The organism is Bradyrhizobium sp. SZCCHNR1093 (assembly GCF_032381175.1).
Classification (GTDB): domain Bacteria; phylum Pseudomonadota; class Alphaproteobacteria; order Rhizobiales; family Xanthobacteraceae; genus Bradyrhizobium.
Genome location: NZ_JAUHJJ010000003.1, coordinates 172,510 through 287,852, shown reverse-complemented (window position 1 = coordinate 287,852; position 115,343 = coordinate 172,510). Strand labels below are relative to the sequence as shown.

Annotated in this window: 91 protein-coding genes and 1 pseudogene (2 of these 92 only partly in view); 36 read left to right on the top strand and 56 right to left on the bottom strand. The window is 65.5% G+C overall.

Annotated elements, in window-relative coordinates:
• From QX070_RS12330 to QX070_RS12305, 6 genes are all read right to left on the bottom strand, one after another.
• Positions 1-1,062, bottom strand: the 5' portion of a protein-coding gene (locus tag QX070_RS12330) for an efflux RND transporter periplasmic adaptor subunit (RefSeq protein ID WP_409998885.1). The gene continues 177 nt to the left of window position 1, outside the view; the window shows 1,062 of its 1,239 coding nt (coding positions 1-1,062); its start codon is at positions 1,060-1,062; the stop codon falls past the left edge of the window.
• A gap of 1,008 nt (positions 1,063-2,070) precedes the next feature.
• Positions 2,071-2,946 carry a hypothetical protein gene (locus QX070_RS12325; RefSeq protein ID WP_315737319.1) on the bottom strand — a complete coding sequence of 292 codons (876 nt, stop codon included), beginning with the start codon at positions 2,944-2,946 and terminating at the stop codon, positions 2,071-2,073.
• A 15-nt stretch (positions 2,947-2,961) separates the two neighbouring features.
• Positions 2,962-3,456, bottom strand: coding sequence for a hypothetical protein (locus QX070_RS12320; RefSeq protein ID WP_315737318.1), 495 nt, complete (start codon positions 3,454-3,456; stop codon positions 2,962-2,964).
• 289 nt (positions 3,457-3,745) lie between these two features.
• Positions 3,746-7,372 (bottom strand): error-prone DNA polymerase, encoded by a 3,627-nt coding sequence (locus QX070_RS12315; RefSeq protein ID WP_315737317.1) that lies wholly within the window; start codon positions 7,370-7,372, stop codon positions 3,746-3,748.
• Positions 7,373-7,712: 340 nt separating this feature from the next.
• Positions 7,713-9,296, bottom strand: coding sequence for a DNA polymerase Y family protein (locus tag QX070_RS12310; protein ID WP_315737316.1), 1,584 nt, complete (start codon positions 9,294-9,296; stop codon positions 7,713-7,715).
• A complete protein-coding gene (locus QX070_RS12305) occupies positions 9,196-9,984 on the bottom strand; it encodes a DNA repair protein (RefSeq protein WP_315737315.1) in 789 nt (262 codons plus the stop codon). Before QX070_RS12305 ends, QX070_RS12310 begins: the two co-directional genes overlap by 101 nt.
• Before the next feature lie 173 nt (positions 9,985-10,157).
• Here QX070_RS12305 and QX070_RS12300 point away from each other — a divergent pair, with 173 nt between their 5' ends.
• Both QX070_RS12300 and QX070_RS12295 read left to right on the top strand, forming a co-directional pair.
• Positions 10,158-11,396, top strand: a complete 1,239-nt coding sequence (locus QX070_RS12300; protein WP_315737314.1) for a putative DNA modification/repair radical SAM protein — start codon at positions 10,158-10,160, stop codon at positions 11,394-11,396.
• 93 nt (positions 11,397-11,489) lie between these two features.
• Positions 11,490-12,974, top strand: coding sequence for a UdgX family uracil-DNA binding protein (locus tag QX070_RS12295; protein WP_315737313.1), 1,485 nt, complete (start codon positions 11,490-11,492; stop codon positions 12,972-12,974).
• A gap of 19 nt (positions 12,975-12,993) precedes the next feature.
• Here the strand turns inward: QX070_RS12295 and QX070_RS12290 are convergent, their stop codons facing one another.
• The 3 genes from QX070_RS12290 to QX070_RS12280 form a co-directional block, all read right to left on the bottom strand.
• Positions 12,994-13,734 carry a methyltransferase domain-containing protein gene (locus QX070_RS12290; RefSeq protein ID WP_315737312.1) on the bottom strand — a complete coding sequence of 247 codons (741 nt, stop codon included), beginning with the start codon at positions 13,732-13,734 and terminating at the stop codon, positions 12,994-12,996.
• 41 nt (positions 13,735-13,775) lie between these two features.
• Positions 13,776-15,128, bottom strand: coding sequence for a coproporphyrinogen-III oxidase family protein (locus QX070_RS12285; RefSeq protein ID WP_315737311.1), 1,353 nt, complete (start codon positions 15,126-15,128; stop codon positions 13,776-13,778).
• 170 nt (positions 15,129-15,298) lie between these two features.
• Positions 15,299-16,501 carry a class I SAM-dependent methyltransferase gene (locus tag QX070_RS12280; RefSeq protein ID WP_315737310.1) on the bottom strand — a complete coding sequence of 401 codons (1,203 nt, stop codon included), beginning with the start codon at positions 16,499-16,501 and terminating at the stop codon, positions 15,299-15,301.
• Between QX070_RS12280 and QX070_RS12275 the strand changes: the two genes are divergently transcribed.
• Positions 16,469-17,017 carry a hypothetical protein gene (locus QX070_RS12275; protein ID WP_315737309.1) on the top strand — a complete coding sequence of 183 codons (549 nt, stop codon included), beginning with the start codon at positions 16,469-16,471 and terminating at the stop codon, positions 17,015-17,017. The two genes, QX070_RS12280 and QX070_RS12275, sit on opposite strands and share 33 nt — an antisense overlap.
• 53 nt (positions 17,018-17,070) lie before the next feature.
• On the opposite strand, the gene QX070_RS12270 is transcribed toward QX070_RS12275, so the two are convergent.
• The 3 genes from QX070_RS12270 to QX070_RS12260 all read right to left on the bottom strand — a co-directional run bounded on the left by QX070_RS12270 (position 17,071) and on the right by QX070_RS12260 (position 20,851).
• On the bottom strand, positions 17,071-18,003 hold the full coding sequence (locus QX070_RS12270) for a hypothetical protein (protein WP_315737308.1): 933 nt from the start codon (positions 18,001-18,003) through the stop codon (positions 17,071-17,073).
• Positions 18,003-18,923, bottom strand: a complete 921-nt coding sequence (locus QX070_RS12265; protein WP_315737307.1) for a DUF692 family multinuclear iron-containing protein — start codon at positions 18,921-18,923, stop codon at positions 18,003-18,005. Before QX070_RS12265 ends, QX070_RS12270 begins: the two co-directional genes overlap by 1 nt.
• A 758-nt stretch (positions 18,924-19,681) precedes the next feature.
• A complete protein-coding gene (locus QX070_RS12260; protein WP_315737306.1) occupies positions 19,682-20,851 on the bottom strand; it encodes a M20 aminoacylase family protein in 1,170 nt (389 codons plus the stop codon).
• Between the two features lie 174 nt (positions 20,852-21,025).
• On the opposite strand from QX070_RS12260, the gene QX070_RS12255 reads away from it, so the two are divergent.
• Entirely contained in the window at positions 21,026-22,645 is a 1,620-nt protein-coding gene (locus QX070_RS12255) for a GMC family oxidoreductase (protein WP_315737305.1), read from the top strand.
• 267 nt (positions 22,646-22,912) lie between these two features.
• On the opposite strand, the gene QX070_RS12250 is transcribed toward QX070_RS12255, so the two are convergent.
• The gene (locus QX070_RS12250; RefSeq protein ID WP_315737304.1) at positions 22,913-24,085 is read right to left on the bottom strand and encodes an acyltransferase; all 1,173 of its coding nucleotides are present in this window, start codon (positions 24,083-24,085) and stop codon (positions 22,913-22,915) included.
• A gap of 202 nt (positions 24,086-24,287) precedes the next feature.
• Between QX070_RS12250 and QX070_RS12245 the strand changes: the two genes are divergently transcribed.
• From QX070_RS12245 to QX070_RS12230, 4 genes are all read left to right on the top strand, one after another.
• Complete coding sequence (locus tag QX070_RS12245; protein WP_315737303.1) at positions 24,288-25,232, top strand: metallophosphoesterase family protein; 945 nt, start codon at positions 24,288-24,290, stop codon at positions 25,230-25,232.
• 14 nt (positions 25,233-25,246) lie between these two features.
• The gene (locus QX070_RS12240) at positions 25,247-25,564 is read left to right on the top strand and encodes a cupredoxin family copper-binding protein (protein ID WP_315737302.1); all 318 of its coding nucleotides are present in this window, start codon (positions 25,247-25,249) and stop codon (positions 25,562-25,564) included.
• A gap of 97 nt (positions 25,565-25,661) precedes the next feature.
• Positions 25,662-26,216 carry a sigma-70 family RNA polymerase sigma factor gene (locus QX070_RS12235; RefSeq protein WP_315737716.1) on the top strand — a complete coding sequence of 185 codons (555 nt, stop codon included), beginning with the start codon at positions 25,662-25,664 and terminating at the stop codon, positions 26,214-26,216.
• The gene (locus QX070_RS12230; RefSeq protein ID WP_315737301.1) at positions 26,213-27,001 is read left to right on the top strand and encodes an anti-sigma factor; all 789 of its coding nucleotides are present in this window, start codon (positions 26,213-26,215) and stop codon (positions 26,999-27,001) included. The genes QX070_RS12235 and QX070_RS12230 overlap by 4 nt, the downstream gene beginning before the upstream one ends.
• Positions 27,002-27,125: 124 nt before the next feature.
• Here QX070_RS12230 and hpnO read toward each other — a convergent pair whose 3' ends face one another.
• Entirely contained in the window at positions 27,126-28,517 is a 1,392-nt protein-coding gene (gene hpnO, locus QX070_RS12225) for an aminobacteriohopanetriol synthase HpnO (protein WP_315737300.1), read from the bottom strand.
• 101 nt (positions 28,518-28,618) lie between these two features.
• Here hpnO and QX070_RS12220 point away from each other — a divergent pair, with 101 nt between their 5' ends.
• Positions 28,619-29,245, top strand: a complete 627-nt coding sequence (locus tag QX070_RS12220; protein ID WP_409997722.1) for a DUF2147 domain-containing protein — start codon at positions 28,619-28,621, stop codon at positions 29,243-29,245.
• A 62-nt stretch (positions 29,246-29,307) separates the two neighbouring features.
• Here the strand turns inward: QX070_RS12220 and QX070_RS12215 are convergent, their stop codons facing one another.
• Positions 29,308-31,908, bottom strand: a complete 2,601-nt coding sequence (locus QX070_RS12215; RefSeq protein ID WP_315737298.1) for an MMPL family transporter — start codon at positions 31,906-31,908, stop codon at positions 29,308-29,310.
• Positions 31,909-32,396: 488 nt separating this feature from the next.
• Between QX070_RS12215 and ispH the strand changes: the two genes are divergently transcribed.
• Both ispH and hpnH read left to right on the top strand, forming a co-directional pair.
• A complete protein-coding gene (gene ispH / locus QX070_RS12210) occupies positions 32,397-33,323 on the top strand; it encodes a 4-hydroxy-3-methylbut-2-enyl diphosphate reductase (RefSeq protein ID WP_315714888.1) in 927 nt (308 codons plus the stop codon).
• A gap of 34 nt (positions 33,324-33,357) precedes the next feature.
• Positions 33,358-34,506 (top strand): adenosyl-hopene transferase HpnH, encoded by a 1,149-nt coding sequence (gene hpnH / locus QX070_RS12205; RefSeq protein WP_315714889.1) that lies wholly within the window; start codon positions 33,358-33,360, stop codon positions 34,504-34,506.
• A gap of 108 nt (positions 34,507-34,614) precedes the next feature.
• Here the strand turns inward: hpnH and QX070_RS12200 are convergent, their stop codons facing one another.
• The 5 genes from QX070_RS12200 to QX070_RS12180 all read right to left on the bottom strand — a co-directional run bounded on the left by QX070_RS12200 (position 34,615) and on the right by QX070_RS12180 (position 39,149).
• Positions 34,615-35,379: a phosphorylase gene (locus tag QX070_RS12200; protein WP_409998094.1), complete on the bottom strand. Its 765-nt coding sequence runs from the start codon at positions 35,377-35,379 to the stop codon at positions 34,615-34,617.
• A 344-nt stretch (positions 35,380-35,723) separates the two neighbouring features.
• A complete protein-coding gene (hpnE, locus tag QX070_RS12195; RefSeq protein WP_315737296.1) occupies positions 35,724-36,974 on the bottom strand; it encodes a hydroxysqualene dehydroxylase HpnE in 1,251 nt (416 codons plus the stop codon).
• Complete coding sequence (gene hpnD / locus QX070_RS12190) at positions 36,974-37,813, bottom strand: presqualene diphosphate synthase HpnD (RefSeq protein ID WP_315737295.1); 840 nt, start codon at positions 37,811-37,813, stop codon at positions 36,974-36,976. The genes hpnE and hpnD overlap by 1 nt, the downstream gene beginning before the upstream one ends.
• Positions 37,810-38,688: a squalene synthase HpnC gene (hpnC, locus tag QX070_RS12185; protein WP_315737294.1), complete on the bottom strand. Its 879-nt coding sequence runs from the start codon at positions 38,686-38,688 to the stop codon at positions 37,810-37,812. Before hpnC ends, hpnD begins: the two co-directional genes overlap by 4 nt.
• Before the next feature lie 224 nt (positions 38,689-38,912).
• Positions 38,913-39,149 carry a hypothetical protein gene (locus QX070_RS12180; RefSeq protein WP_315714894.1) on the bottom strand — a complete coding sequence of 79 codons (237 nt, stop codon included), beginning with the start codon at positions 39,147-39,149 and terminating at the stop codon, positions 38,913-38,915.
• A gap of 476 nt (positions 39,150-39,625) precedes the next feature.
• Here QX070_RS12180 and QX070_RS12175 point away from each other — a divergent pair, with 476 nt between their 5' ends.
• Positions 39,626-40,120: a hypothetical protein gene (locus tag QX070_RS12175; protein WP_315737293.1), complete on the top strand. Its 495-nt coding sequence runs from the start codon at positions 39,626-39,628 to the stop codon at positions 40,118-40,120.
• Between the two features lie 124 nt (positions 40,121-40,244).
• On the opposite strand, the gene QX070_RS12170 is transcribed toward QX070_RS12175, so the two are convergent.
• Positions 40,245-42,602 (bottom strand): efflux RND transporter permease subunit, encoded by a 2,358-nt coding sequence (locus tag QX070_RS12170; RefSeq protein ID WP_315737292.1) that lies wholly within the window; start codon positions 42,600-42,602, stop codon positions 40,245-40,247.
• A gap of 399 nt (positions 42,603-43,001) precedes the next feature.
• Entirely contained in the window at positions 43,002-44,588 is a 1,587-nt protein-coding gene (locus QX070_RS12165) for a B12-binding domain-containing radical SAM protein (RefSeq protein ID WP_315737291.1), read from the bottom strand.
• A 583-nt stretch (positions 44,589-45,171) separates the two neighbouring features.
• Here QX070_RS12165 and QX070_RS12160 point away from each other — a divergent pair.
• From QX070_RS12160 to QX070_RS12130, 7 genes are all read left to right on the top strand, one after another.
• Positions 45,172-46,908, top strand: coding sequence for a methyl-accepting chemotaxis protein (locus tag QX070_RS12160; RefSeq protein ID WP_315737290.1), 1,737 nt, complete (start codon positions 45,172-45,174; stop codon positions 46,906-46,908).
• An 89-nt stretch (positions 46,909-46,997) separates the two neighbouring features.
• Positions 46,998-47,618, top strand: a complete 621-nt coding sequence (gene folE / locus QX070_RS12155) for a GTP cyclohydrolase I FolE (protein ID WP_315714899.1) — start codon at positions 46,998-47,000, stop codon at positions 47,616-47,618.
• A gap of 204 nt (positions 47,619-47,822) precedes the next feature.
• Entirely contained in the window at positions 47,823-48,368 is a 546-nt protein-coding gene (locus QX070_RS12150) for a sigma-70 family RNA polymerase sigma factor (protein ID WP_315737289.1), read from the top strand.
• Positions 48,365-49,015 carry a ChrR family anti-sigma-E factor gene (locus tag QX070_RS12145; protein WP_315737288.1) on the top strand — a complete coding sequence of 217 codons (651 nt, stop codon included), beginning with the start codon at positions 48,365-48,367 and terminating at the stop codon, positions 49,013-49,015. Before QX070_RS12150 ends, QX070_RS12145 begins: the two co-directional genes overlap by 4 nt.
• A 481-nt stretch (positions 49,016-49,496) precedes the next feature.
• On the top strand, positions 49,497-50,780 hold the full coding sequence (nhaD, locus tag QX070_RS12140; protein WP_315737287.1) for a sodium:proton antiporter NhaD: 1,284 nt from the start codon (positions 49,497-49,499) through the stop codon (positions 50,778-50,780).
• Between the two features lie 55 nt (positions 50,781-50,835).
• The gene (locus QX070_RS12135; protein ID WP_315737286.1) at positions 50,836-52,842 is read left to right on the top strand and encodes a PQQ-dependent sugar dehydrogenase; all 2,007 of its coding nucleotides are present in this window, start codon (positions 50,836-50,838) and stop codon (positions 52,840-52,842) included.
• A gap of 217 nt (positions 52,843-53,059) precedes the next feature.
• A complete protein-coding gene (locus QX070_RS12130; protein WP_315737285.1) occupies positions 53,060-53,953 on the top strand; it encodes an SMP-30/gluconolactonase/LRE family protein in 894 nt (297 codons plus the stop codon).
• A 500-nt stretch (positions 53,954-54,453) separates the two neighbouring features.
• Here QX070_RS12130 and QX070_RS12125 read toward each other — a convergent pair whose 3' ends face one another.
• The 4 genes from QX070_RS12125 to QX070_RS12110 all read right to left on the bottom strand — a co-directional run bounded on the left by QX070_RS12125 (position 54,454) and on the right by QX070_RS12110 (position 61,688).
• The gene (locus QX070_RS12125) at positions 54,454-54,834 is read right to left on the bottom strand and encodes a hypothetical protein (RefSeq protein ID WP_315714907.1); all 381 of its coding nucleotides are present in this window, start codon (positions 54,832-54,834) and stop codon (positions 54,454-54,456) included.
• 99 nt (positions 54,835-54,933) lie between these two features.
• Positions 54,934-55,812 (bottom strand): transglutaminase family protein, encoded by an 879-nt coding sequence (locus QX070_RS12120; protein ID WP_315737284.1) that lies wholly within the window; start codon positions 55,810-55,812, stop codon positions 54,934-54,936.
• Entirely contained in the window at positions 55,809-58,343 is a 2,535-nt protein-coding gene (locus QX070_RS12115) for a circularly permuted type 2 ATP-grasp protein (protein ID WP_315737283.1), read from the bottom strand. The genes QX070_RS12120 and QX070_RS12115 overlap by 4 nt, the downstream gene beginning before the upstream one ends.
• Positions 58,344-58,373: 30 nt before the next feature.
• The gene (locus tag QX070_RS12110; RefSeq protein WP_315737282.1) at positions 58,374-61,688 is read right to left on the bottom strand and encodes a transglutaminase family protein; all 3,315 of its coding nucleotides are present in this window, start codon (positions 61,686-61,688) and stop codon (positions 58,374-58,376) included.
• 434 nt (positions 61,689-62,122) lie between these two features.
• Between QX070_RS12110 and QX070_RS12105 the strand changes: the two genes are divergently transcribed.
• Positions 62,123-62,320: a hypothetical protein gene (locus QX070_RS12105; RefSeq protein ID WP_008964013.1), complete on the top strand. Its 198-nt coding sequence runs from the start codon at positions 62,123-62,125 to the stop codon at positions 62,318-62,320.
• Between the two features lie 209 nt (positions 62,321-62,529).
• On the opposite strand, the gene QX070_RS12100 is transcribed toward QX070_RS12105, so the two are convergent.
• The 4 genes from QX070_RS12100 to hpaR all read right to left on the bottom strand — a co-directional run bounded on the left by QX070_RS12100 (position 62,530) and on the right by hpaR (position 66,776).
• Positions 62,530-64,053, bottom strand: coding sequence for an altronate dehydratase family protein (locus QX070_RS12100; RefSeq protein ID WP_315737281.1), 1,524 nt, complete (start codon positions 64,051-64,053; stop codon positions 62,530-62,532).
• Positions 64,054-64,164: 111 nt separating this feature from the next.
• Positions 64,165-64,944, bottom strand: coding sequence for an HpcH/HpaI aldolase family protein (locus QX070_RS12095; RefSeq protein ID WP_315737280.1), 780 nt, complete (start codon positions 64,942-64,944; stop codon positions 64,165-64,167).
• A gap of 132 nt (positions 64,945-65,076) precedes the next feature.
• The gene (locus tag QX070_RS12090; protein ID WP_315737279.1) at positions 65,077-66,162 is read right to left on the bottom strand and encodes a malate/lactate/ureidoglycolate dehydrogenase; all 1,086 of its coding nucleotides are present in this window, start codon (positions 66,160-66,162) and stop codon (positions 65,077-65,079) included.
• A 158-nt stretch (positions 66,163-66,320) separates the two neighbouring features.
• Positions 66,321-66,776: a homoprotocatechuate degradation operon regulator HpaR gene (gene hpaR / locus QX070_RS12085; RefSeq protein WP_409998890.1), complete on the bottom strand. Its 456-nt coding sequence runs from the start codon at positions 66,774-66,776 to the stop codon at positions 66,321-66,323.
• A 177-nt stretch (positions 66,777-66,953) separates the two neighbouring features.
• Here hpaR and hpaH point away from each other — a divergent pair, with 177 nt between their 5' ends.
• From hpaH to QX070_RS12060, 5 genes are read left to right on the top strand one after another with little or no spacing between them, the layout of a single operon-like run.
• The gene (gene hpaH, locus QX070_RS12080) at positions 66,954-67,760 is read left to right on the top strand and encodes a 2-oxo-hept-4-ene-1,7-dioate hydratase (RefSeq protein ID WP_315737277.1); all 807 of its coding nucleotides are present in this window, start codon (positions 66,954-66,956) and stop codon (positions 67,758-67,760) included.
• Positions 67,761-67,784: 24 nt separating this feature from the next.
• Positions 67,785-68,183, top strand: coding sequence for a 5-carboxymethyl-2-hydroxymuconate Delta-isomerase (locus tag QX070_RS12075; RefSeq protein ID WP_315737276.1), 399 nt, complete (start codon positions 67,785-67,787; stop codon positions 68,181-68,183).
• Positions 68,176-69,714: a 5-carboxymethyl-2-hydroxymuconate semialdehyde dehydrogenase gene (gene hpaE, locus QX070_RS12070; RefSeq protein ID WP_315737275.1), complete on the top strand. Its 1,539-nt coding sequence runs from the start codon at positions 68,176-68,178 to the stop codon at positions 69,712-69,714. The genes QX070_RS12075 and hpaE overlap by 8 nt, the downstream gene beginning before the upstream one ends.
• A gap of 12 nt (positions 69,715-69,726) precedes the next feature.
• Positions 69,727-70,599, top strand: a complete 873-nt coding sequence (locus QX070_RS12065; RefSeq protein WP_315737274.1) for a fumarylacetoacetate hydrolase family protein — start codon at positions 69,727-69,729, stop codon at positions 70,597-70,599.
• A gap of 23 nt (positions 70,600-70,622) precedes the next feature.
• Positions 70,623-72,248, top strand: a complete 1,626-nt coding sequence (locus QX070_RS12060; protein WP_315737273.1) for a thiamine pyrophosphate-dependent enzyme — start codon at positions 70,623-70,625, stop codon at positions 72,246-72,248.
• Between the two features lie 15 nt (positions 72,249-72,263).
• Here QX070_RS12060 and QX070_RS12055 read toward each other — a convergent pair whose 3' ends face one another.
• The 5 genes from QX070_RS12055 to QX070_RS12035 form a co-directional block, all read right to left on the bottom strand.
• Positions 72,264-73,499, bottom strand: a complete 1,236-nt coding sequence (locus tag QX070_RS12055) for an MFS transporter (protein WP_315737272.1) — start codon at positions 73,497-73,499, stop codon at positions 72,264-72,266.
• 74 nt (positions 73,500-73,573) lie between these two features.
• Complete coding sequence (alkB, locus tag QX070_RS12050) at positions 73,574-74,227, bottom strand: DNA oxidative demethylase AlkB (RefSeq protein ID WP_315737271.1); 654 nt, start codon at positions 74,225-74,227, stop codon at positions 73,574-73,576.
• 5 nt (positions 74,228-74,232) lie between these two features.
• Entirely contained in the window at positions 74,233-74,901 is a 669-nt protein-coding gene (locus QX070_RS12045; protein WP_409998889.1) for a 2OG-Fe(II) oxygenase, read from the bottom strand.
• Positions 74,902-75,066: 165 nt separating this feature from the next.
• Positions 75,067-76,419 (bottom strand): amidase, encoded by a 1,353-nt coding sequence (locus tag QX070_RS12040; RefSeq protein ID WP_315737269.1) that lies wholly within the window; start codon positions 76,417-76,419, stop codon positions 75,067-75,069.
• Between the two features lie 6 nt (positions 76,420-76,425).
• The gene (locus tag QX070_RS12035) at positions 76,426-76,749 is read right to left on the bottom strand and encodes a hypothetical protein (RefSeq protein WP_315737268.1); all 324 of its coding nucleotides are present in this window, start codon (positions 76,747-76,749) and stop codon (positions 76,426-76,428) included.
• 191 nt (positions 76,750-76,940) lie between these two features.
• On the opposite strand from QX070_RS12035, the gene QX070_RS12030 reads away from it, so the two are divergent.
• The 4 genes from QX070_RS12030 (at position 76,941) to QX070_RS12015 (ending at position 80,761) form a co-directional block, all read left to right on the top strand.
• Positions 76,941-77,354, top strand: a complete 414-nt coding sequence (locus QX070_RS12030) for a Zn-ribbon domain-containing OB-fold protein (RefSeq protein ID WP_315737267.1) — start codon at positions 76,941-76,943, stop codon at positions 77,352-77,354.
• A 4-nt stretch (positions 77,355-77,358) separates the two neighbouring features.
• Positions 77,359-78,498, top strand: coding sequence for a thiolase C-terminal domain-containing protein (locus QX070_RS12025; RefSeq protein ID WP_315737266.1), 1,140 nt, complete (start codon positions 77,359-77,361; stop codon positions 78,496-78,498).
• A 108-nt stretch (positions 78,499-78,606) separates the two neighbouring features.
• Positions 78,607-79,521 carry an SDR family oxidoreductase gene (locus tag QX070_RS12020; RefSeq protein WP_315737265.1) on the top strand — a complete coding sequence of 305 codons (915 nt, stop codon included), beginning with the start codon at positions 78,607-78,609 and terminating at the stop codon, positions 79,519-79,521.
• 124 nt (positions 79,522-79,645) lie between these two features.
• On the top strand, positions 79,646-80,761 hold the full coding sequence (locus tag QX070_RS12015) for an SMP-30/gluconolactonase/LRE family protein (protein ID WP_315737264.1): 1,116 nt from the start codon (positions 79,646-79,648) through the stop codon (positions 80,759-80,761).
• Between the two features lie 933 nt (positions 80,762-81,694).
• On the opposite strand, the gene ppc is transcribed toward QX070_RS12015, so the two are convergent.
• The 3 genes from ppc to QX070_RS12000 all read right to left on the bottom strand — a co-directional run bounded on the left by ppc (position 81,695) and on the right by QX070_RS12000 (position 87,148).
• A complete protein-coding gene (gene ppc, locus QX070_RS12010; RefSeq protein ID WP_315737263.1) occupies positions 81,695-84,478 on the bottom strand; it encodes a phosphoenolpyruvate carboxylase in 2,784 nt (927 codons plus the stop codon).
• A 138-nt stretch (positions 84,479-84,616) separates the two neighbouring features.
• Positions 84,617-86,161, bottom strand: coding sequence for an acyl-CoA synthetase (locus QX070_RS12005; protein ID WP_315737262.1), 1,545 nt, complete (start codon positions 86,159-86,161; stop codon positions 84,617-84,619).
• 177 nt (positions 86,162-86,338) lie between these two features.
• Complete coding sequence (locus QX070_RS12000) at positions 86,339-87,148, bottom strand: crotonase/enoyl-CoA hydratase family protein (RefSeq protein WP_315737261.1); 810 nt, start codon at positions 87,146-87,148, stop codon at positions 86,339-86,341.
• A 102-nt stretch (positions 87,149-87,250) separates the two neighbouring features.
• On the opposite strand from QX070_RS12000, the gene QX070_RS11995 reads away from it, so the two are divergent.
• Entirely contained in the window at positions 87,251-88,126 is an 876-nt protein-coding gene (locus QX070_RS11995) for an SDR family oxidoreductase (RefSeq protein ID WP_006613814.1), read from the top strand.
• A 132-nt stretch (positions 88,127-88,258) separates the two neighbouring features.
• Entirely contained in the window at positions 88,259-89,839 is a 1,581-nt protein-coding gene (locus QX070_RS11990; protein ID WP_315737260.1) for a fatty acid--CoA ligase, read from the top strand.
• 181 nt (positions 89,840-90,020) lie between these two features.
• Here QX070_RS11990 and QX070_RS11985 read toward each other — a convergent pair whose 3' ends face one another.
• Positions 90,021-91,295, bottom strand: coding sequence for an acyl-CoA dehydrogenase family protein (locus QX070_RS11985; protein ID WP_315737259.1), 1,275 nt, complete (start codon positions 91,293-91,295; stop codon positions 90,021-90,023).
• A gap of 166 nt (positions 91,296-91,461) precedes the next feature.
• Here QX070_RS11985 and QX070_RS11980 point away from each other — a divergent pair, with 166 nt between their 5' ends.
• Positions 91,462-92,241, top strand: coding sequence for an enoyl-CoA hydratase-related protein (locus QX070_RS11980; protein ID WP_315737258.1), 780 nt, complete (start codon positions 91,462-91,464; stop codon positions 92,239-92,241).
• Between the two features lie 148 nt (positions 92,242-92,389).
• On the opposite strand, the gene QX070_RS11975 is transcribed toward QX070_RS11980, so the two are convergent.
• Genes QX070_RS11975 through QX070_RS11965 form a run of 3 tightly spaced genes read right to left on the bottom strand, consistent with a single transcriptional unit; the run spans position 92,390 to position 94,556 of the window.
• A complete protein-coding gene (locus tag QX070_RS11975) occupies positions 92,390-92,776 on the bottom strand; it encodes a DUF6285 domain-containing protein (protein WP_315737257.1) in 387 nt (128 codons plus the stop codon).
• Positions 92,776-93,765: a phosphotransferase family protein gene (locus QX070_RS11970; RefSeq protein WP_315737256.1), complete on the bottom strand. Its 990-nt coding sequence runs from the start codon at positions 93,763-93,765 to the stop codon at positions 92,776-92,778. Before QX070_RS11970 ends, QX070_RS11975 begins: the two co-directional genes overlap by 1 nt.
• Positions 93,762-94,556: an enoyl-CoA hydratase/isomerase gene (locus tag QX070_RS11965; RefSeq protein ID WP_315737255.1), complete on the bottom strand. Its 795-nt coding sequence runs from the start codon at positions 94,554-94,556 to the stop codon at positions 93,762-93,764. Before QX070_RS11965 ends, QX070_RS11970 begins: the two co-directional genes overlap by 4 nt.
• 178 nt (positions 94,557-94,734) lie before the next feature.
• On the opposite strand from QX070_RS11965, the gene QX070_RS11960 reads away from it, so the two are divergent.
• Both QX070_RS11960 and QX070_RS11955 read left to right on the top strand, forming a co-directional pair.
• The gene (locus QX070_RS11960) at positions 94,735-95,514 is read left to right on the top strand and encodes an SDR family oxidoreductase (protein ID WP_315737254.1); all 780 of its coding nucleotides are present in this window, start codon (positions 94,735-94,737) and stop codon (positions 95,512-95,514) included.
• Positions 95,515-95,679: 165 nt separating this feature from the next.
• A complete protein-coding gene (locus tag QX070_RS11955; protein ID WP_315737253.1) occupies positions 95,680-96,513 on the top strand; it encodes an alpha/beta hydrolase in 834 nt (277 codons plus the stop codon).
• Between the two features lie 77 nt (positions 96,514-96,590).
• Here QX070_RS11955 and QX070_RS11950 read toward each other — a convergent pair whose 3' ends face one another.
• Positions 96,591-96,881: a hypothetical protein gene (locus tag QX070_RS11950; protein WP_315737252.1), complete on the bottom strand. Its 291-nt coding sequence runs from the start codon at positions 96,879-96,881 to the stop codon at positions 96,591-96,593.
• A 181-nt stretch (positions 96,882-97,062) separates the two neighbouring features.
• Here QX070_RS11950 and QX070_RS11945 point away from each other — a divergent pair, with 181 nt between their 5' ends.
• Positions 97,063-97,674 (top strand): flavin reductase family protein, encoded by a 612-nt coding sequence (locus QX070_RS11945; RefSeq protein WP_315737251.1) that lies wholly within the window; start codon positions 97,063-97,065, stop codon positions 97,672-97,674.
• 26 nt (positions 97,675-97,700) lie between these two features.
• On the opposite strand, the gene QX070_RS11940 is transcribed toward QX070_RS11945, so the two are convergent.
• From QX070_RS11940 to yghU, 3 genes are all read right to left on the bottom strand, one after another.
• Positions 97,701-98,024 carry a cytochrome c gene (locus tag QX070_RS11940; RefSeq protein ID WP_315737250.1) on the bottom strand — a complete coding sequence of 108 codons (324 nt, stop codon included), beginning with the start codon at positions 98,022-98,024 and terminating at the stop codon, positions 97,701-97,703.
• Positions 98,025-98,035: 11 nt separating this feature from the next.
• Complete coding sequence (locus QX070_RS11935) at positions 98,036-99,235, bottom strand: molybdopterin-dependent oxidoreductase (protein ID WP_315737249.1); 1,200 nt, start codon at positions 99,233-99,235, stop codon at positions 98,036-98,038.
• Positions 99,236-99,579: 344 nt separating this feature from the next.
• Complete coding sequence (yghU, locus tag QX070_RS11930) at positions 99,580-100,500, bottom strand: glutathione-dependent disulfide-bond oxidoreductase (RefSeq protein ID WP_409998888.1); 921 nt, start codon at positions 100,498-100,500, stop codon at positions 99,580-99,582.
• A 134-nt stretch (positions 100,501-100,634) separates the two neighbouring features.
• On the opposite strand from yghU, the gene QX070_RS11925 reads away from it, so the two are divergent.
• Complete coding sequence (locus QX070_RS11925) at positions 100,635-102,146, top strand: acetyl-CoA acetyltransferase (protein WP_315737247.1); 1,512 nt, start codon at positions 100,635-100,637, stop codon at positions 102,144-102,146.
• Between the two features lie 15 nt (positions 102,147-102,161).
• Here the strand turns inward: QX070_RS11925 and QX070_RS11920 are convergent, their stop codons facing one another.
• The 10 genes and pseudogenes from QX070_RS11920 to otnI all read right to left on the bottom strand — a co-directional run.
• A complete protein-coding gene (locus QX070_RS11920; RefSeq protein WP_315737246.1) occupies positions 102,162-102,506 on the bottom strand; it encodes an antibiotic biosynthesis monooxygenase in 345 nt (114 codons plus the stop codon).
• A gap of 113 nt (positions 102,507-102,619) precedes the next feature.
• Positions 102,620-103,726, bottom strand: a complete 1,107-nt coding sequence (locus QX070_RS11915; protein WP_315737245.1) for a J domain-containing protein — start codon at positions 103,724-103,726, stop codon at positions 102,620-102,622.
• Positions 103,727-103,765: 39 nt separating this feature from the next.
• Positions 103,766-104,731 (bottom strand): MBL fold metallo-hydrolase, encoded by a 966-nt coding sequence (locus tag QX070_RS11910; RefSeq protein ID WP_315737244.1) that lies wholly within the window; start codon positions 104,729-104,731, stop codon positions 103,766-103,768.
• Between the two features lie 350 nt (positions 104,732-105,081).
• On the bottom strand, positions 105,082-106,773 hold the full coding sequence (locus tag QX070_RS11905; protein WP_315737243.1) for a methyl-accepting chemotaxis protein: 1,692 nt from the start codon (positions 106,771-106,773) through the stop codon (positions 105,082-105,084).
• Positions 106,774-106,991: 218 nt separating this feature from the next.
• Positions 106,992-107,648 (bottom strand): annotated as a pseudogene (locus QX070_RS11900) (methyl-accepting chemotaxis protein); the annotation flags it as partial.
• A gap of 185 nt (positions 107,649-107,833) precedes the next feature.
• Positions 107,834-109,438 (bottom strand): ABC transporter substrate-binding protein, encoded by a 1,605-nt coding sequence (locus QX070_RS11895; RefSeq protein ID WP_315737242.1) that lies wholly within the window; start codon positions 109,436-109,438, stop codon positions 107,834-107,836.
• 72 nt (positions 109,439-109,510) lie between these two features.
• Positions 109,511-111,214, bottom strand: a complete 1,704-nt coding sequence (locus QX070_RS11890) for a methyl-accepting chemotaxis protein (RefSeq protein ID WP_315737241.1) — start codon at positions 111,212-111,214, stop codon at positions 109,511-109,513.
• A 525-nt stretch (positions 111,215-111,739) separates the two neighbouring features.
• Positions 111,740-113,767: a methyl-accepting chemotaxis protein gene (locus tag QX070_RS11885; protein ID WP_315737240.1), complete on the bottom strand. Its 2,028-nt coding sequence runs from the start codon at positions 113,765-113,767 to the stop codon at positions 111,740-111,742.
• 278 nt (positions 113,768-114,045) lie between these two features.
• A complete protein-coding gene (gene otnK / locus QX070_RS11880) occupies positions 114,046-115,323 on the bottom strand; it encodes a 3-oxo-tetronate kinase (RefSeq protein ID WP_315737239.1) in 1,278 nt (425 codons plus the stop codon).
• Positions 115,320-115,343: the 3' end of a 2-oxo-tetronate isomerase gene (gene otnI, locus QX070_RS11875; RefSeq protein ID WP_315737238.1), read on the bottom strand. It continues 759 nt past the right edge of the window; the window shows 24 of its 783 coding nt (coding positions 760-783); its start codon lies beyond the right edge, outside the window — the gene reads right to left on this strand; it ends in the stop codon at positions 115,320-115,322. The genes otnK and otnI overlap by 4 nt, the downstream gene beginning before the upstream one ends.

Below are 115,343 nucleotides of genomic sequence, written 5' to 3'. Positions count from 1 at the left end.
GTAGATCAGCGCCTGCCGCGGCACCGCGACCGCGGGCTGTTCGCCTGGCGAATAGATCGTCACGTTGGCGAACATCTCCGGCTTCAGCAGGCCATCCTTGTTGTCGATGGTGGCGCGGACCAGGAGCCGCCGTGTCGCCGGGTCGATCGATGCGGCGACGTAGTTGATGCTGGCCTTGAGCGGCCGGCCGGGCAGCGCCAGCACGTTGACGAGAATCTCCTCGCCGACGTTCACCAGCGCCGCATCGCTCTCGCGGACGAAGGCCGTCAGCCAGACGGTGGAGAGATCACCGATCACGAATACCGGGTCGCTCGCACCGGAATTGACATATTGTCCAGGGCCGACCTTGCGCTGCACGACCGTGCCGGCGATCGGCGAGTAGATGGTGATCTCGCGATCGATCACGCCCTTGCTCTGGAAATCGGTGATCGCGGCCTCGGTGAAGCCGAGGATGCGCAGCTTGTTGCGCGCGGCCTCCAGCGCCGTTTGTGACGACCGCATGTCATTCTGAGCCTGAACGGAGGTCGCCTCCGCCTGCTGGAAATCCTTCAGCGGGATCGCCCGGCCTTCGAACAGGTCCTTGGCGCGCTTGTACTGGATGTCGGCGAGGTCGAGGGCAGACTTCGCCTTGTTCATCGCGGTGATGGCGGCGATGAAATCGTTCTGCGCCTGCACGGTGTCGGCGGCCTCGATCACGAACAGCGGCTGGCCCTGGCGCACGGTTTCGCCGGGACGGGCGAGCAGCTTGGTGACACGGCCGGCATAGGGCGAGAAAACCGGTGTCGAACGATCCTCGTCGACGGCAACCTTGCCCTCGGTAATATGCTCGGCACGAAATATCTTCTCGCACACCGGCTCGATCGTCAGCGTCGACCATTCCGCCGCCGATGGCGTGAAGCTGGTGCCGTTGCGTTTGGACTGGCTGGAGAGCTCGATATTGTCCTTCGCAGCCGTTCCCGACCGGAACTGCATGTAGCCATAGCCGCCCGCGCCGGCCATCGCCAGGGCAGCAAGGCCGATCAGCAGCCGCTTGGTGCTGAGCATCTGCGGAGATGGGTTCATGTCAGACGCCATGGCTGGTCAGATCGGCTCGCTTTATCGGTCGACGATTCCGGCTCTGGCGGTCTCATCGTTGCGCTAATAGTGCGGAACTGGAGCTTTAAACAACCTAAAAATCGCCCAACCCGCCTCTGTTTTGCTTTAAAAATTTGAAAGTTGAACGACAGCCGTTCAGCCTGCATTCAGCTGGTTCCGGGCAATCGCGGTTTCACCGCGACGCACCATGGACGCATCGAGCGCGCGGCGGATCGCCGTGACGGTGTTGCTAGTCTGTAGGCCAACCTCCGCGGGTACGCACCTACTCCAGCCTGACGCCCATGCTCCGGATTTGCGTTCCAGCTCGGACGGGCTCGCAACGTCGCGCGTGTCCGCAAAAATCGAGTCATGGTTTTCAAGGCCCTGCGATGGGTGACGGTCCATCGTGCGATCATCCGTTGCAGCTTCGATCCGTTGACTGTGACACGCACATGAATACGTCGTCTCGCGGCGCGAATGCGCCCGAGTCTTGCCGATCGTTTCACCCTCTCGTGAAGAGGGCGCAGGGAAGGCCAGGCGCCGGCTGACGCCTGCGGCCCGCCTGCGAGAAAAAATGCAGGCGGCAGGTACCACAGGTGCAGCCGAGAACGCCCGGCCTTCCCTGCGCGATGGTTTTCACGTTTACTGCGTACTCTCCCCGGTGTCCGGCTTTTAGCCACCGTCGCCGGCGGGATCATCACCCGCGGACTTGGCGCCAGCATCGGGGCGCCAGGACCATACGCCTTCACGTCCGCAAGCCTGCCGTTCGTCCGCGTGCACAACGCACGCTGCGGCACAAACACAGCCATCGCTCCCCGCCCCGCGTGTCGTGACGATCGCGCGCAACTCCCCTTCTTCGATGGAGCGGGATGGCCGCAATGAAACACATTTTCTGAAAAAAAGAAAGAAAAATCTTTGATGGTCGCGCAACGAGGCCACCACCATCTCGAACATGGACCCCAACATGTTCGACAGGTGCAGCTCATGCGGCTGGCCTCAAGGCCGCGTGCTCAAAGGTGAGATTCGTCCCTGGTTGAGCAGAAGACGAACTGGCGGGCAGGATGGCTTTGGCACCGTCACGACCTCTTGGATGCCTGACCGCCACTCATCAAGAACGATCACGTGCAATTTGCCCTCCACACATGCCGAAGCTCCCAGGGCCTTGATCAGCTGCGGGAGGTCTTCCGGGTGGACGTTCGCGTCCAGCTCGACCGGTACCGGCATTGCACGCAATACATCCTTGGGCGGATTAGCAGCCCAAGCAAACACGACGACAGCGACCGCAATCAGTGGCGTCATCACGTAGGTCATCCGCACCAGTCTGTCGAACAGGAGCCGCCTGAGCTCGGAGTTGGCGGTCAGGCTGATCAAGCGTCGGGATTCTTTCAGCGCACGCCAATCGTTTGGAGAGAGTGCGGAACCGTCGCGGTTGCGGGGCGCGCGCAAATATTCGCACAATTCCTCCAGGCTGTTTACCGACAAACCTTTCAGAAAAGGTCTGGCCCTGAGTTCGATCCTCTCCTTCCAGCTGCTCGGTATGCCCCTGCTGTCGGCGAAGTCCTGCAGCGTGAGACTCGGCGGCGCGATGACCTTGATGGCAAAACCGAACAGGACCCCAAGCCCGATGAAGCCGACCGCGATGGCGGAAACGGCAATCACCAGCCGTACCCCGAAACCGAAAGCCCCCAAGGAAGAGAGCGACGTTCCGACCACGACACCAGCTGCCGCGACGGCGATCCCGCTCACGATCCACTTCGCTGTTTCCCGCAATGAGACGCCCGCTGCATCGACCTGCTTTTCCTGGGCGTCCGCGAGTTCGGCGATGGCCTCGAAACCGATCGGATCCTCCTGCGCTGGCGGCCGACTCGTCATGTGCAGCCCTCAGGTTCAGACGATGTGGATATGGGCGTCGACACCGTGACCGCGGAGAGCGGTCTCGGCATCAGCTTTCAGTGCTGCGTCCTTGTGATCCTTGGCTCCAACCGTAAGCACGAAGTGTGGGGCTGCTTCGCCGAAGCTCTTCATAGTCCGGGACAGCTCGGCAATCTTCGGGACGTGGGCGTGCAGCGTCCCGATGTTATCGAAACTCTTGAAGACTCTCGTCTGAATATCCGGCGACAGGATCTGTTGGAGCATTTCGTCGGTCAGGCGACGCGGGATATAGGATGGCGCAGCAAGTGCGTCGGAGCTCATTGCACCCGAGAATACGAAGGGGGCAATACCGATGCCGGAAGCGGCTGCGACAACGCAGCGATTCGCAAGATCGAGCTTGTATGTCCCACCCTTCGGGACCGTGAACTGATCGTGTTCATCTAATTTGTACCGCTCGTGGGCGGCTGGGTCAGGTACCGGCGACGCGGATCGTTTGGGGGTCTCGGTCATGGTGGGTTGCCTTCTTGCCGGAATGTTCTGGAACGAACTCTCCAACAACTTAAAGTTTTGTTTATTGATTTGTATCAACCGACGAACTGAGATGAGCGCGCGCAGCGCGCCTCGCGAAGAACCGTGGAGCTCTCCGGGAAATTGATAGGCTTGAAGTCGGATGAGATCGTTGTTGCGAATCGCAATGCTTCAGCCGGTTCGACGGACCAATCCAACGACGCTGTCCTCGGAACAGGGCAGCAGCACCGGTGTCACGTGGCCATGGCGGCTGTATTGCATAGCAATGACCTCAATGAAAATCGCGCGAGCGCGGCAGGATGCGGACGTTGCGGGGGTGGCTGACGCGCTGGGAGGGAGTGTCGAGGTGATCGCGGCGGTCGTCGTTGAGCGGCTCGGCGGGCATCGGGCCGTGCGGCACGGCACCGAGACGATCGTTCGACAACAAGGCGAGATCGGCGCTGCGGTCGACCAGGCGCTCGGCGACGAGATGCACGACCTTCTCGGGGCTGCTCTGGATGCGGCCTTCGACCAGCACGAGGCGCGCGCCCATCACCTCCTTGCGGAAGGTCTCCATCACCTTCGGCCACACCACGATGTTGGCGATGCCGGTCTCGTCCTCCAGGGTCATGAACACGACGCCCTTGGCGCTGCCCGGCCGCTGTCGCACCAGCACCACGCCGGCGCAACGGACGCGGCGGCGGTCGTTGGCGTGGTTGACGTCGCGGCAGGCCAGCACGCGCTCGGCGGCGAAGCGCTGGCGCAGGAACTCCATCGGGTGGCCCTTCAACGACAGGCGGATGGTTTGATAGTCCGCGACCACGTGCTCGGGCAGCGGCATCTCCGGCAGCGGCTTGGCGCCCTCGTCCGGCTGCTCGCGGGCGATCGCGGCCTCGAACAGCGGCAGCGGCACATCGTCGGGCAGCCGGCGCACGGCCCAGAGCGCGGCACGACGGTCGAGCCCCAGCGAGCGGAACGCATCGGCATCGGCCAGCAGCAGCAGCGCGCGCTTGGGCAGAGCGGTGTCGCGGGCGAAGTCTTCCAGCGAGGTGAAGGGCCCGCGGGCGCGCGCCTTGATGATGCGGTCGGCCCAGTCGTCGTCCTGGAGAAAGATGCCGGCCTGTCCCTCGCTGTCATTCCTGGGCAACGCGACAGCGTCGAGCGCTCGAAACGTATCAACGGCTTGTGAGTAAAGAACGCCTCCTTCCGCAGCGTCATTCCGGGGCGCCCGGAGGGCGAACCCGGAATCTCGAGATTCCGGGTTCGATGCCCCGGTCAAAACAGCTTCGCTGTTTTGACTCGTCGCATCGCCCCGGAATGACGGTGGGGAGAGAGCTTGCGCATCATCCTGCAATGACAATGCGGAAGCGACTTGTGCCTCGCTCCGCATCGCCTCCGACAATCGCTTGATCCGCTCCTCGTCGCGGTCGATCCAGCGGAAACCGTCGATCTGGCGGAAGCCAAGGCGGACGGCGCAGTATTTGCTACCCATTTCCTCCAGCGTGTTGTCGGCGAAGCTGTGGGACACGTCGATGTTCCGGATCTCGACGCCATTCTTGCGGGCGTCGCCGACGATCTGCGCCGGCGCGTAGAAGCCCATCGGCTGCGAGTTGAGCAATGCGCAGCAGAACGCGTCGGGATGGAAGCATTTCAGCCAGGACGAGACATAGACGAGCTGGGCGAAGCTCGCGGCATGGCTTTCCGGAAAGCCGTAGGAGCCAAAACCCTTGATCTGGTCGAAGCAGCTCTTGGCAAAGGCCGGATCGTAGCCGCGCGCGATCATGTTGCCGACCATCTTCTCCTCGTAGGAGCCGATGGTGCCGACGTTGCGGAACGTCGCCATCGCGCGGCGCAGGCCGTTGGCTTCCTCCGACGAGAACTTTGCGGCCTCGATCGCGATCCGCATCGCCTGCTCCTGGAACAGCGGCACGCCGAGCGTCTTGTGCAGCACCTTGTAAAGCTCGTCTTTCGGGCCGTTTGCCGGCGACGGATAGCTGACCTTTTCGAGACCGTTCCGGCGCCGCAGATACGGATGGACCATGTCGCCCTGGATTGGTCCGGGCCGGACGATCGCGACCTCGATGACGAGGTCGTAGAAGGTGCGCGGCTTCAGCCGCGGCAGCATGTTCATCTGCGCCCGGCTCTCGACCTGGAACACGCCGAGCGACTCGCCCCGCTGCAGCATTTGGTAGACTTCGTTGTCGTCCTCCGACCGGATATCGGAAAGCACGTATCGCTGGCCCTTGTGATCGGCGATCAGGTCGAAGCATTTGCGGATGCAGGTCAGCATGCCCAGCGCCAGCACGTCGACCTTCATCATGGACAACGCGTCGACGTCGTCCTTGTCCCATTCGATGAAGGTGCGATCGTCCATCGCGGCATTGCCGATCGGCACGTAGCTGTCGAGCCGGTCCTGGGTCAGCACGTAGCCGCCGACATGCTGTGACAGGTGCCGCGGAAAGGTGATCAGCTCCGATGCCAGCTCCACGGCGCGGCGGATCATCGGATTGGTTGGATCGAGCCCGGCCTGGCGCACCTGCATGTCGGAGAGGCCGTCGCCCCAGCTGCCCCACACGGTGTCGGCGAGCACCGACGTGACGTCCTCGGTCAGGCCCAGCGCCTTGCCGACGTCGCGGATGGCGCTGCGCGGGCGATAATGGATGACGGTGGCGATGATCGCCGCGCGGTGCCGGCCGTAGCGGCGATAGACATATTGCATCACCTCCTCGCGTCGCGAATGCTCGAAATCGACGTCGATGTCGGGCGGCTCCAGCCGCTCCTTGGAGATGAAGCGCTCGAACAGCAGATCGATCTTGGTCGGATCGACCGAGGTGATGCCGAGCACGTAGCACACGGCCGAGTTCGCCGCTGAGCCGCGGCCCTGACACAGGATGCCCTGGCTGCGGGCGTAGCGGACGATGTCGTGAACCGTGAGGAAATAATGCGCGTAGTTGAGCTCGGCGATCAGCGCCAGCTCCTTGTCGAGGACTGCGCGCAGGCGGTCGTCGAGATCATCACCGAAATAGGTTTTGGCGCCGGCCCAAGTCAGGTCCTGCAGATGCCCCTGCGCGGTCTTGCCCGGCGGCACCGGCTCGTCGGGGTACTGGTATTTGAGCTGGTCGAGCGAGAAGACGATGCGGTCGGTGAAGCGGATGGTCTCGGCAATCGCACCGGGATGATCGCGGAACAGCCGCGCCATCTCGTGTCCCGGCTTGAGGTGGCGCTCGGCATTGACTTGGAGCCTTCGGCCGATGGCCTCGATCGAGGCTTTCTCGCGGATGCAGGTCAGCACGTCCTGCAGCATCCGCTGCTGGGGATGATGATACAGCACGTCATTGGTGGCGATCAGCGGCACCTTGACCGATGCGGCGAGACGCGCCAGCCGCGCCAGCCGGCGGCGGTCGTCGCCACGATAGAGCAGGCTGCCGGCGAGCCACACGCCTTCGGCGCGGCTGTCCTTCAGCCGCGTCAGGACTTCGCTGATGACAGCCTCGTCGAAGCGATGCGGCGGCATCAGCACCAGGAGCTGCCCCTCGATGAAATCAAACAGATCCTCGAAGGTCAGGCGGCAGTCGCCCTTGGCGACCTTGTCGAGATCGCTGCCGCGCTTGCCGCGGGTGAGCAGCTGGCACAGCCGGCCGTAAGCCGCACGGTCGCGCGGATAGACGAGGATATCCGGCGTGCCGCAGGTGAAGACGAGACGTGCACCGTACAGGAGCTTCGGCTTGTCCTTCAGCCGGTCATTGCCGAGCTCGCTATAGGCGCGCACGATGCCGGCCAACGTGTTGTGATCGGCGATGCCGATGGCTTCGAGGCCGTACGCGGCGGCCTGGTGCACGTAGTCCTGCGGATGCGAGCCACCCTGCAGGAAGGAGAAATTGGTGGTGATGCCGATCTCGGCATAGGGGACGGGGATCATGGCGCGACCGCGCAGGCTGTTTCCGTGACAGCGCGTTGCCCGCCTCCTGCAGGTGATTTGCCCCAACGCACCGGCTTGCACAGCTGCCCACCCTCCCCTGGAGGGGGAGGGTCGACGCGCGCAGAGCGCGCGGCGGGGTGGGGTGAGCCCAGCAATCGGTTGTCATTGCGCCAGCTCTTCTCAGCTGCCGGTAAGTTGGCCTCGAGGACAACGGGCAGCGCAAACGCTGATGGTCTGTCACCCCACCCCGGTTCGCATGCGCGCATGCGAGCCGACCCTCCCCCTCCAGGGGAGGGTGAGCAGCGGGGTCGGCGCGGGATGTGTGCCATCTCCCCCACCCTCATGCGAACAGACCGTGCATGTACCAGGCGGGCTGTACGGGCAGGCCCTCCTGCTGATCGAGCTCGCGGTCATACAACCCGTCGCGGTAGAGCCAGAAGCGCAGGCCGTGCTCGTCCTCGACGCGGAAATAGTCGCGCGTCAGCCCCTGCCCGTCCGGCCGCCACCATTCCATGGCGATGCGCTCCGGGCCTTCGGCGCGCACCACCGCATGCGCGGCACGGCGCCAGACGAAGCGCGCGGGCGGGCCGTCCGGCACGCCCGCGATCACCTGGATCACTTCGGGGCGCGCGAACAGCCGCAGAGGCCGCAGCGGCGGCTCGCCCTCGCTGCGCTCCGGCCAATCGGCCGCCGTGGCGGCCGCAAGATTCTGCTGCGCCTGTAAGGGCAACGCCGCACGTTCCGGGATGTGGGTGTCGACCGGCAGATGCACGACCACACGCTTGCCGCCGATGCGCGCGGCGATGCGGTCGATCAGCGCCGACAGCTCGTCATTGTCGTGGACATGGGCGTCGAGATCGCGCTGCTGCTGCACCACGATCTCGCTGCGGCTCGCCGACAGCCGGATCATGTCGAAGCCGAAGCCGGGATCGAGCGGATCATTCAGGGCGTCGAGCCGCTCGCGGAACAGACGGTCGATGATTGCGGCCTCGGTGACCGGCTGGCCGGTGTCGACCGCGATGACGCGCACCAGGCCGTCGGTGCGGAAGAAGCAGGCCTCGAGCCGCCGCGCGCCCTTGCCCTGCTGTGCCATCGCCGCCACCAGCATCGCGGCGAGACTGGAAAGACTGGCCGCGATCACCGTGTCGGTCGCGACCGGCTCGGCGAAGCGCTTGTCGACGATGTAGTCCGGCGGGACTTTGCGCGGGCTGATCGGCGCATCGGCCTCGCCCAGCGCCTGGGCCAGCACGCGGGTGAAGGCGACACCGAACCGCGCCGTGATCTCGTTGCGGCCGCGCGACGCGACGTCGCCGATCGTCTTCAAGCCGGCGCGGCGCAGGCCGAGCGTGATCGCTTCGCTGCCGCCAAGGGCTGCCACCAGCAGCGGCGCCACCGCGGCCGCCTCCTCGCCGTCAGGCACGATGCGGCCATGCACCTGCCGGTTCAGCGTGCGCGCACACACGGCGTTGGAGGCGATCGCTGCCGACACGGTGAGACCGTGCGCGGTCAGCGCATCGCAGAGCGACCGCATCAGTTTGGCTTCGCCGCCGAACAGATGCACGCAGCCGGTGATGTCGAGCGAAAGCCCATGCGGCGGATCCAGCGCGACCAGCGGCGTGAAGCGGTCGCACCAGTCGGCGATGCCTTCGAGCATCTTGGCGTCAGCCGCGAGGTCGGCCTCGTGGACGACGAGGTCGGGACAGACCGCGCGGGCGTTCGCCAGCGGCTGGCCGAGGCTGACGCCATGGCACGCCGCCGCCTCGTCCAGCGCATGGATCAAGAGCGCATTGGCGTCCTTGATGACGACGACCTGCGGCAGGTCGTCACGCCGATCGGCGGAGCAGTTTCGCTTGATCCGATCGATGGGCAGGCGCGGCAGCCACAGGCTGAGGATCCGCCGCCGGTTCGCTGAAACGGCACGCATCGGGGCTCCACTCCATGATCCATCGTCCGGTCTGGCCGTGACGGTTGCGAATGAGCTCGGCGTCGAGACGCGGCGCGCCCCAGGCCATCCAGGGCGCCGAGGGCAGCGACCGCGCGGTGCGGACGATCCAGCGCGTCTCGGCGGTCGAAGGTTCGGGTGTGGCTGCAATGCGCAACACGAGCGCGGTCACGCCGGACTCCTGCGCGGCCAGGGTCAGCTTGCGGCTGGCGACGAGATCGAGCTTTTGCGTCTCGCCCCACACCTCCAGCATCACCCCGCCCAGCGCATCGCAGGCGAGCGCGTCGGCCGCGGTGCGCAAGCCGTGATCGAGATCGGGCGCCCGCACGATCACGATGCGGCGCGGGTCGAGGCCAAGCTCGGCGAGCCCGCTCATCGACAGCGCGCCCATCTCGCGCTCGGCGAAATCCTGCCGGATCCAGATCAGCGGGCGGCGCGCCGCGACGCGCGCGGCGAGCCCGCACAGGAAGCCGGTCGCGGCCGTCGCCTGACGGCCGGTCTCGGCGAACACCTCATGCAGCGCGCCGGTGGCCAGCCCGCCCTGCAGCACGGCGTCGGCCTCGTCATGGCCGAGCGCGACCCGGCGCAGGTCATGTGCGCCATCTCCCGCCTCGAGACGGGCAATGCGGCCGCGCAGACGCGCGAGCGTATCCATGCGTGCGCCGGTCATCCGTCGCCGCTCCTCTTCCATCCATCGTGCGGGCGCTGCCGTTGTTGCAGTTGAACCCACGACGGCCCTCTTTGTTCATGATACGTTCTAATATAAAGCTAACGCCTTCGAGAGAGTCAATCGGGATTGCCCCGGATGTGATTCAGCGAATGGAATCAAAAGGATTCAAAGGTATGGAGCTGCTCCGCAAGCTGGAGATCCTGGCCGATGCCGCCAAGTACGACGCCTCCTGCGCCTCCAGCGGTACCGAGATGCGGGATTCCCGCGACGGCAAGGGTCTCGGCTCGACCGCGCCGGGCATGGGCATCTGCCATTCCTATGCGCCGGACGGCCGCTGCATCTCGCTGCTCAAGGTTCTGCTGACAAACGCCTGCAACTACGACTGCCTGTATTGCGTCAACCGCGCCTCCTCCAACGTGCCGCGCGCGCGCTTCACGGTCGACGAGGTGGTGAAGCTCACCATCGATTTCTATCGCCGCAACTACATCGAGGGTCTGTTCCTGTCGTCCGGCATCATCCGCAGCCCGGACTACACCATGGAGCAGGTCGTCTCGGTCGCGCGCAAATTGCGCGAGGAGCATCGCTTCCGCGGCTACATTCATCTGAAGACGATTCCGGAGGCTGACGAGGCGCTGATCGCCGAGGCCGGCCGCTATGCCGACCGGCTCAGCATCAACATCGAGACGCCGCTGGAGGCGAGCCTCACCAGGCTGGCGCCGGAGAAGGACCAGCGCGCCATCCGCCGCACCATGGGCCGTCTCCGGCTCAAGCTCGACGAGACGGTGGAAGCCAAGAAGACGGTGCGGAAGGCGCGGCCGCCGCGCTTTGCCCCTGCAGGCCAGAGTACGCAGATGATCGTCGGCGCCGACGACGCCAATGACCGCGTCATCCTGTCGACCTCGGCCAATCTCTACGGCGCCTACAAGCTCAAGCGCGTCTATTACTCCGCCTTCAGCCCGATCCCCGATGCCAGCCGCGCGCTGCCGCTGCAGGCGCCGCCCTTGGTGCGCGAGCACCGGCTGTACCAGGCCGACTGGCTGATGCGCTTCTACGGCTTCGACGCCGATGAAATCGTCGAGGAGAGCGAGGGCATGCTGCCGCTCGACATCGACCCCAAGCTCGCCTGGGCGCTGCGCCACCGCGACCGCTTTCCGCTCGACATCAACACAGCAAGCCGCGAGGAGCTGTTGCGCGTGCCCGGCTTCGGCACCCGCACGGTGGAGCGCATCCTCGCGACCCGCCGCACCACCACGATCCGCTTTGCGGATCTGGCCCAGCTCAACGTCATCAGGAACAAGGCGCTGCCGTTCATCGTTCTCTCCGACCACCGGCCACAGCCGTCCCTGCTCGACGGCGCCGCGCTGGCGGCCCGGCTGCGGCCGAAACCGCAGCAGCTGGGATTTGGATTCTAACGGAAGCCGTCATCGCGAGCGCAGCGAAGCGATCCAGGGCCGCACGAGAAGTCTGGATTGCGTCGCTTCGCTCGCAATGACGTGAGGAGAGAAATGCACGTCGTAACCCTCGACAACGACACTGATTTCGACGGCTGGCGCCGGGCAGCGCGGGCGCTGGCGATGAACGACGTCAAGCCGGCCGAGGTGAGCTGGCGCGTCAAGGGCGCGGCGGCCGATCTGTTCGACGATGAAGCCGAGACGACGCTGCCGGAGGTGCCGGAGGGCGCGTTCTCAGTGCCGGCGAGCTTCATGGAGCTCGCGGAGAGCGCGATCCTGCACAGTGACCCCAACCGCTTCACCCTGCTCTATCGGCTGCTGTGGCGTCTCAGGACCAATCACGACCTGATGGAGATCGCGACCGATCCTGATGTCGCGCAGGCCAACGCGCTGGCGCGAGCGGTGCGCCGCGACGTCCACAAGATGCACGCCTTCGTCCGCTTCCGCGAGGTCGGCCGCGAGCGCGAGACGCGCTACGTCGCCTGGTTCGAGCCGGAGCACCACATCGTCGAACGCGCCGCGCCGTTCTTCGCCCGCCGCTTCGCCGACATGCCGTGGTCGATCCTGACGCCCGAACTCTGTGCGCATTGGGACGGCAGCCGCGTCAGCTTCACGCCCGGTGTGAGCAAGGCTGACGCGCCGTCGGAGGACCGGCTCGAAGAGCTGTGGCTGCGCTATTACGCCAGCATTTTCAATCCGGCACGGCTGAAAGTGAAGGCGATGGAAAAGGAGATGCCGAGGAAATATTGGCAGAACCTGCCCGAGGCGAAGCTGATCCAGCCGCTGATCGCGGCCGCCTCCCGGCGCACCACGGAGATGATCGCCGAGCCCGGCACCTCACCGCACAAGCCGCAGAAACGCGTCGAGGAGAGCGAGATGACCCGCAAGCCAACCACACGCGCGCATGCTGCTGAGACCTCACGTGATGTCGAGGCCACCGATCTCGAGACCTTGCGTGAAGAAGCCGCCGGCTGCCGCGCCTGCCCGCTGTGGAAGGACGCCACGCAGACCGTGTTCGGCGAAGGCCCCGCACATGCGCCGCTGATGCTGGTCGGCGAGCAGCCCGGCGACAAGGAGGACCTCACCGGCCATCCCTTCGTCGGTCCCGCCGGCCAGATGCTCGACCGCGCGCTGGCCGAGGCCGGCATCGACCGCAGCAAGGTCTACGTCACCAATGCGGTGAAGCACTTCAAGTTCGTGCCCCGCGGCAAGATCCGGCTGCACCAGAAGCCGAACACGCCGGAGATCAAGGCCTGCCGGCAATGGTACGAGCGCGAGCTCGCCACCGTGCGTCCGGCCCTGGTCGTGGCGCTGGGCGCCACCGCGGCGCAGTCCGTGCTCGGCAAGATCACGCCGGTCAACAAGAGCCGCGGCCATGTCGTCGACCTGCCCGACGGCCGCAGGGCCATGGTAACGGTGCATCCGTCCTACCTGCTGCGGCTGCCGGATGCCGACGCCAAGGCGCGGGAGTATGAGCGCTTCGTCGAAGACCTGAAGATCGCCGCCGCCGCGATCAAGCGCGCCGCGCACGCGGCATGAGGCTGACAGCAACCGGCCCTTACTTGATCGCCAGGAAGCCCTCGAAGCAGACATGCTTGTAGATCGTCATCGTGTCCACGAACCCGGCCCGCCGCAGCATGTCGAGATTGCCCTGGGTCGAGAACGGTTCCAGCACGCCCTTGAGGCTGCTGGCCTTGCCCAGCACCTCGTCCGGCGAGTAGCCGTTGTCGAGCTTGTAGTCGATATAGACCGACGTCATGATGTCCTGGAACCGCGCGTCCGGCGCCCTGACCTTCTCGAAGAACAGGAACGCGCCTCCCCAATTGAGCGACCGATAGATCGCATCGATCAGGGTCTGGCGATAGCGCGGCGGCACGAACTGCACGGTGTAGTACGACACGATGAAGTCGCTCGCCTCGTAGCCGACCTCGCAGGCATCGGCCGCCAGGTATTCCACGTTCGCCACATCCCTGCTGTGCGCCCGCGCGTAATCGATCATGGCCCGCTCGGTATCGATGCCGATCCAGCGCGTGCCGTGCGGATGGCGCTTGGCGAGTTGCCGCAGCAGCGTCCCCGTCGACGTTCCGATTTCATAGGCGACGGAATCCCGCTTCACGAAGAAATCGCTGATCTGCTCGACCAGCTTGTGGCCGGCTTCGTAGTTCGGAACCGACCTCGCGACGTGGAGATCGAAGTGCTGAGGCGTGTCGCCGCCGAAGCTCCAGCCGGCACGCGCGGCGCGGATGCCGTCACCGGTCGCGTTGTCCCGCTCGAGGGTTGCTTGCCCGGACACAACCATGACGTTTCCTCCCTGGTCGACGACGTGTTGAAACTCCCGATCTAACCGTATTGAAGCGCGCGCTCCGTCACTTTCGGCGACAAGGCGTCCTTGACGGCCGGACTGAAGAACAGCGACAGCATCTCATCCTCGAACAGCCGGCCGAGCTCCGAAAGCCGCAGCCCCGCATGGCCGTCGCCGTCGCGATACGCTTCAAGGGCGCCGACGCTGCTCAGCCTGGCAACGAGCTTTTCATAATGGGCGGATAGCTCCCGGTTGTCGGCGCGCATGGCGCGGCGATCGGCATCCTCGACCCGGCCGGTCCGGAGCCCTGTGGCATAGGACGTCGCCAGCAATTCCTGCCGGTCGACGGCGCGCCCCGCCGTGATCGGACTGTTGCCGGCCAGGACGGTTTCGACATAGGCGCGCACGTCGGGAACATTGCGGAAGACGTAGCCGCTCTTCGCAGCCCCGGCACTGACATGCGAATACGCGCCCGCACCGATCCCGAGAAGATCCCGTGACGGCGAGGTCCGGATCGTCTTGAACGGGTCGGCATAGCGGCGCGCGCGCACGAAGCGGTTGCCGTCGGTCAGGTCATATCCGAGCGCCGCCATCTCCTGCCAGATCAGCATGCGTCCGAACAAGGTCGCGAACTCGCTCTCGAAGCTCGCCTGCTTCAGGTCGGATTTGAGCCAGTGTCCCTGGGGGCGATCGGCAAACCGAGCGTGATACCAGGTGAGGTGCGGAGGCCGGATCTCGGCGACCATCGCCAAATTGTTCCAGGTCTCGGACGGCGACCCCTTGTACAACCCCTGGATCAGGTCGAGATTCCAGTTCTCGAAGATGTCGGCGACGATCGAGCACGCGAGAAGTGGAACGTCCCGCTTGTAGCCGCGCGCGGCATATTTGAGCACGGTATCGTCGAACGATTGCACGCCGAAACTGAGGCGCGTGACGCCCTGCTGCTTCAGAGAGCGCAGCTTCTGCTCTCCCTCGGGCGCGGTGATCGTGAGCGGGCTGCCCTCGATGCAGATCTCGGCGCCGGGCCGCACGTCGAACGTATCGCGGATCGTCGCGATCAGATCCGTCAGTGCGTCCTCATCGAGAACGAGCGGTGTGCCGCCCCCGATATAGATCGACGACACCACCGTTCCGGATCGGCGCAGCTGCGGCTCCCAGGCCGCCAGCTCGCGCTTGAGCGCATCGAGGTAGCGAACGACCTTGTCGTCGTCCGTGGCGGACTTGCTGTTCCGTCCGGCGTAGTGCTCGACCGTATAGTGACAGAACGTGCAGCGCGTCTCGCAGAACGCGATGTGCACGTAGAGGCTGATCTCGCGGCTCCAGTCGATCCCCCGCTCCAGGCAGGACGGATCGAGCGGCGTCAGCGAGTTGATCGGCGGATAGATGGCCACCGAATGCGAGCCGCCCAGGACCGTCCGGCTGATCCCCACGCCGGCTGCGTGGAGCGCGGGAAGGACGAGCGGAATTCCAAGCCGATGCAACGACGCGCGGGCTCGTTCGAAGGCGGTTTCTTGCGATCGCATATGAGCACCTCGAGCAATCACCTCAATGAAAACGAACGTCAATTTCGTTGCGCAATGATCGTCAGGTAAACGTCGGCACGCGTATCCGGATTCTCGTCCTGTCTGTACGTCACGTCGAAGGGATTGATCAGCCGCGGCATGTATTGCTTGCGCCACAGCGTGGCGTTCTCGCCCACCAGCGACGGCACGATCTGCCCCCATATGCGCTCGGTCACGATCGTCAGCTCCGGCTGCGCGAAGGCTTCGCGCATCCAGGCATAGATCCTGGCGTACTGCACCCAGGGCTGCGCCAGGGCCGACAGCTGCAGCTGGACCAGCCGATGCGTCGCCGCGATGCGGCCTCCGGGACGGACGACCCTGGCCATTTCCCTGACCATGACGGGTCCCATCCCGAGCTCCCAGATGCCGCCGGTCCACTCGTTGACGGCAGCGTCGGCGGTGGCGTCGGGCAGCGGAATGCGCTGCGCGAGGCCGGGACGAAATTGCAGATTGGTGATGTCCCGTTCGCATGCGAAGCGACGAGCCCGATCACTCAGACAGCGGAACATCTCGATGGAGATGACCAGTCCGTCCCTGCCGACGGCGGGCGAAAGCCGCCTCGCAACGCGACCGAGGCCGCCGCACACGTCGACCACGATGCTGCCGGGCTGGAGCTTCAGCAGCTCCGGATGATTGGGCAGCAGGTCATCCCCGGCGCGGACCAGCTTGTCTTCGACTTCGGGCGTCTGGCTCCAGCTATTGTCGTTCTCGCAAGACTTGAGCAGAGGCAGGCGCCAGCGCAGATATGACCGCCGAAAACGATCGGCGAGTTCGAGACCAGGACCGGACGGCAGACTCGTCGCCGTGTTTCCGAGCAGCACCTCATCGCTCGGCAGGTTCTCGATCAGAACATCTCCGAACTCGTTCTCGATGATGCTCAGCGCGTCGAAGACGCGGGCAAAGTCGTCGTCGCCGGCATCGCCATCCGGCCATAGCGTCCGCACGTCCAGAACGAGCCGGAGGCCGGAGATGAACCTGGATGCTGCCCAGCCGAGCATCCGGCTTCGCGCCGCCTCGTCGCAGATCGATTGATCCGGCGCCATCAGCACATGCACGGGAATGCAGGCCCGGACGATCTCGTCGAGCCCTGCGATCGGACGATCGGGGACGGGCCAGGCCACGTCCTCGACAGTCACTGACGCGCCGAGATGCAGCAGCGATTGGCGCAATTGGTGATCGGCGACCAGATCGCGCGTCTGCACCACCGTCTGGTGCATCCGCAATGCACCGCCCTGCCGCAACCTTGCCAGTCGATCGAAGCATTTGCGATGGTCCGACAACCTCGAGCAACGCAGCAGAACTTCCGGGGGAAGCGGCTCAGCGCTCAGGCGCTCGGTCAGCTGCTCGATCGATTCCAGAGTATCCAGATCGACGACAATGGACCGGCGCAGCATCGGCTCTCGCATCTGCCATGCCTTGCGCCGAAGAAGCGCGAGCTGTTGCGCCGATGGCGTTTCAGCCGAGGTGACATGCATGAAGCCCTGGCCGTGCAGGGACGCCAGCATCTTGTCGATCATCCCTTGATCGTCATATTGCGCCCGCAGCGCGGCGAGCCTGATCGGCCGCGGCATCAGCGTCGTCACGAAATCGAGCAGACCATCGCCGGGCGGCACGACCATCCCCGCATCGAAATGGCCGTGGCTCAACAAATGATGGCCCGAAACCGTAGCGTCCACCACCTCGACGGCCGGATCCAGCATGACGAAGGTATCGTCTGACAGCCGGCCGGGAAGGCTGTCGGGAGCAGAACGCAAGGGCTTTTCAAGCGGTCTCATGGGACTGGCGCCCATTCAATGCGCGACTGAACTGAACGGTCGGTGCAGCCCTCCATCGTCAGGATGTTTCCCGATGCTAGCCCGTCCGCCCCGCTCGTCAGGACGCCCAATTCCATCAGCGATCCGACCACGGCCTGCACGTCGTCACGCGAGAGATCGCGCATTTCCAGAGCCAACTCGTCAACGGTCCGCGGCGTGCCGAGCAGGTCGAACGCCCGGGCCCCCCGCTCCGACAGTTCTGCATATTCATGCGCCAGCTCGGGCCCCGGGAAATACACCAGCCAATGGCGCGACGAGGCCTCGAGATCGTCGGACGGATCGAACTCGAATGGGTCCTCGATCCAGGGCGTGAGATCGCAGGATGACGAAACCACGACCGCAGCCGGATTGCGACGGACGCGAGCCGCCTCACCCTCGCTGCGCGCCGCCACGCCCGCGTGGCGGGCCGCGTCGACGGGCCACGCCGGCGGCGCCGACCGGCCGAGCCTGCGCGCCAAGGCGATCGTCGCGTCATCAATCGCCATGACGTCCTGATGGGCGCGGGACGCAAATTCCGGAAGCCTGGTCAGATAGGCGACGAAGCCGGCCGCACAGCGCCAGAAATTCGGTCCGTCGTCCGGATAGCCGGTCGATCTGACGAAATCCTCGGCCACAATATCGACGTCGCGACCGCTCATGTTCAGAAGGCGGCGTGTCAGCGGCACCAGATCGAGCGCCCCCAACGCATTCCTGACGAGTCCGCGCCGGTACATGCCGATATTGGCGTTCGTGGCCTCCGGCGTGCCCGCGTAGTCGGTGACGATCGCTCTCTCCTCCACGGAGAGGCCATCCGGATCTGCGGTCCGGGCGTCGGATCGGGTGATCCATGTGACGAGACCATCGTCTCTCAACACGCGACGCCAAGTGCTCCATACCAGCTCGGCATTCATCACGCGGCCTCGCTGCGGGTGGTACGGCGGCTCGCCGGTCCATAGGCGCGATCCCAGGCATTCCGCGCCCGCTCCAGGTCGGAGAGGATCAAGTCAGTGGTGTGGTCCGTATCGACCCGCTCCCCCGCGCAATAGAGGGATTGCGTCTCGTATTCGAGGATGACGGCCCCGGGGCGCGCCCGCGCCAGAACGTCATCGAGAAGGTCCCACACCTCTTCGGTGACCTGCGTGTCGTGAAGATCGTGATATTGGCCACCGATCCAACGCCCGCCTGCGAGGTGGATGGAGATGATGCGCTCCGACGGGATCGTCGCCAGGAAGCGTTGAATGGAGTAGCCGCGTGAGCCGTGGTTCTGCGCATTCGCATACAGATTGTGAAGATCGAGATGCAGATAGGTCCCCGATAGTTCCAGGATTGCCGCGAGGAACTCTTCCTCGGGCATCTCGCTGCCGGGACAGGTCCGATAATAGGCTGCGTTTTCGTGCGCGAGCGGGACGCCATAGAGCGCCTGCAGCGTGCGCGCCCGCTCGGCGAGCCGCACGACCTCCGCGCGAGAAAACTGCAGCGGACTGCTCCACACATCCGCCCAGGACGCATCGCTGTAGAAGCAGTGATTGGCAACCCAGGCCACGCCGAACTTCCTGGCCAGCGGCACGTGTCGGCGCACCGCGGCTGTCGCCGTCAGATCCTCGAAACCGAAATCTCCGCCATAGTTCGAATGTCCGAGCAGCGGAAACTTGCCTGAGACATCACGGACGAGTTCGATGGCACGGGGAGACAACACCCCCGGGCCATCGAGGGGGCTCATGATCGAGTCGAACAGGATTTCGAGCGCATCAAGCGGCTGGTCGAGGAAGGGAAACCAGCCGATCAGTTCCGGGTTGAATTGGAGTCCCACTCCAAGACGCGGAAAGCTCATAGGTCTCATCTCCGACCAGCCCGACCACGCCGGCTAAGCCAGCGCGCCGGGATTTCTTGCAGGAGATCTGCTTCAGGAGGCAGCACACTTTGCGGCTGTGGCCGCACAGCGCGCCGCAGTTGCTGCGCATCGCGCAGCGGTGGCCGCACACCGTGCCGACGCCGCCTTAGCCTGGGCATGCGCTGCCGTCGCAGCGCACTTGGCCGAGTTTGCCGCGCATTGCGCCGCAGTTGCCGCACACTTGGCCGCGGCCGCAGCCGCTTCCTTCACGGAGAGCTTCTTGACGTCCATGGGGGTTCTCCATCTGTGGAATCGAACTGGTGAACAAGGAAATTTCAGACAGGCAATGAACGCTCGATCACGAGCAGTGGCCAGAAACGCGAATGACTATAACTTACTCGCTTTCGTTGTAAATACCTTAGGTTGTGTCTTTGAAAACACTTGCCTGTTACGACAGTGACGCTGGCGGAAATTTATTTCAGCTCCGCAGACGGGCGCGCGTCGTCAGCCGCGCATCGCGTGACGCGCGCCGATACAGATCATCATTGCAGCGATGCCTGTCGTTGGGACGTGAGGAAAATTCGTAACAAACAAGCCGCACGATCGATGCAGGCGGATCGAATCAATACCCGTTGCGCCTGTCAGCGCCAGAGGCGGAAAAATAGCAAACACGCGCCCCATCCATATGACAGGGGCGCCGACTCCGGTCGGCGCCCCTGTCTGGCGGATCAGTTCATCTGAGATGGCTGGGCCGCGGCTCACGCCGCCAGCGTGTTCTCCACCACCTTGATGAAGAACGAGGTGCCGTAGACGATCGCCTCGTCGTTGAAGTTGTAGGCGGGATGATGCAGGCCGGCGGAGTCGCCGTTGCCGACGAAGATGAAGGCGCCGGGACGAGCTTCGAGCATGTAGGCGAAGTCCTCGCCGCCCATCATCGGCGGCATCTCGTGCACGTTGGCGTCGCCCGCGACCTCCTTGGCGGCGCGGATCGCGATCTCGGTCTGCTCGGCGTGATTGATGACGACGGGATAGCCGCGCGCATAGTTCAGGTCGATCTTGGCGCCGGTCATCTGGGCGACGCCGGTCACGACCTCGCGCACCCGCTTCTCCATCAGCTCGCGCACCTTCGGTGTCAGCGTCCGCACCGTGCCGCGCAGCACCGCGCTCTGCGGAATCACGTTGCGGGCGTTGCCGGCGTGGAACTCGCAGATCGACAGCACCGCGGCCTCCAGCGGATCGACGCTGCGCGACACGATCTGCTGCAGCGCCGTGACGAGCTGGGCGCCGACGAGAAGAGAGTCGATGCAATTATGCGGCTTGGCGGCGTGACCGCCATGGCCCTCGATGGTGATGTCGAGCGCGTCGGTCGATGCCATCAGCGCCCCCTGGCGGATGGCGAACGCGCCGACTGGCAGGCCGGGGCCGTTGTGCATGCCGTAGACCTGATCGATCTTGAAGCGGTCGATCAGCCCGTCCTTGATCATCGCGTCCGCACCGCCACCGCCCTCCTCGGCCGGCTGGAAGATCACGGCGACCTCGCCGGCGAAATTGCGCGTCTCCGCGAGATAGCGCGCCGCGCCGAGCAGCATCGCGGTGTGGCCGTCATGGCCGCAGGCATGCATCATGCCCGGGGCCTTCGAGGCATAGGGCAGCCCGGTCGCCTCCTCGATCGGCAGCGCGTCCATGTCGGCGCGTAGTCCGAGCACCCTCACCTCGCCATGGCCGGGCTTCCGGCCCTTGATGACGCCGACCACGCCGGTCTTGCCGAGGCCCGTCACGACCTCGTCACAGCCGAACTCGCGCAGCCGCTCGGCGACGAAGGCCGCCGTCCGATGCACGTCGTAGAGCAGCTCCGGATGCGAATGGATATCCCGCCTCCAGGCCTGGATATCGGGCTGCAGATCGGCGACGCGGTTGACGATGGGCATGGGAAATCTCGTAACTCCTGTGGGACTTTGCGCCTGTTTAGCATGCAAAAGCCGCACCGCCCAAGATAAGGGCTGCGCCCGTCTCATGGCTCGGTCAACCAGCCATGAACGTGGCGCTTGTCCGGGCCCGTCCGGGCTGACTAAAAGCCTAGCAATGATGGGAAGGGAATGCCGATGCCGAGACAGTTCGAGGGGGATTTCGACTATATCGTGGTGGGCGCCGGCACTGCCGGCTGCATCCTCGCCAACCGGCTGTCGGCCGATCCGAACAGCCGCGTCCTGATTCTCGAGGCCGGCGGCAACGACAATTGGATCTGGTTCCATATTCCGGTCGGCTACCTCTTCGCGATCGGCAATCCACGCTCCGATTGGATGTTCCGCACCGAGGCCGAGCCGGGCCTGAACGGCCGCTCGCTGGCCTACCCCCGCGGCAAGGTGATCGGCGGCTGCTCGGCGATCAATGCCATGATCTCGATGCGCGGCCAGGCCGCCGACTACGACCATTGGCGCCAGCTCGGTCTCGCCGGTTGGAGCTATGCCGACGTGCTCCCGGTGTTCAAACGGCTGGAGGATCATTTTCTCGGCGAGAGCGAGCATCACGGCACAGGCGGCGGCTGGCGCATCGAGGCGCCCCGGCTGTCCTGGGCGGTGCTGGACGCGGTCGGCGACGCCGCCGAGCAGATGGGCATCCGCCGCATCCCCGACTTTAATACCGGCGACAATGAAGGCATCAGCTATTTCCACGTCAACCAGAAGCGCGGCCGGCGCTGGTCCTCCGCGCGGGGCTTCCTCAAGCCGGCGCTGAAGCGGCCTAACCTGCGGCTCGAAACCAACGTCCTCGTCGACCGCCTGATCGTCGAGAACGGCCGTGCCACAGGCGTGCGCTTCCAGCAGAATGGTGAGACCATCGAGGCGCGCACCAAGGGCGAGGTGATCCTCAGCGCCGGCTCGATCGGCTCGGTGCAGGTGCTGCAGCGCTCCGGCATCGGCCCGGCCGAGTGGCTCGGCGAGCTCGGCATCGACGTCGTCCTCGACAAGCCAGGCGTGGGGCGCAATCTGCAGGACCACCTGCAACAGCGCGCGATCTACAAGGTCACGGGCGTGAAGACGCTGAACGAGACCTATTACTCGCTGGTCCGCCGCGGCCTGATGGGGCTCGACTATGCGTTCCGGCGCCGCGGGCCGCTGACCATGGCGCCGTCGCAGCTCGGCATCTTCACGCGCTCGGACCCGAGGCGCGACCGCGCCAACATCCAGTTTCACGTGCAGCCGCTGTCGCTCGACAAGTTCGGCGATCCCCTGCATCGTTTTCCCGCGATCACCGTCAGCGCCTGCAACCTCCGCCCGACCTCGCGCGGCACGGTGCGCATTCGGTCAGCCAGGATCGATGAGGCGCCGTCGATCGCACCGAACTATCTGGCGACCGAGGACGACCGCCAGGTCGCGGCCGATGCCATCCGCGTCACGCGCCGGCTGATGAAGCAGAATGCGCTTGCGGCCTACAGGCCGCAGGAATACCTGCCCGGCCCGTCGGTCGGCGATGACGACGCCGCGCTGGCCAAGGCCGCCGGCGACATCGGCACCACGATCTTCCATCCCGTCGGCACCGCCAGGATGGGCACCGCAGACGATCCGATGGCGGTCGTCGACGAGCGGCTGCGCTTCCGCGGCATCGAACGGCTGCGCGTCGCCGATGCCTCGATCATGCCGACCATCACGTCAGGCAACACCAACACGCCGACGGCGATGATCGCGGAGAAGGCGGCATCGATGATCTTGGAGGATGGGCGCTAGGCGCTCACGTCCGACTCCTCATTCCCGTCATTGCGAACGCAGCGAAGCAATCCAGGGTCCCGACCCCACTCTGGATTGCTTCTTCGCCTTGGGCTCCTCGCAATGATGCGGGAATCGTAGGGTGGGCAAAGCGGCGCCGAAGGCGGCGCGTGCCCACCGTCGTGCGGCAGACTCGGCGGCACGGCGGCGGGCACGGCGCCACTAATATCTCGGATGTGAGAGAGCACGGCATCGCCTTTGCCCACCTACGCATCGCCGCATGCTGACCTAGATGATCCGCGCCACCAGCGGAACCCGGCGCAACTGTGCTGCTGCGAGCCAGCTCACCGACAGCGTGCCGATCAGCACGGTCGCGAACTTCACGGCGGCCGGCCACGCCGGGTCGTAGACCAGATATTGCAGCCATAGCAGCGGCAGGAAGTGCAGGAGATAGATGCCGTAGGCCGCTGGCTGGATGCGGTCCATCAGCGCCAGCGGCGCCTTTGCCCAGCGCTGAAAGAAGGTCGGCACGGCGAACGCCATCGCGGCACAGAAGCTCGCGACCGCCATGCCATAGGCCGCGCGCCACCACAGCGGCGGTGAATCGAAATCGGCGATCCAGTTGTGATGCGCGTAGGCCAGCAACAGGACCGCGCCGTAGCAGCCGTAGGAAAGACCGAACCAGATCCACCAGCGCTGGACCAGTGCGCCATCGGCTGCGAACGGCCCCGCCCGCAGCCCGGCGGCACCGATCGCGATGCCGGCGACGAAGAAGGTCGGGTAGAGCAGCACCCGGCTCGCCTGCAGCGGCAGCGGAAAATGTCCGGGCATGAACCAGAATCCGTCACCGAAGCCGAGATGCGGCGGCAGATAGGCCAGGTTGGCGATCACGAGGAAGATCAGGAAGCCAGTGAGCGGATAGTGCAGCAACGTCCCGGCCCAGCGCCCGAGTGCGCCGATCGCCTGCGGTGCCAGGACCCAGACGAGCGCAGCCAGTATATCAAACCCCAGCAGCACGCCGAGAAACCAGGCCGAGCCGGACGGCCACGGCCCCTCGCTGATCATCCGCCACCACACCGCGCTGAGCTGATCCTCGGTCACATCGTAACGGTAGTAGGCGATCGGCATGATCACGAAGATCGAAACGATATAGGGCACGCCGAGCCGCAGCGCGCGGCGCCCGACATAGTCCGACGCGCCCCTGCCCGCCAGGCTTGCCGGCACGAACAGGCCGGAGATGAAGAACATGCACGACATGAAATAGCTGTCGTTGAACAGCGCGACGAGATCGAAGCCGAGCCAGTGCATGCGGTCGCCGCCCTGGCCGAAATCGGTGTAGTTGATGGCGGAGTGATAGAGCACGACCGAGAGCGTGATGAAGGTCCTGGCGCGGTCGAGCGCCACGATCCGATCGCGCGACGTCTCGGTTCGTTGCAGGGTCGGGGTCACGCGCTCATGCATCGACGTCGCATCCAGTCCATCAGCCGCTCATATATTTCGCGCGGCCCTGCGCCACATCCTGCGTGAACAGGTGAGCCGTCGGCCATTGCCGGCATGATCACGAACACGTCATCGCTTTTGGATCGCGAGAAGCCGGGAATAAACCCAGGCCACCACCGCTCTTCTCACCCGCAAGCCCGATGACGGGCAACGGGAGATGACGATGAGCCTTGGTGATCATGACGAGAGCGGCGTCAGCCGCCGCAAGGTGCTGGAATGCATGACATGGGCCGGCACGGGCGTGCTCTGGACCTTGTCGGGCGGCGTGCCACGTTCGCTCGGCCTGGTCGACGCGGCGCGGGCGGCCGAGCAGCCCGCCTCCGGCCTGACCTTCCTGCAGATCAGCGACAGCCATGTCGGCTTCGACAAGCCGGCCAATCCCAACGCGATCGGGACGTTGGAAGAGGCCGTGAACCGGATCAAGGCGATGCCGGTGAAGCCGGCCTTCATGATCCATACCGGCGACATCTCGCATCTATCGAAGGCAGCCGAGTTCGACGATGCCGACCGCATCATCTCGCAATCCCGGCTCGACGTGCACTACGTGCCGGGCGAGCACGACTTCCTCGACGAGGACGTCAAGCTCTACAAGGAGCGCTACGGCAAGGGCAGCCGCGGCGCCGGCTGGTATTCGTTCGACGCCAATGGCGTGCACTTCATCGGCCTCGTCAACGTGGTCGATCTCAAGGCCGGCGGGCTCGGCAATCTCGGCGCCGAGCAGCTTGCCTGGCTGGAGCAGGATCTCAAGGGCCGCTCCAGATCCACGCCGATCGTGGTGTTCGCGCACATCCCGCTGTGGACGGTGTATCCGCAATGGGGCTGGGGCACCGAGGATGGCGGCCGCGCGCTCGACACCCTGAAGGGGTTCGGCTCGGTGACGGTGCTGAACGGCCATATCCACCAGGTGATGCAGAAGGTCGAAGGCAACGTCACCTTCCACACCGCGCGCTCGACCGCGTTCCCGCAACCGGCGCCGGGCACGGCGCCCTCGCCCGGCCCGATGAAGGTCGAGGACGCAAGGCTGCGCAGCCTGCTCGGCATCGCCAGCATCGATTTCAAGGTCGGTGACGAGCGCCTCGCCATCATCGATACGCCGCTTGCGGGCTGAGGGACGAAAACGCGATGATCCAGCCTGTTCTTCGCGGTGTCGGCTTGGCCGCCGTACTGCTTGTTTGCGCCACGCCGGCGCGCGCCGAGACCATCAAGGTCACGATCGACAATTTCACCTTCACCCCGGCTGCGCTGACGGTGAAGATCGGCGACACGGTGACCTGGACCAACCATGACGACATCCCGCACACGGTGGTGTCGGCCGGGAAATACAGGTCGAAGACGCTCGATACCGACGACAGCTTCTCCTTCACCTTCGCAGCCGCCGGCGACTACAAATATTTCTGCTCGCTGCATCCGCACATGACGGGACTGGTCAAGGTTGAGTAGCATCGCGAACCAGGGCATGAGCATCGTCACATGGACCGGTCGGCGGCGCAGCGCCGGCCGCGCCGTGCGACCGCGAACCGAGCCGGAGACCACGCCGGTGACAACAGCCAATGACGATCCCGAGAGGGCGCGACGCTTCCGCGAGGCGGCGCTGCCCTATCTCGACGACGTCTACACCCTGGCGCGCTATCTCCTGCGCAACCCTGCCGACGCCGAGGACGCCGTGCAGGAATGCTACCTGCGTGCGCTGAAGCATTTCGACACTTACCGTGGCCCGGCGATGAAGCCGTGGCTGTTCGCGATCCTGCGCAACGTCTGCCACGCCGAATTCGCGCGCCGCGCCGGCGCGCCGGCCAAGGCGCTCGACGACGCGCCGGAAGCGGCCGAGCAGCCCCCGCTGTGGCAGGAGAGCGCCGAGACGCCGGAAGGCGCCGTATTGCGGGAACGTGATGCCTCGGCGATCCGCCGGCTGATCGACACGCTGGCCGAGCCGTTTCGCGAGACCTTCGTCATGCGCGAGGTCAACGATCTGTCCTATCGCGAGATCGCGGCGGCGGCCGGCGTGCCGGTCGGCACCGTGATGTCGCGCCTCGCCCGCGCCCGCGCGATGCTGCGCGCCGCCTGGCTCGCGCGGGAGGAGCCACAACGATGACCTGCGATGAAGCCGAGATCCTGATCCACGCGCTGGCCGATGGCGAGCTCGACGCCGGCCACGCGCGCGAGGTCGAAGCCCATGTTGCGAGCTGCCCTCGCTGCGCCGCGGAGCTTGCTGCAATCCGGCAGATGAAGCAGATGCTCGCCGGCACCGACCTCAGCTACAAGGCGTCCCCTGCCTTGCGCCAGCGGATCGAAGCCACCCTGCCGCCGGCCGATGCGGCCTCCATCACCCCGCTCGCTGCAGTGCCGAGCCGACGTACGCTGCTGCGAGGCTTCGCCCTGGGCTCGGCGGTGTCGGCGCTGGCCGCCACCGGCCTCGTCGCCATCGTGCTGCGCAATGACGACCAGCAGCGGATCGAGGCCGAGATCGTCTCGGCGCATCTGCGCTCGTTGCAGGCCGGCCACCTCACCGACGTCGTCTCGACCGATCAGCACACCGTCAAGCCCTGGTTCAACGGCAGGCTCGACGTCGCGCCGCCGGTGATCGACCTCACCGCACAGGGCTTCACCTTGATCGGCGGACGGCTCGACTATGTCGATGCACGCGCGATCGGCGCGGTGGTCTATCGCCGCCGCCAGCACGTCATCAACCTGTTCGTGGCGCAGACCGCGTCTACCGAGCGCCGCGCCGCACGGATGGACACCGTCCAGGGCTTCAACATTCGCTCTTGGCGCGACCGCGGCCTGAGCTATTGGGCGGTAAGCGATATCGGCGCCGACGAACTCAACGAGTTCGGCGAGCGGTTCGAGCGCGCGATGGGTGCGAACAAGGAGGGATGACGCGCTCTCGCGCTTCAGTCATTGCGAGCGAAGCGTGCCTACGGTCTGTCCGGATCCGGTCTGTCCGGAGACGAGCTGAAACGGTGGGCACGGCGCTACGCGCCTTTGCCCAACCGACGCGACCTCAGGCCGATTTGCGGATCGCGTTGTCGACCAGGGTCTTGCCGAGCGACCAGATCGCGCCGGGGACCTTGTGGCTCTGCGCGATGACGTCGTCGAAGGCGCGCTCGATCCAGGCGCAGTCCTCTTCGGTGATGGTCAGCGGCGGCAGCAGCTTGATCGTGTGCAGGCCATGGCCGGCGACCTGGGTCAGGATCTTGTGATCCTTGAACAGCGGCACCGTGATGAGCTGGCAGAACAGGCCCTTGTTGGCGCTCTCCAGCATGGTCCAGGAGGCCTTGAGGCGCAGCGATTTCGGCGGACCGAACTCGACGCCGATCATCAGTCCCTTGCCGCGCACTTCCTTGAGCAGCTCGTAGCCCGGCACCATCCGCGTCAGCGCCAGCCGCAGCTCGGCGCCGCGCTTGGCGGCGGCCTCGACCAGCTTCTCGGCCTTCATCACCTCGAGCGTGGCAATGCCGGCGGCCATCGCGAGGTCGTTCTTGGCGAAGGTCGAGCCGTGCACCACGGCGCGGTCCATGCGGTTGAAGATCTTGTCGAATATCTGCTTGCGCGTCAGCAGCGCGCCGACCGGGACATGGCCGCCGGACAGCGCCTTCGACAGCAGCACCATGTCGGGCTCGACGTTCCAATGTTCCACCGCCAGGAACCGGCCGGTGCGTCCCATGCCGGTCTGGATCTCGTCGGCGATGAAGATGGTGCCGTATTTCTTGCAGAGCGCGGCGGCGCCGGGCAGGAACTCGTCGGAGGGCATGTTGACGCCCTTGCCCTGGATCGGCTCGACGATGAAGGCTGCGATCTCGCGCGACGACAGCGCCTGCTCGAGCGCGGCAAGATCGTTGAAGGGGATGGCCGTGCAGCCCGGCAGCAGCGGCTCGAAGCCGTTGCGGAAGTTCGAATCATCGGTCAGCGACAGCGCGCCGTAGGTGAGGCCGTGATAGGAGTGCCCGCAATAGACGATACCAGGCCGGCCGGTCGCGCCACGCGCGAATTTGATCGCGGCTTCCACGGTCTCGGCGCCGGAATTGGCAAAGAACACCTTGTCCAGATACGGGACATATTCCAGCAGCCGCTCGGCAAGAACACCCGCCAGGGTCGAGACGTCGAGCTGAACGAGATTCGGCAGATCGCTGTCGAGGACGCTTTTCAGCGCGGCGCGCAGCGTCGGATGATTGCGGCCGATTGCAAAGACGCCAAAACCGCTGAGCAGGTCAAGATAACGGGCCCCATCACGATCGTAGAGATATTGTCCTTGTCCCTTCTGGAACCCAACATCATATCCAATCGTCTTGAGAACGCGGACAAGCTGCTCGTTCAGATGCCGAGAATGCATCGTGCTGCGCTGCGCTTGGCGCTCCACAAACATCTCGGAAACGTCTAGATTGGGTTTTAGCATCGGCTACATACTTCGGTTGATGGACGTGACGTCAACTGAAAACGCGCAATGCGGCGTTTTGCCCTCATTCGCACCATCAAAGCAAGCACGGGTTTCTGCCAATGTTGCATCGCCTTAGATATCTCATGTCGACGACACTAGCATACTCTGCAGTCGTGTTCGCAGCAGGAATTTCTTCCGCGCTCGCGGCCGACCCCACCGGCGACTGGCGGGTCGCCGACGGCGTCGCGAACATCCGAGTCGCACAATGCAATGGCAGCATGTGGGGCGTCGTGGCCTGGGAGAAGACCCCGGGCGGACGCGACAGCAACAACCCCGATCCGGCCCGCCAGAGCCGTCCGACGCTCGGCATGCCGATCCTGATCGACATGAAGAAGAAGCCCGGCGCAGACGCGTGGGAAGGCCAAGTCTACAACGCCAAGGATGGGCAGCTCTACAGCTCGACCATCACGCCGATCGATCCCGATCACCTGGAGATCAAGGGCTGCGTGCTCGGCTTCCTGTGCGGCGGCGAGACCTGGACGCGGGTCGCTCCGCCGATCCCATCGAGCCCCGTGAACAGCATGGCTAAAGGTACACAGAAACCAATCGCGCCAGCCCCTGCCCCGGCGGCCAAAACGACGACCGGCGTCGGCAGTGGCGCAACCGCATTGGCCAAGCCGGGACAAAAGCCCGCGGACCAGGTCGGCGATATCTGCCTGCTGCCCGATATCGCGCGCGCCCGTTAATTGGCGTCCGTCACCCGAACAAAAAAGCGGCCGAGAGATCGGCCGCTTTTTCTATTCCGGGATCACGAGCCCTCTTGCTCCTTGATCTCGCGAGGCTTGCCCATCAGCGCCGGCTGGAACAGCAGCACGGCCGCGAGCGTGGTGACCAGCGACAGCGCCAGCAGCTTGCCCATGCTGGACGTTCCGGGATGGCTCGACAGCCACAGGCTGCCGAACGCGGTCGCCGTCGTCAGCGCGCTGAAGAAGATCGCCCGGGTCAGGCTAGTCTGCAGCAGGTTGGTGCGGCCGCCGCGCCACGCCACCACGTAGTAGATCTTGAACGCGACGCCAATGCCAAGCAGGAGCGGCAGGGCGACGATGTTGGCGAAGTTCAGCGGCAGCTTGATCAGCACGCAGATCTCCAACGTCACGGCGCCTGCGACCAGCAGCGGCACGATCGTCATCAGCACGTCGGTGAAGCGCTTCAAGGTCACCCACAACAGGAGGCTGATCACGACCAGCGAGTAGATGCCGGCGTGGATGAATGCCTTCACGATCGTGTCACCTGACTTCAGGATCGACACCGGCCCGCCGATCGCATTGGGCTCGGCCGCCAGCACCGCGTTGGCAAATCGCCTGAGATTGTCGTTGTCATTCGGATCCCCCTTCGGCTGCGCCTCGACCCGAATCAATCCGTCCTTGCTCTTCCACTGCGACACCAGCTCCGGTGGCAGGTTCGCGAGGCTGACGGGCTGCGCCTGCAGGGTGGCGCTGAGCTGCGCCAGCGTGATCTTCCACGGCTCGACGAACACCGCCTGCGCCTTGTTGCGCACCGCTTCGCTGGCGCCCGCGAGCCTGGCAAGCGCGTCGGCGAGCCGCCGCGACGCGACCGCGCCCAGCCCACTGCTCTCGCCCGCGGTGCGCCGGAGATTGTCGACGGTCGAGTTCAGGGCGTCGACATTCTCCTTGTCGCTCGGCGCCGCATCGATCTGGTCCGGATTGAGTGCAGGCCCCAGCACCTTCGCGCCCTGCGCGATCAGCTTCAGCTTGGCCGGCTGGTCCTCGGGCACGAAGCTGTCGAGCGACATCACGCGCGCCACCTCGGGCAGCTTCTCGAGCTTGGCCTCGATCGCCTTGGCCTCGGTCTCGGAGCGCGTCAGCACGTCGATCGCGTTGGCGCCCGTGTTCGGATCCTTTCGCAGGTCGAGATAGGTCGCGATCGACTCGGCGCGCGGATTGCGCAGGTTCATCGGGTTGAAGTCGAACTTCATGTAGTAGAGCAGCGGCAGGCCGGCGACGACCAGGCCGAGGGTGCCGACGATGATCGGCACGCGGTGCTTCTCGAGGAAATGATCGACCGGCGCCAGGAAGGCGTAGCCGACCGGCTCCTTCTCGCCGGGCGGATTGAGAATCCTTAGCAAGGCCGGCAGCACCGTGATCGACGACAGGAACGCGATGATCATGCCCGCGCCGGCGATGGCACCGAGCTCGGAGATGCCCTTGTAGTCGGTCGGCAGGAAGCACAGGAAACCGGCAGCCGTCGCCATCGCCGCAAGCGACAGCGGCACGGCGGAGCGACGCGCAGCTTCCGCCAGCGCCTCAGGCAGATTGTCGTTCTTGAAGCGCTCGGAACGGTAGCGCACGCTGAACTGGATGCCGAAATCGACGCCCAGGCCGATGAACAGCACGGCGAACGCGACCGACAACAGATTCAAGGAGCCGACCATCATCAGGCCAACGGCCGTGGTGAGGGCGAGGCCGATGAACAGGTTGATGAACACGGCCGAGATGATCTTGGCCGAATGCAGCGCCAGCCACAGGATGATCAGCACGACGACCACGGTGCCGATGCCGTTGACGACGGCGCCCTCCTGCACGGTGGCGTATTCCTCGTTGGCGATCGGCACCGGCCCGGTCAGCCGCACGCGCGCATGAAAACGGTTCGGGAAATCGAGCTCGACCGCGGCCTGCCGGATCGCATCGGTGGCGGCCTTGCCCGGCTCGAGCGCCTGGTAGTCGAGGATCGGCTTGAATTGGATGAAGGCGCGCTTGTCACTGTCTTCGAGCGGCTTGTCGGAGATCAACTGGCGCCAGGAGAAGGTCGCATCGCCCTTGTCGAGCACGGTCTCGACGGTCTGGGAGATGTAGTCGAACGGCCGCGCGACGTTGTCGAGCTTGACTTGCCCGCGCTTGACGCCGGCAAGGCCGGTCTCCAGCGCACCGGTCAGGCCGCGGATCGAGGGGTCCCCGGCCATGATCTCGACCAGCGGCGCCGCCGCCGCGAACTGGTCCGTGAGCTGCTTGACCTCCTCGGTCGGCAGGAACAGCAGGCCGTTCCTGGCGAAGAACTCGCCGCCGCCGAGCAGCTCGACCGATGAGAAGTTCGCGGTGTCGCCCTTGAGCTTCTTGGCGAGCGCATCGGCCGCCACACCTGTCATCTCGGGCGTCGCCGCTTCGACCACCGCCAGGATCATCCGATCGCGATCGAACGCCTGCTCGTACTGCTGGTCGCGCTTGCGCCAGTCGAGCTCGGGCGAAATCAGCTTGTTGATGTCGGTATTGATGGAGAAATGACGCGCCGTATAGAAGCCCGCGCCTACGGAGAGCAGCAGGGCCGCAATCAATGTCGGCCAGGCAAACCGGGTGCAGGCCTTGACGATCGAGACGACAAACGTGGTCAGCACTTCGTGACTTTCTAATGTTTAGAGAGCTGGGCGGAAACGTCCGCTTCATGGCGGAGTTCCCCGATCAGGGCGAGCCCCGGACGCACACATCCTGAGCGGCGCCCCGACCCGGCCTGGCCCAACCTTTGAAGACGAGGATGGTCCCTCGACGGCGGATCAGGTCGAACGATGCACGGAACCGTCGGGGCGGCTGATATAGCGGCTGTTCTCGGCGGTAAAGTGACGAACGAGTGAGAGCATAACCAACTCAATTAATTGATCTAATTTATAATTACTAAATTACCTGCGGCCTGTCGCGGGCTGTGTGCGACGGGTCACATGCGAGCGACTTGCAGACTGGCTTTCCTCTTCGCTCGATTTTTGACACAAAGCCCTGCGCTTCCATCGGTGTGGCGGGCAATTGGGGCATTCGCTGGTGCGAATATTGCAGCCCCGTCGCACGCACGGAGGTGCCGGGTCGAAAGTGAGGCAACGTGGCTGGACGTCCCATGCAGGTGTATCTCGCGCAGCCGCGCGGTTTTTGTGCTGGAGTCGTGCGTGCGATCGAGATCGTCGAGCGCGCGCTGGAGAAGTATGGCCCGCCGGTCTATGTGCGTCATGAGATCGTCCACAACAAGCACGTGGTGGAGAGCCTGAAGGCCAAGGGCGCCATCTTCGTCGAGGACCTCTCCGAGGTGCCGCCGCGCGCCGTCACCGTGTTCAGCGCCCACGGCGTTGCCCGGACGGTCGAGGAGGAAGCGGCCGCCCGCGGGCTGCCGGTGCTCAATGCCACCTGCCCGCTGGTGACCAAGGTCCACAACCAGGGCAAGCGCTACATGTCCAAGGGCCGTACCCTGGTACTGATCGGCCATGCCGGTCATCCGGAGGTCGAGGGAACCATGGGTCAGGTTCCCGGCCCGGTCCACCTCGTGCAGAACGTGGCCGATGTGGCCACCCTGCCCCTGCCGGTCGATACCCCGCTGGCCTATATTACCCAGACCACGCTCAGCGTGGACGACACCAGGGACATCATTTTAGCCCTTCAAGCCCGCTTTACAGACCTTCAAGGTCCCGATATCCGGGATATCTGCTATGCGACACAGAACCGGCAATCTGCGGTAAGGGACTTAAGCAAGCTGGTGGACGTCATCCTGGTGGTGGGCGCCGCCAACAGCTCCAACTCGAACAGACTGCGCGAGATCGGCACCGAGGCCGGGGTCGCAAGCTATCTGATCGCTGATGGCAGCGAGCTCGATCCGGTTTGGCTGAAGGACGCCAAGGCCGTCGGCATCACCGCCGGCGCCTCGGCCCCCGAAGTCCTCGTCGACGACGTCATCGAAGCCCTGCGGCGCATCGGACCGGTTGAGGTCGCGGTGGTCCCGGGGCGGGAAGAAAACATCGAATTCCGCCTGCCGGCCGAGCTGGTCGCGGGCTGATCGGTCCTCGTTTGGTCCAGAAAGAAGAGACGTAATGGCAATCCCCTTCCATAAGGAACTGCGTATCGGGGCCTATCTGATGAAGCAGAAGCTTCTCGGCCGGAAACGCTATCCGCTCGTGCTGATGCTGGAGCCGCTGTTTCGCTGCAACCTGGCGTGCGCCGGCTGCGGCAAGATCGACTATCCCGACGCGATCCTCAACCGCCGCATGAGCGCGCAGGAGTGCTGGGACGCGGCCGACGAATGCGGTGCGCCGATGGTGGCGATCCCCGGCGGCGAGCCGCTGATCCACAAGGAGATCGGCGAGATCGTGCGCGGCCTGGTCGCCCGCAAGAAGTTCGTCTCGCTCTGCACCAACGCGCTGCTGCTGGAGAAGAAGCTCGATCTGTTCGAGCCCTCCCCCTACCTCTTCTTCTCGGTGCATCTCGACGGCCTGCGCGAGCATCACGATAAGGCGGTCTCGCAGAAGGGCGTGTTCGACCGCGCCGTCTCCGCGATCAAGGCCGCCAAGGCGCGCGGCTTCACCGTCAACGTCAACGCCACGGTGTTCGACGGCCATCCCGCCGAGGAGATCGCCAAGTTCCTGGACTTCACGACCGAGCTCGGCGTCGGCGTGACCATGTCGCCCGGCTATGCCTATGAGCGCGCGCCGGACCAGGAGCACTTCCTCAACCGCACCAAGACCAAGCAGCTGTTCCGCGACGTCTTCAAGCTCGGCAAGGGCAAGAAGTGGAATTTCATGCATTCCGGTCTGTTCCTCGACTTCCTGGCCGGCAACCAGGAGTTCGAGTGCACCCCCTGGGGCATGCCTGCGCGCAACATCTTCGGCTGGCAGAAGCCCTGCTATCTGCTCGGCGAAGGCTACACCAAGACCTTCAAGGAGCTGATGGAGACCACCGACTGGGACTCCTACGGCACCGGCAAGTACGAGAAGTGCGCCGACTGCATGGCGCATTGCGGCTACGAGGCGACCGCCGCCAATGCGGCGCTGACCAACCCGATCAAGGCGATGTTCGTGTCGCTGCGCGGCATCAAGACCGAGGGTCCGATGGCGCCGGAGATCGATCTCTCCAAGCAGCGCCCGGCGCAGTACGTGTTCTCGTCGGAGGTGCAAAAGCGCCTCTCCGAGATCCGTCACGACGAGGCGATCGAGGCGCAGCAGAAGGCCTCGACGGCCGCCTGATCTTCACGGCTCTGATCAATCAAAAGGCCGCCGAGTGATCGGCGGCCTTTTTCATTGAACTGATCTCTGGATCGGGATGGACGCTACGCTCCGTGATGAGCAAACGGCTCACGCCTCGGCAGCGGCCAGCGTTTCGGTCTCGAGGAAATGCTCAGCTGCCAGCATGCCGCTCAGCAGCAGGTCGCGGGCGCCGCGCAGCGAGCGCAGGGCGCGATTGAACTCGATGCCCGTCGACACCAGGCCGCGCAGCACGGCCGGATTGCGGGCGACGCCGCGCAGGATCATCGGCAGGTCGATGTCGCCGTTCGGCTTGATGGCGTCCTTGGCGAGCGACGGGAGGGTGCGATGGGCGGGATCGGAGATCACCCGCAGCGCCGCGAACGGCAGCCCATACTCGGCGGCATAGGCGGCGGCGATGTGGCTCTCCATGTCGACCGCGGCCGCCCCGGTCTTCATGCGCAGCGCCGCCTTTCGGGCCTGGGCCACGACAACCTCCTCGGCCCCGGCGAGCACGCCGCGCACGACGCGGCGCTTCTTCAGGGCGGCGCGGGCGATGTGCTCCTCACGCAGCGACAGTCCGGACAACCAGCGCGCGTCGCCCGCGGTCACCTCGGTGGCGACGACGATGTCGCCGGCCTTGAGGCTGGGATCGAGGCCACCGGCCACGCCAAAGCTGACGACGCCGCGGATCGAGGTCGGATCGAACACGGTGAGCAGCGAGCGCAACTGCCTGGGGTCGCTCGAGCTGCAGATCACCATCATGCCGGGCCCGGCAGCAATCCGGGCCTCCTGCACCAAGCCCGTCACGACCAAGACCGGCCGCGGATCAATCGGGCGATCCGCGGACGTATCGTCCCCCATCCCCAACTTCACAATCCGACCCCTGACACCTTCTCGGACGTCGCGTGATCCGACGTCTCCGTCTCTTGTTCCAAAGCCTCAGCCACGGCGGCGCCAGAGCGGAAAGGCCTTAACAAACCGAGGATTACGCAGAAAAAATCCGCGAGGAAACCCCGTTTGCGCCGCACTGCACCCGTACCCGATGCGTTTTTTGCCTGGTGTTGCCATTTGGCCCCGCCGATCCCTGTTCCGCCCTGGAACAAATTGCGCCGGCGCCACCAGGCGTGGAACTTTAAGCAAGAACTACGCCACGAAAATGTGAGACTCGCGGCGCGGGCGGCATGACGGCGCGGCCAGATTCGGCTGCCCTGCGCCGGTCAGCCGTGCCCGAGCAGGAGATTCGCAGCGCGGTCGCCGGAGCGGACGGAGCCCTCGATGGTTGCCGGCAGGCCGGTATCGGTCCAGTCCCCGGCCAGAGCGAGATTGCCGAACGCCGTCTTCGCTCCGGGTCGGAGCGCGTTCTGCTCCGGCGTCGCCTCGAAGGTGGCGCGACGCTCGCGCACGATCTGCCACGGCGGCAGCTCCGCCTTGATCCCGGCGGCCTTGCAGACGTCGGCCCAGATCGCGGCGGCGAGCTCCTCGCGCTGAATGTCGACCAGCCGATCGCCATTGCTGATGGTGACCGAGAGCCGCTGCGGGAAGGCGAACAGCCATTCGACCAGGCCGCCGACCACCCCGAGCAGAGCTGGTGCATCGCGCGGCGGCGTGATGCGGAAATGGGCATTGACGATGGCGCGATATTTCGTCGGCCCCGTGAGCCCCGGCAGCAGGGCCATCGCCGGCCGCGGCGGCACGGCGAGCACCACGACGTCGGACGGACCGAGCGCGACGGTTTCATCGCCGCCGAACCTGAGCCCGGTGACGCGACCACCCGCATCGTCGAGGCCACGCAGCTCGCGGCCGATCCGGACGCTGCCGCCCTTGCCTTCCAGGAATTTCACGGCCGGATCGATCAGCACGCCCGACAGGCCATCGCGCGCGATCAGCGGCCGGCAGGCCTGGCCGCCGGCGAGCAAGGTCTCGCGGACGATGGCGCCGGCAAGCCCCGCCGAGCCTTCCGGCGGATCGCAGTTCAGTGCCGCGAGCAGCAGCGGCTGCACCAGGCGGTCGTACAGCGTGCCCTTGCAGGGAATCGTGCTGCCGATCGTCTTGGACGTACCGGCCCAGATCAGCGGCGACAGCGCGAGGTAGTCGCCGAGCTTGGTATCCGGCACGCGGCGACCCTCGTCGAACACCCACAGCGGCAGGCGGCCGTTGCCGAGATCGAGCAGCCAGCGCTGGCCGCTCCGGATGTCGACGAAGGCGAACTGCGCCTTCTCCGGCCCGACCAGCCCCGCTTCCGAGCCGATCGCGCGGGCATAGGACAGCACGTGATGATTGGCCGACAGCAGCAAATGGTTGCCGTTGTCGATCACCAGGTCGGTCGCGGCGTCGTAATAGGACCGGCAGCGGCCGCCGAGCTGCTGCGTGGCCTCGTGGACGTGCACGATGTAGCCCGCATTGGCGAGCCGCACGCCGGCGGAAAGGCCGGACACGCCGGCGCCGATGATGTGAGCGGTCTTTTGCATCAGATGATTGCGTAACGGAGGATGATGCCGATCTTCGTGAGCTTGCTCACGCGGACGGGCTCGCGCGGCAGCGCGAAGCCACGTTCGAGCAGGAGGTCGAACACGGCGCGGTAGTATTTCGACATGATGCGCGGCGCACGCACGGCACGCCGGCGGTTGCGCCGCATGATCTCGTCGGCCTTCTCGAAATGCGTCTTCGCCCTGACGGCAACCGAGTTGCAGACCTTGGGCAGCGCTCGCTCCTGCGTCACCTTGGCCGGATCATCGCCGGTGATTCCGGCGAACAGCAACGCCTCGCGCGGCAGATAGAGCCGGCCGATGGCCGCGTCCTCGTCGATGTCGCGCAGGATGTTGGTGAGCTGCAGCGCGCGGCCGAGATGGTGGGCCAGCAGGATGCCGTCCTCCTCGGGCATGCCGAAGATGCGCACCGAGAGGCGGCCGACCGCGCTCGCGACCCGGTCGCAATAAAGGTCCAGCGTGGCGAGATCGGGCGCGCGGATCTCCTGCGGCACGTCCATCTCCATGCCGTCGATGATGGCGAGGAAATCCTCCCGCTTCAGGCCGAACGTCTTCACCGCGGCGACGTAGTCGTGCAGCCGCGGCGGCGGGTTACCCTGGTAGAGCGCGTCGATGTCGTCGCGCCATTTCTGCAGCGCCGCCAGCCGCTCGGGCCGCGGCCCGTCGGAATCGGCGATGTCGTCGACCTCGCGGCAGAAGCTGTAAACCTGGAACATCGCATCGCGCTGGGCGCGCGGCAGGATGCGCATGGCGGCATAGAACGAGCTGCCGGACGCCGCCGTGCCGTGATCGATATTGTCTGCGGTCGCCTCGAGGGTCATGCGCCGGCTGCCGATTTGGTGGCGGGATGACGCCCGGCCACGCGGCGGCCGATCTCGCCCATCACCGACGTGAAGGTGAGACCAAGCATGCCGACGGGCGACAGGTGCACGCGCTCACTCAGTGGATCGCGCACCTTCAGCAGCGCCACGATACGGTCAGCGAAAGCCTGGATCACGGCGATCTCCAGTCCGAAACGGAAATCCTTGACGCCGCTGTTGAGGTCCCTGCCCTCATCGAGCAGCGCCGCGTTACGCACCGCGAGCTTCTGCAGGCAGGCCAGCAGTTGCGGCGGCGATCTGGACTCGCCGAGCATCTCGACGGTGGCGCCGGCTTCCGCCAGCGCATCGCGCGGCAGGTACACGCGGTTGAGCGCCTTGTAGTCCTTGCCGCAGTCCTGCAGGTGGTTGTTGATCTGCAGCCCGGCGCAGATCGCGTCCGAGGCCGGCCAGGTCGCGGTGGACTCGCCGTGCACATCGAGCATGAAGCGGCCGACCGGCATCGCCGAGTAGCGGCAGTAGTGGATGACCTCGTCCCAGTTCTCGTAACGCAGCTTGGTCACGTCCATCCGGAAGGCAACCAGCAGATCGAGCGCATGCCGGGGCGGCATGCCGCGTTCGGCGAGCGCCCGGCGCAGGCTGACGGCGACATCCTGGGTCTCGCCGGTCCCGGTCAGCTCGGCTTCGAGCAGATCGAGCAGCCGCAGCTTCTCCTCGCCCGGCAGGCTCGGATGATCGGCGATGTCGTCGGCGGTTCGCACGAAATTGTAGAAGGCGAGGATCAGCGCCCGGTGCTCTGGACGGATGATCCAGGAGGCCACCGGAAAGTTCTCGTCCCGGTGTGTCTTGCCGGATCGCAAATCGCTCGCGGTGGTCATGGACGAAACAGCTATCAGGTTGAAAGGGCGCTACCGAAAACAATGCCCGCCGCTTCGCTCATGCGAACGGATTGCTCGCCCCCATATAGGCGAAGATCCAGCCAAAACCAATGCAATCGATGTCGGGCAGCCCATAGGATCGAACCGCCGCCCCTTCCCTGAGGGGCGGGCCGGCGGTCGTTAACCAAAAGAGTTCGGAAACAACCGTTCCGAACGGCAACCGCTTACTGGTTGTGGGTCTTCAGCACCTGATCGCAGGCCGGGCTGATCTTGGGGCGGTTCTCCTTCAGGCACGCAAGGATCGTGAAGTCACCCTGATCGATGACGGCACGGCAGAACTTCTGAACGTCACGCGTGCAGGCCGCCTGCTCTTCGGGCGTGCCGCCGCGGCCTTGCGCGAACGCGCCGGTGGAAACGGACACCGACGACAGCAGGGAAAGTGCCAGGAAAATCTTACGCATCGTGTTCCTTCATTTTGACAGCAGAGGAGACCTCCCGGATCGCCGATGCTGCCCGGGAAACACCTGTTTGGTTTGGCAAGGACCGCAAGCCCCCCAGCGCCGGAGGTACGCTGCCAAATGCGGCCAAATTTGCGCCCTATGATCCCGAGCGGATCAAGCTCGGAGATCACAGCTTTGGCACAAACAAGGCGTTGATACTAGGGCGTTATTCTCGGAACACGTTTTTCGCATTTGGCTGTTGCAAGCATGCCGCGCGGACCGTTAGATGCAGCGCCGTCGAGGCGGCTTGCGTGCAGCCGTCTTGCGAGGACGACCATTCGGCGCCGACCCGTCGCACGGTGTCGGCGGGCATCATGGCATCCGGTCGCAGCGCCCGACCGGCCGTCATTTGAACCTAACCTTCGGCGAGAACACCAAGTGTTCGAAGCGGCGGCGTACGCCGACACAGCGGTGTCATTTTGGATGGGAAACTCGATATGAAACTGTTCGGCTCACCTTTCTCTGGGCGCGTCGTCAAGGCCGCCGGTCTCGGAGCGGCATTGTTCGTGGCGGCGACCGCGGTTCAGGCTCAGTCGGGCCCGTTCGCCGGCTTCGACGGGTCGTGGTCGGGCAACGGTACGGTCGCGCTGTCCGACGGCACCACCGAGCGCATCCGCTGCAAGGCCAGCTACAAGGTGGCCGGCGCCAATCTGAAGCAGAGTCTGCAATGCGCCAGCGACAGCTACAAGTTCCTCCTGACCAGTGACGTCACCAGCCAGGGCGATCGCATCTCCGGCAACTGGAGCGAATCCAGCCGCAACGTGAACGGCGAGCTGCAGGGCACCGCCGGCAACGGCCAGATCGACGTGTTCGTGCAGGCCGCCGGCTTTGCCGCCAGCATCACCCTGAGGACCAGCGGCAACAAGCAGGTCGTGCAGATCTCCTCCAAGGGCGAGATCCGCGGCGTCAACATCACGATGTCGAAGACCTGAACGGTCGCGACATCGTCAGCAACGGAATGCGCGAACGGCCCTGACGACGTCAGGGCCGTTTTGTTTTTTCGCCCGCGTCGTACGCGGGCGATGACAGTGTTGGATTGGGCTTAGATCACGCCCCTCACACCGGCTTGCGCTTCAGCTTCTGCGACAGGTTGATCAGGAACATCGCGGTCGGGCGGAGGATGAAGAGGTCGGCGAACAGCGCCGCCACCATCGAGAACGCGCTGAGCCAGCCGAACAGCCGCAGCGACGGCAGATCCGAGAACACGGTGACGACGAGGCCGCAGGCCAGCACCACCGTGGTGAGGATCAGCGCCGGTCCGACCAGCACGGTGGCACGCTCCACCGCGACCGCGGCGCTGACGCCGGGCGCACTCTCCATCCGCAGCCGGTTCAGGAAGTGGATGGTGGCCGACAGGCCGAGGCCGAAGGAGACCGTGAGCGCCACCACGCTGGCAAATTGCAGCCCCTCCCCCATCGCCCACAACAACGTCCCGGACATCACCACCGGGAAGATGCCGGGCAGGATGCAGGCGAGCATCACCACCCAGGAGCGGAAGGCGAGCCCGATGAACATCGCCACCAGCGCGAACTCGATGGTGAGCCCGTGATTGAGCTTCTGGATCATGCTGGCGGAGTTGCGCGCGGCGATGGCGGCTAGGCCGGTGACCGCGATCTCAAAGCCGGGGTGCTTCTTCCTGACCGTGTCGAGCTCATGATCAAGCTTGTCGACCACCGGCAGCAGCTGGCTGGAATCCAGATCGGGAACGCGGCCGGCGACCACCACCGCATCCTGCTCCTTGTCGATGAAGCGGCGCACCAGATGCTCGGGGATCAGATTGACGTATTCCTGCAGCGTCGTCGTATCGGACGAGCCGGCCTTCTCGGCCAGCCAGCGCCTGAGCGTCTCGACCGACCAGACGTTGCCGACACCGGCAGTCTTCTCGACGGTGGCATGGACGTCGGCGATGGTCTGCAACGTCTCCGGCGCATAGAGCGAGGCGCCCTTGGGAAACTGGACCAGCACATTGACCGGATTGGCGCCGGTGAGCTTGGCATCGAGCCGGTTGCTCGCCGCCACTGCCTGGCGCTTGTCCGGCACCTGGTCGGCGAGCCGGTAGCGCGGCTCCAGGCTCGCATAGACCACCGCGAGCGAGCCGACGAACACCACCGCGATCAGGCTGAACAGGCCGGGACGACCGACCATGCGCACCGCGATCCAGTAGCAGAAATTGCGCAGCGCCTGCACGCCGGCATCGGCCCCCTGGAATTTGACCGCGAACGTCTTCTCGTTGCGCACCAGCAGCACGCCGAACACCGGCACCAGCGACAGCACCGCGACCAGCGCGATGATGGTGGCGGCAAGCCCCGCCTCGCCGAACTTGCGGATCAGGTCGCTGTCGGAGAACTGCAGGGCGATGAAGGAAATGCCGGCGGTGGCGTGGGTCAGCACGCAAGCCGGGCCGACGACCAGCACGGCGTTCTTGAACGCCGTCACCTTGTCCTGCCCTGCGATCAGGCGGTCGCGGGCGGCGAAGGTGAGCTGCATCGAATCGGAGAAGCTGATGACCATGATGAGCGGCGTCATCACGTTCAGGAACATGTTGAGATTGAAATTGGCCCAGCCGAGCGCGCCGAGCGCGAGCATGATCGCGATCAGCGGCGGAAACGCCGCCGCGATCATGAAGGAGACCTTGCGGAAGAAGATGATGGCGATGATGCAGCCGGCGAGAATGCCGAGAATGTTGTAGGTCAGCCCGTCACGTTCCACCGCGTTGCGGATCTCGAGCTGCATGACCGGCACGCCGGAAAGCTGGACATTCAGGCCGGTGTCGGCGAGGTTCTCCGCCATCAGCTTCCGGATGTCGCCCACCACCTTCCCGAGATCGTTCGAGGCCACCACCTTGGGCTCGAGCGACAGCACGATCAGGGCGAGCGTGCCGTCCTCCGACAACAGCTTGCCGCGGATGATCTCGTTGGACTTCACCGTTTCGATGAACTTGTCGTAGGCCTCGCCCTCCGGCAGATCCGACGGAAACAGCGCCGCCGGAAGCTTGCCGGGCGCCGGCGCCTGACGGGCCGAGAACAGCGACACCAGGCCACGGGTGCCCTCGACCAGTTGCAGGTCGGTCACGAAGTCACGCAGCTTCTCGAGGTTCTGACGGGCCAGCAAGGTCTTGCCCTCGACCACGACGAGGACGTCGAATTCCTCGGCCGGGAACTTCTTCGTCACCTCCTCGTACTGGTGGAATTCCTTGCTGTCGGAGCGAAACAGCTGGCTGAGCGAATCGTCGATCTGGATCCGCTTGATGCCGAACACCGCCGCCACGATCAGGACGAGCAGGACGACGCAGGAGAAGATCGGCGCCTTGACCGCGAGGAGGCCGAGCCGCTCGATGCCGAAAGCGATGCTGTCGGCCGGCCGGTGCTCGACCTTCTCGACATGGACTTCGTTGTCGTGCCTGACTTCCAGCATGCGGTGTCCAGTGGTTGGGGGCGGCCTAATTCGGAAGGCCTGAGCGCATAGGGCAGAAATAAGGCCGCTCAGCGAAGCAGAGATGACCGCATTGTGGCCCGCAGCCGAAGCTAATCCTTGAAAACACGTGACAATTCGTCGAGGCCGGGTCTAGCAGGGTTCACTCCCCGGCCGCAACCATGCCCGGCCACACAAGACGGCGAGCCGGCATGGCTTCCGATCACGCCACGATTCTGCCGTGCTTGAAAAGAGCGTGGACGACCCGGACGGACGCGGGGCTCAAAAACCTGAACGACTCAAGGGACCGGTATCCGATCCGACCGAGCCGTCCCTTGCCCGGGGCAGGCCGCGGCCGGTGCTGGCGAGCACCACTCGCCGCCCCTGTCCCAGAGAGGACCGTCACCCTGCGGGAAGGGCGGCCTCGCGCAGCCGGATCGAGTAGTTCGACGCGTTCTGATTCCCGCGCGAGGCGGCGCGCGCAAACATGATGAGGTGATGCGCGATCAGCGCCACGGCGATGAAATTCTCGATCTCGCCTCGCTTCAGCTGGCTCCAGGCAAAGCGCCAGAACGGCCGCTTGTAGTCGCCGAGCACGCCCACCTTCCAGAAGATCTTGCCCATCATGACCAGGCCGCGCCTGATGTTCGGCCAGCTCTTCATCTCGTCGCTGACCGGCACCTTGATGCGGTTGGCGTAGGTGGTGTCGCATTGGTGCTTGTAGCGTGCGAGCAGCCGCTCCGGCTCATAGGCCACCTCCATGCAGCGCCGCCACGCCGTGACCACTTCGTCATAGGGCATCAGGAATTTCACGTTGGAGTCGCGGCCGTCATCGTGGACCAGCCTGCCCTCGCGCTCGAGGCGATCCCACAGCGGCGTCTTCGGCAGCGCCTGCAGCAGATTGATCGTGAGCAGCGGGATCCGGCTCTCCGCGACGAACTGCAGCAGCGCGTCCGCGGTCTGCGGCGTATCGGTGTCCAGCCCCATGATGATACCGGAGACGACCTCCATGCCATAGCCGTTGATGGTCCTGATCCCCTCCAGGATCGGCACCATCATGTTGTGGTCCTTGTGCATCGCCGTCAGCGCATCCGGGTCGGGCGTCTCGATGCCGCAGAAGATCGTGATGAAATAGGCCTCACGCATCTTCTCCAGGATCTCGGGCCGCTTGGCGATGTTGAGCGTGGCCTCGCAGGCGAGCCGCATCACATAGCCGGTGCGCTTCTGCCATTCGATCAGATGCGGCAGCAGGTCCATCGCCGCCTTGCGGTTGCCGATGAAATTGTCGTCGACGAAATAGACCGAGCCGGTGACGCCGCATTCCCTAAGCTTGTCGAGCTCGGCGATGATCTGCTGCGGCGACTTGATGCGCGGGTTGCGTCCATAGAGGCCGGGGATGTCGCAGAACTCGCACTGATAGGGGCAGCCGCTGGAATACTGGATACTGCCGAGAAAGTACTTCTTCACCTCGGCGAGCTCATAGGCCGGCACCGGGAAATCGGTCATCGCCACCCGCTCGTCGGTCCGCAGCACGACCTGCTGCGCAGGCCGCGACGGATCCCGCGCCAGCCGCGCGATCAGCTCGTCGGTGGCATCGCCGAGCTCGCCGACATGCAGATAGTCGAAGCTCGGATAGTAGTCCGGACAGGCGCTGACGGAGGGGCCGCCCAGCGCGACCGGCAGGTCGAACGCATGCGCCCTCTGGCAGATGTCGTTCATCTGCTGACGCTGGATGTGCATTCCGCTGACGAACACCGCTTCGGCCCAGGAGAAATCCTCGTCCTGCGCCGGGCGGATGTTCTCATCGATGAAGCGCACCTGCCAGGAACTTGGAAGATAGGCCGCGATCAGCAGCAGCCCCTGCGGCGGCATGAAGGCCTGGACGCCGTCGGTGAGCGGATAGGCATGCTCGAAGGTTCCGAACGACGAGGTGTAGCGCGGAAACACACAGAGAATGCGACGTACCGTTTCGATGCCCTCGAATCTCATCGACTGCCCCTCGCGACAACCCGCTAACTGGTTACCTTACGGCCGAAGACAAGGCTTCGCCACCCCTTCCGGAAAAGTTGAGTGCGATCGAGCCTTCCGCTCCTGTCGCAGGGCGCAACGTCCCCGCCGCATGCCGGATGCTCGCGCCGTCTGGCCTGATCAGACGCGACCCGACGAGGCGACCTGATCCGATGCATCGCAATGCGGATGGCGGAATGCGAAGGGCGATCTAAAGTTCCAATCAGATGGATCATTGATCGATCGAGCGCAACGACCGTTCCCGGCCGGTTTCCGATCGGCGAACCAATTGGGGAGCGCGTGCGCGGCCGGCCACCGGTTGCAATGCATTTGCAGGGGAACGAGGGGCCTCGAAATGGCGCATGCCCTCCGTAGTCAACCGGATGCCCCGGCGCCCGCCCCTGCTGCGGAGCACCAACTAATCGATTGAAACGCCAAGCGAAGTACGCGGGGGTTGCATAATACTGACGGCGTCAACTTAACGCTTTCTCCATGAAGGTTTTGCATAACTATTAACAATCAAGCGCCCCCTGCGTCGTAGCAAAAACTCGCGGTATCTCACCTCATGACCTCACGCCCGACGTCAACGAATACGGCCACGCGCCAATCCATCGCAGTCAAGCTCTATGCAATCTTCGCGTTGTTTGCGCTATTGACCGCCGCAATCACCTGGCTGTCCGACTACAACTCGCGGCGGGCCACGGAGCTCATCAAGGCCATCGAGACGGCCAATCTCGCCGCTCACAACGTTCAGCTGGTCAACGGCCTCGTCTATGCCGTCGTCATGGAGTCGCGCGGCGTCTATATGTCGACCGACCCCGCCGTCGTGAAACAATACGGCAACGGCTTGCTCAAGTTCAATGCCGACATCCTGAAGGTCGTCGACAAGTGGCAGGCGATCGTACAGGCCGACGACGCCCAGCAATTCGCAACATTCAAGAAGCGGATCGAGCAATTCGTCGAATTCCGCGCCGAACTGGTCCGCCGCGCCAATGAAATCAGCCCGGCCGCGGGACGCGAGTGGGGCGACAACGACGCCAATCGCTCCGTGCGCAAGGCGCTCAACACGGATCTCGAGGCGCTGTCCAAAGTCTATGTCGAGCGCGCAGGAAAGATCGCCGAGGAAACGGCGCTGAACAACAAGCTCTCGCTCGTGCTGACCGGCCTTGGCGGCTTGATGTTGGTTCTGGTCGCAGCCGGCGTGGTGATCATCGCTCGCTCGATCGCTCGGCCGCTGTCTCAGATCACCGATACGATCCGCCGGGTCGCCACCGGCGCCGAGAACGTCGAAGTGCCGTATGCCGGGCGCGCCGACGAGGTCGGCGAGCTCGCTCGCGCCATCGGCGTGTTCCAGCAGGCGATGGCCCATAACCGCGACCTCAATGTCCAGGTCTCGCAGGACTCCGAAATCCGCGAAGCCCGGGCCCGCCACATCGAGACCGCGGTCGAGGAATTTCGCACCGCGATCGGCAGCGTGATGCGGACCGTCACCGAGAACGCCGCCGCGATGCGCCAAACCGCCGAGATGATCACGCGGCTGACGGCCGATGCCAACGAGCGCGCGGTCACCGCCGCCGGCGCGACGTCGCAGGCGTCGACCAACGTCTCCGCCGTCGCGAGCGCCGCCGAGGAATTGTCGACGTCCGTCGAGGAGATCGGCCGGCAGATCCGGCAGTCGGCCGGCGCCGTCGAGCAGACCGGCCAACGCACCGAGAAGTCGGTCACGGAGATTGAGGGCCTTGCCGCCGCCACCCAGCGCATCGACGGCGTGCTGACCCTGATCCAGACCATCGCCGAGCAAACCAATCTCCTCGCTCTGAATGCGACCATCGAGGCCGCCCGCGCCGGCGAGGCCGGCCGTGGTTTTGCCGTGGTCGCGCATGAGGTCAAGGCGCTGGCCGGGCAGACGGCCAAGGCGACCGAGGAGATCAGCCAGAACGTCGGCCTGATCCAGGCCTCGACCAAGACCGCGGTCGACGCGGTCCGCGAGATCGGCCAGGCGGTCCGCGGCATCAACGAGATCACCTCGAACATCTCCAATGCGATCCAGCAGCAGGACCAGGCGACGCGGGAGATCTCGGCCAACGCGCAGTCGACCGCCCAGGGCAATCAGACGCTGGTCATGAACATCGGCTCGCTCCGCGACGCCATCAGTGAGACCTCGACGGCCGCCGCCTCCGTCCTGTCGGCGTCCGGCGACCTCAACGCCACCGCGCAGACGCTCGCCAACGAGGTCGAGAAGTTCTTCCAGAACCTGCGCTCGGGTCCCTCCGCGGAGATGCGGCTGCGCAAGGCGAGCTGACGGCGGCGAGCCATCGGTCGCGGAAATCGCCCCGCAAGACGTGATCCGTTCCGATATCGGAACCGTTTCTTGGTTTTTGGAGAGCCCTCGTGCGCCAGACAGCCAAGAAACTTCCGTTCGCCTGCGACCCGGTTGCGGTCACCCAGGATGACGTCGAGGACGCCATCCGCACCATCCTGACCTGGATCGGCGAGGACCCGTCACGCGAGGGTCTCTCCGAGACCCCGGCCCGCGTCGCGCGGGCCTACAAGAGCTATTTTTCCGGCTATGAGCAGAACCCCGAGGAGTATCTGCGCAAGACGTTCGAGGAGACCGCCGGCTACGACGAGATGGTGCTGTTGCGGAACATCCCGTTCCAGAGCCATTGCGAGCACCACATGGCGCCGATCATCGGCCGCGCCTGGGTCGGCTACGTGCCGCGCAACCGCGTCGTCGGCATTTCCAAGCTCGCCCGGGTCGTCGAGGCCTATGCCAGCCGCCTGCAGATCCAGGAGCGCATGACGGCCGAGATCGCCAACATCATCGACGAGGTGCTGCAGCCGCAGGGCGTGGCGGTCGTGATCAAGGCAGCCCATCACTGCATCAGCTCGCGCGGCGTCAAGAAGCACGGCGTCGATCTCACCACCAGCCGCATGCTCGGCTGCTTCCGCACCGACCCGATGAGCCGCCAGGAGTTCCTGGCGATGGTCAATTCCGACCTGAAGGATTGAGGGTCCGGAAAATCCTCGGCCCGCTGTGATCCAGCCGTCCATGATCCACGTTATCCGGGATCAAGCATGCGTGCCGGGGACCATGACCACGCGATGAGAGCGGCTGGATTAGCGCAATGGAACGTGGCATCGTCCCGGCAGAAATTTGCACGGGCGTTCGGTGCCCGTACCAGGGTGAATGTGAGCAGAGGGCCGAAGGCGACTGTGGACTGGGCTGAATTGATCGGACGCGTCGCCGCGCGCGGCGACCGCGAGGCGTTCAAGGCCCTGTTCGCGCATTTTGCGCCCCGCATCAAAGGCTTCCTCATCAAAACCGGCTGCAACGCCGACGACGCTGAGGAAATCGCCCAATCCACCATGGTGGCGGTGTGGACGAAGGCGGGGCAATTCGATCCGTCGACGGCCGGCGCGGCCGCCTGGATCTTCACGATCGCGCGCAACCAGCGGATCGACGCCGCGCGCAAGGCCGCCCGCGACGGCCGGCTGAGCAGGGAAGTAGTGCGCGACGAGGAGGCCGATCCGACGCTCGCGGCCGACCAGATCGTCTCGCGTGTCGAAGATGCCACGCGGGTGGCGGCCGCGATCGAAAGATTATCGGTGGAGCAATCCACCGTGATCCGCCTGTCGTTCGTTGAAGAACGACCGCATTCGGAAATCGCGGCGGTGCTCGGCCTGCCGCTGGGTACGGTAAAGTCACGAATCAGACTGGCGATGAATCGCCTGAGAGACCTGTTGGACGACGCGACATGACGATCAGCCACCACCCGCCGGAAGACCTGCTGGCCGACTTCGCCACTGGTGCGCTCGACGAGGCCGAGCGGCTGGTCGTCGGTGTCCATGTCGCCGATTGCGGCCGATGCCAGCGCTTCGTGCGCGCCATCGAGCAGCTCGCCGGCGCCTCGCTGGACGCGGCCGAGCCGGTCGCGACGGGCGCGGATGCTTTCGATGCCGTGATGGCCCGCATCGATCGACGCCCGCAGGCGGCGCCGCAGGTGAGCGAGGTCGCCGAGCACGATCCCGAGCTCGCGGACCTGCCCGAGATGGTCAAGCGCTGCAAGATCGGCAAGCGCCGGCGCGTCGCGCCCGGCATCAGCATGCGCCCGATCCTGCTGCCGGGCACCGGCAAATCGCGCGCCTTCCTGCTGCGCTCGGAGCCAGGGGCGCGGATGCTGGAGCATACGCATTCCGGCAATGAGCTGACCTGCGTGCTGAAGGGCAGCTTCAGCCATCTCGGCGGCTATTACGGACCCGGCGACTTCGACTATGGCGACGACGAGGTCGACCATCGTCCGGTGGTCGGTGACGAGGGCCCCTGCCTCTGCCTCGTCGCCATGACCGGCGACCTGCGCATGCACGGCCTGCTCGGCCGCCTCATCAGCCCGTTCGTCCGGCTCTGAATTCCTCCGCCGTCCTTGTGAGCGCAGCGAATTAATCCAGGGCGACGCGAAAGGCCTGGATTGCTTCGTCGCTTTGCTCCCTCGCAACGATGACCGCAAGCATTCGGGTGATCCGCATCGGACTCTGACCCGCTCTCAGGAAGCGCATGGAGGAGACAGATGCGGTCAACAAGCGCGGATCAGCGGATCAGAAGGGTTACGTCGGGCATCTCAGCAGACTTCTGGCCCGTGCCGGACGCAACGATGAGCAAGCTTTTGCCGAGCTCCATGCTGCAACGATCTTGAAGATGCGGAAGACCGTGCGCGCCGCAGCGCGGACGAGATCCGCGCCATCCGCAGCCACGCCGACGCGATCGCGTCGGCCGTGGTGTAGGACCCGACGCGGTTTCGGTCCCCTGCTTGCTGGCGGACCGCCGATCGGTCATATCTGGGGCGGTTCCACGCTGCCCATGCCGAGATTCATGACCGGAAATCCCCCGCGATGACCGCTGCCATCGTCGCCGTCTTCACGCTCGCCTATGCCGTGGTGGCGCTGGAGCACCCGTTCCGGATCAACAAGGCGGCCACCGCCCTGGTCGGTGCCGGCCTGATGTGGACCATTTACGCCGTCATGGGCGGGACCGCGCCGGCGGTCGCGACCGAGCTCAACGAGTCCGTGGCCTCGACCGCCCAGATCATCTTCTTCCTGATCGGCGCGATGACCATCGTCGAGGTCATCGACGCCCATAACGGCTTCGAGGTCGTGACCTCGCTGATCGGCACCCGCAACCAGGTCACCCTGGTCTGGCTGGTCGGCTTCGTCACCTTCTTTCTCAGCGCCATGCTCGACAACCTCACCACCGCGATCGTGATGGTGTCGCTGATGAAGAAGCTGTCCGGCCACGATGAGGACCGCCTGGTCTTCGCATCGATCATCGTCATCGCCGCCAATGCCGGCGGCGCCTGGTCGGCGATCGGCGACGTCACCACCACCATGCTGTGGATCGGCGGCCAGATCACGCCGCTCGCGATCATGAAGTCGGTCTTCATCCCCTCGCTCTTGAACCTGCTGGTCCCGCTCGCCGTCGTCAGCTTCACCCTGCGCGGCAAGCAGCTCGTGCCGCCGGCGAGCGCCGGCCTCGCCTCGATCAGCCCGATCCTGCCGTTCGAGCGCAATTTGATCTTCTTCATGGGCCTTGGCATCCTGGTCGCCGTGCCGGTGTTCAAGGCGGTGACCCACCTGCCGCCGTTCATGGGCATCCTGTTCGGCCTTGGCCTCTTGTGGATGGTCGGTGAGATCGTCCATCGCGAGAAGGCCTCCGAGCAGAAGCAGCGCCTGACCCTGGTGCATGCGCTGACCCGGATCGACATGCCCTCGATCGTGTTCTTCATCGGCATCCTGCTGGCAGTCGCCGCGCTCGAGCACACCCACATCCTCGAGGCGCTGGCGCAATGGCTCGACCGTACCGTCGGCCGGCTCGATCTGATCGTGATCGTGCTCGGGCTCGCCAGCGCCGTGATCGACAACGTGCCGCTGGTCGCGGCGTCGATGGGCATGTACAGCCTGAGCCAGTTTCCGCCCGACAGTTTTCTGTGGGAGTTCGTCGCCTATTGCGCCGGCACCGGCGGCTCGATCCTGATCATCGGCTCGGCGGCCGGCGTCGCCGCGATGGGGCTCGAGAACATCCACTTCTTCTGGTACGTGCGCCGCATCAGCGGCATCGCCTTGCTTGGCTATTTTGCCGGCGCCGCCGCCTACGTCATCCAATACAATCTGCTTCATTGATCGGGACCAACGCATGAGATGGTCGTGGCACAGTCTTGCAGCCGTCGCGACTGCCATGCTCATCGGCATCGGAGCTGGCCGCGCCGACGACGCGACGATCCGCAGCGGCTACGCGCTCGGCCCGGCCAGTTGCGGCGACGGCGCCCTCGCCTTTCCGCGCCTCCAGATCGACATGAAGCCGGGCTTCTGCGCCGGCCTCGTCGCCAGCCGCGACGACGGCCTGAGATTTCCGCGCGGCATCGTGCAGATCCCCGGCCATCGGCTGTTCGTGATCGCGGACATGGGCGGCTGGGGCCATGACGACGGCCGGCTGCTGATCCTCGATCCCGCGGCGCCGGCCGGCCAGCGCCTCCGCGAGGCGATCACGCGGCTGTCCTATCCGTTCGGGCTTGCGGCCGGTCCCGACGGCAAGATCTACGCCGCTACCGATACGTCGATCTTCCGCTTCGAGCCGCTCGCGAGCAATCCGAAAGCAACGATCGAGACCATCATCCGCGACCTGCCGGGACGCCGCCTCACGCTGCCCGACGGCACGCGCCTATCGGAAAGTGCGCATCCGCTGAAGGCATTCGCCTTCGACCGCACCGGACGGCTGTTCGTCAACATCGGCTCGCCCAGCGACAACTGCCTGTCGCAGGCGCCGATCACGCAGCCCTGCGCCGCCGGTGAAGGCACCTCGGCGCTCGCCGCGATCTGGCTGTTCACGCCACCGGCCGGCGGCGTCTTTGCGGCGCTGAAATCCGGCGATCCGTCGCCGCCGCACGAGGTCTACGCGCGCGGCCTGCGCAACTCGATGGCGCTGGCTTTGCATCCGCGTTTTCCCGATCCCGGCACCGCCTTCCTGCAGGGCGAGAACGCGCGCGATCTGCAGGACGTGTTCGCACCCAACGAGGAGATCAATGCGATCGAGCAAGGACGCCATTACGGCTGGCCCTATTGCACTGATCTCGCGACGCCGAGCCCGGAGTTCAAGCGCGTGCTGCAATCCGGCGCTCTCAGAAACTTCTGCAATGAGACCGCGCTCTACAAGCAGCCCTGGTCGCTGCTGCCGCCGCATGGCGCGCCGCTCGGCATGCTCTACTACACGGGCGATCGCTTCGACGAGTTGAAAGGCAGGCTGCTGGTCGGCCTGCACGGCTACCGGCCGACCGGCAGCCGGCTGCTCGCCTATGAGGTCGATGAGCGTGGCTTCCCGAAAGTGAGCCCGGCGCCGGTGCGCTATCATGTGAGCTGCGCCGCCGAGCCGACCCGCGCTTTCCAGACCGCAGCCGGTCCCGCGCCGGCCGCGGCGTTCGACGAGATCATCACCGGCTGGCATCGCGTCAACGGCATCCGGCCGCAAGGTGCGCCGGTCGGCATGACCGTGGCCGACGACGGCGCGATCTGGCTGGTGGAGGACAAGAACCAGACCGTGATCCGGATCGACCACACGGACGAGGCTGCACCCGAGCCGTTGCCTTGCGACACGAGAAGCGATCAACTGATCGACCGGCTGGCCGCCTTGGTGCTGGACGATGCTGCCGGGCGCGCGCGGTTGGCGATGGTGCGCAAGAACCTCATCGAGAAACACTGTCGCGGTTGCCATTCGGATTTCGGCCTCGAGGCCGGACAATCCGATCGAGACAAGGACCTCGCGGTGCTGCGCTTCATGCTGGCCCAGGACGGCTGGATCTATCCCGGCGATCCCGAAGCCGGCCGGCTGCGTCAGCGATTGCGCGGGTTGGGTGCCGAGCGGCAGATGCCGCCCGGGGCCGACCTGATCAAGACGGAACCAGGCTATGCGAAACTGCTTGATGTGGCCGACGACCTCGTCGCGCGCCTGGTTCCAGGCACGCGGATGCGGGTCAAAGCGGGTGGCCCGCCGCACCGCAAGTTCTTCGCCGCGGACGGCCGCGAATGCGGCGACATTCCGTTCGGCAAGATCGTCGTGGTGACCGAGAGGTCTGCCGTCAATAAGCCCGGCTTCAGCCGTTTCTTCCGGCCAGCCGACACCTATCTCAACGGCACCTGCACGGACGACGATGGCTATTACATCCAACAGCAGTTTCTGGTGCCGCTCTGACGGACGCGACGAGATGATCCCTGGGATGAGCAAAGCAACTGCCACAGGCGCAGTGTGCTCCCCTCCCCCTTGCGGGGAGGGGTCGGGGGTGGGGGTAGTCGCGAGCACCGCTGCCCGCGATGGTGGGTACGGCGCGCCGCACACGGTGTTGGCGCGGAAGCAGCGTCGCATCGCGCCCTTGCCCACCCTACGCATCCCGCGTTTGGCGGAACTCGCAATGCTCGTCCTTGCGACCGTCCCTGCTCTGGCCGCCCCAAAACTGTTCGAGAGCACGCAGCTCACACCGTCAGGCGAATACACCTTCGGCATCGAAGGCCCCGCCGTCGACCGCGACGGCAATCTGTTCGTGGTCAATATCAGCAAACCCGGCACGATCGGCAGGCTGGCGCCGGAAGCGACGGCCTCGGAGAAATTCACCGAGCTGCCCGACGGCAGCATCGGCAATGCGATCCGCATCGACGCTGCCGGCGTCATGTTCGTCGCCGACTACAAGAAGCACAACATCTTCGCCATCGCGCCCGGCACCACCGAGCCCCGCCTCGTCTTCCATGGCGACGACATGAGCCAGCCCAACGACGTCACGCTGTCACGCGACGGCACCATCTATGCGAGCGATCCCAACTGGAAGGCGCGCAGCGGCCGCGTCTGGCGCATTGCGAAGGGCGCTGATGGCGTGATGCAGGGCGCGGCGATGATCGCGCCACGCGCCATGGGCACCGCCAACGGCATCGATCTCAGCCCCGACGGCCGCACACTCTATGTCGGCGAATCCAACAGCGGCGAGATCTGGTCCTATGCGATCGACGGCGACGCGCTGACACGGCCGAAGCTGATCAAGACCTTCGAGCCGAACACGATCGACGGACTGCGCACCGACGCCAGCGGCCGGCTGCTGGTCGCGCGCATCCTCAAGGGCAGCATCGCCATGCTGGCGCCGGATGGGCGCATGATCAGGGAGATCGCGCTGAAAGCCAAGGAGCCGACCAACCTCGCCTTCGGCGGCACCGACGGCAAGACCGTGTATGTGACCCAGCGCCAGGGCGGCTTCATCGAGTCGTTTCGGACTGATGTCGAGGGACGAGAGCATTGTTTGCAGATGCGGAAGTGCTGAGCTTCTCTGCTGGTGCCGGATTCAGCATACCGCTCGCTGTCTGAACGACAACTAATCGATCGCGCATATCCGCCATGCCCGAATTGCCCGTCGTGCCAGTTTGTCGCACGCATGTCGCGAGAACGCTGCCTCATACTCCGTGTCATGCCCGCGCAGGCGGGCATCCAGTACGCCGCGGCGTCTCGATTCATCACCCCTGCTGGGGAATACTGGATCGTCTGCTTTCGCGGACAATGATAGCGGAAAGTATCCCGCCGCAGCGCGAATGGTGGAGAGACCGTGCAACAAACTCGCCGTCGTCCCAGGCAAGCCCGGGACTCATACTCCGCAGCAGGAGTGACGTGCGAGATGCTGCTAACAGCGTGCCGCCCATCACTCAGTTGGGGTTATGGATCCCGGCGTTCGCCGGGACGACAGTGATTGTGAGGCCGGCACCTTTCATCTCACCCGCAAACCAAGGCCCCCGCGTGCGCGAGGGCCTTGGTAGCAATGGCGATCGCTTATCGCCCGTACACGACCGGCGCGCGGCGCACGATCAGCGGCGGCGGCAGGTCGCGCTCCCAGACGCGGCCGTCGTCGAACTGAATGCGCATGCCGTCGGGCGAATACACCGCGCTTTCGTCGCGCGCATCGATCCACAGCCGGCTATTGGGAGCATTCCAGTCCGGCCAAGCCTGGAGGGACTCGCCGGTCTCGGTGGTCAGGTTCACGGCATCGCCGTTCTGCGTCACGAAGGCCGGCGCGCCGATCATGCCGTCGCGGCACATCTGGATGCAGCGGTAGGTGCCGGTGAGGTTCGCACTCGGCTGGGCCGAGGCGCTGCCGGCGACGCAGGCGCCGACGAGGCCAATGACGATTGCAACGCGTTTCATGTCGATCACTCCATCGCTCGAAAAGGTCAGCCAGCCCCCATTCGGGCCCCTCGGGCGGATCAAGTGCGATGCGGGAAAAATGTTCCGGCCGTTCCCGGTGAGGGAACCCTACTCGACCATCACCACATCGACGGCGACGCCGAGCTTCTGCTTGCGCGAACCGACGATGATGCCATCGACCGGCGAGACGTCGGAGAAGTCGCGGCCCATGCCGAGGATGATGTGATCATTGCCGACCAGGAGATCATTGGTCGGATCGAAGCCGATCCAGCCCAGCTCCTCGCCACCCCACAGCGACACCCAGGCATGGGTGGCGTCGGCGCCCTGCAGCGGCGGCTGGCCCTCGGGCGGGATGGTGCGCAGATAGCCGCTGACATAGGCCGCGGGCAGACCGAGACCGCGCAGGCCGGCGATCATGATATGAGCAAAATCCTGGCAGACGCCGTGGCGATTGTCGAACACCTCGCGCAACGGGGTCGAGATCACGGTCGCCTTCGGATCGTATCTGAACTCCTTGCGGATGCGCCGCATGAGGTCGGCCGCGCCGGCAACGATGCCGGTGCCGGCGCGAAAGCTTGCCGCGGCATAGTCCGTCACCGGCTCCAGCACCGGCACCAGCGCGCTGGCGAAGACGTAGCCGATCGGCGACGACGGGCCGAGGCTCGTCGCCTCGAAGGCGGCATCGCGCACGTCCTCCCAGGCCGCGCTCGGCGCATCGCGCTCCGGCGGTGTGCGCGACAGCTTTACCCGCGAGCGCGAGTCGATGCGCAGATGGCGGTGCTGAGTGTCGATCACGATGCTCTCGGTCAGCGTGCCGAAGAAATCACGCCGCGCCGTCCGCTCCGAGGGACGCGGGCGAATGTCGACGCTGTGCGAGATCAACTCCTGGCCGTCGCCGCTGAGCGGCTCCAGGCGCAGCGAGCAGCGCGCAAAGCTGACGGCGCTCTCATACTCATAGGTCGTGACATGCCGGATGTCGTAGATCACGCGAGGCCCGTCAGCTTTTCCGGCCGCGTCGCGTTCGGACCGTGCGGGAAATAGTGCTGGCCAATCGCCTCCGCCAGATTGAGCAGGTCCTGCTCCAGTGCAAACAGCGTGCGGCCGTCGAGATGGGCCGCCTCCGCTGCGGTCAGCCGCGCGCCCAGCGAGATCGCGAGGCGTTGCGGCCGCTCGATCAGCCCGTTCTCCTTCAGGACCGGCAGGCTCGCAATGTGCTCGTTCAGCAGCTCGACCTGGAACGCGACCGAGCGCGGGTTATAGAGATCGAGCACGACGAGATCGCGGATCGGCGCCAGCGCCGGGCCGATCAGATAGCGCGAGCGATAGGTGATCTGACAATCGACCAGGGTGAGCAGGACGTCGAGATCCTCGGGCGTCGCCTCGTCATAGCCGAACTGCCGCGCGAACCGCGCGGTGTTGATGGCGCGCTCGGCGCGGCGACCCATGTCGAGGAAGCGCCAGCCGGCGGCGCGGTTCATGTTCTCCTGGGCAAGGCCGGCGAAGCTCGCGAGCCGGTCGAGCGTGAGCTCGGCGATGCTGACGACGGCGTCCTCATCCTCGGCCTCCTGCGCCAGCCGATTCGGCATCTCGGTGATGACCTGCCAGGCGTCGGGCGAGAGGCGCTCGCGCAGCGAGGTCGCGGTGCGCTGCGCCGATTTGAGCAGCGACAGCGCCGAGCCGAACTGCGCCTCGGCCTGCAGGGCTTCGGCAGCCACCTGGAATCCCTTGCTGCGCGAGGTCTGCTCAACAGCGCCCCACGCCAGCAACAGCCGCTGGATGCGCTCGGAGGTGTTGAGCTGCGCCGGCGATCCCTTGCCGGGATCACGATGCTGGGCTGCGAGCGCCCGGATCAGCCGCACGGTGGCCTCGGCGCGCTCCAGATAGCGTCCGAGCCAGAACAGATTGTCGGCGGCGCGGCTCGGCAGCACGCCGGCGATGCGGCGTATCCGCACGTTGTCGGAGCCCGGCAGCAAGGTGCGCGCCGCCACCGCCTTGTCGGCGACTACCCAGACGTCGGCGGCGCGCGCACCGTCGCCCATCGACACGGCGCGCGCATCGAGCTTGTCGGCGATGCGGCAGAAGCCGCCGGGCATCACGGTCCAGCCGTCGGGCGTGGCGGCCGCGAACACCCGCAGCACGAACGGCCGCGGCGCGATCCGGCCGTCCTGCCACACCGGCGTGGTCGACAGCCGCACTACCTCCTGGCCGACATAATCGATGCCGCGCAGGCTGATGGCAGCGCGCAGCCGCTCGCGCTCGGCGGCCGACAGCTCACCAGCGAGCACCGGACCGCTGCTGGCAAAGCCCGGCACGGCGCGGCCATAGGCGCCTTCGATCGCGAACTCCTCGAGCCGCGACAGCACCTCGTCGCGTGCGGACTTCTGGCCGCACCACCAGGTCGCGATGTGCGGGATCTTGAGATCCTCACCGAGCACGCGCCGCGCAAGGCTCGGCAGGAAGCCAAGCAGCGCGCGCGCCTCCAGCACGCCGGAGCCCGGCATGTTGGCGATCACCACACCGCCCTTGCGCACGACGTCCATCAGGCCGGCGACGCCGAGTCGCGAGGCCGCGTCGAGCTCGAGCGGATCGAGCGAGTTGGAATCGAGCCGCCGCAGCAGCACGTCGACGCGCTTCAGGCCGGCGACGGTGCGGATGTGCACGCGGTCGCCGCTGACGGCGAGATCGTCGCCCTCGACCAGCAGGAAGCCGAGATAGCGCGCCAGCGTCGCGTGCTCGAAATAGGTCTCGCTGAACATGCCCGGCGTGAGCACGCCGATGCGCGGCTCGTCACGATCGGCGCTGGCGCGCAGCGCATCGCGGAACGCTTCGAAGAACGGCGCGAGACGCTCGACGTTCATGGACTTGTAGATCGAGGAGAAGGCGCGCGACAGCACCAGCCGATTTTCCAGCGCATAGCCCATGCCGGACGGCGCCTGGGTGCGGTCGTTGAGCACCCACCAGCCGCCGTCGGGCCCACGGCCGATATCGGCGGCGTAGATGCTGAGGAAGCGGCCGCCGGGCGGTTTGACGCCGCAGACCGGGCGCAGATATTCGCTGGACCCGGCGACGGCGGCTGCCGGCAGCGCGCCGCTCGCCACCAGCCGTCCCTCGCCATAGATGTCCTGCAGCACCCGCTCGAACAGCTCGGCGCGCTGGACGATGCCCTGGGACAATTGCGCCCATTCGGACTCGTCGATCAGCAGCGGCAGATGGCTCAGCGGCCACAACCGCTCGGCGTTATCGCCCGGCGAGCGATAGGTGACGCCGGCTTCGCGCAGATGGCGATCGGCGGAGGCGAAGCGGCGCTCGATGTCGCTCGGCGCGAGTGCGGCGAAGGTCTCGGCAAAGCGGGTCCAGACCGGCCGCGGACGGCCGTCGGCCCCGATGAACTCATCGGGGATGCCGGGGAGCCGGGCATAGTCGCGCGCCCAATGCTCGGCGCGGCGCAGCGGAGAACGTGCCGCCGGCCGACCGGCGGCGGGGCTCGCTCCCTGGTCCTGGCCGCTCGAGCCGTCCATACCCTGGTCCTCCGCACAAACTCCGTTTCATCAATGCAGGAGCGGCCTGCGCAAGTCGAGGGTCATCGGGAATTCATTTGTGCGTTCTTCCGGCGGCAGCGCGATTCGTCCGGGAGTGTGGCCGTGATCCTGGAAGCGGGCGAGCCGCCGCGCCTCCGCCTCGTAGGAGTTGATCGGCTTGGTGTCGTAGTTGCGGCCGCCGGGATGGACGACGTGATAGACGCAGCCGCCGAGCGAACGGCCATTCCAGGTGTCGATCAGGTCGAAGGTCAGCGGCGCATGCACCGGAATCGTCGGGTGCAGACCGGAGGCCGGCTGCCACGCCTTGAAACGAACCGCCGCCACCGCCTCCGCCGAACGCCCCGTCAAGGTCATCGGCATTCTCCTACCATTGCAGGTCACGAGGTGGCGGCCTTCGATGAAACCTTCGGCTTTCACTTGAAGTCGTTCGACCGAGGAATCGACATAGCGCACCGTGCCACCGGCCGCGCCTTCCTCGCCCAGCACATGCCAGGGCTCCAGCGCCTGCCGCAGCTCCAAGGTCACGCCGCCATGCTGCACGCGGCCGAAGGTCGGAAAACGGAACTCGAGCTGCGCCTGGTACCATTCCGGCGAGAAATCGTAGCCGGACGACCTCAGCTCATCCAGGACATCAAGAAAGTCGTCCCATATGAAGTGAGGCAGCATGAAGCGGTCGTGCAGCGCCGTGCCCCAGCGCACGAACTTGCCGTCCTGCGGCTCGCGCCACAATTTGGCGATCAGCGCACGGATGAGAAGCTGCTGCGCCAGCGACATGCGCGGATCGGGCGGCATTTCCAGCGCACGGAACTCCACGAGTCCGAGGCGGCCCGTCGGTCCCTCCGGCGAGTAGAGCTTGTCGATGCAGATCTCCGAGCGATGAGTATTGCCGGTGATGTCGACCAGCAGATGCCTGAACAGCCGGTCGACCAGCCACAGCGGCACGCTCTGCCCGATCCGTGGCACATTGGCGAGCGCGATCTCCAGCTCATAGAGACTGTCGTGGCGCGCCTCGTCGATGCGCGGAGCCTGGCTGGTCGGCCCGATGAACATGCCGGAGAACAAATAAGACAGCGACGGATGCCGTTGCCAATACAGGACGAGGCTCTTCAGCAGATCGGGGCGGCGCAGGAACGGCGAATCCGGCGGCGAGCTGCCACCGACCACGACGTGATTGCCGCCGCCGGTGCCGGTGTGGCGGCCGTCGATCAGGAAGCGATTGGCGCCGAGCCGCACCTTTGCAGCATCCTCATAAAGTCCGAAGGTGATGTCGACCGATTGCCGCCAGCTCGCGGCCGGCTGGATGTTGACCTCAATGACGCCCGGATCGGGCGTCACCTTGATCACCTCGATGCGCGGATCGAACGGCGGTGCATAGCCCTCCACGTGAACCTTGATCTGCATCACCTCCGCCGTCGCTTCGACCGTTGCGACCAGCTCCAGGTAGTCCTCGATGGTTTCGACCGGCGGCATGAACACGCAGAGAATGCCATCGCGGATCTCGACCGACATCGCCGTGCGGACGCCGAGCCCGCCCCAGTACTGATACTGAACGTCCTGCTGCGGCTTCGGCGCGCGGTCGAGCTTCGGCAGCGGCGGCACCTGTGGCACGATCACCGGCCGCCCCTGCGTGAACATCGGCAGCGGCCCGCGCTCCTCCATCGGGTCCTGCTCGTGGATATACGGGAAATCTTCCGGCGGAATGTAGGCCAGCGAGCCGATCGGCAACCGCAGGCCGAGCGGCGAGTCGCCGGGAATCAGGAACAGGCGCTTGCGCCGCAGGCCCCAGCGCTCGCTGCGCCAGCGCCTGGGCTGTGCATTCCAGCGCTGGATCGGCAGCACGAAGCCGCGCGGGATGTGCAGGCCTTCGTCGAACACCCGCGCCATGCGCGCGCGCTCTTCGGGATCGGCGAGCTTGGAGTCGAGTGCGTCGACGTTCTCGGGCAGGGCGGCTTCCTTCTGCAGCCAATGCACGGGATCCTCGAACGCGGGCAGCACGTAGTCGGATTCGAGCCCGAGCGTCTCGGCGGCCGTGTCGAGGAAACGCTCCGCATCCTGGATCGTCGCCTTGCGCGGACCATCGACGCTGGCGATCAGGTCCGGATTGCGCCAGATCGGCTCACCATCCTTGCGCCAATACAGTCCGAACGCCCAGCGCGGCAGGCTTTCGCCGGGATACCACTTGCCCTGGCCGTAATGCAGCAGGCCACCGGGCGCGAAGCGCGCGCGCAGACGCCGGATCAGGCTGTCGGCGAGCCCGCGCTTGGCCGGGCCGACGGCAGCCGTATTCCACTCAGCCGATTCCATGTCGTCGATCGACACGAAGGTCGGCTCGCCGCCCATCGTGAGCCGCACGTCGTTCGCGGCGAGATCGGCATCGACGGCTTCGCCGAGGCGGTCGAGCCGGTCCCACGCCTCATCCGAAAATGGCCGGGTGATCCGCGGCGCTTCGCGGATGCGCCTCACATTCATCTCGAAGTTGAAGTTGACCTCGGCAACTCCGGCGCTGCCGCTGATCGGCGCGGCCGAGTGATAGTGGGGAGTCGCAGCAACGGGGATGTGTCCCTCGCCCGCCAGCATGCCCGAGGTGACGTCGAAGCCTATCCATCCAGCACCGGGCAGATAGACCTCGGCCCAGGCATGCAGATCGGTGAAATCATTCTCGACCTCGACCGGCCCCTCGACCGGATCAATGTCGGGACGAAGCTGAATCAAATAGCCGGAGACGAAGCGGGCGGCGAGGCCGAGATGCCGCAGCGTCTGGATCAGCAGCCACGCCGAGTCGCGGCAGGAGCCGGCGGCCGACGACAGCGTCTCCTCCGGCGTTTGAACACCGGGCTCCATCCGGATGATATAACGAATCTTTTTCTGCAACTGCGCATTGAGTTCGACGAGATAGTTGACGGTGTTGTCCGCATCGCGGGGAATCGACTTCAAGTATTCCGCGAACAACGGCCCCGGCTCGATCGTCTCGAGATAGGGCGCGAGTTCCACCTTGAGACCCTCCGGATAGGCAAAGGGAAAACTGTCCGCATAAGGCTCGACGAAGAAGTCGAACGGATTGATCACGGTCATCTGCGCCGTGAAGTCGACCTCGATTTTGAGTTCGTTCACCTTCTCAGGGAAAACGTAGCGGGCCAGCCAATTGCCTTGCGGATCCTGTTGCCAGTTCACGAAATGGTTGGGCGGCGTGACCTTGAGCGAATAGCTCAGCACGGGGGTCCTGGTATGTGGTGCAGGACGCAGGCGGATGGTCTGCGGGCCCAGTTCGACCGGACGATCGTATTTGTAATGGGTGACGTGATGTAATGCGACGTAGATTGACACGAGGTTTCGGCGCTCCAGCAACTTTTTTAAGCAGAACATTGCTGTGCTTAGGGATCAAGCACTAACAAAGGGCAGAGCTGCCTATTGAACTATCCTAAGCCCGAAAGGCGGCATTTGGGTCCGCGTAGGTCGAGTTAAGCCTCCCCTGTCAGGTGCTTCAGCTGCACGCACCGGTCGCTTTTCCGGCCGCTGCGCGCCCCAATCCGGCCCGTCACGAAGAACGAGAGAAGAACAAACAACCTCTCCAGCCGCACGCGGAGAGTTGTCCACAGGAAGGCGCGCAGGCGCTCACGGAAGATTGACCAGTCCCTCAAAGCAGGGATTAACCCCGAATGATGAACTAACAAGAACTAATAGCGTTGCATTTGCCGCAATCGCTTGATAGCTCGACTACACATGCTATTTAGGACCACCATTGCCAAAAGGAGAATCAAGTGGCGAAGACAGCTAAGAAGGCAGCTACCAAGAAGTTGGCGCGGAAACCCTATACGCCCGCCGACATCAAGCTGCTGAAGCAGCACTCGAAGTCCAAGACCCCGGTTGCCAAGATCGCCAAGGCCATGAAGCGGACCGAAGGCTCGCTCCGTCAGAAGGCCCTGGCGCTCGGCATCGGCCTGGGCCACCAGCGGTAAATTGCTCTGCGCCGCTGCCACGCGAGCGTCGGCAGGGCCAGCCCATGACGGACTGCCCGCGACGGCCAGCACATGGCGGCGCGCTCACCTGTCATCTGATCTCAGTTGCGATCCAGTCTCAGCTATAGGCGATCTCAGCTGCGATCAGATGCCGGGACATCTCAGACGGCAGCCCCGATATGGGGCAGCCGAATAGCTGAGTGATCCTGCTACATCGTCGCGCCGAGCACCCAGGGTGCGAACTCGGCCCCGCCGAAATCGAAGCTCTCGCTCTTGGTCGGCTGCCCCGAGGCGGTCTTCAGCATCAATTCGAAGATGCGCTGGCCGCACTCCTGCACCGTCTCCTCGCCGTCGAGGATGGTGCCGCAATTGACGTCCATGTCGTCTTCCATCCGCCTGTACATCGGCGTGTTGGTCGCGAGCTTGATGGACGGCGCCGGCTTGCAGCCGAACACGCTGCCGCGTCCGGTCGTGAAGCAGACGAGATTGGCTCCTCCGGCCACCTGCCCCGTCGCCGCGACGGGATCGTAGCCAGGCGTGTCCATGAACACGAAGCCCTTCTTGGTGACGGCCTCGGCATAATGCAGCACATCGACCAGATTGGTGCTGCCGGCCTTGGCCATCGCGCCGAGCGACTTCTCGAGAATCGTCGTCAGGCCACCCGCCTTGTTGCCCGGGCTGGGATTGGCGTTCATCTCCGCGCCCTCGCGCGCCGTATACTCCTCCCACCAGCGCATCAGGGAGACGAGCTTCTCGCCGACGTCGCGGCTGACTGCGCGGCGCGTCAACAGATGCTCGGCGCCATAGGTCTCGGGCGTCTCCGACAGGATCACCGTGCCACCATGTCGCACCAGCAGATCGCTTGCTGCACCGAGCGCCGGATTGGCCGAGATGCCGGAATAGCCGTCGGAGCCGCCACACTGCAGCGCGACCGTCAGCTCGCTGGCCGGAACCGTCTCGCGCTTGACCCTGTTGGCGTCGGCGAGCGCTTCCTTGACGAAAGCAATGCCGGCCTCGACGGTCTTGCGGGTGCCACCGACCTCCTGGATGTCCATGGCACGCAGACGGCCGGCGAGCTTCTGCTCCTCCATCAGTCCGCCGATCTGATTGGCCTCGCAACCGAGACCGAGCACGATCACCGCAGAGAAGTTCGCGTGACGCGCGTAGCCGCCGAGGGTTCGCCGCAGCAGCTTCAGCGGCTCGTCGAGCGTCATGCCGCAGCCGGTCTTGTGCGTCAGCGCCACGACGCCATCGACGTTCGGGTAGTCGGCGAGCGGATCATCACCGGTGAAGGGATTCCGCTTGAAGACGTCGGCGACCAGGCCCGCGACATGCGCGCTGCAGTTCACCGACGTCAGAATGCCGATGTAGTTGCGGGTCGCGACCCGGCCATCGGGCCGGCGAATGCCCTCGAACGTCGCCGGAAGATCGAAATTCGGCGTCGGCTTCACGTCGACGCCATAGGCATAATCCTTGGCGAAATCGCCCATGCCGCAGTTCTGTGTATGAACGTGCTGCCCCGGCGCGATCGGCGCGGTAGCGAAGCCGATGATCTGGCCGTAGCGGCGGATGGGCTCGCCCTGCGCGATCGGACGCACCGCGACCTTATGCCCCGCCGGAATGCGGTCCACCGTGGCCACGCCATCGGCAACCGCGAGGCCGGGCGGCAGACTCGCACGCGCGATCAGGACGCTGTCCTCGGGATGAAGACGGATGACGGGGGCGGGAGCCATGGCAGTCTCTCTTCGTTTGTATCGGTAGGTCGCAAACCGGCATGCGAATAGCGAGTTGCGAATAGCGAATGAATGAATCCCCTATTCGCTACTCCCTATTCGCAATTCGCCTCAGGCCTTGCCGCCGGAGTCCTTGCGGGTCTGCGCGACTTGCTGGCGGGCATAGACCTGCATCAGGCCGACCTCGTTGGACAAGGTCACGAGCTTAAAGCCCATGTTGATGGCGCGGACCGCGCCCTCGGCGCCGCTGCAATGAATACCGGGATTGAGCCCGCGCTTGCCGCATTCCTTCACGATCTTCTCATAGATCTTGAGGATCTCCGGCTCGTCGCGATCGAGCTTCGGCACGAGACCATAGGAGAAGCCGAGATCGGAGGGACCGATATAGACGCCGTCGATGCCTTCGACATCGAGAATGGCTTCCATGTTCTCGACCGCGGTCCTGGTCTCCATCATCGGCAGCAGCACGATCTCATCATTGGCCGTCTTCTGATACTCGCCAGCGCTGCCATACATGCCGGAGCGGATCGGGCCGTTCGAGCGGACGCCCTTCGGGGGATATTTGGAATAGGAAACGAGGTCGCGCGCTTCCTGCGCTGTGTTGACCATCGGGCAGATGACGCCATAGGCACCGCCATCGAGCACCTTGCCGATGATGCCGGGCTCATTCCACGGCACGCGCACCATCGGCGTGACCGGATGGCCATGCATCGCCTGAAAGCACTGCACCATCGACAGATAGTCCTGCACCCCGTGCTGCATGTCCACGGTGACGCTGTCGAAGCCGCACTGAGCCACGACCTCCGCGGAAAAGCCCGAGGGGATCGCGAGCCAGGCATTCACCACCGTCTTGCCTTCGGCCCAGAGCTGCTTGACCTTATTGTTCGCCACGACTGCGTTTCCTTCCCTTGTTGTTCAACCGATCTGTCTCATTAGAATTCGTTTTCGCCCATGGCTCAACGCAATGCAATCCCGCTCAATTTGAGCATGGATGCTTCGCGCCACCCGCAAATCACACTGATATCACGATGTCGCCCGCTGAATGCTCGCTTCGCTGACACCCACTTCGCGTGCCGTGTTCACTATTGCCGCCCAGGTGTCATCGGGCAAGGGCACGCCATTGGCCGTACGCTCGGCCCGCATCTTGCGCTCGGGATCGCCCGGCACCAGCACCTGATCGACGCCGGAGACCGGCTTGGTCGCCCGGATGAAATCCGTGTAGCGGGTGATCTCACCATCGAAGAAGCTCGCCGGATCGACCACCTTCGGGTCGATGTAGATCGCGAGCATGCCGTTGGCAAAGCGCCGGTTTGCCGACGTCGCCCCGGTGCCGGTCAAGGCGCCGCCAAGCAGCTCGCAGATGAAGGCGAGACCGGAGCCCTTGTGCTCGCCGAAGGCGCGGATCGCTCCCGTCCCCTTGGTGTGGTCACGCGTCCCCTCGGCCTCATAGGGTCCATAGAGCACCGCCGGATCCTCGCTGAGCGTACCATCGGCATCGATCAAGGCGCCCTTGGGCAGCTTCTTGCCGCCGCGGCTCGCCACCAGGACCTTGCCCTCAGCCACGATCGAGGTCGCGAAATCGAGCACGATGGGATCCTGTCCCTGGCGTGGGATGCCGACACAATATGGCGCGGTCGAGAACCGCTTCTCGACTCCGCAATAGGGAGCCACCAGCAGCGAGCCTGCGGCCGTGACGAAATGAATGGAGACGAGTCCCTCAGCGGCGGCCATCTCCGCCCAGTCGCCGACCCGGCCGAGATGGCCGGAATTGCGCAGCGCCAACGCAGCCAAGCCGCTCTTCTTGCAACGCTCGATGCCGATCTTCACGGCCTGTGGTGTCACGGTCTGGCCGTAGCCGAACTTGCCGTCGACGACCACCAGCGACGGGGTGTCGACCACGACCTCTGCGGTCTGGTTGGGCACGATCGAACCCATCTTCTGCCAACGGATATAGACGGGCACGCGGATCACACCGTGGCTGTCATGCCCGGTCAGGTTGGCCGTCGTCAGATAGGTCGCGATCCGGCGGGCCTCCTCCGGCGAGGAATTGGCGTGCTCGAAGACGTCGGCAACGAAATCGATGAGATGCGCAACCTTGATAGTGACCATGACAACTCGCGGGTTCGATCAGCATGCGAAAACAGAGTTAGCATGGTTTGCCATGCCTGCGACGCACGCCCTCTCCGCTCGACTGCATCGCTTCTTATCAAAACGCCGAACGGCCTGCCAAGCATGAGACCGCGCCATTGCGCTTGGTCCGCGGCATATCAGCCATCGCCGTCGTCGGAGGCGTCGAGATCGCCGCCGACGCTCTGCTCCAGCTCGCCCAGCATCTTGTGCAATGCGGCAAGCTTGCGGGCCCCATACCGGCTGGCAATCGATGCATAGATCGCCTCTGAGCTCGGCGCGACCTGCGCGATCAGCTTCATGCCCTTGGCGGAAATCGACAACACGCCCCTGCGCATGTCGCGGCTATCGACTTCGCGCTGAATCAAGCCGCGCGCCTCGAGATCGCGCAGGATGCGAGAGAGGCTGGGCCCGAGCAGGAACGCGACCCGCGCCAGCTCCGTCACCTCGATCACATCGACCGCCGCCAGCGCGCGCAAGATGCGCCATTGCTGCTCGGTCAGGCCGTGCTGTCGCAGATTGGGGCGAAACTGCCGCATCACGGCCTCACGCGCCCGCAACAAGGCCATCGGCAGCGACTGCGAGAAGTCGCGCATTGGCACCTTGCGCGCTTCCTTCGCAGCCTGCCTGGCGACCTTGGCCCTGGTCTCGCTCACATCAATCTCCCGTGGGCCATCCTGAATATTTGCACTGCAGCAAACGCCGTTTCGGTTTGCCGGCTGAAACTTAACATGTTAATCATCTGCCGCCATCTCTTTTCTGAGCGATAGACCATGCCTCTTGCGAGCGACCAGATTCATAGCTGCGCCTTACGCCTGGATCAGGCCGAAAAGAGCCGCCGCCAGATCAGGCAGTTGTCGCAGGAGTTTCCCGATATCACCATCGCAGAGGCCTATGCCATCCAGGAGGCCTGGATCGGCATCAAGGTGGCCGGGGGGCGCATCATCAGGGGTCATAAGATCGGGTTGACATCGAAGGCGATGCAGAGCGCGCTGAACATCGATGAGCCGGATTCGGGCGTGCTGCTCGACGACATGTTCTTTGCCGATGGCGGGCTGGTGCCGTCCGACCGCTTCATCGCGACGCGTATCGAGGCGGAGCTTGCCTTCGTCATGAAGCATCGTCTTTCGGGACCGGACTGCACTCTGTTCGACGTGCTCAACGCGACCGATTTCGTGGTGCCGGCATTGGAGATTCTCGACACCCGGATCGAGCGGGTTGATCAGGAAACGAAGGCGACGCGCAAGATCTTCGACACGATCGCCGACAACGCCGCAAATGCCGGCATCGTGCTCGGCGGCCGGCCGCTGCGGCCGCTCGATGCCGACCTGCGCTGGATCGGCGCACTCTGTTATAAGAACGGTCAACTGGAAGAGACCGGCTTGGCCGCCGGCGTGCTGAACAACCCGGCAACGGCCGTTGCGTGGCTCGCCAACAAGATCGCGGCAAATGGATTCGCGCTGGAGCCGGGACAGGTGGTCCTTGCCGGCTCGTTCATCCGGCCGATCGAGGCGCGCAAGGGCGACACGATCCAGGCCGACTACGGCCCGTATGGGACGGTGAGCTGTTACTTCGCCTGACGCCTGCCCCGGAGCGACCGCACCATGCCGCATTTCAGCATCGAATACTCCGCCAATCTCGACGGCTTTGTCATGATGGGCAACCTTTGCGAAGTGGTCCGCAAGGCCGCCAGCGAGACCGGGATCTTTCCGATCGGCGGCATCCGCGTGCGCGCGATCCGCTGCGAGCACTACGCGATCGCCGACGGCAAGCCCGATTCCGCCTTCCTCGCGATGCTGCTGCGGCTCGGCGAAGGCCGCGACCTCGCGGCACGGCAGAAGGCCGGCGAGCACGTCTTCAAGGCACTTTCAGATTACCTCGACCCAGTCTTCGCCAGTAGCAAGTTCGCGCTGTCCTTCGACATGCAGATCAACGATGCCGCGACCAGTTGGAAGCGCAACAACATCCACGACGCCCTGAAAGCGGAGGCATCCCATGGATAAGGCCAGTCCCAAAGCCGACATCTACAAGGCCAATCTCGACCGTGCCGCTCCCCTGCTCGCGAAGCTGAAGGACGAGGGCATCGGTCACTTCATCGACGGCAAGGTGGTGCCGGCGATCTCAGGCGCGACGTTCGAGACGAAGTCTCCGATCGACGGTGCCGTGCTCGCCAAGGTCGCGCGCGGCAATGCCGAGGACATCGATCGCGCGGCGACGTCGGCCGCCCTCGCCTTCAAGTCGTGGCGCGACATGGCGCCGGCGATGCGGCGCAAGCTGCTGCATCGCGTGGCCGACGCGATCGAGGATCATGCCGACGACATCGCCGTGCTCGAATGCATCGACACCGGTCAGGCCTATCGCTTCATGGCCAAGGCCGCGATCCGCGCCGCCGAGAATTTCCGCTTCTTCGCCGACAAATGCACCGAGGCCCGCGACGGCCTGAGCACGCCGAGCGACGAGCATTGGAACATCTCGACGCGGGTGCCGATCGGGCCTGTCGGCGTGATCACGCCGTGGAACACGCCGTTCATGCTGTCGACCTGGAAGATCGCCCCGGCGCTCGCGGCGGGCTGCACGGTCGTGCACAAGCCGGCGGAATGGTCGCCGATCACGGCGCAGTGGCTGGCCAAGCTCGCCAAGGACGCCGGCATTCCCGACGGCGTCCTCAACACCGTTCATGGCTTCGGGGAGGAGGCCGGCAGGGCGCTGACCGAGCATCCCGCGATCAAGGCAATCGGCTTCGTCGGCGAGAGCTCGACGGGATCTGCGATCATGGCGCAGGGCGCACCGACCCTGAAGCGGGTGCATTTCGAGCTCGGCGGCAAGAACCCGGTGATCGTGTTCGACGATGCCGATCTCGACCGCGCGCTCGATGCCGTCGTGTTCATGATCTACTCGCTCAACGGTGAGCGCTGCACCTCATCCAGCCGCCTGCTGGTGCAGCAGAGTATCGCCGAGACCTTTACGGCCAAGCTTGCGGCGCGCGTGCGTGCGCTGAAAGTGGGTCATCCGCTCGATCCCGCCACCGAGCTCGGGCCGCTGATCCACGAGCGGCATCTCGCCAAGGTCTGCTCCTATGTCGACGTTGCACGCGAGGACGGTGCGATCATCGCCGTCGGCGGCAAGCGGTTCGACGGCCCGGGTGGCGGGCATTACGTCGAGCCGACGCTGGTGACCGGCGCGCGCCAGACCATGCGCGTGGCGCAGGAAGAAGTGTTCGGGCCGTTCCTCACCGTGATCCCGTTCCGCGACGAGGCTGACGCGATCGCGATCGCCAATGACGTGCAATACGGCCTTACCGGCTATGTCTGGACCGGCGACATGGGCCGCGCGCTGCGCGTCGCCGACGCGCTGGAAGCCGGCATGATCTGGCTGAACTCGGAGAATGTCCGCCACCTGCCAACCCCGTTCGGCGGCATGAAGGCATCGGGCATCGGCCGCGACGGCGGCGACTATTCGTTCGACTTCTACATGGAGACCAAGCACGTCTCGCTCGCGCGCGGCACCCACAAGATCCAGCGGCTCGGCGTGTAAGGAGACAAGCCCATGACCTCCCCTCGCCTCGCCACCTATGTCGCCGATGGCTCGGTCCGCTACGGACTTGCGACCGACAAGGGCCTCATCGATCTCTCCGCGCGGTTCGCCAAGGATTATCCGACCTTGCGCGAGGTGATCGCCGCGGGAGCCCTGCCCCGGCTGATCGATGCCGCAGCCGGGCTGTCGCCCGATCATGGCCTCGATGCCATCAGCTGGCAGCCGCCGGTCCCCGCGCCCGAGAAGATCATCTGCATCGGCGTCAACTATCCCGATCGCAACGCCGAGTACAAGGACGGCCAGGACGCGCCGAAATATCCGTCGATGTTCATGCGCACGCCGCGCTCCTTCGTCGGCCATGACACGCCGCTGGTGCGCCCGCGCGCCTCGCCGCAGCTCGACTATGAGGGCGAGCTGGTCCTCGTAATCGGCAAGGCCGGACGGCACATTCCGGAGAGCGAGGCGCTGGATCACATCGCCGCGCTCACGCTGTGCAACGAGGGCACGATCCGCGACTGGGTGCGGCATGCGAAATTCAACGTCACGCAAGGCAAGAACTTCGATTCGACGGGCAGCCTCGGCCCCTGGATCGTGCCCTACACGGATGAGCGCCAGATCGCCGACATCAGGCTGACCACGCACGTCAATGGCGAATTGCGCCAGGACGACCGCACGTCGCGGCTGATCTTCGGCTTCCGCTACCTCATCAACTACATCTCGACCTTCACCACGCTTGTCCCCGGTGACGTGATCGTGACGGGCACGCCCACCGGCGCCGGTGCACGGTTCGATCCGCCGCGCTATCTGAAGCCCGGCGACGTCATCGAGATCGAAGCCGAGGGCGTCGGCACCTTGCGCAACGGCGTCGTCGACGAAGCCCTGTAGAAGTTCAGAAACGGAATGTCAGCATGACCACCATGACCGGCGGCGAAGCCATCGTCAGCGGGCTCGTCGCCCACGGCGTCGACACCGTGTTCGGCCTGCCCGGCGCGCAGGTCTACGGCCTGTTCGACGCCTTCCACCAGGCGCAGCTCAAGGTCGTCGGCGCCCGCCACGAGCAGGCCTGCGGCTACATGGCGTTCGGCTATGCGCGCGCCAGCGGCAAGCCCGGCGTGTTCAGCGTCGTACCGGGTCCCGGCGTGCTGAATGCTGGTGCTGCGCTGCTCACCGCCTTCGGCTGCAATGAGCCGGTGCTGTGCCTCACGGGCCAGGTGCCGACCGACTATCTCGGCCGTGGCCGCGGCCATCTGCACGAGATGCCAGACCAGCTCGCGACCTTGCGCACCTTCGTCAAATGGGCCGAGCGCATCGAATATCCCGACAGCGCGCCGACGCTCGTGTCGCGCGCCTTTCAAGAGATGATGTCCGGGCGGCGCGGCCCCGCGGCGCTGGAAATGCCCTGGGACGTGTTCACGCAGAAGGCTGAGACGGCCGCCGCAAAGCCGCTGGCTCCGTTCGCGCCGCCGCAGCCCGATCCCGACCGCATCGCCAAGGCCGCCGCGCTGATCACGGCTGCGAAGACGCCGATGATCTTCGTCGGTGCCGGCGCGATCGAGGCGCGCGAGGAAATCCGTGAGCTCGCCGAGATGATCGACGCGCCGGTGGTCGCCTTCCGCTCCGGGCGCGGCATCGTCTCCAATGCGCACGAGCTCGGGCTCACCATGGCCGCGGCCTACAAGTTGTGGCCGACCACGGATCTGATGATCGGCATCGGCACCCGCATGGAGCTGCCGACTACGTTCCGCTGGCCGTTCAAGCCGGATGGCCTGAAGTCGATCCGCATCGACATCGATCCCGCCGAGATGCGGCGCCTGATCGTCGATGCCGGCATCGTCGCCGACGCCAAGGCGGGCACGGCCGCGCTCGCGGCCGCCGTCAGCAAAGCGGGCTATCGCAAGACAACAGGCCGTCGCGCGTCCATCCGCGACGCCAGCGCTGCGACCTTGCAGGAGATCCAGCAGGTGCAACCGCAGATGGCCTATCTGAACGTGCTGCGCGAGGTGCTGCCGAAAGACGCCATCGTCACCGACGAGCTGTCACAAGTCGGCTTCGCCTCCTGGTACGGCTTTCCGGTCTACGAGCCGCGCACCTTCATCACCTCGGGCTATCAGGGCACGCTCGGCGCCGGCTTTCCGACCGCGCTCGGCGCCAAGGTCGCGCATCCCGACAGGCCTGTCGTCGCGATCACCGGCGACGGCGGTTTCATGTTCGCCGTGCAGGAATTGGCGACCGCCGTGCAATACAACATCGGCGTCGTCACCCTGGTGTTCAACAACAATGCCTATGGCAATGTCCGGCGCGACCAGCGCGAGCGCTTCGACGGCCGCGTCGTCGCCTCCGACCTCGTCAATCCGGATTTCGTCAGGCTCGCCGAATCCTTCGGCGTCGCCGCCAGCAAGGTCACCTCACCCGACCAGTTCAAGTCGGCGCTGGAGACCGCGCTCGCCCATGGCGGGCCGTATCTGATCGATATCGAGGTGCCTCGCGACAGCGAGGTCTCGCCCTGGGCTTTCATCCATCCGCCGAAGCCCTGAGGGCACTGATCGAGCTTACGGCGGGGACGCGCGGCGTCCCTGCAATCCGGCCGCGGCCATCGCCAGCAGGCCGGCCCCGGCCACGAGCCAGCACGCGACCGGCGCCCACTGCACCAGCGGCGCATAGTCGGGCAGCTTCTGCAGGCCGCCGGCAACGGCGGCGATGCGCGCGAACGTCGCCAGCGCGAGCGCCGAGAACACGAGGCCGGTCACCTTGCCTTCGGCGCCGGTCGATCCGATCGCAAGCGCCGCCGAGATCGCGCTCATCATCATGCAGCCCCAGGCCGCACCGGCGATGAACTGCGCCACGATCAGCACGTTCAGCGCGCCCGCGAGCTCGGCAATGACGATGGCGAGTGCGCCCAGCAGGCCCGCGATGCCCATCACGATCAGCCCGCCGCGATGCTTCACCACGACGCTGGCCGGAAACAGCACGAGGTTGAAGCCGATCCAGAATACCGGCATCAGCCAGGGCAGGTCCTCCGGCTTGGCAAAGCGCAGATAGAACGCCGAGCTGTTGATGCTGAAATGCAGCTGGTAGCCGAGCGCGAGGATCACCATGGCGCCAATGAACAGTAGCGGCAATCCCCGCAGCGGCTTGGGCTCGGGCTTGGATTCGGGCTTGGCCGGCGCTTGCGCGGCCGGACCGGCATCCTGCGGGATGCGCGCGAGACCGAGCGCGGTCAGCAGCAGCACCGCCGATGAGATGACGAACGGCAATCGCGGATCGTAGTCGCGCAGGATCACGCCGAGATATGGCGACACGGCGCCGGCCACGCCATAGCCGAGCATGACCAGCGCTGCCAGGAACGGAATGGCCGGCCGGGCCGCATGGCGCCCGAGCAGGGTCAAGGGCGGCGCGCGCAACACCGAGGAGGTCAGCGCCCAGATCGCGATCAGTCCGATGAAGACCGCTGGACCCGCCGACGCCGCCACGAAAGGCAGCGCGACAAAGGCGGCGCAGGATACCGCAGCCAGCAGGCCGACGAAGAGACCGAACCGCGCGGCGACGCGCCCGATGCGATCGGCCGCGATCCCCATGGCCGTATCCGAGAGCGTGAAGATCGCCTGGTCCAGCATCAGGATCATAACGACGGCCGAGGGCGCGATGCCGGCCTGGGCCGCGAGCTTCGGCAGATAGATCACATAGGTCGTCCACAGCAGCGTGAACACCAGCTGCAGCAGCGCAAGGTGAAGTCCTATTCGCGTCGCCGCCGGCGCTCGCTCCTCCGCAAGTTCGACAGTGCTCATGGCCCCTCTCCCGGGGGCAGCATAGAGCCAAGGATGCCCGTTGCAAAACGAGGAAGGTCACAGACCGGCCAGGACTACCGCGCTCGGCGGAAGGTCAGGTTGATGCGCCGGCGGCCGAGCCGAGCATGCTCACCGTCGGCGAGCGGCGCAACGCCGTGAAATGCGAGCCGCGCCGGCCCGCCCCAGACGACGACGTCGCCGTGGACCAGCCGATAGCGTTGCGTCCTGTCGGTGCGTTTGAGCCCGCCGAACAGAAAGGTCGCGGGCAGCCCGAGCGACACCGAGACGATCGGCGCGCCGATGTCACGCTCATCGCGGTCCTGATGCAGCGACATCCTGGCGCCCGGCTCATAGCGGTTGATCAGGCAGGCATCGGGCGCAAAGCCTGCGAAGCCGGCCTCGCTTGCGGCTTGCTCGGCAAGTTGATGAAACAGCGGAGGCATCGCCGGCCATGGCTGGCCGCTGTCCGGATCAACAGCATCATAGCGGTAGCCGCTGCGATCCGTGACCCAGCCACACGCGCCGCAACTCGTCATCGCGACCGACATCTGATGGCCGCCCGGGGTCACCATGCGGCGGAACGGCGCCTGCGCCGCGATCGTCTCGATCGCGGTGATCAGCTCTGCCTCCTGCGGCCGCGCGAAGCCGCGCAGCAGCACCGCGCCGGGCGCGAGCTGCTCGCGGGCCGGTCCTGCCGCCGCGAGTCCATCGAACAGATCCGCCGTCATGCGCCTCACTTCGCATCGTGAAAGATCACGCCCAGCGTATGGCGCCGGCCGGCGCGCAGCCGGCTGACACCATGGCGCATGTTGACTCGGTAGCTGTCGCGCGTGCCCTGCACCGGACGATTGTGGACCGCGAACACCACGGCATCGCCTTGCCTGAGAGGCACGACCTCGGCCCGCGACTGCATGCGCGGCCGCTGCTCGGTCAGCACGAACTCGCCGCCCTCGAAATCACGCCCCGGCTCGGACAACAGGATCGCGACCTGCAGCGGAAACACGTGCTCGCCATAGAGGTCCTGGTGCAGGCAATTGTAGTCGCCCTCGACATATTGCAGCAGCAGCGGCGTCGGCCTGGTCTGGCCGGCCTGGTGGCAGCGCGCGAGAAAATCGTCGTGCTCGGCGGGATATCGCACATCGATCCCCATCGTCGCGTTCCATCGATTGGCGATCGCGACCAGATGCGCATAGAGCTGCGGCCGCAGCCGAGCGATCGGATCCGGCAGCGGATAGCTGAAATATCTGTACTCGCCGCGCCCGAAGCCATGCCGCGCCATCACCACGCGGCTGCGAAAGCGACTGTCGTCCGGATAGAGCGCCGCCAACGCGCGGCAGTCGTCGGGCGAGAGCAACTGCGTCAACACGGCGCAGCCGCGCGCATCGAGGTCGCGTTCCACCATCGCCCAGTCGACCGCGTTGGGGCGCGGCGTGGGTTCGGGCGACGATGGAGTCATCTTGCGTGCCTTGATCATGCAAGCAATGTGGCCATCAGGCTGGTCCAGCGCCACCCGTTTTCCGGGGTAGAGCAAACTCGATCAGAGACAACGCTGCTCCCCGCGGCCGCCTCAGCCCCGCACCACGCCCTCGACCCCCGCCGCGATCTCCAGCAGCTTGCGGTCATTGCCGCCGGATTGCGCCAGCATCAGGCCGACGGGGACCTCGCCATGGCGGTGCGCCGGCAGCGAGATCGCGCAGCCGTCGATCATGTTGATGAAGGTGCAGTTGCGCAAAGCGCGGATGTTCTCGCGGGCGAAGGCTGCGTCGTCGGCGAGATCGGCGATTTTTGGCGGCGTGTTGGCGGTGGTCGGCATGACAAGCGCGTCGTAGGGCGCGATGCGCGCAGCGGTGCGCTTCACCAGCGAGCGGCGGGCGTTGAGCATCTCGATGTAGTCCGGCACCGTGATCGCCTCGCCGCGCAGGATGCGGACGGAGACGCGCGGATCGTAGACGTCGCCCTTGGCGGTCAGCAGGAAGCGGTGCCAGGCGTAGCTCTCGGCCGCGGCAAAGCCGCCCTTCGCGCCGATGAGGCCGACGTCGAGGAATTCAGGGAATTCGATGCGCTCGATCAGCGCGCCCTGCTTCGCCAGCGTCTCCAGTGCCCGCTCGAAGGTCTCGGCGACCTCGGCATCGAGCTCGTCGAGCACGATCGTCGTGGGCACCGCGAGCCGCAGGCCCTTCACCGGTCGCGCGGCCAGCGGCCGGATCGGCTCATCGGCCAGCACCGAGTCGAGGATCGCGCAGCATGCGACGGTGTTGGCGAGCGGCCCAAAGCTGTCGAGCGTGGTCGACAGCGGCACGCCGCCGTCGAGCGGCACGCGGACCTGCGTCGGCTTGAAGCCTGTGATGCCGTTGAAGGCGGCGGGGATGCGGCAGGAGCCGCCGGTGTCGGTGCCAAGCGCGCCATAGGCCATGCGGTCGGCGATCGAGACGGCGGCGCCCGACGACGAGCCGCCGGGGACATGGCCGACCTCGCGCTTCCAGGCGCTCTTCGGCGTGCCGTAATGCGGGTTGATGCCGATGCCGGAATAGGCGAACTCGGTCATGTTGGTGCGGCCGATCACGACGAAGCCGGCCCGGCGCAGCCGCGCCACGGCAGGCGCATCGGCCTCGGCCGGCGCGGAGTCGTCGAGCGCGCGCGAGCCGGCACGGGTCACCTGGCCCTTGATGTCGAACAGATCCTTGATCGAGACCGGAATGCCGGCGAAAGGCGACGGCGCGGCATTGGCCTTGCGCAGCGCGTCCATGCCGTCGGCGGCCGCCAGCGCGGCGTCCTCGTCGACATGGATGAAGGCGCGCCCTCCCTCGCCGGCGGGATCGGCAATCCGGGCCAGACACTCCTCCACCAGCTTGCGCGCGGTGGTGCGGCCGGCGGCGAGATCGTCGGCCAGCGCGGCCAGGGTCGGAATTGAAGCGGTCATGGCGTCCTATCGCATGTCTGCGGCATCGGCCGCGATATCCATATCGAGCAGCGCGGAACTCAGCGACTTGCCGTGCGCATCCAGCGCCAGCGAGCGGGTCACCCCGCCGCCGAGCGCCCGGCTCATCACGAAATTCAGCGCCGCAATGTTGGGCAGCTCATAGCGGACCACCTCGCCCCGGACAATGCCGGCGAAGTGGGCCCTGACCCGCTCGGCCGTCACCTGTGCGAGCAGCAATGGATAATCCTTGGCGTCGTAGGCGATGACGGAGATGTTCGAGGTATCACCTTTGTCGCCGGTCCTGGAATGGGCGATGTCGCGCAGCTTCATCTCGTCTCCGATCATACTTGCGGCATCAAAGACCAATTTTCATCAGGCGGCAATTGCCGTCCAAACACCTCTGCGCCTCCCGGAGGGCCGCATGCGTAGCGTGATGGACCGTTGACGCGTCTGCGTCAAATGGCGCATCACGGATGCAAAGGAGCGGGCGACGGAGCCCGCCGCAGGGAGGATCAACCGGGATGGCCGAGCCGATGCGTGCACGCCCCAAACCGACACCCGAGACGCAGCATTTCTGGGACGGCACCCGCGCTGGCGAATTGCGGCTGCAGCGCTGCGACGCCTGCGCCCACGTCTACTTCCCGCCGCGCCCGTTCTGTCCGGCCTGCGCCAGCCGCAAGGTCAGCGTCTTCAAGGCCACGGGCAAAGGCACGCTCTACAGCTACGTCATCAACCATCGTCCCCCGGCGCCCGGCTTCACGCCGCCCTACGCCATTGCCGTCGTGGCGCTCGAAGAGGGCCCGCGCATGATGAGCAACATCACGGGCTGCCCCCAGACACCGGAGGCATTGGAGCTCGACATGCCGCTCGAAGTCACTTTCGAGCCGCTCGACGAACAAATCACCCTGCCCCTGTTCCGGCCGGCGAAAGGATAGCGCCATGCGTCGAAACCAGGTTGCCGTGGTCGGCGCCGCCGAGACCACCGAGCTCGGAATCATCCCGACGATGTCGCAGATCCAGCTGCATGCGGACGCGGCGCTGAATGCGATCGCCGATGCCGGGCTCAAGCTGTCGGACATCGACGGCTTCGCCACCGCGGTCGAGACGCCGCAGCAGATCTGCCACTATCTCGGCATCACACCAACCTGGGTCGATGGCACCTCGGTCGGCGGCTGCTCCTTCATGCTGCATGTCCGCCACGCCGCGGCTGCGATCGAAGCCGGCCTATGCAAGACCGTGCTGATCACCCACGCCGAGAGCGGCAAATCGATGATCGGCAAGCTGCCGCGCTCGATCCCGCCGGACAGCCTGCAGGGCCAGTTCGAGGCGCCGTTCGGCGTGTACGGGCCACCCAGCATGTTCCCGATTCCCGTGCTGCGCTACATGAAGACCTACGGCATCACCCATGAGCAGTTGGCGATGGTTGCGGTCGTACAGCGCGAATGGGCGGCAAAGAACCCGCGCGCGATGATGAAGGACCCGATCACCGTCGACGACGTGCTGAACTCGCGCATGATCGCCTATCCGTTCCGGCTGCTGCAATGCTGTCTCGTCACCGATGGCGGCGGCGCGCTGATCCTGACCTCGGCCGATCGAGCCAAGGATTTTCCGCAGAGGCCAGTCTATATTCTCGGCACCGGCGAAAGCGTGGAGACGCCGATGGTCAGCCAGATGGAGACGTTCAATTCGTCGCGTGCCTTCAAGGTCGCGGGCCCCCTCGCCTTCAAGGAGGCCGGCATCGGCCATGCCGACGTCGACCATCTCATGATCTACGACGCGTTCGCGCATCTGCCGCTGTTCGGGCTCGGCGATCTCGGCTTCATGCCGCATGAGGAGACCGGCCCGTTCATCGCTGCCGGACACACACGTCCCGGCGGCAAGCTGCCGCTCAATACCAATGGCGGCGGCCTGTCCTACATGCATTCGGGCATGTACGGCATGTATGCGTTGCAGGAGAGCGTGCGCCAGATGCGTGGCATCGCCCCGGCGCAGGTACCCGGAGCCAAGATCTCGGTGTGTCACGGCGTCGGCGGCATGTTCGCCGCGTCAGGGACGATTATTTTTACGAACGAAAGATAACCACCGTCATTCCGGGGCGCGCGAAAGCGCGAACCCGGAATCTCGAGATTCCGGGTCTGGTGCTGCGCACCAGCCCGGAATGACGGGGCAAAACAAGGAGACCTCCCCATGACCAAATCGCTCCAGGACAAAGTCATCATCGTCACCGGCGCCGGCCGCGGCATCGGCCGCGAGATCGCGCTGCTGTGCGCCGCCGAAGGCGCCAAGGTCGTGGTCAACGATCCCGGCGTCGCCTCCGACGGCTCGGGCACCAGCGCAGCGCCGGCGGAGGAAGTGGTCGAGGAAATCAAGAAGCGCGGCGGCACGGCGGTGGCGAATTTCGAGAGCGTGTCCGAAGCGATCCCGGCCAGCAAGATCGTGAAGGCCGCGACCGACCACTTCGGCAAGCTCGACGGCGTGGTCAACAATGCCGGCATCCTGCGCGACATGATCTTCCACAAGATGAGCATCGAGGCGTTCGAGGCCGTCATCAAGGTCCACCTGATGGGCTCGTTCTATGTCGCTCACTCCGCCGCGCGGCTGTTCCGCGAGCAGGAGAGCGGCTCCTTCGTCCATTTCACCTCGACCTCAGGCCTGATCGGCAATTATGGCCAGGCCAACTACGCCGCGGCAAAGCTCGGCATCGTCGGCCTGTCGAAGTCGATCGCGCTCGACATGGGCCGCTTCAACGTGCGCTCCAATTGCGTCTCGCCGTTTGCCTGGAGCCGCATGATCGGCACCATCCCGGCGGAGACCGAGGCCGAGAAGGAACGCGTCGAACGCATGAAGCGGATGGGGCCCGAGAAGATCGCGCCCGTCGTCGCCTATCTGCTCGGCGATGCCTCGAAAGACGTCACCGGCCAGATCTTCGCCGTTCGCATGAACGAGATCTTCCTGATGAGCCAGTCGCGCCCATTACGCTCGGTGCACCGCGGCGAAGGCTGGACGCCGCAGACCATTGCGGAGCATGGCATGCCGGCACTGAAGCCGTCGTTCTACAAGCTCGATCGTTCCGCCGACGTGTTCGGCTGGGACCCGATCTGAGATTTGCAGCGCCAAAATCCGCTTGCAGCGCACACCATCTCAAGTTGTTTTTTGTCTAAACGACCCGCGCGCCGCCATGATTTCGTCGTATGGTCGCCTCCCAACAAAAGTCGGGAGGACATAGATGACGAATGCACGACACGACATCACGCAGGATTCGCCGGCCGGAACTGACGGCTTCGACCGGCGCATGCTCCTCAAGGGCGTCGCCGGCTTTGCCGCGGCGGCAGCGGCAGTCTCGCCGGCCGGTGCCCGCGATTTCGGACCGGGCGCGCAGCCGCAACGCTATCCGGATCCCGACATCGTCGTGATCGACGAGAAGCGCTTCAAGGCCAAGGTTGGCAACACCACGATCAAGCGTCTGTTCACCGGCTGCCTGTGGGCGGAAGGTCCGGCCTGGAACGCGCAGGCGCAGTATCTGGTCTGGAGCGACATCCCGAACAACCGACAACTGCGCTATCTCGACGACGACGGCCACATCTCCCAGCAGTTCCGCAAGCCATCGAACGAATCGAACGGCAACACCTTCGATTATGAAGGGCGGCAGATCACGGCCGAGCGGACCCGCCTCGTCCGCTTCGAGCACAACGGCTCGGTCACCGTTCTCGCGGAGAAGGCGAACGACAAGCCCCTCAACGGCCCGAACGACATGGTCGTCAATCCCAGCGACCAGTCGATCTGGTTCACCGATCCCGGCTACGGCTCGATCAACCTGTATGAAGGGCAGAACGCCCGCAACGGCTCCAATCAGCCGTTCCAGAAGGAAGCCGTCTACCGCGTCGATGCGCAGTCCGGCGCGATCACCAAGGTCGCGGACGAGCCGTTCAAGCCGAACGGCATCGCCTTCAGCCACGACTACAAGAAGCTCTACGTCTGCGACACCGGCATCACGCACTATCCGAACGCCAAGAACGTGATCTGGCAGTACGACGTCAATGGCGACAAGCTGGCGAACCCGAAGGCGTTCATCGACATGACGCTCGACGGCAAGTCGGGCTTCGCGGACGGGCTGCGGGTCGACATCGACGGCAACATCTGGGTCGGCGCCGGCTGGGTCGGCGAAGGCTATGACGGCGTCCACATCTTCGCGCCGGATGGCGTCCGCATCGGCCAGATCAAGCTGCCGGAGATCTGCGCCAATGTCTGCTTCGGCGGCAAGAAGCGCAATCGCCTGTTCATGACCGCGAGCCAATCGCTCTATGCGGTCTATGTGGAGACGCAGGGCGCGCATATCTGTTAGGCCGGAAAACCGCCCTTGCTACGAGGCGTCCCTGCGAAAGCGGGGATGCCTCGTCAACGATGGGGCCACACTCACACTGTCGTCCCGGACAGGCGCGCGGTACGCGCGCGCAGATCCGGGACCCATACCCCCAGGGAGACGTGCGAGGCACGATGGTCAATCCTCCTCGCCCAGCCACATCTGCCTGCGGCTCCGGGTCCGAATCAAGACCGGGACCCGACGAACGGACGCACCTCGCCTTCTGAAACGAATAAAGCGTTTGCTATTTTTCGGAAATCATGTTCTTCTCTCGCCATCCCGCCTCATGCAAGGGGCGTAGCGCGCGATCGTCACGACACGCGAGGCGGGGATGCGATGGCCGCGGTTGAGCCGCAGCGTGTCCCTGGATGCGCGGACGAACGGCTTTGCCGCGGACGTGAAATCGCGTGGTCCTGGCGCCCCGAAGCAGGCGTCAAGTCCGTGGTGATGCCCAGCGCATCGCGCGGGCGACGGTGTCTACGAGCCGGCACACCGGGGAGATCGCGTATAAGCGTGAAGACATCGCGCGGGGAATGCCGGATGTTCGGCTGAACCTGTGGTGACTGCCGCCTGCTTTCTTTTCTGCAGGCGGGCCATGGGTGAGGCCTTCACCCGGCATTCCCCGCGCCCTTGCACTCTCGTGAGGGACATGTTCGCTGCATGCACTCGGGCGCGAAACGCCGCGAGGACGAGATCGTATGTCATTTGCTGCTTGAGCCGCAAATCAGTCGCACCACCGCTGTCGTCCCGGGCAAGCCACGATGCGCGCAGTGCGTCGTGGCGCCGACCCGGGACCCATACGCCGCGGCGGCCGTGATAGGCGAAGGTCGACAACGCATTCGCCCCAAACTACTCCCTGGGGTTATGGGTCCCGGCGTTCGCCGGGACGACAGAGAGTCTGTGGTTACAGCCGAGCTATCCCGTATTTCTCAACCCCGCCGAGATGCCGTTGATCGTCAGCTGAATCCCGCGCAGCACCTGCTCGTCCGGGTTCTGCGCGCGGTGCTCCTTGAGAAGCTCGACCTGCACGTGGTTGAGCGGATCGAGATACGGAAAGCGGTTGCGCACCGAGCGCTCCAGCAGCGGATTGCCCTGCAGCAAGCGCTCCTGTCCCATGATATCGAGCAACGTCTCGATCACCAGATTCCATTCGCGCCGGATGCGGCCAAAAATCTTTTCACGCAGGGCCTCGTCCGGGACCAGCTCGGCATAGCGCGAGGCGATGGCGATCGAGCTCTTGGCGAGCACCATGTCCATGTTCGACAGCAGCATGCGGAAGAACGGCCATTCCTGATAAAGCTCGCGCAGGAATGGCATGCCCTGCTCCGGATTTTCCGCGATCCAGGTCTCGACCGCGCTGCCGAAGCCGTACCAGCCCGGCAGCATCAGCCGGCACTGCGCCCAGGAGAACACCCAGGGGATCGCACGCAGGTCCTCGATCGCGCGGGTTTTCTTGCGCGAGGCCGGGCGGCTGCCGATGTTGAGGGTGGCGATCTCGTTGATGACCGTCGAGGCCCAGAAATATTCGACGAAGCCGTCGGTTTCGTAGACGAGGCCCCGATAGGCCTTGAAGGCGAGCTCCGAGAGCCGGTCCATCGCAGTGAGATATTCGCGCTTCGGCGCCGGCTGCCGCGGATGCAGCAGGCTGGCCTCGAGCGTCGCGGCGGCGAGAATTTCCAGATTGTTACGTCCGACCTCGGCGTTGGAATATTTGCTGGAGATGATCTCGCCCTGCTCGGTGATGCGGATCTGGCCGTTCACCGCGCCGCCGGGCTGGGCGATGATGGCGTCGTAGCTCGGACCGCCGCCGCGGCCGACCGATCCGCCGCGGCCATGGAACAGCCTGAGCCGGATGCCATGGCGTTCGAAGATGTCGACCAGGCCGATCTCGGCCTTGTAGAGCTCCCAGCCCGAGGTGACGAAGCCGCCGTCCTTGTTGCTGTCGGAATAGCCGAGCATGACCTCCTGCACGGCGCCGCGGCTGTCGACCAGGCGGCGATAATCGTGCAGCGCCAGCATGCGGTCCATGATGGCGCTGGAGGCCTGCAAATCCTCGATCGTCTCGAACAGCGGCACGATGTTGACGGCGCAGCGGCCCGATGGATCGATCAGGCCGACCTCCTTGAGCAGCAGCGCCACCTCGAGCATGTCGGACATGCCCTTGCACATCGAGATGATGCACTGGGGGATCACGTCGGCGCCGAAGGTCGCGTGCGCCTCGGCAGCGGCGCGGAACAGCGCGAGCTCGCCGACGGTCTCATCGCTGTACTTGACGAATTGCGATACAAGCGGCCTGGCGTTGCGCAGCTCGCTGACAAGCAGGCCGACCCGCGCATCCTCGCTCAGCGCCATATAGGACATGCCGGGCATCGCGGTGTCGATCAGCTCGGCGACGGTGCGCTCGTGCACCGCCGAATTCTGGCGGATGTCGAGCCGGGCCAGATGGAAGCCGAAGCAATCCAGGGCACGCCGCAGCAGCCGCAGCCGCCCGCGGGCGATCACCTCGGCATTGTTGGCGATCAGCGAGTGATGCAGCACGTCGAGATCATCCTGCATCTGCTTGACGCTGTCGTAAGGCGCCACCGCCGCCACGGGAAGGCGGCTGATCGGGATACTGAGCTTCTTCGCCGTCGCCGCCAAGCGCGCATAGATGCCGGACACCGCCAGGCGATATGGCTCGCCGTGACGATGCGGCGACGTGTCCGGCGAGCGCTCGGCCAGCGCACGCAGCTCCTCGGAGACATCGGCGAGATGCGCGGCGATGGACAGCTCGCTGCCGAGCAGGTGCAGTTCCTCGAGATAGTAGTGCAGCGCCAGGCTGGATTGCAGCTTGAGCGTTCCGCGCATCACCTCGGCGGTGACGAACGGATTGCCGTCGCGATCGCCGCCGATCCAGCTCCCCATGCGCAGGAACGAGGCGAGATCGCCCGCCACCTCCCCTCCGTCATTGAGCCGATCCTCGAGCGAGCACAGCAGACGCGGCACCTCACGCAGAAACGTGTAGTCGTAGAACGACAGCCCGTTGGTGACCTCGTCGAGCACCGTCAGCTTGGTCCGGCGCAGCAGATTGGTCTGCCACAAGGTCAGCACGGCGCGGCGCAGCGCCTCGTCATTGGCCTCGCGCTCATCCGGCGTCAGCTGCATCCGCTCGCGGCGGTCGAGCAGCATCGCGATCTCCATCTCGCGATCCATCGTGCTCTTGCGCCGCACCTCTGTCGGGTGCGCGGTCAGGACCGGGCTGACCAGCGCCGTCGAGAAGAACTTGCGCAGATCGGAAGCCTCGAACCCGGCGGATTTGGCGTGAGCGAGCGTCGCCGCCAGCATGCCGGCCCCGCCATTGGAGTCGCTCTTGGCACGCATGCGCCGGATGTTGTTCTGGTCCTCGGCAATGTTGGCGAGGTGCGAGAAATAGCTGAAGGCGCGGACGATGCGGACGGTCTCAGCCGTCGTCATGCCGTCGAGGATCTGCTCCAGCTCGCGCCGCGCCTGGCGGTCCTCGTCGCGGTGGAAGCGCACCGAGGTCTGGCGGATGCGCTCGACGAGGTCGAACAATTCGGCGCCTTCCTGGTCGCGGACCGTATCGCCGAGGATGCGGCCGAGCAGCCGGATATCGTCCCGCAGCCGCGCATCCTCCTCCATGGCCTGCGCCTCGGCGGCGCGGTTGGGACGGATTTCCTCGCTCATGGTTTGCGGCGACATGGATGCGCTCTCCAGCAGCTGCCCATTTACGGGTCAGTCTGCCGTATCTATACCGCAGCGCAAGATCAAGAAAGAGGCGTCGCCTGCCCTATTCAATGCTCACGTGACGTCTTCTCATCGCTGAGAGCCGCCAATCGATCAGATCTTTCGCCCTGCCTGCGCCCAATAGGGGTCGCGCAGCCGCCGCTTGAAGATCTTGCCGGAATCCTCACGAGGCAATTTGTCCTGGATTTCGATGTGCTTGGGCACCTTGTAGTCGGCCAGAGAAGCCCTGAGCCGGTGTCTGATCTCGCCGGTGTCCAGCACGACGCCGGGCTGCGGCTCGACCACGGCCATCAGGGCTTCCCCGAACTCGGCATCGGGAATGCCGAATACGGCGCAATCGTGCACGCCGGGCACGGCATGCAATACGGCTTCGATCTCGGCCGGATAAATGTTGACGCCGCCGGAGATCACCATGTCGCGCTTGCGATCGCACAGGAAGACGTAGCCCTCAGCGTCCATGTAGCCGACGTCCCCGGACGTAATGAAGCCGTCGCGGTCGATCTCGGCACGCTTCTCCGGCTTGTTGTGATAGGTAAAATCCGGATTGCCCGCGATGCGCGAATAGATCTCGCCAACCTCGCCCTCCGGCAGGATGCGGCCGTCCTCGCCGAGGAAACGCAGCTCGGCGCCCGGCGAGACCTTGCCGACGGTGCCGGGCTTGCGCAGCGCGTCCTCGGAAGTCGCGAAGGTCACGGCACCGGATTCGGTCGAGCCGTAGAACTCGTAGATGACCGGCCCCCACCAGTCGATCATCGCGCGCTTGACGTCGGCCGGGCACGGCGCGGCAGCATGAATGACATGGCGCAGCGACGATACGTCGTAGCGGCGGCGAACCTCCTCCGGCAGCTTCATCAGCCGGATGAACATCGTCGGCACCATGAAGATCGTATCAATCCGCTCTGTCTGGATGATGCCGAGAAATTCTTCCGGCTCGAAGCGCGGCATCAGCACCAGCGCGCCGCCGAGACGTCCGGCACGCAGGCCGAACGCATTCGGGGCAGAATGATACAGCGGCCCCGGCAAGAGCGCGCGCGAGCCCGGCTTCAAGCCGTAGATCAGCGCTCGCATGCGCTCGGCCGAAGCCGCCTGCTCGACCGTCGGCGCATTGCGGCGCACGCCCTTGGGATGACCGGTCGTGCCGGAGGTGTAGATCATGTTCTGCGGCTGCGGCACCTGCGGCCCTTCGTAAGGGCTCTGCTGGGCAAGCCAGCCCTCGAACTCGATTGCGAACTCCGGGGGTTCGATCAGATCCGCGCCGATCTTGTAGTTGGATAGAATCTCCGGCGGTGTGGGCACGCTGAGCGCCGTGACATCGGCCGGTATCGCCCCGGCGAGCTGATGCAGCAGATCGGCGTGACCGATCAGCACCTTCGTACCGGAGTCCCTGATGATGTAGTCGATCTCCTCCGGTTTGAAGTGCCAGTTCACCGGCACGCCATAGGCGCCGAGCCGCATCGCGCCATAGGCGGCCTCGATGAAGGCGATGTCGTTGCGCATGAGAATGCAGACGCAATCGCCCTGGCCCACGCCGAGCTTCGCGAGGCCGCTGGCGATCCGCGCGGCGCGGTCGGCGATTTCGGCGTGGCTGCGCCGGCGCTCGCCGGAGATGATGCCGCAGAACAGGGAGGACGTTTCCATTTTCTTTGTTATCCGATCTGGCGTCGGTTTGAGTTTCGGCCGTCATTCCGGGGCGATGCGCCGCGACAAAACGGCGGAGCCGTCTTGCGCGGAGCATCGAACTCAGGTGCGCAGTTGCGCACCGGAGAATCTCGAGATTCCGGGCCTGCTCCTTCGGAGCATCCCGGAATGACGGACTCAGTCCGCAAACTTCGGCGCGCGCTTCTCGATGTTGGCGCGCACCGATTCGAGCTGGTTCAGACTGCCGATCAGCTTCTGCTGCTCGACCGATTCGGCGAGCAGCGCCGGCCCCGGATCGACCGAGAGATTGTTCAGCATCCGCTTGGCGGCGCGGATCGCATCCGGATTCTTGCCGGCGATCTCACGCGCGGTCTCCAGCGCAGCCGCGCGCGGATCGGCGCAGATGCGGGTAACGAGGCCGTAGGACTGGCCTTCCTCCGGCGAGAACACCCGGCCCGTGTAGGTCAACTCGCGCAGGATGTCGTCGCGCATCAGGGTCGCCAGGATCGGCGTGCCCGCCATGTCGGGCACCAGACCCCACTTGATCTCCATGATCGACATCTTGGTATCCGGCGCGACGTAGCGCATGTCCGCGCCGAGCGCGAGCTGGAAGCCGCCGCCATAGGCGACGCCATGCACTGCAGCAATCACCGGCACCGGCAGCTGCCGCCAGCCCCAGACAGCCTGCTGGGCGAAATTCGCCTTGCCGTGGGTGCGAATGGTGAGGTCGCGCTTCTCGCCGCCGGGTATGCCGTTGCCGCCGGACTCCTTCATCGCGGCGAAGCGGCCCATGTCGAGGCCCGCGCAGAAGGCACGCCCCTCGCCGGACAGCACCACCGCCCGCAGTCCCTTCTCCTTCGACAGCCGGTCGGTCGCCGCGACCAGCGCCTCGAACATCTCCATGTCCAACGCATTCATCTTGTCGGCGCGAACCAGGCGAACGTCGGCGACGCCGTCCTTGATCTCGATCGCGAGGCGGTTGTCCATCGAGCGGTCTCCCTACGGATGTCTTTGTGACTTTACAGAAGGCTGTCGGAGCGATTTAGTCAATCGACCAATTAACTCACAACATGTCAGGCGGAAACTCCCATGTTCAAGGACAATCTCCTCGAAGGTCGACGCATTCTGGTGACCGGCGGCGGCACGGGCCTTGGCAAAGCGATGGCTGCACGCTTCCTGCAACTCGGCGCCGAAGTGCATATTTGCGGCCGGCGGAAAATCGTCTGCGACGAGACCGCGACCGAACTGATGGACCTCTACGGCGGCCGCGTGACCAGCCATGGCGTCGACATCCGAAATGCCATGGCGGTGGAGGAAATGATCGAGGCCATCTTCCAGGAAGGCGGTCTCACCGATCTCATCAACAACGCGGCCGGCAACTTCATCTCCCGCACCGAGGAATTGAGCCCGCGCGGCTTCGATGCCGTCGCTAACATCGTGATGCACGGCACGTTCTACGTGACGCATGCCGTCGGCAAGCGCTGGATCGCTGCGAAGCAACCGGGCAACGTCGTGTCGATCACCGTGACGTGGGTGCGCAACGGCTCGCCTTACGTGGTGCCATCGGCGATGAGCAAGTCGGCGATCCACGCCATGACGATGTCGCTTGCGACCGAATGGGGCCGCTATGGCATCCGCCTCAACACCATCGCGCCCGGCGAAATCCCGACCGAAGGCATGAGCAAGCGCATCAAGCCCGGCGACGAGGCTGGCGCGCGGACCAAGGCGATGAACCCGATGGGTCGCGTCGGCACCATGGAGGAGCTGCAGAACCTCGCGGTGTTCCTGATCTCCGGCGGCTGCAACTGGATCAACGGCGAGACCATCGCGATGGACGGCGCCCAGGCGCTGGCGATGGGCGGCAACTTCTATCAGTTGCGCGACTGGAGCGACGACGACTGGACCAAGGCCAAGGAGTCGATCAAGGCGCAGAACGAGAAGGACCGCGCGACGCGCACGAGCTGACGGCCGAATCGCCCGGTTGATCGGCGACGTGCGCCCTGTAGACTGATCGAGAGATGCTTGCTCCGGCGCGATCCGGGGCGAGGACCACGACAAGACATCAAACAAAGAACAAGACGCAATCGGAGGGGAAACATGTCCGTCTCGACGGCATCGTCGACGCTCGTCGACGTCGTGCGCGACAGAGCGCAAACGCTGGGCTCCGCCACCGCCTATGAGTTCGAGGGGCGCATCACCAGCTTCGCCGCGTTCGACCGCAAGACCAACCAGGTCGCCAACGCGCTCCGGGCCCTCGGCCTCAAGCCGAATGAGCGGATCGCCTATTTCGGCAAGAACAGCGACGTCTATTTCGAGCTGCTGGTCGGCGCCATGAAGGCCAATGTCGTGATGGCACCGGTCAACTGGCGGCTCGCCGGACCCGAGGTCGCCTTCATCGTCGAGGACTGCAAGGCCCCTGCACTGTTCGTCGGACCGGAATTCACTACGATGATCCGCAACATCCGCGACCAGATCCCGAGCGTGCGGCACATCATCACCACCGAGGGCGGCGCGCCGGAATGGCAGGACTACACGGCTTGGCGCGACGCGCAGAGCGCGGATGATCCGGGCGTTCCGATCACGCCGCAGGACATCGCGCTGCAGCTCTACACCTCCGGCACCACCGGCAAGCCGAAAGGCGCGATGCTGTCGCACGCCAACTTCCTCAACCTCGTCAACACCGGCAATCCCGAGGAGAAGCCGGACTGGAACAAATGGTCGACCGACGACGTCTCGCTGATCGCGATGCCGATCTTCCACATCGGCGGCTCCGGCTGGGGCCTGATGAGCCTCTATCACGGCGCCCGCGGCGTGATCGCTCGTGAGTTCGATCCGACCAGGATCCTCGACTTCTTCGAGCAGTCCGACATCACCAAGCTGTTCATGGTGCCTGCGGCGATGCAGTTCGTCGTACGCCAGCCGCGGGCGCGGCAGGTCGATTTCTCGCGGCTGAAGTACATGCTCTACGGCGCCTCGCCAATCCCGGCCGCGCTGCTCAAGGAATGCATCGACGTGTTCAAATGCGGCTTCGTGCAGATGTATGGCATGACCGAGACCACGGGCACCATCATCGCGCTGCCGCCCGAGGACCATGTCGAGGGACTGGAGCGCATGCGCTCCGCCGGCAAACCGCTGCCCGGCATCGAGGTCGCGATCATCGATATCAACGGCAACCCGCTGCCCCCGCGCCAGGTCGGCGAGATCGCCACCCGCTCCGGCTCCAACATGGCCGGCTACTGGAATCTGCCGGAGGCCACCGCGCGCACGCTTGGCAAGGACGGCTGGCTGCGCACGGGTGATGCCGGCTACATGGACGAGGACGGCTACGTCTACATCCACGACCGCATCAAGGACATGATCATCTCCGGCGGCGAGAACATCTATCCGGCCGAGGTCGAGAGCGCGATCTGCGATCATCCCGATGTCGCCGAGGCCGCGGTGATCGGCATTCCCGACGACAAATGGGGCGAGGCCGTCAAGGCGATCGTCGTGATGAAGCCAGGCAAGCGCGCCACTGAGACCGACATCATCAATTTCACCCGCACCCGCATCGCCGGCTTCAAGACGCCGAAGAGCGTCGACTTCCTCGACGCCCTGCCGCGCAATCCCTCCGGCAAGATCCTGCGGCGTAATCTGCGCGACCCGTACTGGGCGGGCAAGGACCGGCAGGTCAATTGAGTGCACGCACCGCCATCCTGGATCGCTTCGCTTGCGCTCGCGATGACGCCGTGGAGAGAGTGCGCGCTCCCTCTCCGCCGTCATTGCGAGGCGCCTTGCGCCGAAGCAATCCAGGGCTCCGGAGACGACGCTCGATTGCATCAATTGCGCTTGCGACAGGGCCCTGCCGCTCAACAGCGTGTCACCGCTTGTTCACCCCCATGTAGCCGAACAGGAAGCCGGCGACCTTCCGCATCTGGATCTCCTCGCTGCCCTCGGTGATGCGGTAGCGGCGATGGTGGCGGTAGATGTGCTCGAACGGCTTGTGGCGCGAATAGCCCATGCCGCCATGGACCTGGATCGCGCGGTCGGCCGCCTCGCAGCACAGCCGATTAGCCCAGTAGTTGCACATCGAGACCTTGTCCGAGAGTGTGTGCTCGACCTGGGCCTGGGTGAGCTGGTCCATCTCCCAGGCCGTCTTGCGGATCAGCAGCCGCAGCATCTCGGCCTGGGTCGCCAGCTCGACCAGCGGCCACTGAATCGCCTGGTTCTCGGCCAGCGCCTTGCCGAACGGTTTTCGCTCACGCGCGTAATTCACACTCTCATTGATGCAGTAGACGGCCGCGCCGAGCGAGCTCGCCGCCTGGCGGATGCGGTTCTCATGGACGAAGCATTGCGCCAGCGACAGCCCGCGCCCGACCTCGCCGAACTGCGCATCCTCCGGCACGAACACGTCGGTGAAGCTGACGCGCGGATGATCGGTCGGCATGTTGAAGGTCCAGAGATACTCCTCGACCTTCACACCCTCGGTCTTGGCCGGCACCAGAAAGCAGGTGATGCCGCGCGCGTCACCATCATTGCCCGAGGTGCGCGCGAACAGTGCACAGTGGGTGGCGACGTGCATGCCCGTCGTCCACATCTTCTCGCCGTTGATCAGCCAACCCTTGATGTTGTCGCGGGTGGCCGGAACGGCCTTGGTTTCCATGTGGGTCGCGTCCGAGCCGTGATGCGGCTCGGTGAGACCGAACGTGATGCGGTACTTGCCGGTGATCGAGCCGTCGATCATCGCCTTCTGGTCGTCGCGGCCGTACCGGTCGAGCATGGTGACGATCGGCAGATTGCCGACGATCGAGTGCTCGTTCTGCAGGTCGTTGTGCAGGCCGAGGCCCTTGGAGGCGAAATGCTCGCGGATCACGGCCATCCAGAGGTTGGACCCGTCCTTGCCGCCATAGCGCTTCGGAATTGCAAAGCGCAGATGGCCGGCCGCATCGGCACGATCCTTGGCCTTGCGCAGCAGTTGCTCCCATTCATGCCGCGGCAGGCCGCCATTCTCGAAATCGGTGCGCGCCCATTCGCGGCGATGATCGAAGAAGCGGATGTTGTCGTCGGCCTGCTCCAGCGGCTTGATCTCGGCGGCGATGAAGCGATCGAGCTCGTCGAGATAGGCGACCAATTCCTTCGGCAAGGAAAAATCCACGGCGTGTCTCCCAGTGTGTTTCGTTGTTGTTGTTGATCCTGGTCGGCGCGACCTCCCGTCGCGTGCTTGTGGCGCGCAGCGCCGTTGCGTATTTGGATGACTGCAACACCTGCGCAGGCGCTAAGCTGATGCGCGACAGCCAATCAGAAGACAGGAGGAACAGCCGATGGAGCTGAAGTTTTCGAGAGTGACGCGCAAGGGGCCGATCACGATCGTCACCCTGGCGCGCCCCGAGGTCTACAACGCCCTGCACATCGAGGCGCATCATGAACTCGAGCGCGTGTTCGACGCCTTCGCCGCCGATCCCGAGCAGTGGGTCGCGATCGTCACCGGTGAGGGCGACAAGGCGTTCTGCGCCGGCAACGACCTGAAATGGCAGGCGGCCGGCGGCGCGCGCGGTTGGGGTAAGAGCGGCTTCGCGGGGCTCACCTCCCGCTTCGATTGCGACAAGCCGATCATCGCCGCCGTCAACGGCGTCGCAATGGGCGGCGGCTTCGAGATCGCGCTCGCCTGCGACCTGATCATCGCCTCCGAGAATGCGACCTTCGCGTTGCCCGAGCCGCGCGTCGGCCTCGCCGCGCTCGCCGGCGGCCTGCAGCGGCTGCCGCGCCAGATCGGCATGAAGCGCGCGATGGGCATGATCCTCACCGGTCGACATGTCGGCGCCCGCGAAGGCCATGAGCTCGGCTTCGTCAATGAGGTGGTGCCGCAAGGCGAGGCGCTGGCGGCGGCGGAGCGCTGGGCGGAGACGATCGCCAAGAACTCGCCGATGTCGATCCGCGCCTCCAAGCAGGCGATCGAGAAGGGCCTTGCGGTCTCGCTGGAGCAGGCCATCACCGAGCAGCGCGACTATCCGGCGGTGCAGGCGATGATCCATTCGCAGGACTACATCGAGGGACCGAAGGCGTTCTCGGAGAAGCGGCCGCCGAGGTGGCTCGGGCGGTGAGCTATCCGATACTTCGCGTGCTCTGGGCCTGATCGCGCCGGGTTGTCTTCGCACCGTCATGGCCGGGCTTGACCCGGCCATCCACGTCTCGCAGCAGACTCGTGAAGAGATGGATGCCCGGGTCAAGCCCGGGCATGACGCCGGTGGGTTAGGAGCCATCGGTGCTCCTCCCAGCTTCGCGCTTGTAGGACGCGTAGTTCGGCTGATCGACGGCGAGCTTGGCGAGAGTGGTCCGCCAGAGGTGCTGCTTCAGGCCCGGTGTCTGGAGACCAACGGCGCCGCTGGCGATCTGAGCCGTGAGCGCTCGATTGAGTTCGAGTAAATCACCATCCTGTCCCAGCAATTCTCTCAACCGCGCATGCTCCGCCTCATCTGCCGCAGCCGCCTGTGTCAGCTGTCGCACCACGAGATCGAGCGCGTTGATGCCCACGCGCAGCTTGAACGCCTGGTGCCCAGAGATCAGCGGCACGATGTCGTTGCGCAGGAAGTCGGCGACGGATTGCACCAGCTCGGTCGGCGTCGGCTCGTCCTGCATCAGCCCTCTCCCCTCGGCGCGAGCAATCGCAACAGATCGATCTCGGTCTCCGACGCGCGGCGGCCGATCATGGCGCGCTCCATCGAATGGTCGGGACCGATGCGAAAACGCTGCATCATGCCGCAGCACATCACGCCCCAGCGCAACGTGCCCATCACTTCCCAGAATTTCACCCTGTCAGGATCGACCTTGCGCCCTGCGAACTCATAACCGGCGAACAGCTCCTCACGCGATCCGAAGCCGCCGACCGGCTTGTCGATGTCGCCGAAGCGCCAGGAGTTGACGCAAATCCAGCCGAGATCCTCCATGGGATCGCCGAGATGGGCGAGCTCCCAGTCGAGCACGGCGCGCACGCCATCGCGGCCGATGATGAGATTGCCGTTGCGGAAATCACCGTGCACCAGCGTGATCTCGGCCGGGGGACCGGGATCGTTCTGCGACAGCCAGCGCAGGGCCAGATCGAACACCGGGCGCGGCCAGTCGAAGCTTTGATATTCCCGTGCGAGCTCCGCGATCTCCTTGGTCGCGGTCATCCCGCGCAACGCGGGCAGCATCTCGCGTCGAATCCCGTGGATGCCGGCGGCGATGCCGCCCAGCTGGCGCGCGAGGCGCGGCCTCGCCTCGGCGAATTCGGCATCACGCAGGATCTTGCGCGCGATGGTCTCGCCCTCGACGCGGCGCATGATGAAACCGGCGCCGAGATCGTCCTCCGGCCGCAGCACGTGCAGGACCTCGGGCGACGGCACGCCGGCGGCATAAGCGAGCCGCATCAGCGCCGCCTCGTTGTCGAGCCCGGCGGCACGCCCGGGCGCGGCGCCGTAGCCTTTCGGCGAGCGACGCAGAATGGCGCCGACCTCACCGACGGGATGGACGATGTCGAAGCGCCATGTCTCCTGGCTGGCGCCGCCGGAGAGTCTTGCGGCGCCGCTCACACCGGTCGCCCCCGGCATGAACGAGGCGACGCAGCGGGACAGCTCGGTCTCGATCATTGGCCCTTGAACTTGGCCGGGCGCTTTTCGAGGAACGCGGTGACGCCTTCCTTGAAATCCGAAGTGCTGCCTGCGACGCGCTGCGACTGAAATTCCGCGTTGAGCTGCTCCTCGAAAGAGTTCTCCGGGCTGTCCCAATACAGCTGGCGGATCTGCGCCAGCGCCACCGTCGGCCCGTTGGCGAGCTCGTGCGCGAGCTTCATCGTCTCCTCCTTCAGGACCGCATCGTCATAGACGCGGTTGACGAGGCCCCATTGCAGCGCCGTCTCGGCCGGCAGCTTCTCGCCCAGCAGCGACAGCTCGATCGCGCGGGCCTTGCCGACGAGGCGCGGCAACAGCCAGGTCGAGCCGCAATCAGGCACCAGTCCGATGCGGCGGAAGGCCTGCAGAAAGTAGGCGGACTTCGCGCACAGGATCATGTCGCCCATCAGTGCGAAGCTCATGCCGGCGCCGGCGGCCGGGCCATTCACCGAGGTCACGATCGGGCAATGCAGATTGCGCAAGCGGCGCAGAAACGGATGGAAGGCGGTCTCGAGCGCGGCGCCGGCATTGCTGCGGCCGGGCTTGGCCTGCGCATTGCGGCCCTGCAGGTTGGCGCCGGTGCAGAACGCGCGGCCGGCGCCCGTCACGACGAGGCAGCGCACCGCAGCCTTCTTCTCCTCGATCTCGTCGAGCGCTTCGGCCAACCCGCCGAGCATGTCGATCGAGACCGCGTTCATCACCTCCTGATGATCGAGCGTGAGGATGGCGACGGGCCCGTCGAAATCGAGCGTGACGTGCTTGTACTGCATGGTTTCCTCTCAAGAGCTTTTCGGTCGCTGCATTCTTCGCGGCGGAAATTCGAAGCGCAGCCCGGTTCGGTCAGCATATTTGATTTTTGCGCTTCGCTTGTCCATGGTTGCATCATCCAAATAACCGAAGCGACGCGTAGCGCGCTCACATCATCACGGAAACGCCCGAGAGAACCCCATGACCATGTTCGACCTCACCGGCCGTGTGGCCGTCGTCACCGGCGGCAATGGAGGCATAGGCCTCGGTATTGCCCAGGCACTTGCGTCCAGTGGCTGCAACGTCTCGATCTGGGGCCGCAACGCCGAGAAGAACAAGGCGGCTGCGGCGTCGATGGCCGCCGGGCCCGGCAAGGTCGACACCCGTATCTGCGACGTGACCAGCGCCGCTTCCGTCAACGAGGCGATGAAGGCCACGCTCGACACGTTCGGTCGGGTCGACGGCTGCTTTGCCAATGCCGGCATCGGCGGCGGTGGCCGCAAGCCGTTCATCGAGCGCAGCGAGGAGGAATGGCGCACGATGTTCGCAACCAATCTCGACGGCGTGTTCCATGCGTTCCAGGCTGCCGCGAGGCACATGACCGCGCGCGCCGAAGCCGGTGACGCGTTCGGCCGGCTGGTTGCCACCTCGAGCCTGGCCTCGCTGTTCGGCACCGCGCGCAACGAGCACTATGCCGGGACCAAAGCCGCGCTGAATGCGCTGTGCCGCGCGCTCGCGGTGGAGCTGGCGCGCTATGGCGTCACCGCGAATGCCATCCTGCCTGGCTGGATCAAGAGCGACATGACCGCGGGCATCATGGGCAACGAGAAGTTCGTCGCCAACGTCATGCCTCGTATCCCGGTGCGCCGCTTCGGCGAGCCGTCGGATTTCGGCGGCATCGCCGTCTACCTCATGAGCAAGGCGTCCTCCTATCACACCGCCGACTGCTTCGTGATCGACGGCGGCTATACCGCATTCTGATCCCTCGCAGCGGGTGGTGAGCCGGTGCGCCGGCTCACCAGAGGGGGATTGTTCCGTGCTGCGCTCCAAGATTTCCGAAATTTAATCCGCCTCTGGCTGCCACGCCCCCGTGACGCCGGCGTTGTCACCCATCACATAACGGAGAGAATTTCCAGGAAGGATGCCATGAAGCGCGGTGTGACGGTTTTGGCCTGTGTGTCTGCCCTGGCTGTGGCCGGCTACTTTGCGATGGCAAAGTGGGGCATCCAGCACGAGAGCCGCGAGTTCTTCGATGCCGCGCGGCAGCGGTCGATCAATGTCGATGTCGCGGTACGCAAGGACTACGAGATGAAGGCCAATGCCGGGCTGTGGCGGCTGCCCGTGGCCATCATCAGCAACGGCAACACGGTCAAGAACACCGAGTACTCGTTCCTCGCGAACGTGTTCGCCGCGCGCGGCTACCTCGTCGCCAGCGTCCAGCAGGACCTGCCGACCGATCCGCCGCTCGTCACCAAGGTCGGGATGCCATATGTCGGCCGGCTCGACGTCTACCAGAAGGGCGAGGCCAACATCCTCTGCGTGCTGAACGAGATGAAGAAGCGTCATCCGAATGCCGACTACGATCACCTGACCCTGGTCGGCCACTCCAATGGCGGCGACACCGCGATGTATTTCGCCAAGGAGCATCCGAACATCGTCTCGCAGGTGGTGACGCTCGACAATCTGCGCGTGCCTTTCGTCATCAGGGACAAGCTCAAGATCCTGTCGTTCCGCTCGGATGATCCGCAGTTCAAGACCGACCCCGGCGTGGTGCCGACGCATGTCGACAGGAAGAGCGGCATCGACATCATCAAGACCGAGTTCCAGCACACCTGGATGAGCGACCGTGGCCCCTACACAGCGCGGGAACGGATACAGGCGACGCTCGACAAATATCTCGGCGGCGATGCGACGAGCGAGCTGGCCCCGGCAGATACCGACAATCTGATCGTGACCAACGGGGCAGCCGCCCTTCCCTGATCTGGCAATCAGCGCGACGGCACGACCGGCGAAATGCGAAGGGCGGCCGCGCAATCGCGCAGCCGCCATCGCAGACGTCAGTCCTGCGGTTTCTTGGCCGGCGGGCCGCTCTTGTTCCCCGGCATGCCCTTGATGTTCGACGGGTCCTGCGCGCTGACGTCCGGATTATGGCGGTTGATCGTGGACGAGCCCACCGTGCCGCTTCCCGTCTCAGTGCCCGGTCCGTTCTTGTTGCCCGGCGCGCCCTGGATGCCTGCTCCGGAATTCTGCGCACTCGGCGGCGGCGCGGTCTGTGGGCTGCCCTGCGCCAGCGCGGACGTGGCCGAGACGACGAATGCGCAAGCGATCAGACCGATCATTGGTTTCATGGCGCGACCTCCATTTGTCGTTGCCGTGCTGTCCGAACGTAGCGCTGGCGGAGCCGTTCCCGGGAACATCGAATTTCCGCGAAGACGGCGCTGATGTGCGCAACCCCTGCCCGCTTTATTGGCTTCCGCATCGCGTCACGGCCCACTACGGTCGGGGAACCGACGCACCAGAGGCCTCTAGATGGAATACCTCTCCACCGATCTCAGCCCGCGCGAGCGCTACAAGATTCTGACCTCCTTCGTGCTGCCGCGGCCGATCGCCTGGGTGACGACGAGAGGCGAGACCGGGATCGTCAACGCCGCGCCATTCTCGTTCTTCAACGTGCTCGGCGAGGACCCGCCGCTGTGCGTGTTCGCGATCAACCTGCGGCCCGATGGGCGGGTCAAGGACACCCTCGTCAACATCCGCCGCGGCGGCGAGTTCGTCGTCCACATCACCGACGAGCCGCTGGCGCAGGCGATGCACGAGACCGGCGGCGACTTTCCACCTGAGATCGGCGAGCCGGATCACCTCGGGCTCAAGCTTACACCGTCGCGGATGATCGGCGTTCCGCGGTTGGCGGAGGCACCGTTCGCGATGGAGTGCAAGACCTGGCAGCTCATCGACGTCAATGGCGATCGCGTGCTGGTGCTCGGCGAAGGCCTCGCTTTCCACATCCGCGACGAATTGTGGGACACCGAGAAGATGCGGGTCGAGATGGAGCTGTTCCATCCTGTCGGGCGCATGTTCGCCGACCGCTATTGCCGCACCAATGACCGGATGGATTTCCCGCCGGCGAAGGGCGCCGCCTGAGCGCTCCCGGCCGCCGGCACGGGCAGTCAGTAGGTCGCGGCGAGATAGTCGACGATCTTGCCGACATCGGCCGCGTCGATCGGGGCGCCATAGACCTTGATCATCTTGGTGACTTCGGCCTGCCAGAACTCCTTCCTGTTCTGCATCGGCGGCTGGGTCCTGATGTAGTCGGAGGAGTGACAGGCCGTGCAATTGCCCTGCACGACGGCGAGATCGGGCCCCGGCTTGAAGGCCGCCGTCTCCTGCGGAACCTGATAGTTGACCGGGGCTGCCGTGAGCGAGATGGGGCGGCCCGCCAGGCAGCCAAGTCCGACGGCCAGCGTGGCGATGAGGAAAGGCGTCCGACGCATGGTGATGCTCCTCAGGCCGCCGTGACGCGGACGGTTTCAACGACGTTGCGCAGATAGCCGGCCGGATTCCAGCGCGGCGTCTCCGGCTGGGTCTCGCCGGAATTGCTCGTGGCACGCACCTTGAGATCGTGGGCCCCCGCGGCCAGCTTCACCGGCAGCTTCCACTCGCGGAAGGAATATTTCCCGAGATCCTTGCCGAGCTTGGCGTCGGTCCAGGTCTTGCCGCCGTCGGTCGAGACCGCGACCTGCTTGATTCCCGTTCCGCCGTCGAATGCGAGGCCGCGCAGCATTGCCCTGCCCGCCTTGAGCTTTGCGCCATCGGCCAGGCTGGTGATGAACGAGCGGACCGTGAAGCGGTTGATCGGGATCGTCGCTTTCGGCGTGGTTCCGGGCTCGACGGCATTGTTCGGCGTGTCCGGAATTCGATAGGCCGATTTCATCCAGAAGCCGTCAAAGACGTTGTCGATGACAGTGATCTCGTTGAGGTGCTTGACCCAGTAGGTGCCGTAGTAGCCGGGCACGATCAGGCGCAGCGGAAAGCCGTTCAGGAACGGCAGATCCTCGCCGTTCATGCCGTAGGCCAGCATCACCTCGCCATCCATGGCGTGATCGAGGTCGAGCGCCTTGACGAAATCCGGCGTCTTGTCGATCACCGGTCCGTCCATGCCGCCGAAGGTGACCTGCCTGGCGCCGGCCTGAACACCCGCCATGTCGAGCACGGTCTTGAGCGGCACGCCACGCCAGCGCGCATTGCCCATCGCGCCGTTGCCAAGCTGGCCGCCTGCGACGCGCGGCTCGAAGAAGCCGCGGCTGTTGCCGGAGCATTGGTTGACGGCGACGATCTCGGTCGCCTTCATCTTGCGGATGTCCTTGAGCGACAGCTTGAGCGGCTTGTCGACCTTTCCCTTGATCGCGAGCGTGAACTTGTCCGGATCGAGATCGTAAGGCAGGCCCGCCAGATGATAGCGGACGAAGAAGGCATTGTTCGGCGTGATCACGCCGTCATTGAACACCCCGAATGGCGTTTCGAGTTGCGGCGGCCGGCTGGTCAGACCGATCATCGGTCGCTTCTGCGGATATTTCACCAGCGGGCGCTCGCCATTGGCGAAGGGCAACGTCACCGTCTCCTCGGCCAGCGCACGGGTCGTGTCGAAGCTGCCCAGCAAAGCAGCCATCCCCGCTCCCTTGAGCAGATCACGTCTGTCGATCATGCAACTCCCTCCGGAGTGGTCGTTTTGAACCCGCGGTCATCACCGCCGACTCTCATCAATCTGGCGGCATGCACGGCCGCTGCGAATTGATCGTTGCACATTCTCTCACTGCGAGAAAAGCCGTGAACGTCCGCAATCATGGCATCGCAGCGCGGCAACGGACGAGACTTCGCACGTGCAACAAGAGCAATCGTGCATCGAACCGCAGGGTGGGCGAGCGGGGCCGTCAGTCGGCGCGTGCCCACCGACGGCGCCGGCGAGGGACGACGTTGGGCACGGCGCACTCCACAGTCGTTGCACGCCGCGATGAGCTCGCCGCGCCTTTGTGCACCCTACACGCGCAACTACGTGCCCTGCCCGATCTTGTCCTGTGTCTTGGTGTCGAAGTCGCTGGCGTCGTGGCGCTCGTGGAGCTGGCTCTTTGGATCGCCGGAGACGCGGTTGACCATGCGGCCACGCTTCACAGGGGGGCGCTGCGCGATCTGGTCGGTCCAGCGCTGAACATTCCTGTAGTCCTGCACCGAGAGGAACTCGCCGCCTTCGTAGAGCAGGCCCTTGGCGAGCGCGCCGTACCACGGCCACACCGCGATGTCGGCGATGGTGTAGTCGGGGCCGGCGAGATACTCGCTTTCGGCGAGACGACGGTCGAGTACGTCGAGCTGGCGCTTCACCTCCATCGCGAAGCGGTCGATGGCATACTCGATCTTGGTCGGCGCATAGGCATAGAAGTGGCCGAAGCCGCCGCCGAGATAGGGCGCAGCTCCCATCTGCCAGAACAGCCAGGACAGGCATTCGGCTCGCTTGGCCGGCTCGGTCGGCAGGAAGGCGCCGAACTTCTCGGCCAGATACACCAGGATCGCACCGGACTCGAATACGCGGATCGGTTCGGTCCCGCTGCGATCCAGCAGCGCCGGGATCTTGGAATTGGGATTGATGGCGACGAAGCCCGAACCGAACTGATCGCCCTCGCCGATCCGGATCAGCCAGGCGTCGTATTCGGCGCCGCTGTGGCCGAGCGCCAGCAGCTCCTCGAGCATCACTGTGACCTTCACACCGTTGGGCGTTCCCAGAGAATAAAGCTGCAAGGGATGACGGCCGACAGGCAATTCCTTCTCGTGCGTCGGACCTGCGATCGGCCGGTTGATGTTGGCGAAGCGGCCGCCGCTGGCCTTGTTCCAGGTCCAGACCTTGGGCGGCACATAGCTGTTCTGTTCAGACACGGCAGACTCCGGCGTGAGCGTCAGGAGCGAGCGTTTTAGGCGCATCTGCCGTGAAGCGGAAGCCATGCTGCGCGCGGGCGCCATCAGCATTTTCTGCATTGCGCGGTCGAACCTGCGATGACAGAACGGAGACAAGACAACAATGACGGTCCGTCACGGGCCGGCTCTTGGAAACGCCGATGACTGCAAGTACCCTGCCCCCCGACCGCATTCCCGTGATCGTCGGCGTGGGCGAGATCGTCGATCGTCCCAAGGATATCGGCGACGGTCTCGAGCCGCTGACGCTGCTCGAACAGGCGATCCGCCGTGCGGAAAATGACGCGGGCGCCAAGCTCATCCACGACATCGGCTCGCTCGACGTCGTCAACTTCCTGAGCTGGCGCTACCGCGATCCCGAGCAGCTTCTCGCGCAGCGGCTCGGCGTGACGCCGGCGCACTGCCACTATGGTCCGGTCGGCGGCGAGAGCCCGATCCGCTTTCTGCACGAGGCCGCCTTGCGCATCGCGCGCGGCGAATGCGAGGTCGCGGTGGTCTGCGGCGCCGAGGCGCAATCGACCGCGACCAAGGCCGAACGCGCCGGCGTGCCCCTGCGGTGGACGCCGTTCGCCCACGACGTCGAGGAGCCGAAGCGCGGCGCCGCGTTCCAGAAGCCGCTGGCGGTGAAGCTCGGCGTATTCCGCCCGGTCTCGGTCTATCCGTTCTACGAGGTCGCGAGCGCGCCCAAATGGGGCCAGACGCCGCGGCAGGCGCTCGCGGAATCCGGCGAGCTGTGGTCGCGCTTTTCCGCGGTCGCCGCCTACAATCCCAACGCCTGGCTGAAGCGGCACTTCGCGCCCGAGGAGATCACGACGCCGTCAGCCGACAACCGCCCGATCGCCTGGCCCTACACCAAGCTGATGGTCGCCAATCCCATGGTCAACATGGGCGCGGCGCTGATCCTGACCAGCCTGGCCAAGGCGCGTGCGGCGGGCATTGCCGACAGCCGCATGATCTATCCGCTCGGTGGCGCAGCGGCGGAGGATCCGCGCGACTACCTCACGCGCGATCAGTTCGCCGAGAGTCATCCGCAGAACGCCGTGTTGCGGGCCGCAATGAAACTCGTAGGCGGCAACGGCGCGGCGTTCGACGTCATCGAGCTCTACAGCTGCTTTCCCTGCGTGCCGAAGATGGCACGGCGGATCCTCGGCCTCGGCGCCGACGTGGAGCCGACCGTCACCGGCGGGCTGACCTTCTTCGGCGCGCCGCTCAACACCTACATGACGCACGCCGCCTGCGCGATGGTGCGGCGGCTGCGCGGCGGCGCCAGGCGCGGCCTGCTGTACGGCCAGGGCGGCTTCGTCACCAAGCATCATGCGCTGGTGATCTCGCGCGAGCCGCCGTCGTCCCTGTCGCAGGAGGTGAGCGTGCAGGCCGAGGCCGATCGGCATCGCGCCGCCGCGCCGGCGTTCGTCAGCGAAGCCGGCGGCGGCGGCCGGGTCGAAAGCTTCACCGCGCTGTTTGATCGCAACGGCGAGGTCGAGCATGGCGTTGCGATGCTGCGCACCGAGCAGGACACGCGCACGTTGGCGCGCGTTCCGGCGCAGGACGCAGCCACGCTGGCGCGGCTGATGGATCAGGACAGGACGCCGGTCGGCGCGCTCGGCACGATCACGATGGCCGCCGATGGTGTGCCGGAGTGGCGGACGAATTAGTTCGCTTCCGTCGCCTCACACCTCCCGGGCGTCACGCTGCCAGCGCGCATAGGCCGTGTCCCAATCAGGATCAGGATCGCTGTCCGCCACGAAGCCGAGCGTCCTGCCGCCGCCGAGGTCGCGGAAGCCGATCATGGCGCGGCGGTGCGCGCCGCTTCTGACATAGGCGCGCATGCTGGCTTCGTCGGTCCAGACCGTCAGCGTATGATAGATGCCATTCACCGGACGAAGCTCGACGCGCAGATTCCCGGGAGCCGCACGCGCCTGGCGGACGGCGCGCAACGTGTGCCACCAGAATCGCGCCAGCCGATTGAGGCCGCGATGCGGGCGGAAGCCGGTGACGGAAACGTAAACGCTCATGGCGCGCTCCTGGATCGCAGACCGCCGCGCAATGGAACGGTCGCGCCGACGGGTGTGAGCACAACGCTGCTCGCCGTCTCCCGGATGTCGGAGCGCAGATCACGGTCCGGCGCTCAGCGCCCGCTACGCCTGGGCTTCGCGTCGGCAGGCACCGTGCCCGTGGTCTCCGCCGCCGCCGGAGGCGCGCTGTCGTCGCCGGCCAATTGCCGGTCGCGCCTGCGCGCGAGGGCCTCATCCCGCCGTGCGGCCGCGATCGCCAATTCCGGATCCAGCTTGAGGGCCTGGTTGAAGTCGGCGAGCGCGCGGTCGTAGCGCCCCTTCGCCAGCCACACCGCGCCACGGTCGCTGTACATTCCGGCATCGCTGAAGCCCATGCGCACGGCGTGGTCGAGATCGACGAGGGCCTCGTCGAGATCGCCCTTGCGCTGAAGCGCGAGGCCACGATCGTGAAACAGCACCGGGTCGTTCGGATCCAGCCGGATCGCCCGCTCAAAATCGCCAAGCGCGCGGTCGATGCGGCCCATGCGGACCAGATCCCTGGCGCGATAGTGATAGAGATCGGCATTGCGGGGCGCGAGCCGGATCGCTTCGTCGAAATCAGCGACAGCGCGCTCGAGATCGCCCTGCCGGCTGCGGTCCATCCCCCGCTTCAGGAAGGATGCGGCGGTCGTCGGTGCAGCCGGGACGACCTGCTCTGCGGCTCTAGGCTCTGCCGGCGGAGACAGCGCGGGGGCCTCCGCCTCCGGAGGCGGCACCGGCAGCACGGCTCCGGTCGCGTCCTGGACGGCAGGCGCCGGGACGGTCTCACCTGCGACCTTGCGCTGCGGCCCCGATCGGGCCTGCGGCGACGGTGTCACGATCGAGCGCGTCGCCGGCCTGCTCATCCAATCACCGGAGGAGGGCAAGAGCAGAATCTCGAGGCCGATCAGGATCGCGCTGAGCACGGCGGTCGCCGCTGTGAACTGCAGGATGGCGTCCCAGCGTTCGCGGCGGACGCGGTCGCGCTCAGAAGCAAGATGGGCGTCGTATTCGGCGCGCAGGTCAGGGTCGCGCAGCACGTTGTAGGCGACGATGATCAACTTGAGCTGGTGCTCCGACGCCGGATCGGCGCCGCCCCGGAGGTCGGGATGGTGCGCCTTGGCGGCCTGGCGGAACGCCCGCTTGATCGTGTCGAGATCGGCCCGCGGCGATACGCCGAGCACCTCATAATGCGTCGTCATGGCGCGATCCCGAGCCTCTCTTCCGAGGCCGGTTCGGGATCACGCGGGGAGCAGGTCGAGCGCATAATGGGCGCCATCGCGGGTGAGCCGACCGAACGCGGCCCACGGAAAATGAGATCCACAAACCAACATCTTTTCTGCAACGATACGATCGAGCAATCTGCGCCGGCTGACCTCGGCAGCCGCGCCGTCCTGGTCATAGGCGCCGTGCCATTCGGGATGGCGCAGGCACAACGCCGGCACATAGGCGGTGTCGCCCGAGATCATCAGTTGCTCCGCTCCGGAGCTGAGATGAAACGCGGTGTGCCCCGGCGTATGACCGGGGACGCTGACGAAGCGGATGCCGGGCACCACCTCGTCCTCGCCCTCGACCGGCAGCACGTTCTTCCAGCCCGGGATCACGCTCTGGATGCGGCGCGCCAGCGACTGCCGCCACGGCGGCAGCCGGCTGGTCAGAGATGCATCGGTCCAGAATTTGTATTCGGCCGCAGCCACGATGATCTCGGCGGAGGGAAACACCGGCGCGTTGGTGTCCTCGCCGAGCAGTCCGAAAATATGATCGGGATGGAAGTGCGAGATCAGGATGGTGTCGATGTCCTCCGGGCGAATGCCGGCTGCTTTCAGATTGTCCAGCAGGCGGCCCGAAATGAAGATCGAGTCGGAATTGTAGCCCTGGACCTGACCGCCGCCGCCGGCATCGCACAGCACGGTCTTGCCCTTCAGCCGCACCACGAAGGTGGAGATCGGGACCGGGACGAAGGCGGGGCTCAGACCCGCAGCGCGCAGTGCTTCCTTCACGTCGCTGATGCTGGCATTGTCGATGAAGCCGGCCTCGTGCGGCTTTTCCCATACACCGTCGTAGAGGGCGATCACCTCCGCCTCGCCGATCGTGATCCGGCGATAGCCGTGCGCGGGATCCTCAGTGCGGCGGCGCGGCTTGGCGGCAACCACGGCAAGCCCCGCATCGAGACCCAAGGCGACCGCGGCCGTCGCGGCCGTTAGCACCAGGGTCCTGCGCGAAGGTCTGCTCGCAATCACATTGCCTGCCACTAAATGTACCGCTGGTTGAATAAATATCTAACACAAGTTAATCTCTGCACCTTAGCGGGATTATGGCGCCACAACGGCCTTTCTGGCCGGGGCGTCAGGTGTGGGGAGTCTGCAACGGTGGGGGATGATCCGGTCGAGCGGGGCGCCGCCTGACGAACGGCGCACGCATGAGCGTCCACGTCGACGTGGTTCGCCGCGGCGTCATCGGCTGTGCCCGCGGCTATCGGTCGGGGCTGTGTCGTTCGACTATCGGACGCGACAGCGGGCAATCTCGGCCGCTGTCGCCGGCTTCGTCATGTCGCGGATCAGGCGGCGCGAACCGATTGCAGGAAGCGGCCGACCTCCTGCTTGAGACGCTCGCTATCACCGGAGAGCTGGCGCGCGGCGCTGAGCACCTGCCCCGAGGTGTCGCCGGTCTCGCTGGCGCCGCGCTGGACGTTGGTGATGTTGGCGGACACCTGCTGTGTACCCGCGGCGGCGTGCTGGATGTTGCGCGAGATCTCGGCGGTCGCTGCGCCCTGCTCCTCGACCGCGGCCGCCACCGTCGCGGCGATCTCCGACAGCCGCTCGATCGTCGTCGAGATCTCCCTGATGGCGCCGACCGACTCCTGCGTGGCCCCCTGGATGCCGGAAATCTGTTGGCCGATCTCGCCGGTCGCCTTTGCAGTCTGCTCGGCCAGCGCCTTGACCTCGGAGGCGACGACGGCAAAGCCGCGGCCAGCCTCGCCCGCCCGCGCGGCCTCGATGGTGGCATTGAGCGCCAGCAGATTGGTCTGCCCGGCGATCGTGTTGATCAGCTCGACGACGTCGCCAATGCGGGTCGCCGCCTTCGACAGCTCGCCGACACGATCATTGGTGCGGCGCGCCTGCTCGACCGCATCGGAAGCGATGCGCGCGGACTCCTGCACCTGGCGGCTGATCTCACGGACCGACGAGGTGAGCTCCTCGGTCGCCGACGCCACGGCCTGAACATTGGCCGACGCCTCTTCGGAGGCCGCGGCAACAGTGGTGGAAAGCTCCTGCCCCCGCACGGCGGTGCTCGACAGCGAGTTGGCCGAGCTCTCGAGCTCGCTGGAGGCCGAGGACACCGTATTGACGATGTTACCGATGGCGCCTTCGAAACCGTTGGCGAGCTCCGACATCTCCCGCTTGCGCGCGGCGGCTGCGCGCCGCTCCTGCTCTCCGAGCTCCCTGTCGTTGAACCGCACCATCGTCTGAACGGTCTGCAGGTTACGCAAGGCGCGGCCGATCTCGTCGTCGCGCTCGATGCGCATGCGGGTGTCGAGCGTGCCCTGGGTGATGCTCTCCATCGTCTCGTTCAGATGATCGAGCGGCGCCACGATCACGTTCATCGTACGCAGCCCGACCAGACCACACAGCACGACACCAGCGGCAGCAATCGCCACGGCGGTCATTCCGGCGAGCCCGCCCTCCCCGAACGAGATGACGCCAAGCACGAGCAGGAACAGCGTCTGCAATCCGACCAGCGTTCGCAGCCTTGCCGCGATCGAGCCGGTGAACATCGAGAGATGGTCGAACACCGAGCGGCGGCGGACGATGCCGTCGTCGATCTTGTAACCATGCGGCCGCTTTTCGCGGATCGCCGCATAGACCTGCTCGGCCTCCGCGCGCTGGTCGGCGGGCAGCTTGGTGCGCACCGAGGTGTAGCCGACGACTTGGCCGTCTTTGCAGATCGGCGACGCCGTCGCCAGCACCCAGTAATAGTCGCCGTTCTTGCGGCGGTTCTTGACCGCGCCGACCCAGGGTCGGCCGGCCTTGAGCGTGGTCCAGAGATTGTCGAAGGCTTCAGGCGGCATGTCGGGATGACGCACGATGTTGTGCGGCTGCCCCATCAGCTCGGCTTCGGCGAAGCCGGCCGCGTCGACAAAATCCTGGTTGAAGAAGGTCAGCTTGCCCTTCGTGTCGGTCTTGGACACGATCAGCGTGTCATCCGTGATCGGATACTCGACGTTGGTGACCGGCAAATTCTTACGCATGGCGAGTCTTTCGAGCCATGCCGGCATCGGCATGGCTAATTTTGCTGCAAACGATGCGTCCATTGTCGCAGTCGCCGATTAACCTAAGATAAAGTGCCGCAACCGTTGAAATACGGATCGCTGGACCCCATTCACGGGCGATTGCCGTTGTCCGGCGGGCAAAGCAAAGGGCGCGGTTTGCGCAGCCGCGCCCTCCTATCATCGGCGGCCGTGCGCACTCAGGCGGCGCGGACAGTCTCCAGGAATCGGCTGACTCCGGCCTTCGACCGGTTGCTGTCGGACGACAGCGCCTGCGCGGCGGACAACACCTCGGACGAGGCGGAGCCGGTTTCATTGGCGCCGCCCTGCACCTCGATGATGTTGGACCAGACGTCCTTGGTGCCCTGCGAGGCGTGCTGGACGTTGCGGGAAATCTCCTGCGTCGCGGCCCCCTGCTCCTCGACCGCAGCAGCGATGGTCGAGGCGATCTCCGAGAGCCGCTCGATGGTGCCGGAAATCTCCTTGATGGCGCCGACCGATTCCTGGGTCGCGCTCTGGATGCCGGAAATCTGCTGACCGATCTCGCCGGTCGCCTTCGAGGTCTGCCCGGCCAGCGCCTTGACCTCGGTGGCAACCACCGCGACGCCGCGGCCGGCTTCGCCGGCGCGCGCCGCTTCGATGGTGGCCTTGAGCACCAGCACGTTGGCCTAGCCGGCGATGGTGTTGATCAGTTCGACGACGTCGCCGATCCGCGCGGCGGCCCTGGACAGCTCGCTCACCTGGTCGTTTGTCCGCCGCGCCTGGTTGACGGCCTCGCTCGCCATACGGGCCGATTCCTGCACCTGGCGGCTGATCTCGGTCACCGAGGAGGACAGCTCCTCGGTGGCCGACGCGACCAGGAAACGTCCGACCTCGCGCCTGAGGGGGGTGCTGTCGCCCGACAGCATCTGCGGCCGACGGCCGAAGAAATCGCCGACAGCATCTCGATGATTGCGAGCTGCTGCATCTCGCGCTTGCGATGCGGCCGCCATGGGCCGCACATGCTGGCGCTCGCTCCCCCCTTTTTATCCCGCGCCGCGGGTCACTCCAGCTCGATCGCCTGATAGGCGCCGGTCTCGTCGAGCGCCGTGCCCCAGATCTTGTGCGAGGCCTGATGTTCGGCGGGGCCGAAGTTGAGCAAGGCTCCAAGACCGAGATCGATGTTACGCATCGACTCGAGGGTATCGATCAACCGCTCGGTATCGAGCTGCGGACCGGCCTTTTTAAGGGCTTGAATCAGGATGCTCGCCTCGATGTAGCCCTCGAGCGAGGTGTAGTCCGGCGGCTCGCCGGGGAAATGCTTCGCCAGCGCGGCCTTGTAGTCGAGCACCACGCTCGAATAGCCGGAGACGGCGGGAACGGTCTGGGTCACGATGACCCCGGAGGCGTATCGCGAACCAAGCAGCATGAGCTCGTTGGCAAGCGCCGATGCACCGACCGCCGACACATTGACGAAGACGACGCCGGGAAGCGCGTCGCGCGCCTTTTCGATGAACTTCGCTGCCGCGCGCGAAGTCGCGACCATGATGACCGCACGGACGGGCACCTTCTGCGCCTTGAGCTGGTTGATCGCGGGCTCCACATCCACGGTGTTGCGGGTGTAGTTGACGCGCAGGATCGCAGCGTCGCTGAGGCCCAGGACGCGAAATGCCTTCGCCACGCCGGCAAAGCCTGCATCCCCGAACGAATCGTCCTGCGCGAACAGCGCGATCTGGCGCGGCGGCACTCGGCGCAGCTTCACCAGGTAACGGACCAGCGCATCGGCTTCTTCCGAATAGCTCGGGCGATAGTTGAAGACGTAGCGGTCCGGCGGATCGTGGCGCGAGACGTTCGCACCGGTGTAGGGGCTGAAGAACAGCATCCGGCGCTCGAGCGAATATGGAATTGCAACGGCCGCGGTCACGGTCCCGAAACTGCCGACGAAGCCGAACACGCGCTCCTTCTCGTAGAGCTGCTTCATGGCATCGAGCGTGCGGTTCGGATCATAGCCGTCATCGGCGACGGCGAGCTTGAGCATCCGGCCATTGACCCCGCCGGCGTCGTTGGCATGGTTGAAGGCGGCTTCGATACCGACCTTGAGCAGACGTCCTGATTCCTTGTTCGCGCCCGACAGCGGCAAGACGCTGCCGAACGTGACGTCACGCTCCGTGACGCCGCGAACCGATGGAGCAGGCACAGCACTCGTCGCACCAGCCGCAGCGACCGGGAGCGTCGCATCCGGCGGCGCGCCGGCCGCCGTTGCCGGTGCGCCGATCGATCGCTCGATGTCTCCAAGCTGGAGCTCGGCCCGTCGGCAGTCCTGGCGGCCACTCGCCACGGCCGCGCGACCGTCGGCGATGAAGCGGTCGAACTGGCGCGTCAGCTCGTTTCGATCGCCGTCGTTGTTCGAGGCCTCCCGGATGACGGCCTGGAACTTGCCGATGATGGCTTGGATACGCGGCCGAGGGATATCGCTGCAGGCAAGGGCCCCCCCGATGACGGGACCGATCCTGCCACTGAGGTCGCGCACGACGGCGAGGTTGTCGCCGGGCGCTGCATGGATCGATGTAGTGAACATGAGGGCGAGGATGATCGCCGAGGAATTCGCGAACGATCGCATCCGGCTTACCACCTCGTGGCGGGGCCGGAAGTCAAGAAAGGTGATCATGGCGGAGCTTCAAACTCGTTGAGACACGTTGGTTGGATCGCTGATTTAGCTGATGAGATTGCTGCCGGCCTCTCAGGCCGCGCGGACCGTCTGCAGGAAGCGGCTGACCTCGCGCTTGAGGCGGTTGCTGTCTGTCGACAGACCCTGGGCCGCCTCCAGCACCTGGGTCGACGCCGAGCCGGTCTCGGTCGCGCCGCGCTGCACGTCGGTGATGTTGACGGAAACCTGCTGCGTGCCGTGCGCCGCCTGCTGCACGTTGCGCGAGATTTCCTTGGTCGCGGCGTTCTGCTCTTCGACGGCGGCAGCAATCGTCGAGGAAACCTCCGACAGCCGCTCGATGCTGCCGGAGATCAGCCTGATCGCCGCGACCGATTCCTGTGTCGCCGCCTGGATGCCGGCCACCTGCTGGCCGATCTCGTCGGTCGCCTTGGCGGTCTGCTCCGCCAGCGCCTTGACCTCGGCGGCGACCACGGCAAAGCCCCGCCCCGCCTCGCCGGCACGCGCCGCCTCGATGGTGGCGTTCAGCGCCAGCAGATTGGTCTGCCCGGCAATGCTGTTGATCAGCTCGACCACGTCGCCGATGCGGCTCGCCGCGCGCGACAGTTCGCTCACCCGCTCGTTGGTCTTCTTCGCCTGCTCGACCGCTTCATTGGCCATGCGCGCCGATTCATGCACCTGGCGGCCGATCTCGGTGACCGAGGACGTCATCTCCTCGGTGGCCGAGGCGACGGATTGCACGTTGGTGGACGCTTCCTCCGACGCGGCCGCCACCGTGGTTGCGAGCTCGCCGGCGCGGACCGCCGTCTTGCTCAACGTGTCCGCCGACACTTCCAGTCTGGACGAAGCCGACGAGACCGTCTCGACGATCTCGCCAACGGCGCTTTCGAAGTCGTCGGCCATCTTGTGCATGTCGGCCTTGCGGCGGGCCAGCGCCCGCTGCTCGGCTTCCTTCTGCTCCGCTTCCAGCGCGTGACGTGCGACCGCATTGCTCTTGAACACCTCGACGGCGCCGGCCATCTCGCCGATCTCGTCGCCGCGTCCCACGCCGGGGACCTCGACGTCGAGACGGCCGCCGGCGAGGCTCTTCATCGCGCTGGTCATGCGATGCAGCGGGTTGGTGATGCCGCGCCCGACGAGCGTCGACACGACGAGCAGGATCAGCAGCACGATTCCGGCCGCCGTCAACGACTGCCGCGTCGAGGCCCAGGCCTGCGCCGAGAGGTCATCGATATAGACGCCGGTTCCGACCAGCCAATTCCAGGGTGCGAACCCCGCGACATGGGTCAGCTTGGGCTGCGGCGTCTCGGAGCCGGGCTTCGGCCAATCGTAGTCGACGAAGCCGCGGCCATGCTGGCGAACCACATCGATCATCTCGATGAACAGCTTCTTGCCGTTCGGATCCTTCATGTCCGCGACGTCCTGCCCGACCAGCTTGGTCGAGATCGGATGCATCAGCATCTTCGCGGTCATGTCCGTGACGAAGAAATACTCGTTGCCGCCATAGCGCAGCTGGGAGGCGCGCTCGAGAGCGCGCTTCTGCGCCTCGGCGACCGAGATCGTCCCCTTCTGCGCGGCCGCATGCTCCTCGGCGAAGATGCCGAGCGCGAGCTCGGTCAGATGCCGGAGCTCGAGCTGCTTCTGCTGCTTGAGGCCTGCGGCGAGCTCGCGGGAATTGAAGGCAGTCAGGCCGATCAGGCCGAGGAAGCTCAGACCGATCAGGGCATAGATCTTGATCCCGATGGTGAGCTTGAGGCGATGGGGCATTGCAAAGGACATGTCGGTCTCCACGGCGCGACTCATGCTGGGGGCGCTCGGGGACAGATCACGTCGACGGGCGCGGGCTCGCCTCGTCGTCACGCAAACGGGCCCGCAGCCCACGCGTGGAAGCTACGGGAGCCAAAATTAAGTCTGGTTAAGACCGTGTCCGTGCAAATACGGAGCAGCGATCGAAAAGTGATCGTTGCCCGTCCAGATCGGTAACGCGCTCCGGCTTGGCCGTGCGGCGCGTCATCTCGTGCCGTGCGACCGAACGAGAGAAGCGCCGTTTGCCCGTGGGGCTCGACTGCGCGTTGGCCGCGAATGACCAGACCCTACACGCCTATTCTTAACGTAAGTTAAAAACGCAGATTGACTACGCAGGTTAGTTTTCCGGCGTCGATGTAGCGCGAACAGAAAAGCCGCGGGCGACGGGGCCGCGGACTGTCCTTGTTGGGCCAGAAAACGCAGAAGGCCGGAGCGTTCGATGCTCCGGCCTTCCAATCCCCCGCGCGACCAGCAGTTCGTCGCTTCCGCTGCTCAGCGTTACGCCGCCCGCACCGAGCCGAGGAAGCTCGCGACCTCCTGCTTGAGGCGATTGCTGTCGCCGGACAGCGCCTGTGCCGCTGAGAGCACCTGGGCCGAGGCCGACCCGGTCTCGGCCGCGCCGCGCTCGACATCGGCGATGTTGGACGAGACCTGCTGCGTGCCATGCGCGGCCTGCTGAACATTGCGTGAGATCTCCTGCGTCGCCGCACCCTGCTCTTCGACAGCCGCTGCGATGGTCGAGGAGATTTCCGACAGCTTCTCGATCGTGGAGGAGATCTCCTTGATGGCGCTGACCGACTCCTGCGTCGCCACCTGGATGCTCGAGATCTGCTGGCCGATCTCGCCGGTTGCCTTCGCGGTCTGCTCCGCCAGCGCCTTGACCTCGGAGGCGACGACCGCGAAGCCGCGGCCGGCGTCGCCGGCGCGCGCCGCCTCGATGGTGGCGTTGAGCGCCAGCAGGTTGGTCTGGCCGGCAATCGTGTTGATCAGTTCGACGACATCGCCGATGCGGGTGGCCGCCTTGGACAGCTCGCTGACACGCCCGGTCGTGGTGCGGGCCTGGCCGACGGCGTCGTTGGCGATGCGCGCCGATTCCTGCACCTGACGGCTGATCTCGGTGACCGACGAGGCCATCTGCTCGGTCGCAGACGCCACCGACTGGACGTTGGTCGTGGCTTCCTCCGAGGCAGACGCAACCGCCGTCGTCAAGCCTTGCGAGCGCGTCGCGGCCTGGGTCAGCGTGGAGGCGGACTGCTCGAGCTGGCTCGAGGCCGACGAGACGGTGTTCACGATTTCGCCGACCGCGGCTTCGAACTGCTCGGCCAGCCGCTGCATGTCGGCCTTGCGCTGGCGCGCCGCGATCGCGTCCTGTGCATTCTTCGTTTCGGCCTCGGCACGCGCCTTCTCCTCCGCGTTGCCCCGGATCACCGTCACGGTCTTGGCAAGATCGCCGATCTCGTCGCCGCGCGATGCACCGGGGATGACGATGTCGAGCCGGCCACGCGCCATCTCGCCGAGCGCCGCGTTCAGCCGCGTCAACGGCCGCGCGATCCCGAGGAACGAGAACACGACCGAACCGATCACCGACAACAGAACCGCCAATCCGACAAACAGCGTGATATAGCTCGCCTGCGCGGCGACCTGGTCTGCCTCGAACCGCGCGCTCGCGTTGCGCGCGCGCGCATCCTGGATCGCAGAGGACATCAGCTCGCCGGCCTCGCCGAGATAAATGAGCGTGCGGTCGCGCAGCACGGCCTCCTTGATCCCCTCGGTCTTCACCACCTCGTCGTTCGCGGCGACGAAGTCCGAGGCGAGGCCATTGAGCTTGGTGATCGTGGCCTGGATCTCGCGGTCGTCGGCCAGCATGCGGGCGTCGGTCAGCGAGCTCTTCAGCCCCGGCACCGTCTGCTTCACCGTCAGGATCGTCGCGGCATCGCCAGTCATACCGAACCGCCAGGCCTGCGACCGCATGTAGTTCAACTTGGCATCGGCGGCGTGAAGCTGGCGCTCGACCCGCTCGCGGAAGGCGAGCTTCGGCAGCGACGGTGAGGCGAGCAGAGCCTTCAGGCTGGTGTTCCAGTCGTTGGAGACGGCACTGCGCTTCTCGATCTGCGTCAGCAACTTCTTCTGCGCCTCGGCGAGATCGACCGCTCCCGCGGCATAGCTCGTCATCAGCTCCTTGATCCGGGTCAGCCGGGCACGATTGTCGGCGGTCGACACGTTGGCGAGCGCGGCGTCGATGTCCGTCACCATCCCGGTCGAGAACTGCTGAATGTCGGCGGCTGCCTTCTCTGCCTCGGCCGGCGCACGCGCCAGCCGCGCCGAACGGCCACCGAGCTGGGTCTGCTGCATGTTGATGCTGGCCGACAGCACGCTCTCGACGACGCGCCGCGCGCGCTCGGCCTGCTGATTGGCGTGGTTGACCGCTCTTTCCGCCATCAACTGGTTAGCGATCATGCCGACGGCGAGAGATGCGCCGATGGCGCCAGCGAGCCCGAGTTTGTAGCCGATCCGATTCAGTTTCATTGCCCTACCCACAGATGGACGCGTCACGCGACGGTCCGTACCGGAGGTATAGCGGTGAGGTCCCTAGAGACCGTTAATTTACGGGAGTTATCGGGCATTACACGCAAAAAACTTCTGCTTTTTCAGTGTGCGTCCCGATGCTTATGGCGGCACGGCGGCGCTGCCGTGCCGAGCGACGGCTCACAAACTAAGCAGATGATGAGATCGGGACCGAGGCCCAACACGTCGTTCCAAAATCCGGCACAGGCCGACGCAGCCGGCAGTCGGCTGACGCGCAGTTAGCGCATCAGCCCGAGCGCGTCGGCGAAGAACTGCGGCCCGCCGAAATTGCCGGACTTCAGCGCCAGCAGCATATCGCCGCCCTGCGCGCCGATTGCGCGAAGCACCGGCACACCGGCCGCGATCTCTGGACCAACGAGGAAGCCGGGAATCCCCAGCCGGTCAACGACGGCGCCCGAGGTCTCGCCGCCGGCGACGATCAACCGCCGCACGCCGGCCTCAATCAGCCCCTCGGCGAGATCGGCCATCGCCTGCTCGATGGCGTGCCCCGCCGCTTCGCGGCCGTGCCTGGATTGCAGCGCGCTGACCTGATCCGGCGTCGCGCTGGAGGCAATCAGCACAGGCCCCTTGGCAATGCGCTCACGCGCCCAGGCCAGCGCGCGCTGCGCCTCGTCCGGACCGGCGACCAGGCCCGCCGCATCGAGATGCAGCACCGGCATGATGGTCTCGGCCTGCGCAATCTGCTGCAGCGTCGCCTGCGAGCAGCTTCCGGCGAGGCAGGCGGCCATGCCGCCGACGGGTGCATCCGCGTGATGCGCCAAGCCGTGGGTATGCACGTGCCTGGCCTCGACCAAAGCGCGCGCCAGCCCGAGCCCGATGCCGGACGCGCCGACAGAGACCCGGTTCTTCAAGGCGGCCGCGCCGATCGCAATCAGGTCGGCGTCGAACACGGCATCGACGATCGCCGCACCAATGCCCTGCGCGGCCAATTCCTGCAGCCTGTGGCCGATCGCCTCCGGCCCGTGCACGACGGCGGCGAGGTCGACCAAGCCGATTTTCCTGCGGCTCTGGCGCGCCAGCACGCGCACCAGATTGGCGTCGTGCATCGGGTTGAGCGGATGATCCTTGAGCGGGCTCTCGTTGAGCGGCACGCTGCCGACGAAGAGGTTGCCTTGATAGACGGTCCGCCTGGTTTCCGGGAAGGCCGGGGTCACCAGCACGATGCCGTCGCCCGCATCACCGGCGAGCGCATCCATGACAGGGCCGATATTGCCGGCATCGGTGGAATCGAACGTCGAGCAGATCTTGAACAGCACGTGGTCGGCACCCCGTGCGCGCAGCCATTTGTCGGCCTCGCGTGAGCGGGCCACGGCGAGCGAAGCCTCGATCGACCGGCTCTTCAGCGACACCACGACGGCATCGACCTCCGGCAGCGTGAGGTCATCAGCCGGCACGCCGATCGTCTGCACCGTGCGCAGGCCGGCGCGAGTCAAGGTGTTGGCGAGGTCGGAGGCGCCGGTGTAGTCATCGGCGATGCAGCCGAGCTTCAAGGTCACGGCTTCACTCCCTTGTAGGG

Bases quoted from the DNA above. Each gene is read 5' to 3' on its own strand.
- QX070_RS12325 (WP_315737319.1), bottom strand. From the start codon at position 2,946: ATGACGAGTCGGCCGCCAGCGCAGGAGGATCCGATCGGTTTCGAGGCC.
- QX070_RS12320 (WP_315737318.1), bottom strand. From the start codon at position 3,456: ATGACCGAGACCCCCAAACGATCCGCGTCGCCGGTACCTGACCCAGCC.
- QX070_RS12315 (WP_315737317.1), bottom strand. From the start codon at position 7,372: ATGATCCCCGTCCCCTATGCCGAGATCGGCATCACCACCAATTTCTCC.
- QX070_RS12310 (WP_315737316.1), bottom strand. From the start codon at position 9,296: ATGCGTGCCGTTTCAGCGAACCGGCGGCGGATCCTCAGCCTGTGGCTG.
- QX070_RS12305 (WP_315737315.1), bottom strand. From the start codon at position 9,984: ATGACCGGCGCACGCATGGATACGCTCGCGCGTCTGCGCGGCCGCATT.
- QX070_RS12300 (WP_315737314.1), top strand. From the start codon at position 10,158: ATGGAGCTGCTCCGCAAGCTGGAGATCCTGGCCGATGCCGCCAAGTAC.
- QX070_RS12295 (WP_315737313.1), top strand. From the start codon at position 11,490: ATGCACGTCGTAACCCTCGACAACGACACTGATTTCGACGGCTGGCGC.
- QX070_RS12290 (WP_315737312.1), bottom strand. From the start codon at position 13,734: ATGGTTGTGTCCGGGCAAGCAACCCTCGAGCGGGACAACGCGACCGGT.
- QX070_RS12270 (WP_315737308.1), bottom strand. From the start codon at position 18,003: ATGAATGCCGAGCTGGTATGGAGCACTTGGCGTCGCGTGTTGAGAGAC.
- QX070_RS12265 (WP_315737307.1), bottom strand. From the start codon at position 18,923: ATGAGCTTTCCGCGTCTTGGAGTGGGACTCCAATTCAACCCGGAACTG.
- QX070_RS12260 (WP_315737306.1), bottom strand. From the start codon at position 20,851: ATGCCCATCGTCAACCGCGTCGCCGATCTGCAGCCCGATATCCAGGCC.
- QX070_RS12255 (WP_315737305.1), top strand. From the start codon at position 21,026: ATGCCGAGACAGTTCGAGGGGGATTTCGACTATATCGTGGTGGGCGCC.
- QX070_RS12250 (WP_315737304.1), bottom strand. From the start codon at position 24,085: ATGCATGAGCGCGTGACCCCGACCCTGCAACGAACCGAGACGTCGCGC.
- QX070_RS12245 (WP_315737303.1), top strand. From the start codon at position 24,288: ATGAGCCTTGGTGATCATGACGAGAGCGGCGTCAGCCGCCGCAAGGTG.
- QX070_RS12240 (WP_315737302.1), top strand. From the start codon at position 25,247: ATGATCCAGCCTGTTCTTCGCGGTGTCGGCTTGGCCGCCGTACTGCTT.
- QX070_RS12230 (WP_315737301.1), top strand. From the start codon at position 26,213: ATGACCTGCGATGAAGCCGAGATCCTGATCCACGCGCTGGCCGATGGC.
- hpnO (WP_315737300.1), bottom strand. From the start codon at position 28,517: ATGCTAAAACCCAATCTAGACGTTTCCGAGATGTTTGTGGAGCGCCAA.
- QX070_RS12220 (WP_409997722.1), top strand. From the start codon at position 28,619: ATGTTGCATCGCCTTAGATATCTCATGTCGACGACACTAGCATACTCT.
- ispH (WP_315714888.1), top strand. From the start codon at position 32,397: ATGCAGGTGTATCTCGCGCAGCCGCGCGGTTTTTGTGCTGGAGTCGTG.
- hpnH (WP_315714889.1), top strand. From the start codon at position 33,358: ATGGCAATCCCCTTCCATAAGGAACTGCGTATCGGGGCCTATCTGATG.
- hpnE (WP_315737296.1), bottom strand. From the start codon at position 36,974: ATGCAAAAGACCGCTCACATCATCGGCGCCGGCGTGTCCGGCCTTTCC.
- hpnD (WP_315737295.1), bottom strand. From the start codon at position 37,813: ATGACCCTCGAGGCGACCGCAGACAATATCGATCACGGCACGGCGGCG.
- hpnC (WP_315737294.1), bottom strand. From the start codon at position 38,688: ATGACCACCGCGAGCGATTTGCGATCCGGCAAGACACACCGGGACGAG.
- QX070_RS12180 (WP_315714894.1), bottom strand. From the start codon at position 39,149: ATGCGTAAGATTTTCCTGGCACTTTCCCTGCTGTCGTCGGTGTCCGTT.
- QX070_RS12175 (WP_315737293.1), top strand. From the start codon at position 39,626: ATGAAACTGTTCGGCTCACCTTTCTCTGGGCGCGTCGTCAAGGCCGCC.
- QX070_RS12170 (WP_315737292.1), bottom strand. From the start codon at position 42,602: ATGCTGGAAGTCAGGCACGACAACGAAGTCCATGTCGAGAAGGTCGAG.
- QX070_RS12165 (WP_315737291.1), bottom strand. From the start codon at position 44,588: ATGAGATTCGAGGGCATCGAAACGGTACGTCGCATTCTCTGTGTGTTT.
- QX070_RS12160 (WP_315737290.1), top strand. From the start codon at position 45,172: ATGACCTCACGCCCGACGTCAACGAATACGGCCACGCGCCAATCCATC.
- QX070_RS12145 (WP_315737288.1), top strand. From the start codon at position 48,365: ATGACGATCAGCCACCACCCGCCGGAAGACCTGCTGGCCGACTTCGCC.
- nhaD (WP_315737287.1), top strand. From the start codon at position 49,497: ATGACCGCTGCCATCGTCGCCGTCTTCACGCTCGCCTATGCCGTGGTG.
- QX070_RS12135 (WP_315737286.1), top strand. From the start codon at position 50,836: ATGCTCATCGGCATCGGAGCTGGCCGCGCCGACGACGCGACGATCCGC.
- QX070_RS12130 (WP_315737285.1), top strand. From the start codon at position 53,060: ATGCTCGTCCTTGCGACCGTCCCTGCTCTGGCCGCCCCAAAACTGTTC.
- QX070_RS12115 (WP_315737283.1), bottom strand. From the start codon at position 58,343: ATGGACGGCTCGAGCGGCCAGGACCAGGGAGCGAGCCCCGCCGCCGGT.
- QX070_RS12100 (WP_315737281.1), bottom strand. From the start codon at position 64,053: ATGGCTCCCGCCCCCGTCATCCGTCTTCATCCCGAGGACAGCGTCCTG.
- QX070_RS12090 (WP_315737279.1), bottom strand. From the start codon at position 66,162: ATGGTCACTATCAAGGTTGCGCATCTCATCGATTTCGTTGCCGACGTC.
- hpaR (WP_409998890.1), bottom strand. From the start codon at position 66,776: ATGCGCGACTTCTCGCAGTCGCTGCCGATGGCCTTGTTGCGGGCGCGT.
- hpaH (WP_315737277.1), top strand. From the start codon at position 66,954: ATGCCTCTTGCGAGCGACCAGATTCATAGCTGCGCCTTACGCCTGGAT.
- QX070_RS12075 (WP_315737276.1), top strand. From the start codon at position 67,785: ATGCCGCATTTCAGCATCGAATACTCCGCCAATCTCGACGGCTTTGTC.
- hpaE (WP_315737275.1), top strand. From the start codon at position 68,176: ATGGATAAGGCCAGTCCCAAAGCCGACATCTACAAGGCCAATCTCGAC.
- QX070_RS12065 (WP_315737274.1), top strand. From the start codon at position 69,727: ATGACCTCCCCTCGCCTCGCCACCTATGTCGCCGATGGCTCGGTCCGC.
- QX070_RS12060 (WP_315737273.1), top strand. From the start codon at position 70,623: ATGACCACCATGACCGGCGGCGAAGCCATCGTCAGCGGGCTCGTCGCC.
- QX070_RS12055 (WP_315737272.1), bottom strand. From the start codon at position 73,499: ATGAGCACTGTCGAACTTGCGGAGGAGCGAGCGCCGGCGGCGACGCGA.
- alkB (WP_315737271.1), bottom strand. From the start codon at position 74,227: ATGACGGCGGATCTGTTCGATGGACTCGCGGCGGCAGGACCGGCCCGC.
- QX070_RS12045 (WP_409998889.1), bottom strand. From the start codon at position 74,901: ATGGTGGAACGCGACCTCGATGCGCGCGGCTGCGCCGTGTTGACGCAG.
- QX070_RS12040 (WP_315737269.1), bottom strand. From the start codon at position 76,419: ATGACCGCTTCAATTCCGACCCTGGCCGCGCTGGCCGACGATCTCGCC.
- QX070_RS12035 (WP_315737268.1), bottom strand. From the start codon at position 76,749: ATGAAGCTGCGCGACATCGCCCATTCCAGGACCGGCGACAAAGGTGAT.
- QX070_RS12030 (WP_315737267.1), top strand. From the start codon at position 76,941: ATGGCCGAGCCGATGCGTGCACGCCCCAAACCGACACCCGAGACGCAG.
- QX070_RS12025 (WP_315737266.1), top strand. From the start codon at position 77,359: ATGCGTCGAAACCAGGTTGCCGTGGTCGGCGCCGCCGAGACCACCGAG.
- QX070_RS12020 (WP_315737265.1), top strand. From the start codon at position 78,607: ATGACCAAATCGCTCCAGGACAAAGTCATCATCGTCACCGGCGCCGGC.
- QX070_RS12015 (WP_315737264.1), top strand. From the start codon at position 79,646: ATGACGAATGCACGACACGACATCACGCAGGATTCGCCGGCCGGAACT.
- ppc (WP_315737263.1), bottom strand. From the start codon at position 84,478: ATGTCGCCGCAAACCATGAGCGAGGAAATCCGTCCCAACCGCGCCGCC.
- QX070_RS12005 (WP_315737262.1), bottom strand. From the start codon at position 86,161: ATGGAAACGTCCTCCCTGTTCTGCGGCATCATCTCCGGCGAGCGCCGG.
- QX070_RS12000 (WP_315737261.1), bottom strand. From the start codon at position 87,148: ATGGACAACCGCCTCGCGATCGAGATCAAGGACGGCGTCGCCGACGTT.
- QX070_RS11995 (WP_006613814.1), top strand. From the start codon at position 87,251: ATGTTCAAGGACAATCTCCTCGAAGGTCGACGCATTCTGGTGACCGGC.
- QX070_RS11990 (WP_315737260.1), top strand. From the start codon at position 88,259: ATGTCCGTCTCGACGGCATCGTCGACGCTCGTCGACGTCGTGCGCGAC.
- QX070_RS11980 (WP_315737258.1), top strand. From the start codon at position 91,462: ATGGAGCTGAAGTTTTCGAGAGTGACGCGCAAGGGGCCGATCACGATC.
- QX070_RS11975 (WP_315737257.1), bottom strand. From the start codon at position 92,776: ATGCAGGACGAGCCGACGCCGACCGAGCTGGTGCAATCCGTCGCCGAC.
- QX070_RS11970 (WP_315737256.1), bottom strand. From the start codon at position 93,765: ATGATCGAGACCGAGCTGTCCCGCTGCGTCGCCTCGTTCATGCCGGGG.
- QX070_RS11965 (WP_315737255.1), bottom strand. From the start codon at position 94,556: ATGCAGTACAAGCACGTCACGCTCGATTTCGACGGGCCCGTCGCCATC.
- QX070_RS11960 (WP_315737254.1), top strand. From the start codon at position 94,735: ATGACCATGTTCGACCTCACCGGCCGTGTGGCCGTCGTCACCGGCGGC.
- QX070_RS11955 (WP_315737253.1), top strand. From the start codon at position 95,680: ATGAAGCGCGGTGTGACGGTTTTGGCCTGTGTGTCTGCCCTGGCTGTG.
- QX070_RS11950 (WP_315737252.1), bottom strand. From the start codon at position 96,881: ATGAAACCAATGATCGGTCTGATCGCTTGCGCATTCGTCGTCTCGGCC.
- QX070_RS11945 (WP_315737251.1), top strand. From the start codon at position 97,063: ATGGAATACCTCTCCACCGATCTCAGCCCGCGCGAGCGCTACAAGATT.
- QX070_RS11940 (WP_315737250.1), bottom strand. From the start codon at position 98,024: ATGCGTCGGACGCCTTTCCTCATCGCCACGCTGGCCGTCGGACTTGGC.
- QX070_RS11935 (WP_315737249.1), bottom strand. From the start codon at position 99,235: ATGATCGACAGACGTGATCTGCTCAAGGGAGCGGGGATGGCTGCTTTG.
- yghU (WP_409998888.1), bottom strand. From the start codon at position 100,500: ATGCGCCTAAAACGCTCGCTCCTGACGCTCACGCCGGAGTCTGCCGTG.
- QX070_RS11925 (WP_315737247.1), top strand. From the start codon at position 100,635: ATGACTGCAAGTACCCTGCCCCCCGACCGCATTCCCGTGATCGTCGGC.
- QX070_RS11920 (WP_315737246.1), bottom strand. From the start codon at position 102,506: ATGAGCGTTTACGTTTCCGTCACCGGCTTCCGCCCGCATCGCGGCCTC.
- QX070_RS11915 (WP_315737245.1), bottom strand. From the start codon at position 103,726: ATGACGACGCATTATGAGGTGCTCGGCGTATCGCCGCGGGCCGATCTC.
- QX070_RS11905 (WP_315737243.1), bottom strand. From the start codon at position 106,773: ATGCGTAAGAATTTGCCGGTCACCAACGTCGAGTATCCGATCACGGAT.
- QX070_RS11895 (WP_315737242.1), bottom strand. From the start codon at position 109,438: ATGATCACCTTTCTTGACTTCCGGCCCCGCCACGAGGTGGTAAGCCGG.
- QX070_RS11890 (WP_315737241.1), bottom strand. From the start codon at position 111,214: ATGTCCTTTGCAATGCCCCATCGCCTCAAGCTCACCATCGGGATCAAG.
- QX070_RS11885 (WP_315737240.1), bottom strand. From the start codon at position 113,767: ATGAAACTGAATCGGATCGGCTACAAACTCGGGCTCGCTGGCGCCATC.